The sequence below is a fragment of the Nocardia sp. CA-136227 genome (assembly GCF_050955695.1).
GTDB lineage: Bacteria > Actinomycetota > Actinomycetes > Mycobacteriales > Mycobacteriaceae > Nocardia.
Genome location: NZ_CP192081.1, coordinates 7,120,072 through 7,233,280 on the forward strand (window position 1 = coordinate 7,120,072; position 113,209 = coordinate 7,233,280).

The 113,209-nt window shown below is 68.6% G+C and carries 112 protein-coding genes, 3 rRNA genes and 1 riboswitch (2 of these 116 running past the window's edge); of the genes, 49 read left to right on the top strand and 66 right to left on the bottom strand.

From position 1 onward, the window contains the following. The 4 genes in view from ACQP06_RS32940 to ACQP06_RS32955 are tightly spaced (at most 30 nt apart) and all read left to right on the top strand, a layout consistent with a single transcriptional unit that may run on beyond the window. Positions 1–440, top strand: partial view of a 3-oxoacyl-ACP synthase III family protein gene (locus ACQP06_RS32940; RefSeq protein WP_433668819.1) — the final stretch only. 595 nt of this gene lie to the left of the window's left edge; 440 of the gene's 1,035 nt are visible here — the last part of the coding sequence; the start codon falls outside the window, past its left edge; its stop codon occupies positions 438–440. A 6-nt stretch (positions 441–446) separates the two neighbouring features. Next, complete coding sequence (locus ACQP06_RS32945; RefSeq protein WP_433668821.1) at positions 447–1,328, top strand: hypothetical protein; 882 nt, start codon at positions 447–449, stop codon at positions 1,326–1,328. Between the two features lie 30 nt (positions 1,329–1,358). Beyond that, positions 1,359–2,111: a glycosyltransferase gene (locus tag ACQP06_RS32950; RefSeq protein WP_433668823.1), complete on the top strand. Its 753-nt coding sequence runs from the start codon at positions 1,359–1,361 to the stop codon at positions 2,109–2,111. After that, positions 2,108–3,691 (top strand): class I adenylate-forming enzyme family protein, encoded by a 1,584-nt coding sequence (locus tag ACQP06_RS32955; protein ID WP_433668825.1) that lies wholly within the window; start codon positions 2,108–2,110, stop codon positions 3,689–3,691. The genes ACQP06_RS32950 and ACQP06_RS32955 overlap by 4 nt, the downstream gene beginning before the upstream one ends. Here the strand turns inward: ACQP06_RS32955 and ACQP06_RS32960 are convergent. The 3 genes from ACQP06_RS32960 to ACQP06_RS32970 form a co-directional block, all read right to left on the bottom strand. After that, positions 3,665–4,999: a phthiocerol/phthiodiolone dimycocerosyl transferase family protein gene (locus ACQP06_RS32960; protein WP_433668826.1), complete on the bottom strand. Its 1,335-nt coding sequence runs from the start codon at positions 4,997–4,999 to the stop codon at positions 3,665–3,667. The genes ACQP06_RS32955 and ACQP06_RS32960 overlap by 27 nt on opposite strands. A 40-nt stretch (positions 5,000–5,039) precedes the next feature. Further along, positions 5,040–6,245: a L,D-transpeptidase gene (locus ACQP06_RS32965; protein WP_433673502.1), complete on the bottom strand. Its 1,206-nt coding sequence runs from the start codon at positions 6,243–6,245 to the stop codon at positions 5,040–5,042. A 97-nt stretch (positions 6,246–6,342) separates the two neighbouring features. After that, on the bottom strand, positions 6,343–7,434 hold the full coding sequence (locus tag ACQP06_RS32970; protein ID WP_379277017.1) for a UDP-N-acetylmuramate dehydrogenase: 1,092 nt from the start codon (positions 7,432–7,434) through the stop codon (positions 6,343–6,345). Positions 7,435–7,478: 44 nt separating this feature from the next. Between ACQP06_RS32970 and ACQP06_RS32975 the strand changes: the two genes are divergently transcribed. Genes ACQP06_RS32975 through ACQP06_RS32985 form a run of 3 tightly spaced genes read left to right on the top strand, consistent with a single transcriptional unit; the run spans position 7,479 to position 9,281 of the window. Then, positions 7,479–7,964 carry a DUF2505 domain-containing protein gene (locus tag ACQP06_RS32975; protein WP_433668827.1) on the top strand — a complete coding sequence of 162 codons (486 nt, stop codon included), beginning with the start codon at positions 7,479–7,481 and terminating at the stop codon, positions 7,962–7,964. A gap of 31 nt (positions 7,965–7,995) precedes the next feature. After that, positions 7,996–8,511, top strand: coding sequence for a DUF2505 domain-containing protein (locus ACQP06_RS32980; RefSeq protein WP_433668829.1), 516 nt, complete (start codon positions 7,996–7,998; stop codon positions 8,509–8,511). Next, positions 8,508–9,281, top strand: a complete 774-nt coding sequence (locus tag ACQP06_RS32985) for a class I SAM-dependent methyltransferase (protein ID WP_433668831.1) — start codon at positions 8,508–8,510, stop codon at positions 9,279–9,281. The genes ACQP06_RS32980 and ACQP06_RS32985 overlap by 4 nt, the downstream gene beginning before the upstream one ends. A gap of 111 nt (positions 9,282–9,392) precedes the next feature. Here ACQP06_RS32985 and ACQP06_RS32990 read toward each other — a convergent pair whose 3' ends face one another. Further along, positions 9,393–10,880 (bottom strand): hypothetical protein, encoded by a 1,488-nt coding sequence (locus tag ACQP06_RS32990; RefSeq protein WP_433668833.1) that lies wholly within the window; start codon positions 10,878–10,880, stop codon positions 9,393–9,395. Positions 10,881–10,962: 82 nt separating this feature from the next. After that, positions 10,963–11,577 carry a hypothetical protein gene (locus ACQP06_RS32995; protein ID WP_357090904.1) on the bottom strand — a complete coding sequence of 205 codons (615 nt, stop codon included), beginning with the start codon at positions 11,575–11,577 and terminating at the stop codon, positions 10,963–10,965. 112 nt (positions 11,578–11,689) lie between these two features. Here ACQP06_RS32995 and ACQP06_RS33000 point away from each other — a divergent pair, with 112 nt between their 5' ends. Beyond that, positions 11,690–12,883, top strand: coding sequence for an LmeA family phospholipid-binding protein (locus ACQP06_RS33000; RefSeq protein WP_433668835.1), 1,194 nt, complete (start codon positions 11,690–11,692; stop codon positions 12,881–12,883). Positions 12,884–12,893: 10 nt separating this feature from the next. On the opposite strand, the gene deoC is transcribed toward ACQP06_RS33000, so the two are convergent. Continuing rightward, the gene (deoC, locus tag ACQP06_RS33005; protein ID WP_433668837.1) at positions 12,894–13,553 is read right to left on the bottom strand and encodes a deoxyribose-phosphate aldolase; all 660 of its coding nucleotides are present in this window, start codon (positions 13,551–13,553) and stop codon (positions 12,894–12,896) included. Positions 13,554–13,615: 62 nt separating this feature from the next. On the opposite strand from deoC, the gene ACQP06_RS33010 reads away from it, so the two are divergent. Together ACQP06_RS33010 and purU are read left to right on the top strand one after the other, a co-directional pair. After that, entirely contained in the window at positions 13,616–14,176 is a 561-nt protein-coding gene (locus ACQP06_RS33010) for a GNAT family N-acetyltransferase (RefSeq protein WP_433668839.1), read from the top strand. Between the two features lie 58 nt (positions 14,177–14,234). Further along, complete coding sequence (gene purU, locus ACQP06_RS33015) at positions 14,235–15,116, top strand: formyltetrahydrofolate deformylase (RefSeq protein WP_433668841.1); 882 nt, start codon at positions 14,235–14,237, stop codon at positions 15,114–15,116. 65 nt (positions 15,117–15,181) lie between these two features. On the opposite strand, the gene ACQP06_RS33020 is transcribed toward purU, so the two are convergent. From ACQP06_RS33020 to ACQP06_RS33045, 6 genes are all read right to left on the bottom strand, one after another. Then, a complete protein-coding gene (locus ACQP06_RS33020; protein WP_433668842.1) occupies positions 15,182–16,180 on the bottom strand; it encodes an alpha/beta fold hydrolase in 999 nt (332 codons plus the stop codon). Positions 16,181–16,328: 148 nt separating this feature from the next. Next, complete coding sequence (locus ACQP06_RS33025) at positions 16,329–17,351, bottom strand: alpha/beta fold hydrolase (RefSeq protein ID WP_433668843.1); 1,023 nt, start codon at positions 17,349–17,351, stop codon at positions 16,329–16,331. Between the two features lie 152 nt (positions 17,352–17,503). Then, complete coding sequence (locus tag ACQP06_RS33030; protein ID WP_357090891.1) at positions 17,504–17,788, bottom strand: DUF2516 family protein; 285 nt, start codon at positions 17,786–17,788, stop codon at positions 17,504–17,506. A 163-nt stretch (positions 17,789–17,951) separates the two neighbouring features. Continuing rightward, positions 17,952–18,629 carry a hypothetical protein gene (locus ACQP06_RS33035; protein WP_404205288.1) on the bottom strand — a complete coding sequence of 226 codons (678 nt, stop codon included), beginning with the start codon at positions 18,627–18,629 and terminating at the stop codon, positions 17,952–17,954. Further along, complete coding sequence (locus tag ACQP06_RS33040; protein WP_357090887.1) at positions 18,626–19,162, bottom strand: helix-turn-helix domain-containing protein; 537 nt, start codon at positions 19,160–19,162, stop codon at positions 18,626–18,628. The genes ACQP06_RS33035 and ACQP06_RS33040 overlap by 4 nt, the downstream gene beginning before the upstream one ends. Positions 19,163–19,298: 136 nt before the next feature. Beyond that, positions 19,299–20,594: a DUF445 domain-containing protein gene (locus ACQP06_RS33045; RefSeq protein ID WP_357282049.1), complete on the bottom strand. Its 1,296-nt coding sequence runs from the start codon at positions 20,592–20,594 to the stop codon at positions 19,299–19,301. A 186-nt stretch (positions 20,595–20,780) separates the two neighbouring features. Between ACQP06_RS33045 and ACQP06_RS33050 the strand changes: the two genes are divergently transcribed. The 3 genes from ACQP06_RS33050 to ACQP06_RS33060 all read left to right on the top strand — a co-directional run bounded on the left by ACQP06_RS33050 (position 20,781) and on the right by ACQP06_RS33060 (position 24,393). Then, a complete protein-coding gene (locus tag ACQP06_RS33050; protein ID WP_433668845.1) occupies positions 20,781–21,521 on the top strand; it encodes a TetR/AcrR family transcriptional regulator in 741 nt (246 codons plus the stop codon). Positions 21,522–21,650: 129 nt separating this feature from the next. Then, entirely contained in the window at positions 21,651–23,084 is a 1,434-nt protein-coding gene (locus ACQP06_RS33055; RefSeq protein ID WP_433668847.1) for an ABC1 kinase family protein, read from the top strand. A 67-nt stretch (positions 23,085–23,151) separates the two neighbouring features. Beyond that, a complete protein-coding gene (locus tag ACQP06_RS33060) occupies positions 23,152–24,393 on the top strand; it encodes a saccharopine dehydrogenase family protein (protein WP_433668849.1) in 1,242 nt (413 codons plus the stop codon). Positions 24,394–24,406: 13 nt separating this feature from the next. Here ACQP06_RS33060 and ACQP06_RS33065 read toward each other — a convergent pair whose 3' ends face one another. Beyond that, complete coding sequence (locus ACQP06_RS33065) at positions 24,407–25,363, bottom strand: hypothetical protein (RefSeq protein ID WP_433668851.1); 957 nt, start codon at positions 25,361–25,363, stop codon at positions 24,407–24,409. A gap of 81 nt (positions 25,364–25,444) precedes the next feature. Between ACQP06_RS33065 and ACQP06_RS33070 the strand changes: the two genes are divergently transcribed. Further along, on the top strand, positions 25,445–26,068 hold the full coding sequence (locus tag ACQP06_RS33070) for a TetR/AcrR family transcriptional regulator (protein ID WP_433668852.1): 624 nt from the start codon (positions 25,445–25,447) through the stop codon (positions 26,066–26,068). 7 nt (positions 26,069–26,075) lie between these two features. Here ACQP06_RS33070 and ACQP06_RS33075 read toward each other — a convergent pair whose 3' ends face one another. Next, the gene (locus ACQP06_RS33075; protein ID WP_433668854.1) at positions 26,076–26,624 is read right to left on the bottom strand and encodes a TetR/AcrR family transcriptional regulator; all 549 of its coding nucleotides are present in this window, start codon (positions 26,622–26,624) and stop codon (positions 26,076–26,078) included. A 132-nt stretch (positions 26,625–26,756) separates the two neighbouring features. Between ACQP06_RS33075 and ACQP06_RS33080 the strand changes: the two genes are divergently transcribed. From ACQP06_RS33080 to ACQP06_RS33100, 5 genes are all read left to right on the top strand, one after another. Further along, complete coding sequence (locus ACQP06_RS33080) at positions 26,757–27,692, top strand: esterase/lipase family protein (protein ID WP_433668856.1); 936 nt, start codon at positions 26,757–26,759, stop codon at positions 27,690–27,692. A 126-nt stretch (positions 27,693–27,818) separates the two neighbouring features. Beyond that, positions 27,819–28,526 carry an ESX secretion-associated protein EspG gene (locus ACQP06_RS33085; protein ID WP_433668858.1) on the top strand — a complete coding sequence of 236 codons (708 nt, stop codon included), beginning with the start codon at positions 27,819–27,821 and terminating at the stop codon, positions 28,524–28,526. 49 nt (positions 28,527–28,575) lie between these two features. Further along, positions 28,576–29,427: a polyphosphate kinase 2 family protein gene (locus ACQP06_RS33090; protein WP_433668860.1), complete on the top strand. Its 852-nt coding sequence runs from the start codon at positions 28,576–28,578 to the stop codon at positions 29,425–29,427. A gap of 100 nt (positions 29,428–29,527) precedes the next feature. Beyond that, positions 29,528–30,322 (top strand): DsbA family protein, encoded by a 795-nt coding sequence (locus ACQP06_RS33095; protein WP_433668861.1) that lies wholly within the window; start codon positions 29,528–29,530, stop codon positions 30,320–30,322. Further along, complete coding sequence (locus ACQP06_RS33100) at positions 30,322–30,888, top strand: vitamin K epoxide reductase family protein (protein ID WP_433668863.1); 567 nt, start codon at positions 30,322–30,324, stop codon at positions 30,886–30,888. The genes ACQP06_RS33095 and ACQP06_RS33100 overlap by 1 nt, the downstream gene beginning before the upstream one ends. Positions 30,889–30,898: 10 nt before the next feature. Here ACQP06_RS33100 and ACQP06_RS33105 read toward each other — a convergent pair whose 3' ends face one another. Continuing rightward, positions 30,899–32,011 carry a S1C family serine protease gene (locus ACQP06_RS33105; RefSeq protein WP_433668865.1) on the bottom strand — a complete coding sequence of 371 codons (1,113 nt, stop codon included), beginning with the start codon at positions 32,009–32,011 and terminating at the stop codon, positions 30,899–30,901. An 85-nt stretch (positions 32,012–32,096) separates the two neighbouring features. Continuing rightward, the gene (locus ACQP06_RS33110; protein ID WP_433668866.1) at positions 32,097–32,834 is read right to left on the bottom strand and encodes a ZIP family metal transporter; all 738 of its coding nucleotides are present in this window, start codon (positions 32,832–32,834) and stop codon (positions 32,097–32,099) included. A 106-nt stretch (positions 32,835–32,940) separates the two neighbouring features. On the opposite strand from ACQP06_RS33110, the gene ACQP06_RS33115 reads away from it, so the two are divergent. Then, complete coding sequence (locus ACQP06_RS33115) at positions 32,941–33,993, top strand: NAD(P)-dependent alcohol dehydrogenase (RefSeq protein WP_433668867.1); 1,053 nt, start codon at positions 32,941–32,943, stop codon at positions 33,991–33,993. A 64-nt stretch (positions 33,994–34,057) separates the two neighbouring features. Here the strand turns inward: ACQP06_RS33115 and ACQP06_RS33120 are convergent, their stop codons facing one another. The 6 genes from ACQP06_RS33120 to aceA form a co-directional block, all read right to left on the bottom strand. Then, the gene (locus ACQP06_RS33120) at positions 34,058–34,249 is read right to left on the bottom strand and encodes an antitoxin (protein WP_357281948.1); all 192 of its coding nucleotides are present in this window, start codon (positions 34,247–34,249) and stop codon (positions 34,058–34,060) included. A gap of 77 nt (positions 34,250–34,326) precedes the next feature. Further along, entirely contained in the window at positions 34,327–34,707 is a 381-nt protein-coding gene (locus ACQP06_RS33125) for a VOC family protein (protein ID WP_357281949.1), read from the bottom strand. Between the two features lie 110 nt (positions 34,708–34,817). Further along, on the bottom strand, positions 34,818–35,522 hold the full coding sequence (locus ACQP06_RS33130; protein WP_433668869.1) for a helix-turn-helix transcriptional regulator: 705 nt from the start codon (positions 35,520–35,522) through the stop codon (positions 34,818–34,820). Between the two features lie 176 nt (positions 35,523–35,698). Next, positions 35,699–38,014, bottom strand: a complete 2,316-nt coding sequence (metE, locus tag ACQP06_RS33135; RefSeq protein WP_433668871.1) for a 5-methyltetrahydropteroyltriglutamate--homocysteine S-methyltransferase — start codon at positions 38,012–38,014, stop codon at positions 35,699–35,701. A 147-nt stretch (positions 38,015–38,161) separates the two neighbouring features. Beyond that, positions 38,162–39,034, bottom strand: coding sequence for a 3-hydroxybutyryl-CoA dehydrogenase (locus ACQP06_RS33140; protein ID WP_433668873.1), 873 nt, complete (start codon positions 39,032–39,034; stop codon positions 38,162–38,164). Between the two features lie 268 nt (positions 39,035–39,302). Further along, positions 39,303–40,592 carry an isocitrate lyase gene (aceA, locus tag ACQP06_RS33145; RefSeq protein ID WP_433668875.1) on the bottom strand — a complete coding sequence of 430 codons (1,290 nt, stop codon included), beginning with the start codon at positions 40,590–40,592 and terminating at the stop codon, positions 39,303–39,305. Between the two features lie 515 nt (positions 40,593–41,107). On the opposite strand from aceA, the gene ACQP06_RS33150 reads away from it, so the two are divergent. Next, on the top strand, positions 41,108–41,587 hold the full coding sequence (locus tag ACQP06_RS33150; RefSeq protein ID WP_433668877.1) for a DUF1772 domain-containing protein: 480 nt from the start codon (positions 41,108–41,110) through the stop codon (positions 41,585–41,587). A gap of 75 nt (positions 41,588–41,662) precedes the next feature. Here ACQP06_RS33150 and ACQP06_RS33155 read toward each other — a convergent pair whose 3' ends face one another. Both ACQP06_RS33155 and ACQP06_RS33160 read right to left on the bottom strand, forming a co-directional pair. Next, positions 41,663–41,875, bottom strand: a complete 213-nt coding sequence (locus ACQP06_RS33155) for a hypothetical protein (protein ID WP_433668879.1) — start codon at positions 41,873–41,875, stop codon at positions 41,663–41,665. After that, positions 41,872–42,306: a hypothetical protein gene (locus ACQP06_RS33160; protein ID WP_433668881.1), complete on the bottom strand. Its 435-nt coding sequence runs from the start codon at positions 42,304–42,306 to the stop codon at positions 41,872–41,874. The genes ACQP06_RS33155 and ACQP06_RS33160 overlap by 4 nt, the downstream gene beginning before the upstream one ends. A 279-nt stretch (positions 42,307–42,585) precedes the next feature. Here ACQP06_RS33160 and ACQP06_RS33165 point away from each other — a divergent pair, with 279 nt between their 5' ends. The 3 genes from ACQP06_RS33165 (at position 42,586) to ACQP06_RS33175 (ending at position 47,003) form a co-directional block, all read left to right on the top strand. After that, positions 42,586–45,198 (top strand): tetratricopeptide repeat protein, encoded by a 2,613-nt coding sequence (locus ACQP06_RS33165; protein WP_433668883.1) that lies wholly within the window; start codon positions 42,586–42,588, stop codon positions 45,196–45,198. Positions 45,199–45,319: 121 nt separating this feature from the next. After that, a complete protein-coding gene (locus ACQP06_RS33170; protein WP_433668884.1) occupies positions 45,320–45,964 on the top strand; it encodes a nucleotidyltransferase family protein in 645 nt (214 codons plus the stop codon). 13 nt (positions 45,965–45,977) lie between these two features. Continuing rightward, positions 45,978–47,003 (top strand): XdhC family protein, encoded by a 1,026-nt coding sequence (locus ACQP06_RS33175; protein WP_433668886.1) that lies wholly within the window; start codon positions 45,978–45,980, stop codon positions 47,001–47,003. A 14-nt stretch (positions 47,004–47,017) separates the two neighbouring features. Here ACQP06_RS33175 and ACQP06_RS33180 read toward each other — a convergent pair whose 3' ends face one another. The 6 genes from ACQP06_RS33180 to ACQP06_RS33205 all read right to left on the bottom strand — a co-directional run bounded on the left by ACQP06_RS33180 (position 47,018) and on the right by ACQP06_RS33205 (position 52,096). After that, the gene (locus ACQP06_RS33180; protein WP_433668888.1) at positions 47,018–48,118 is read right to left on the bottom strand and encodes an ABC transporter substrate-binding protein; all 1,101 of its coding nucleotides are present in this window, start codon (positions 48,116–48,118) and stop codon (positions 47,018–47,020) included. A 79-nt stretch (positions 48,119–48,197) separates the two neighbouring features. Next, positions 48,198–49,001 (bottom strand): ABC transporter permease, encoded by an 804-nt coding sequence (locus ACQP06_RS33185; protein WP_433668890.1) that lies wholly within the window; start codon positions 48,999–49,001, stop codon positions 48,198–48,200. Next, positions 49,001–49,753 (bottom strand): ABC transporter permease, encoded by a 753-nt coding sequence (locus ACQP06_RS33190; RefSeq protein ID WP_433668892.1) that lies wholly within the window; start codon positions 49,751–49,753, stop codon positions 49,001–49,003. The genes ACQP06_RS33185 and ACQP06_RS33190 overlap by 1 nt, the downstream gene beginning before the upstream one ends. Further along, positions 49,750–50,553, bottom strand: coding sequence for an ABC transporter ATP-binding protein (locus tag ACQP06_RS33195; protein WP_433668894.1), 804 nt, complete (start codon positions 50,551–50,553; stop codon positions 49,750–49,752). The genes ACQP06_RS33190 and ACQP06_RS33195 overlap by 4 nt, the downstream gene beginning before the upstream one ends. 85 nt (positions 50,554–50,638) lie before the next feature. Next, positions 50,639–50,992 carry a hypothetical protein gene (locus ACQP06_RS33200; protein WP_433668896.1) on the bottom strand — a complete coding sequence of 118 codons (354 nt, stop codon included), beginning with the start codon at positions 50,990–50,992 and terminating at the stop codon, positions 50,639–50,641. A gap of 138 nt (positions 50,993–51,130) precedes the next feature. Continuing rightward, a complete protein-coding gene (locus ACQP06_RS33205) occupies positions 51,131–52,096 on the bottom strand; it encodes a hexose kinase (protein WP_433668898.1) in 966 nt (321 codons plus the stop codon). 83 nt (positions 52,097–52,179) lie between these two features. Between ACQP06_RS33205 and ACQP06_RS33210 the strand changes: the two genes are divergently transcribed. Beyond that, a complete protein-coding gene (locus ACQP06_RS33210) occupies positions 52,180–52,620 on the top strand; it encodes a DUF4254 domain-containing protein (protein ID WP_379274079.1) in 441 nt (146 codons plus the stop codon). A gap of 288 nt (positions 52,621–52,908) precedes the next feature. Here the strand turns inward: ACQP06_RS33210 and ACQP06_RS33215 are convergent, their stop codons facing one another. Beyond that, complete coding sequence (locus ACQP06_RS33215) at positions 52,909–54,426, bottom strand: ATP-dependent DNA ligase (protein ID WP_433668900.1); 1,518 nt, start codon at positions 54,424–54,426, stop codon at positions 52,909–52,911. 105 nt (positions 54,427–54,531) lie between these two features. Here ACQP06_RS33215 and ramB point away from each other — a divergent pair, with 105 nt between their 5' ends. From ramB to ACQP06_RS33255, 8 genes are all read left to right on the top strand, one after another. Beyond that, positions 54,532–55,941 (top strand): acetate metabolism transcriptional regulator RamB, encoded by a 1,410-nt coding sequence (gene ramB / locus ACQP06_RS33220; RefSeq protein WP_433668901.1) that lies wholly within the window; start codon positions 54,532–54,534, stop codon positions 55,939–55,941. Positions 55,942–56,285: 344 nt separating this feature from the next. After that, positions 56,286–57,521, top strand: coding sequence for an urea ABC transporter substrate-binding protein (gene urtA, locus ACQP06_RS33225; protein WP_433673503.1), 1,236 nt, complete (start codon positions 56,286–56,288; stop codon positions 57,519–57,521). Between the two features lie 104 nt (positions 57,522–57,625). Next, entirely contained in the window at positions 57,626–58,510 is an 885-nt protein-coding gene (gene urtB / locus ACQP06_RS33230; protein ID WP_433668903.1) for an urea ABC transporter permease subunit UrtB, read from the top strand. Next, positions 58,507–59,616 carry an urea ABC transporter permease subunit UrtC gene (gene urtC, locus ACQP06_RS33235; RefSeq protein ID WP_433668905.1) on the top strand — a complete coding sequence of 370 codons (1,110 nt, stop codon included), beginning with the start codon at positions 58,507–58,509 and terminating at the stop codon, positions 59,614–59,616. The genes urtB and urtC overlap by 4 nt, the downstream gene beginning before the upstream one ends. Continuing rightward, positions 59,616–60,434: an urea ABC transporter ATP-binding protein UrtD gene (gene urtD / locus ACQP06_RS33240; RefSeq protein WP_433668907.1), complete on the top strand. Its 819-nt coding sequence runs from the start codon at positions 59,616–59,618 to the stop codon at positions 60,432–60,434. Before urtC ends, urtD begins: the two co-directional genes overlap by 1 nt. Continuing rightward, positions 60,418–61,110: an urea ABC transporter ATP-binding subunit UrtE gene (gene urtE, locus ACQP06_RS33245; RefSeq protein WP_357090809.1), complete on the top strand. Its 693-nt coding sequence runs from the start codon at positions 60,418–60,420 to the stop codon at positions 61,108–61,110. Before urtD ends, urtE begins: the two co-directional genes overlap by 17 nt. Positions 61,111–61,122: 12 nt before the next feature. Next, on the top strand, positions 61,123–61,881 hold the full coding sequence (locus tag ACQP06_RS33250; protein ID WP_433668910.1) for a GntR family transcriptional regulator: 759 nt from the start codon (positions 61,123–61,125) through the stop codon (positions 61,879–61,881). A gap of 113 nt (positions 61,882–61,994) precedes the next feature. Beyond that, positions 61,995–62,534, top strand: a complete 540-nt coding sequence (locus tag ACQP06_RS33255) for a carboxymuconolactone decarboxylase family protein (RefSeq protein ID WP_433668912.1) — start codon at positions 61,995–61,997, stop codon at positions 62,532–62,534. Positions 62,535–62,543: 9 nt separating this feature from the next. Here the strand turns inward: ACQP06_RS33255 and ACQP06_RS33260 are convergent, their stop codons facing one another. Both ACQP06_RS33260 and ACQP06_RS33265 read right to left on the bottom strand, forming a co-directional pair. Continuing rightward, positions 62,544–63,200, bottom strand: coding sequence for a GNAT family N-acetyltransferase (locus ACQP06_RS33260; protein ID WP_433668914.1), 657 nt, complete (start codon positions 63,198–63,200; stop codon positions 62,544–62,546). 110 nt (positions 63,201–63,310) lie between these two features. Next, positions 63,311–64,090, bottom strand: a complete 780-nt coding sequence (locus ACQP06_RS33265; protein ID WP_433668916.1) for a TetR/AcrR family transcriptional regulator — start codon at positions 64,088–64,090, stop codon at positions 63,311–63,313. A gap of 123 nt (positions 64,091–64,213) precedes the next feature. Here ACQP06_RS33265 and ACQP06_RS33270 point away from each other — a divergent pair, with 123 nt between their 5' ends. From ACQP06_RS33270 to ACQP06_RS33285, 4 genes are all read left to right on the top strand, one after another. Continuing rightward, positions 64,214–64,591 carry a VOC family protein gene (locus tag ACQP06_RS33270; RefSeq protein ID WP_433668918.1) on the top strand — a complete coding sequence of 126 codons (378 nt, stop codon included), beginning with the start codon at positions 64,214–64,216 and terminating at the stop codon, positions 64,589–64,591. Between the two features lie 82 nt (positions 64,592–64,673). Continuing rightward, entirely contained in the window at positions 64,674–65,027 is a 354-nt protein-coding gene (locus tag ACQP06_RS33275) for a YciI family protein (RefSeq protein WP_379274101.1), read from the top strand. 29 nt (positions 65,028–65,056) lie between these two features. Beyond that, entirely contained in the window at positions 65,057–66,271 is a 1,215-nt protein-coding gene (locus ACQP06_RS33280; RefSeq protein ID WP_433668921.1) for an RNA polymerase sigma factor, read from the top strand. A 137-nt stretch (positions 66,272–66,408) separates the two neighbouring features. Then, on the top strand, positions 66,409–66,915 hold the full coding sequence (locus tag ACQP06_RS33285; RefSeq protein ID WP_387302133.1) for a transglycosylase SLT domain-containing protein: 507 nt from the start codon (positions 66,409–66,411) through the stop codon (positions 66,913–66,915). A 19-nt stretch (positions 66,916–66,934) separates the two neighbouring features. Here ACQP06_RS33285 and ACQP06_RS33290 read toward each other — a convergent pair whose 3' ends face one another. Beyond that, complete coding sequence (locus tag ACQP06_RS33290; RefSeq protein ID WP_433668923.1) at positions 66,935–67,786, bottom strand: SDR family oxidoreductase; 852 nt, start codon at positions 67,784–67,786, stop codon at positions 66,935–66,937. A 109-nt stretch (positions 67,787–67,895) separates the two neighbouring features. Here ACQP06_RS33290 and ACQP06_RS33295 point away from each other — a divergent pair, with 109 nt between their 5' ends. Together ACQP06_RS33295 and ACQP06_RS33300 are read left to right on the top strand one after the other, a co-directional pair. After that, positions 67,896–68,294, top strand: coding sequence for a winged helix-turn-helix transcriptional regulator (locus tag ACQP06_RS33295; protein ID WP_433668925.1), 399 nt, complete (start codon positions 67,896–67,898; stop codon positions 68,292–68,294). An 8-nt stretch (positions 68,295–68,302) separates the two neighbouring features. Beyond that, positions 68,303–68,782, top strand: coding sequence for a nucleoside deaminase (locus ACQP06_RS33300; protein ID WP_404204272.1), 480 nt, complete (start codon positions 68,303–68,305; stop codon positions 68,780–68,782). A 150-nt stretch (positions 68,783–68,932) separates the two neighbouring features. Here ACQP06_RS33300 and lpdA read toward each other — a convergent pair whose 3' ends face one another. Together lpdA and ACQP06_RS33310 are read right to left on the bottom strand one after the other, a co-directional pair. Next, entirely contained in the window at positions 68,933–70,336 is a 1,404-nt protein-coding gene (lpdA, locus tag ACQP06_RS33305) for a dihydrolipoyl dehydrogenase (RefSeq protein WP_379274114.1), read from the bottom strand. Between the two features lie 128 nt (positions 70,337–70,464). Continuing rightward, the gene (locus ACQP06_RS33310; RefSeq protein WP_433668928.1) at positions 70,465–71,466 is read right to left on the bottom strand and encodes a dipeptidase; all 1,002 of its coding nucleotides are present in this window, start codon (positions 71,464–71,466) and stop codon (positions 70,465–70,467) included. 118 nt (positions 71,467–71,584) lie between these two features. Between ACQP06_RS33310 and ACQP06_RS33315 the strand changes: the two genes are divergently transcribed. Together ACQP06_RS33315 and aspA are read left to right on the top strand one after the other, a co-directional pair. Beyond that, positions 71,585–73,654: a prolyl oligopeptidase family serine peptidase gene (locus ACQP06_RS33315; protein WP_433668930.1), complete on the top strand. Its 2,070-nt coding sequence runs from the start codon at positions 71,585–71,587 to the stop codon at positions 73,652–73,654. 72 nt (positions 73,655–73,726) lie between these two features. Beyond that, entirely contained in the window at positions 73,727–75,592 is a 1,866-nt protein-coding gene (gene aspA / locus ACQP06_RS33320) for an aspartate ammonia-lyase (protein WP_433668932.1), read from the top strand. Positions 75,593–75,612: 20 nt separating this feature from the next. On the opposite strand, the gene ACQP06_RS33325 is transcribed toward aspA, so the two are convergent. The 10 genes from ACQP06_RS33325 to ACQP06_RS33370 all read right to left on the bottom strand — a co-directional run bounded on the left by ACQP06_RS33325 (position 75,613) and on the right by ACQP06_RS33370 (position 85,579). Next, positions 75,613–76,455 (bottom strand): alpha/beta fold hydrolase, encoded by an 843-nt coding sequence (locus ACQP06_RS33325; RefSeq protein WP_433673504.1) that lies wholly within the window; start codon positions 76,453–76,455, stop codon positions 75,613–75,615. 99 nt (positions 76,456–76,554) lie between these two features. Beyond that, complete coding sequence (locus tag ACQP06_RS33330) at positions 76,555–77,187, bottom strand: TetR/AcrR family transcriptional regulator (protein ID WP_357090781.1); 633 nt, start codon at positions 77,185–77,187, stop codon at positions 76,555–76,557. Positions 77,188–77,877: 690 nt separating this feature from the next. Then, a complete protein-coding gene (locus ACQP06_RS33335) occupies positions 77,878–78,486 on the bottom strand; it encodes a peroxidase-related enzyme (protein WP_433668934.1) in 609 nt (202 codons plus the stop codon). Next, the gene (locus ACQP06_RS33340) at positions 78,479–78,991 is read right to left on the bottom strand and encodes a hypothetical protein (RefSeq protein ID WP_433668936.1); all 513 of its coding nucleotides are present in this window, start codon (positions 78,989–78,991) and stop codon (positions 78,479–78,481) included. Before ACQP06_RS33340 ends, ACQP06_RS33335 begins: the two co-directional genes overlap by 8 nt. Next, positions 78,991–80,004 carry a putative FMN-dependent luciferase-like monooxygenase gene (locus tag ACQP06_RS33345; RefSeq protein ID WP_433668938.1) on the bottom strand — a complete coding sequence of 338 codons (1,014 nt, stop codon included), beginning with the start codon at positions 80,002–80,004 and terminating at the stop codon, positions 78,991–78,993. Before ACQP06_RS33345 ends, ACQP06_RS33340 begins: the two co-directional genes overlap by 1 nt. Beyond that, positions 80,001–80,750: an ABC transporter ATP-binding protein gene (locus tag ACQP06_RS33350; protein WP_433668940.1), complete on the bottom strand. Its 750-nt coding sequence runs from the start codon at positions 80,748–80,750 to the stop codon at positions 80,001–80,003. The genes ACQP06_RS33345 and ACQP06_RS33350 overlap by 4 nt, the downstream gene beginning before the upstream one ends. Continuing rightward, positions 80,743–81,645: an ABC transporter ATP-binding protein gene (locus tag ACQP06_RS33355; RefSeq protein WP_433668941.1), complete on the bottom strand. Its 903-nt coding sequence runs from the start codon at positions 81,643–81,645 to the stop codon at positions 80,743–80,745. Before ACQP06_RS33355 ends, ACQP06_RS33350 begins: the two co-directional genes overlap by 8 nt. Next, the gene (locus tag ACQP06_RS33360) at positions 81,608–83,461 is read right to left on the bottom strand and encodes an ABC transporter permease (protein ID WP_433668942.1); all 1,854 of its coding nucleotides are present in this window, start codon (positions 83,459–83,461) and stop codon (positions 81,608–81,610) included. Before ACQP06_RS33360 ends, ACQP06_RS33355 begins: the two co-directional genes overlap by 38 nt. Further along, positions 83,462–84,622, bottom strand: coding sequence for an ABC transporter substrate-binding protein (locus tag ACQP06_RS33365; RefSeq protein ID WP_433668944.1), 1,161 nt, complete (start codon positions 84,620–84,622; stop codon positions 83,462–83,464). It lies immediately after the preceding gene. 71 nt (positions 84,623–84,693) lie between these two features. Further along, a riboswitch (SAM riboswitch) is annotated at positions 84,694–84,812 on the bottom strand. Positions 84,813–84,967: 155 nt separating this feature from the next. After that, the gene (locus ACQP06_RS33370; protein WP_433668945.1) at positions 84,968–85,579 is read right to left on the bottom strand and encodes an HAD family hydrolase; all 612 of its coding nucleotides are present in this window, start codon (positions 85,577–85,579) and stop codon (positions 84,968–84,970) included. Between the two features lie 88 nt (positions 85,580–85,667). On the opposite strand from ACQP06_RS33370, the gene ACQP06_RS33375 reads away from it, so the two are divergent. Beyond that, entirely contained in the window at positions 85,668–86,495 is an 828-nt protein-coding gene (locus tag ACQP06_RS33375; protein ID WP_433673505.1) for a GNAT family N-acetyltransferase, read from the top strand. A gap of 27 nt (positions 86,496–86,522) precedes the next feature. On the opposite strand, the gene ACQP06_RS33380 is transcribed toward ACQP06_RS33375, so the two are convergent. The 7 genes from ACQP06_RS33380 to ACQP06_RS33410 all read right to left on the bottom strand — a co-directional run bounded on the left by ACQP06_RS33380 (position 86,523) and on the right by ACQP06_RS33410 (position 95,408). Then, positions 86,523–86,960, bottom strand: a complete 438-nt coding sequence (locus ACQP06_RS33380; protein WP_433668946.1) for a MarR family winged helix-turn-helix transcriptional regulator — start codon at positions 86,958–86,960, stop codon at positions 86,523–86,525. Next, positions 86,953–87,378, bottom strand: a complete 426-nt coding sequence (locus ACQP06_RS33385) for an SRPBCC family protein (RefSeq protein ID WP_433668948.1) — start codon at positions 87,376–87,378, stop codon at positions 86,953–86,955. The genes ACQP06_RS33380 and ACQP06_RS33385 overlap by 8 nt, the downstream gene beginning before the upstream one ends. Before the next feature lie 146 nt (positions 87,379–87,524). After that, positions 87,525–89,546: an elongation factor G gene (gene fusA, locus ACQP06_RS33390; RefSeq protein WP_433668949.1), complete on the bottom strand. Its 2,022-nt coding sequence runs from the start codon at positions 89,544–89,546 to the stop codon at positions 87,525–87,527. 175 nt (positions 89,547–89,721) lie between these two features. Further along, positions 89,722–90,069 (bottom strand): YrdB family protein, encoded by a 348-nt coding sequence (locus ACQP06_RS33395; RefSeq protein WP_433668951.1) that lies wholly within the window; start codon positions 90,067–90,069, stop codon positions 89,722–89,724. Between the two features lie 148 nt (positions 90,070–90,217). Beyond that, positions 90,218–90,334: ribosomal RNA gene (gene rrf / locus ACQP06_RS33400) — 5S ribosomal RNA — on the bottom strand. Positions 90,335–90,453: 119 nt separating this feature from the next. Then, positions 90,454–93,559: ribosomal RNA gene (locus ACQP06_RS33405) — 23S ribosomal RNA — on the bottom strand. Positions 93,560–93,891: 332 nt separating this feature from the next. Next, positions 93,892–95,408 (bottom strand): 16S ribosomal RNA (locus ACQP06_RS33410). Together the 16S, 23S and 5S rRNA genes form the textbook arrangement of a ribosomal RNA operon. A 444-nt stretch (positions 95,409–95,852) precedes the next feature. Between ACQP06_RS33410 and ACQP06_RS33415 the strand changes: the two genes are divergently transcribed. Together ACQP06_RS33415 and ACQP06_RS33420 are read left to right on the top strand one after the other, a co-directional pair. Next, positions 95,853–96,134 (top strand): hypothetical protein, encoded by a 282-nt coding sequence (locus ACQP06_RS33415; protein ID WP_433668952.1) that lies wholly within the window; start codon positions 95,853–95,855, stop codon positions 96,132–96,134. A 58-nt stretch (positions 96,135–96,192) separates the two neighbouring features. Next, complete coding sequence (locus tag ACQP06_RS33420; RefSeq protein WP_433668953.1) at positions 96,193–97,065, top strand: SDR family NAD(P)-dependent oxidoreductase; 873 nt, start codon at positions 96,193–96,195, stop codon at positions 97,063–97,065. Positions 97,066–97,078: 13 nt separating this feature from the next. On the opposite strand, the gene ACQP06_RS33425 is transcribed toward ACQP06_RS33420, so the two are convergent. Together ACQP06_RS33425 and ACQP06_RS33430 are read right to left on the bottom strand one after the other, a co-directional pair. Beyond that, positions 97,079–97,720: a DUF4386 family protein gene (locus ACQP06_RS33425; protein ID WP_433668954.1), complete on the bottom strand. Its 642-nt coding sequence runs from the start codon at positions 97,718–97,720 to the stop codon at positions 97,079–97,081. A gap of 293 nt (positions 97,721–98,013) precedes the next feature. After that, positions 98,014–98,964 (bottom strand): NAD-dependent epimerase/dehydratase family protein, encoded by a 951-nt coding sequence (locus ACQP06_RS33430; RefSeq protein ID WP_433668956.1) that lies wholly within the window; start codon positions 98,962–98,964, stop codon positions 98,014–98,016. A 148-nt stretch (positions 98,965–99,112) separates the two neighbouring features. Between ACQP06_RS33430 and ACQP06_RS33435 the strand changes: the two genes are divergently transcribed. After that, the gene (locus ACQP06_RS33435; protein ID WP_433668958.1) at positions 99,113–99,814 is read left to right on the top strand and encodes a TetR/AcrR family transcriptional regulator; all 702 of its coding nucleotides are present in this window, start codon (positions 99,113–99,115) and stop codon (positions 99,812–99,814) included. Between the two features lie 176 nt (positions 99,815–99,990). On the opposite strand, the gene groL is transcribed toward ACQP06_RS33435, so the two are convergent. The 10 genes from groL to ACQP06_RS33485 form a co-directional block, all read right to left on the bottom strand. Next, on the bottom strand, positions 99,991–101,613 hold the full coding sequence (gene groL, locus ACQP06_RS33440; protein WP_357094620.1) for a chaperonin GroEL: 1,623 nt from the start codon (positions 101,611–101,613) through the stop codon (positions 99,991–99,993). Between the two features lie 242 nt (positions 101,614–101,855). After that, positions 101,856–102,158 (bottom strand): hypothetical protein, encoded by a 303-nt coding sequence (locus ACQP06_RS33445; RefSeq protein WP_357094617.1) that lies wholly within the window; start codon positions 102,156–102,158, stop codon positions 101,856–101,858. A 107-nt stretch (positions 102,159–102,265) separates the two neighbouring features. Further along, positions 102,266–103,021, bottom strand: coding sequence for a Clp protease N-terminal domain-containing protein (locus ACQP06_RS33450; protein ID WP_433668960.1), 756 nt, complete (start codon positions 103,019–103,021; stop codon positions 102,266–102,268). Between the two features lie 66 nt (positions 103,022–103,087). Next, positions 103,088–104,170: an NAD(P)/FAD-dependent oxidoreductase gene (locus ACQP06_RS33455; RefSeq protein WP_433668962.1), complete on the bottom strand. Its 1,083-nt coding sequence runs from the start codon at positions 104,168–104,170 to the stop codon at positions 103,088–103,090. A 108-nt stretch (positions 104,171–104,278) separates the two neighbouring features. Continuing rightward, the gene (locus tag ACQP06_RS33460) at positions 104,279–105,157 is read right to left on the bottom strand and encodes an RNA polymerase sigma-70 factor (RefSeq protein ID WP_433668964.1); all 879 of its coding nucleotides are present in this window, start codon (positions 105,155–105,157) and stop codon (positions 104,279–104,281) included. Positions 105,158–105,189: 32 nt separating this feature from the next. After that, positions 105,190–105,645 carry a hypothetical protein gene (locus ACQP06_RS33465; protein ID WP_433668965.1) on the bottom strand — a complete coding sequence of 152 codons (456 nt, stop codon included), beginning with the start codon at positions 105,643–105,645 and terminating at the stop codon, positions 105,190–105,192. Between the two features lie 132 nt (positions 105,646–105,777). Further along, positions 105,778–106,131 (bottom strand): UBP-type zinc finger domain-containing protein, encoded by a 354-nt coding sequence (locus ACQP06_RS33470; protein WP_433668967.1) that lies wholly within the window; start codon positions 106,129–106,131, stop codon positions 105,778–105,780. Further along, on the bottom strand, positions 106,131–107,612 hold the full coding sequence (locus tag ACQP06_RS33475) for an ATP-binding protein (protein WP_433668968.1): 1,482 nt from the start codon (positions 107,610–107,612) through the stop codon (positions 106,131–106,133). The genes ACQP06_RS33470 and ACQP06_RS33475 overlap by 1 nt, the downstream gene beginning before the upstream one ends. 12 nt (positions 107,613–107,624) lie before the next feature. Continuing rightward, positions 107,625–109,298, bottom strand: a complete 1,674-nt coding sequence (locus ACQP06_RS33480; protein ID WP_433668970.1) for an FAD-dependent oxidoreductase — start codon at positions 109,296–109,298, stop codon at positions 107,625–107,627. Between the two features lie 18 nt (positions 109,299–109,316). Continuing rightward, positions 109,317–109,517 (bottom strand): hypothetical protein, encoded by a 201-nt coding sequence (locus ACQP06_RS33485; protein WP_433668972.1) that lies wholly within the window; start codon positions 109,515–109,517, stop codon positions 109,317–109,319. Between the two features lie 261 nt (positions 109,518–109,778). On the opposite strand from ACQP06_RS33485, the gene ACQP06_RS33490 reads away from it, so the two are divergent. Then, positions 109,779–110,237: an SRPBCC family protein gene (locus ACQP06_RS33490; RefSeq protein WP_433668973.1), complete on the top strand. Its 459-nt coding sequence runs from the start codon at positions 109,779–109,781 to the stop codon at positions 110,235–110,237. Between the two features lie 15 nt (positions 110,238–110,252). Beyond that, positions 110,253–110,951, top strand: a complete 699-nt coding sequence (locus tag ACQP06_RS33495) for an SIMPL domain-containing protein (protein WP_433668975.1) — start codon at positions 110,253–110,255, stop codon at positions 110,949–110,951. A gap of 3 nt (positions 110,952–110,954) precedes the next feature. On the opposite strand, the gene ACQP06_RS33500 is transcribed toward ACQP06_RS33495, so the two are convergent. Beyond that, the gene (locus tag ACQP06_RS33500; RefSeq protein WP_433668976.1) at positions 110,955–111,983 is read right to left on the bottom strand and encodes a beta-ketoacyl-ACP synthase III; all 1,029 of its coding nucleotides are present in this window, start codon (positions 111,981–111,983) and stop codon (positions 110,955–110,957) included. A gap of 289 nt (positions 111,984–112,272) precedes the next feature. On the opposite strand from ACQP06_RS33500, the gene ACQP06_RS33505 reads away from it, so the two are divergent. Continuing rightward, the gene (locus ACQP06_RS33505) at positions 112,273–112,989 is read left to right on the top strand and encodes a phosphatidylserine decarboxylase (protein ID WP_433673506.1); all 717 of its coding nucleotides are present in this window, start codon (positions 112,273–112,275) and stop codon (positions 112,987–112,989) included. Next, positions 112,986–113,209 carry the 5' portion of a CDP-diacylglycerol--serine O-phosphatidyltransferase gene (gene pssA, locus ACQP06_RS33510; protein WP_357284631.1) on the top strand. It continues 667 nt past the right edge of the window, so only the first 224 of its 891 coding nucleotides appear in the window; it begins with the start codon at positions 112,986–112,988; its stop codon lies off the right edge, out of view. The genes ACQP06_RS33505 and pssA overlap by 4 nt, the downstream gene beginning before the upstream one ends.

Here is a 113,209-nt window from a genome sequence, read left to right on the forward strand (position 1 = left end):
CCAGCGCCGGATTCGCACAGCTGTGCCTGGGCATGCCGAGCGACCGCAGTTCCGGAATCGCGCTCTACACCGACAATCGGGCCATGCACAACGAGGCCCGCTATCTGCTGTGGACCACCCGGCAGCGGGATTTCCTGGCCGCGCGGGGCAGCGATTTCGCGGCGGAGGGCTACGACCACGTGATCCACCATCAATTCAGCGCGCCCGCGGTGGAATTGGTGTCCAAGATCGCCGAACGCGAATTCGACGCCCCGATACCGCCCGCGCTCATGGTGCTGGATCGGTACGGCAACACCGCGTCCACCTCGCATTTCGTGGTTTTACACGACGCGCTCAAACAACAGCGGATAGCGTCCGGGGCGAAAGTACTGATGGTCCCCGCGGCTTCCGGCGTCGTGGCCGGGTTTCTGTCGGTGACGCTCGGCGATCTGCGGGTGTGATGCGGTATGGGAATCGTGATTTCTTCCATCGTCACCGAAATCGGTGGCGGCAGTTCGATCGAGCAGGCGGCCGCGGCCGCACGCCGCGCCATCGCGGAGGCGGGCAGCACGCCCGAGCGGATCGACGCGCTGATCAATACCGGCGTCTACCGCGACGCCAACATGGTGGAACCGGCCATGTCCGCGCTGATCCAGCAGCAGGTGGGCATCGGGCTGGAGTATCGCAGCGGCGATGTGCCGTGCCTGTCCTTCGACCTGATGAACGGGGCCTGCGGCATTCTCAATGCCATCCAGGTCAGTCAGGCGCTGCTGGAGGCGCCGACCGTGCACCAGGTGCTGCTGGTGTCCGGTGACGCGCACCCGTCGAAATCGCCGCGGCCGCAGCCGGGTTTCCCGATCAAGCCGGTGGGTGCGGCCATGCTGCTGGAGAAGGCGGCGGGCCCGGCCGGATTCGGTGCGCTGCACATCAGCGCCACCGACGGACGGCCCGCGGCGGAGGGTTTCGTGCGACTGCCGGAGATGGGGACGACCGGTCGGTCCTCCATCACTGTCCACCGCCCCGTCGACGTCGAAGCGCTCCTGCGCCACGCGGTCTCGGCCGCGACCGAAGCCCTCGAAGTGGCGGACGCGCCGCTGGACCGCACGACGCTGATCTGCGGGCGACCCACCCCCGACTTCCCGGCCCGGCTCGCCGAGCGCCTGGGCATCGCCCCCGAGGCGGTCAGCGCCGACGACACCGACGGCGACGCCCACACCTCGGCCCTGCCCGTCGCGTTCCTGGCGGCCCGCGACAGCGGCGGGCTCGACCGTGCCGACGTAGCCTTGTTCGTGGCCGCGGGGGCGGGTCCCTCGGCCGCCGCCATCGCGTACCGCCTGCCGAAACCGTAAGTCGCGGTACGTAATTCCGCCAGGAGGGCCATGAACGACCTGTGGGTGATCGTGCCCGCCTACAACGAGGAACACGGCATCACCGCCACCCTGGCGGCGCTCGCCCGGCAGCGGGACCGGGACTTCACCGTCCTGGTGGTGGACAACAACTCCACCGACGCCACCGTGAAGGTGGTGCGCGACTTCGCCCTCGCGCATCCCGAGCCGCGGATCGAGATCGTCACCGAGGAACGCAAGGGCACGGGCGCGGCCGCCGACACCGGCATGCGCCACGCCATCGCGGCCGGGGCCATCCGCCTGGCCCGCACCGACGCCGACTGCCTGCCCGCCCCCGACTGGACCGCGCGGATCCGGGCCGCCTTCGACTCCGGGCTGCGCCTGGTCAGCGGTCAGCTCATCCCCCGCACCGACGAGGGCGTGAGCCTGCTGGACCGCACCGTCATCCGGGTCGCCCTCGAGCTGGCCACGCAGTTCGGGAAACTCCGGCCCGGCAACCAGGACCCGCGCTACCTGGGCCCCTACGTCATGACGCCCGGCTGCAATATGGCCATCACCGCCGAACTGTACGAGGCCGCGGGCGGCTTCCCGCGCACCGCCATCGAGGAGCTGCACGAGGACCGGGCGCTGGTGAACGCCGTCCGCACGCTCACCACCGACTACGGGCTGCGGCGCGACGTGCGGGTGTACGGGTCGAATCGGCGCGTGAAAGCCTGGGGTGTGCGCAAGACCCTCGCCTGGTACGCCGACCACCGCTACAAACCGGAGCTGGTGGACATCCGGTGACATCTGGATACCCGTCCGCGGGCGAGGATTTCGTCGCGCTGCTGCGTGAGCAGGTGCTGCGCACTCCGGACGCCCCCGCCCTCGGCATGATCGGCGAACAGCCGCTGAGTTTCGCCGAACTCGACGCCCGCATCCGCCTGGTGGTGAAACGCCTGCACAGCAAGGGCTTCGAGCCCGGCGACCGGATGCTGTTCTCCATCCGGCCCTGCGTGGACGCGGTGGTGCTGGTGTTCGGGACGATCGCGGCGGGCGGCAGCATCGTGTTCGTGGACCCCGGCGTCGGACCCGAATTGTTCGCGCGCCGACTGGAACTGGTGAAACCCGGCTGGGCCGCCACCGAATCACTGCTCTACCTGCTGAGCGGGCCGCTCCAGAAATACGGCCGCCGGCTCGGCCTCTCGCTACCGGAATTCGGACGGCTACCGGTGCGCCACATCCACAGCGGCCCGCGCCTACCCGGAACGCCGCGCGGCTCCATCCCGCTCGGCCACCTGATCGGCTCCGAACCCGGCTGGTCCGGCCCCGCCACCGGCGCCACCGTGGACGCGCCCGTCGAGGATCCCGACGCCGAGGCGCTCATCGTCTTCACCTCCGGCACCACCGCCGACCCGAAAGCCGTGGTGCACACCCGCGGTTCGCTGGGCGCGGGCCTGGCCGCCGTGGCGGGCGCCACCACCCTGATGCCCGGCTCGCACCTGCACACCGAGCAGCTGATGATGGGCTTACCCGCGGTGCTGGAGGGGGCGCGCTGGTCCATGCCGCGCTATCCCCGCTTCAGCACCCACGTCGATCCGCTCGGCTTCGCCCGCACCCTCGGCCCGGCGGGCAGCCCGGACAGCGCCACCCACGCCTTCCTCACCCCCGCCGACCTGGCGACCATCCTCGACGCCGTCGAGGCCGGGCGGCTGCCCGCGCCGGCCCACCTCGAGGAGATCTCCCTCGGCGGCGCGCCCGTCACCACCGCGCTGCTGCGCCGCGCCCGCGCGGTCCTGCCCGGCACCGAATTGCTGGCGGTCTACGGCATGACCGAGATCCTGCCGGTGGCAATCACTTCCGGCGCCGACAAACTCGCCTTCGAGGGCGCGGGCGACCCGCTCGGCTTCCCGTGCGAGGGCGTGGACGCGCGCATCGCCGACGACGGCGAACTCATCCTCTCCGGCCCCAACCTGTGCCGCGGTTACCTCGGCGAACCCCCGCTGAAGGAGATCGCCACCGGCGACCTGGCCCGCTTCGACGGCGGCACCCTGGTCCTGATGGGCCGCAAGAAGGACATGATGATCCGCGGCAAGACCAATATCTATCCGGGCCTGTACGAACCGGCCATCGTGGGTGTCGAGGGCGTCCGCGAGGCCGTCATGATCGGCATCCCCGACGAGATCGGCGACGAGCGCATCGTGCTGGCCGTCGTCACCGAGCCGCACGCCACCGACGTCGAGACCCGCCTACGCCGCGAATTACCCGCCCTCATCGACGTTTCCGCGCTGCCCGACGACATCGTCGTGGTCGACGAGATCCCCGTGGCCGGCCGCACCAGCAAGCCCGACCGCGCCGAACTACGCGCCCGCCTGCAACGCCACTGACGGATCCGGCCGCCGCGCCAACACGGTCAGTACCGCGTCCGCGAAAGCCTCCGCCCGCACCCGCGACAACACCGGATCCGCGTAACAGAACCCCAGGTGCGTTTCCTCGTGCGCGGTGGTGATCGCGACCGTCAGCACGCTCACGCACGAATTCGTGGCGGCCAGCCGCAACCCCGAAAGCCGCCACGCCCCCGCCCTTTCCGGAAACTCCACCCGCCCCAGATTCGTGACCGACACATTCCAGGGCGCGCGCCGATCCACCATTTCCGCCAGCCGCCCACCGGATTCCAGCCCCCGCGGCGTTCCGAACCGCATCCCCGCCACCGTCGCCAGATGCCGCCCCTGCCGCACCCCGCGCTCGAGCTGCCGCTTCGCCGACCGCGCCGCCTCCCACAGCGAAACCCCCGGCCCGAACGGCACGAACCCGACCAGCACCGGGGCGTACACACCCACCTCGTCCGCGTCGGGAGCCGGCCGCAGCGCGGCCCGGAAGTCGACCGGCGACCCCACCGCCGCGACCCCGGTCGCCGCGCGGCGGGCGCCGATCTGCTCGAGCGCCGCGCCGCCGACGGCCGCCGCGACGGCCGCCGCCAGCACGCCGTGGACGGTGACGCCGATTCGGCGGCAATCGGTCACCAAGGCCGCGGAGGTCTCCCGGTCGAGGACGCGGTGCACCACCCTGGTTCGCCGGTCGGTGATCGGCGCCGCGACTACCGGAAGTCGGTGCGGGCGCTGGACCAACGCGGTGACCTGGTCGGCGGCCGTGGTGTGCAGCCACCGCCAGAGACCGCGGGCCGCCGGGGGGATCAGGTCGTCCGCGGCCGGGGCCGGCGGGCGCTCCGGCCCGCCGGCGCCGCCCGACTCCGCGTAGCCGATCAGCTTGCGCAGCAACGCCATCAAGGAGCGCCCGTCCGCGACGATGTGGGAGATCGTGAGCACGATGTCGTGGAATTCGCCGTCGGTGCCCACGCCGACGGCGATATCGGTGATGCGCGCCAGTCCCGCCGCGGTGTCGAAGGGCTCCGCCAATTCGGCGTCGAGCTCGCGCACCCACGCCTCGGCATCGCGGGATTCGATCCGTCGCACCGGAATTCGCGGCCGGGTCAGCGGCCGCCATCGCGGGTGGCTACCCGCGTCGTCCGCGATTCCCATGCGCAGCAAGGGATATTCCGCGACCAGCGCGGCGGCGGCCGATTCCAGCCGGGCGGCCGGAATCGGCCCGTGCACGCGAATGCGCGCGCCGCAATTCGCCGGGGACAACCGGTCGATGATCCAGAACCATCGCTCGGAGGGGCTGAGCGCGCGCACCCGCCGACCCTATCCGGGTCGGCAACCACGGCAAGGGTTTTCAGCGACCGCCGACCGGCTGGGGCGGGAGCGGGGTGGCCGAGATCTGGTTGTGCGGTTCGCCCTGCAGGGCGGACAGGCCCTTCCAGGTCTCCCAGTCGATGGTCCAGTCGTAGATGTCGCCGTCGGCCGCGGACAGCTGGATGCGGGTGCCGGTGACCTCGACCGGGTCGCCGTAGAGCGCGGTCGGGAAGTAGGCCTGGGCGTCGGCGGTGCTGAGGTTGATGCAGCCGTTGGTGACGTTCGAATTGCCCTGGGCGGACGCCGATTGCGGATTGGCGTGGATGAATTCGCCATTGTTGGAGATGCGCACGGCCCAGCGTTCCCGCACGTTCGTGTAGAACGGCGGATTCGACATCATGAAGTCCTCGTACTTCTCCGTCACCACGTGGATGCCGGAGCGGGTGACATTGCGGTCCTCGTTGCCCTCGCCGTAGCTGCACGCGAAGTCGAAGATGGTCGCGCCGTCCCGCACCACCTGGACGCGGTGGCTGGGCGCGGAGGCCTTCACGATCTGGGCGCGGCCGATCCGGAAGTCGGAGGTGAGATCGGAGTCGCCGTACAGGCCACCGCCCATGTCGAGGCCGTACAGCTTGGCGCCGAGGTGCACGGTGGTGCCGGGCTGCCAGTACTCGCGGGGCCGCCAGTGCGCGCGCGAGCCGCCGTTGTCGTCCTGCAGCCAGGCCCAGGAGCCCTCGGTGGCCGGGGTGGCGGTGACGGTGAGCGCCTTCTCGACGGCCGCCTTGTTCTCGACGTGCCCCTTGAACTGGAGCATGATCGACGCGGCGATGCCGACCTCCTGCCCGTCGCCGATATTGACGGTGGCGGGGGCGGTCTTCTTGGGGTTGACGGTGCTGAACTTGCCGTCGATGGCGACCGGCTTGTTGTCGGTGCCGATGGCGGTGCCCGACCAGGTGTAGGTGGCGCCGTAGCCGAGCGGCTCGTTCACCGTGAATTTGCTGCGAGTGGCATCGAATGTGCCGGTTACCTGTTTGCCGTTGGCGTTGGTCAGCGCCAGCTGGTCGATCCGCCCGTTGGTGACGGTGACGGTGGCCGACGTGGTCGGGTTGACCTGCTCGGCGCCGGCGGCCGGTTCCAATTTCACGGTGGCGACTGGTTCGGCAGGTTTGGCCGTGCCGCCGTTCTTGCCCGACGACGAGCAGGCCGCCGCGATGACCGCTGTCGACGCCACCAGTGCGGCACGCATGGCCGACCGGCGGGACAGTCCTCGATTACTCACTTGTTCGACCCTACCCCCGCAAACCGTGTATCCCGGACGCTGTTCTAGTGGTGGACACCACCCGCTACAGGCTCACTCCCACGGTCACGGGTTCGGGTTCCAGCTCGATGCCGAAGCGCTCGGCAACCCCTTCGCGAACCGTGCGGGCGAGGGTCACCAGATCGGTCGCGGTAGCCGCGCCCCGATTGGTCAGCGCCAGCGTGTGTTTGGTCGACAACCGCGCCGGAGACCCGTCGCCCGGAAAGCCCTTGGCGAAGCCGGCGCGCTCGATGAGCCAGCCCGCCGAGAATTTTACCCCGCCCTCGGCCGGGTAGGTGGGCACGGTTACATCCGCACCGAGATGTGAGGCGATCGCCGCGCGCACGGCCCCCACCCGCTCGTCCGGAATAACGGGGTTGGTGAAAAACGAACCGGCACTCCAGGTGTCGTGATCGGCCGGGTCCAGCACCATGCCCTTGCCCGCCCGCAACCGCAGCACCACCTCGCGCACATCGGCGGCGGGCCGGGACTCGCCCTCGGCCGCGCCCAGCGCGTTCGCCAGTTCCCGGTATCCCAGCGGCGCGCTGGAACCGTCCGCGCGCAGCCCGAATTCGACGGCCAGCACCACCGCGGCGGAACTGTGCTTGAGAATCGAAGTGCGGTACCCGAATCCGAGCTCCGCGGGCGCGACCCAGCGGATCTCCCCGGTGGCCCGGTCCAGCAAACGCACCCGGCGCAGCAAACTCGCCACCTCGACGCCGTACGCGCCGACATTCTGCACCGGCGTGGCGCCCGCGGAACCCGGAATGCCGGACAGGCATTCGAGGCCGCCGAGTCCGGCCGCCACCGTGGCCGCCACCACCGTGTCCCAGTTCGCGCCCGCCTCGGCGAGCACCGAGTCCGCGCCGATCTCCACGCCCTCGGTGGCGATCCGCACCACGACCCCGTCGAAGCCGTCGTCGCCGATGAGCAGGTTGGAGCCGCCCGCGACGAGCAGCACCGGAATCCCGGCCGCGTCCAGTTCCCGGACCGTCGCCACCAGCGCCTCGGTGGTCTCGCAGTCGGCCACCGTGGCCGGGCCGCCGACCCGCAGGGTCGTCAGCTCCGCCAGCGGGACCCCGGCACGCAGCCGCGCCCCGGTCGCCGCGAGCCGGTCCCGCAGGTCGTCGAACGACACCACCCGAGAAGTACGCACAGGCACAGACGGTAGCGTGTCCGACCATGGCGACACCTCTGGCCTTCACTGCGCACTCGACACATCCCCTGGCCGCGGTGCGCGCGGCGTTCGCCGACGAGCAGTACTGGAAGGACCGCATCGAGGCGGTCGGCGGGCCCAACGCCCGCATCGAGAGCATCGCGATCACCGGTGACCAGGTGCGCGTCGACATGGTCCAGACCATCCCGGCCGAGGAACTGCCCGCCCAGATCACCGCGATCAAGCCGGACGGTCTGACCATCCCGCGCACCGAGACCTGGCACGGCAACGGCGGCACCGTCGAGGCGTACGTGGACGGCGCGCCCGCGACCATCACCGGCAGCCTCACCGTCACCGAGGACGGCACCGGCTCCACCTTCGTGGTCGACGCGACCATCGAGGTGAAGATCCCGTTGTTCGGCAAGAAGATCGAGGCGGCCATCCAGCAGCACCTCACCGAACTGCTGGAGCGCGAGGCCGAGTTCACCGACAATTGGCTGAGTTCTCACTGACCGAGGTCGCCCGGCAGTAACCTGAGCGATCGTGGCCCGCCGACTCGACTATTCCGCGCGGTATTCGTTGCACACCACCCATCAGGTGTACGCGGCGATGACGAACCGTGAGCACTGGGACGCCCGCATCGAGGAACTGCGCAAGCACTCCCCGAACGACATCGTCAGCCTGGAGTCCGGCGACGACGGCATCAGGGTCGAACTACGTCACGTGCTGCCCCGCGACACCCTGCCCGAGATGGCGCAGATGGTGGTGCACAAGGACATGGTGATCACCCGCCGGGAGACCTACGGGCCGTACGGTCCCGAGGTGACCGGCGCCTATACCGCCGAAATCCCCGGCAGCCCGGGCACTCTCGGCGGCAGCATGCGGCTGTTCGCCACCGAGACCGGCTGCACCCTGCGCACGTCCTCGCGGGCCCAGGTCAATGTTCCGTTCTTCGGGCGCAGGCTCGAACAGCTCATGCTGGTGAATTTGGTGGACCTGTTCCGCGCCGAAGCCGAGGTGACGAAGGTTTGGCTGGATCAGCAGCACCCCGCCGGGTGACCAAACCCATCGGCACGATCACCCGCGGCACCACCGGGATCAACCGGTTGCGCCGCGGGGACCGGTGGATGACGCACGACCCGCTGGTCACCGGGAGATTGCTGGACGCCGCGGATCCGCTCGTCGTGGATCTCGGCTACGGAGCGAGCCCGGTCACCACCCTGGAGATGGCGGCCCGGCTGCGGACCGTGCGACCCGATCTGCGCGTGGTCGGCCTGGAGATCGATCCCGAACGGGTGGTCCCCGGCCGGGACGGCGTGGTGTTCGCCCGCGGCGGTTTCGAACTCGCGGGTCTGCGGCCGACCCTGGTGCGCGCCTTCAATGTGCTGCGCCAGTATCCGGAATCCGCTGTGCCCGAAGCCTGGTCGACCATCCAGTCCGGCCTGGCCCCCGACGGCCTGCTCCTGGACGGCACCTGCGACGAACTCGGCCGCCGCTGCGCCTGGGTCCTGCTGGATCGCACCCGGCCCCTGTCCCTCACCCTGGCCTGGGATCCCTTCACCGTCGACACGCCGTCCGACATCGCCGAACGCCTCCCCAAGGCCCTCATCCACCGCAATGTCCCCGGCGAACCCATCCACACCCTGCTGACCGCCGCCGACCGCGCCTGGTCCGTCGCCGCGCCGCTGGCCCCCTACGGCCCCCGCGTCCGCTGGCGCCACGCCGCGAACCTGCTGCGCGAGCAGGGTTTTCCGCTCCGCGCCTACCGCCGCCGCCTGCGCGACAACATCCTGACGGTGCCCTGGTCCGCCGTCGCTCCCCTGCCCTGAGCGGGTCCCGCGAGTTACCCTGTCCCCCTACGGTCCCCACACTCCGGCCCCCTGACGGGGCACCAGTGGCCGACCGCAGGCTGCACTGATCCGCGGGTACCCACGCGCGGATCAGTGGAGCTTGTGGAGCAGGTCCCGCACCGTGCCGGAGATCGCGGCCGGCGCGAGCAGCGACCGCGGCGCGAAGGGCTGCCGCCACAGACCGCCGTGGGCGGCGCCCGCCGCGAACAGCGCTTCCGGGTTGGATATTCGCGGCTCCTCGGGCGCGAACAGGTCGGCGACCAGCTTCGCGGCGAGCAGGGTCCGCGCGGTGGCGGGGTCGAAGATCTCGATGCCGAAACGGGAGGACGCCCGGTACGCGGCCGCGCGCCAGCCGTTCTCGCGGGCCAGACCACGGGTCCACGCGGGCGGGGCCACGGTGAACGACACCGGGCAGCCCGCCGACGCGGCGAGCACCGCCCGCCAGCGCGGCAATCGTTGCGCCAGCGCGTAATCCGGCCCGGCCAGCGCGGGCAGATTGTCGAACAGCCCCCACGCCCCGCCCTCGGTGTCGAAGATCGGGCGGGTGTAGTTGAGCCGGTACAGCGAGTGCGGCGCCACCCGGTGCAGCAGATCCTGCGCATTGCCGCGGAAACCGCGCTGCGCCAGGTGATCCCGGGCGGCCGCCACCACCGACGCCGGGACCGCGTAGGTGTCGGTCGGCGAACCCAGCATGGCCAGCGCCGCGTCGGGGTGATGCCGCAGCACCGCGTCGGCGAGCACGTCGGAGGCCACCGCCAGGCGCACCCCGGCGGCTCCGGGCAGCCCGGCGTAGAGCCCGAGCACCGGCCGCGCGTCACTGTGCGCCGTGATCCATTGCGCCAGGGCCGGAAAGCCCCGGGAGATGTCGACGCCCGGTTCGCCGTCCGCGACGGGGTAGTGCATGACCCCCGCGCCGAACTTGGCGGCGGCCCGCAGCCGCTCCCAGCGCACCCGGCCCGGCCGATCGACCGCGAGCACTTCCGCGCCCCAGCTCAGCAGCGGCCGCAGCGGCCCGAGTTCCGCGCCCGCGCCGGTCACGGTGACCCGGAAACCGGGCAGCGCCAGCCACTCCGGATGGTCGATGACCCGCTCGATCGCGGCCACGAAATCGGCTTCCAGGATGCCGTGGGTCTGCCATTCGGCCAGGCGCAGCCGCAGCGCGTCCTCGGCCAGCAGCAGTCCGCGCCACGGCACCTCGAGCCGCTTCACCACCGCGGCCTCGCCGGCCACGGCGGCGGTCTCCAGCCCGGCGCCGTCGGCCGCGGCGTCCACGTCGACGGTGTCCAGGGCCGCGACCGTGCGGCCGACGGTGAACCGCAGCATGTGCCGCACCGAGCGCAGCCCGGCCTCGGCCATGCCGATCGAGATCTCGGGCGCGCTGATCGCCAGCGCTGTCATTCCCCGGAAGACGCGGTGGTAGCCGTGCCGCCAGTCGCGGCAGGTCTCCACCGACTGCGCCAGGTCGGCGTCGTAGGGCCGGATCGCGTCGGCGACGACGGCGGCCGAGAACATGTCCGCGATCCGTTCGGGCGGGCCCGGCGGAAACACCAGATCCCACACGCCAGCACCGGTCCCCATACCAGTCACCCTGCCACGAATCGCGCGCCCGCAAAACTCGAAACCCGCACCCCGCGATCCCCGGAATGCCGTCCGGCGAACGCTAGCGGTGATCTTCCTGCGCGCGAGCCAGCGCGCGATGCAGCCGGGCCGCGGTGGCCGGGTCCAGAGCCGCACTGGCGGAACGGATCTCGGCCCGGGCGCAGCGGTGGATGGCGACCGCGTCGGACACCACCTCGTCCAGGGCGGCCTGCCCGATCCCGGCCTCGGCCAGATCCATGACGGTGCGCAGCGGCGTGGTCACCAGGAACGCGCCCGCCGATTCCACATCCTTGCGCGCGAAACTGCGCCGCAGCACGACCAGCCGCGGCGACAGCGGGAACCGCCCGACCCGCGCCGACAGGTGCACGAACCGCGGCCGCAACCGGCCCAGCCCGTGCAGTTCGGCGGCGCTGTGATGGGAGACGGCGGCCGCCCCGTCGAACCAGGCCGACCACATGGCGTACTCGTCGAGCGGCCCGTCCGGCCAGTCGGCCAGCCGGAGCAGCCCCACCCCCGACCGCAGCACGCTGCCGTCGCGTAATCCGTCGCGGATCCGGACCTCACATCCGGTGCGCAGTACCTGTCGGGTGGTGAAGTATCCCGCGTGCCGCCCGGCCTGCTCCCGCAACGCGTCCCAGTCGTGTTCCGGATCCCCCGGTGCCGCGTTCCCAGCCATGGCACTCAGGATAAGCCGGACCCATGTGTGTTATGTCACAATCCGCGCCTGTGTGCCGACACCTCACACGATGCACAGAGCTCACACAGAAAGCTCGGGAAGAATCGCCCCCATGAGTTCGGAACCCACCTCGGACGACGCAACCAAGCGCGACGCCTCCGCCGCGCAGCCGGTCGACCCCTCCGTGCGGCCCGGCGACTCCACGGCGCAGCCGGTTGACCTCGGTAAACCGGACGGCACCCCCACCGAGGTCCTAGGTGCGAGACAGGACGCGACCACCGACTGGTGGAACGACCCCGCTCACACCGGCGACCCGGCCACCCCCGACCCCGACGCCCAGCCCACCCAGGTCCTGCACCCCGGCGAGGCCGCCTACGCGGCGGGCGCGACCGGCCGTCCCGGCCCCGGCTCGACACCGACCGCCGACACCGCGAAACTCGCGAACGGCACCGGTCCGACCGCGGCGCTGCCGGGCGGACCCGGTTATCCGGCAGGGCCTTCGGGTCCGATCACCCAGTCCGGCGGTATGCAGGTGCCACCGGGCGCCCCGCCTCCCCCGGCGAAAGTCGGTGGTGGACAGACCGGTTCGTCCGGTCCGAAGCGCAGCCGCAAGAAGACCCTGCTGATCGTCGCCCTGGTGGCCGCACTGCTGATCGCGGGCGGGCTCGCCGGCGGCGAGGCCTGGGCCCGCCACAAGGTCGAGAAGTGCATCAGCTCGCAGTTCGAGGCCCAGATGGGCTCCAAGATCGACGTCTCGTTCGGCTGGAAACCGCTGCTGCTCACCATGATCGACCACAAGGTCGGCGAGGTCACCGTGAAGAGCGACGATTCCAAGTTCGGCCCGGCCCAGGGCATGGTCGTGAACGCCACCTTCCACGACGTGGAGACCAAGGACGGCGGCAAGCAGGCCAGCGTCGGCAGCTCCAGCGCCGACGTCACCTGGAGCAATGACGGCATCACCCAGACGATGGCCGGTCTGGTCTCGGCCACCGCCTCCGATCCCGCCACCGGCACACTGAGCTTCGCGGTACTGGGCGGCCTGGCCCAACTGCAGGTCAAGCCGAAGATCGTGGACGGCAAGATCGAGGTCGAGACGCTGCAGGCGTCGCTGCTCGGCTTCGGACTGCCCACCGATCTGGTCTCGGGCATCGTCAAGCTCATGACCGAGAGCCTGCAGACCTACCCGATGGGATTGACCCCCAACAAGGTCGAGGTCACCAAGGACGGCCTGCACATCACCCTGCAGGGCGGAAACACCGTGCTGCAGGCGGATCCGAACGCCCAGCAGCAGCCCATCCTCTGCTGACGGATCGCCGCTAGACCGGAAACCCTTCCAGCACTGCGCGAGACCGGGACAGCCCCAGCCGGGTGGCGCCGGCGGCGATCAACTCCGCCGCCTGCGCCGCGTCCCGGATCCCGCCGCTGGCCTTCACCCCGAGCCGCCCGCCGACCGTTTCGGCCATGAGCCGCACCGCGTGCGCGCTCGCGCCGCCCGCGGGGTGAAAACCGGTGGAGGTCTTCACGAAATCCGCGCCCGCGCGTTCCGCGGCCCGGCACACCTCCACGATCGCCTCATCGCTCAGCGCCGCCGCTTCGATGATCACCTTGAGCAGGGCGCGATCTCCCACCGCCTCCCGCACGGTGACGATGTCGGAGAGCACCGCGCCGTACTCGCCCGCGCGCGCCGCGCCGACGTCGATGACCATGTCCACCTCGGCCGCGCCCTGCTCCACGGCGAGCCGCGCCTCGGCCCCCTTCACCAGCGAATGATGTTTGCCGGAAGGGAAACCCGCGACCGTGGCCACCACCAGACCGGGCGCGCGCACCGGCAACATGGACGGCGACACGCAGATCGCGAACACCCCCAATTCGCGCGCCTCGGCCACCAGCGCGGTCACATCCGCGGGGGTGGCATCGGGTGACAGCAGGGTGTGATCGATCATCTCCGCCACGTCAGAGCGGGAAATCTTCGGCATGAGCACCGAGTTTGGCACATCTTTGTTGCGGGGCGCCGCCGCTGTCACGCAGACTTGTAGGCGTGCTGATCCGTCGTGAACGTACCGGCGATGCCGCCGCGATCGACGCGGTACACCGCGGCGCTTTCGGCGCGAGCCCCGATCGCCCCGCGGCTGCCGACGGCGATTCCTCCTCCTCCCACGCCTCCGGCGACCCCGTCGAAGTCGGCCTGGTGCACACGCTGCGCGACGACGCGGCCGTCTGGGTCCCGACCCTGTCGCTGGTAGCGGAGGTCCACGATCGGGTGGTCGGCCACGTCTGCCTCACCCGCGCGACCGTGGGCCCGTTCCCGGTGCTGGCGCTGGGGCCGCTCGGGGTGCTCCCGAACCATCAGGCCGCGGGCATCGGCTCGGCCCTCATGCACGCCGCCCTCGGGGCCGCGGATGCCCTCGACGAGCCCCTCGTCGGCCTGCTGGGCAGCCTCGAGTACTACCCGCGCTTCGGCTTCGTCCCCGGCGCCCGGGTGGGCATCATCCCGGATCAGCCGGACTGGGCCACCCACTTCCAGGTCCGCACCCTCACCGCCTACGAACTCGAGATCAAGGGCGACTTCCACTACGCCGAGGCGTTCTACAAGCTCTGACCGGGGCGTGCTTCACCCCTGTGCCGCGAGCCGGGCGGTTGCTGGGAGTATGTCCCTCATGAGTTCCACCCTGGACGACCGTCGCTACGTGCTCACCCTGGGCTGCCCGGACCGTCCCGGCATCATCGCCCGCATCACCTCGTTCATCGCCGATTTCGGCGGGTCGATCGTGGAGGCGGGTTACCACTCCGACCTGGAGACCGGGTGGTTCTTCACCCGGCAGGCCATCAAGGCCGCCACCGTGCCCTTCGACCTGGACGAGCTGCGCGACCGGTTCACCGCCGTCGCCACCGACCTGGGCCCGGAGACCGACTGGCAGCTGCACGACTCCGGGGAACGCCGTCGCGCGGTGCTGCTGGTCTCCAAGGACGGCCACTGCCTGCACGACCTGCTGGGCCGCGCCGCCTCCGGCGAGCTGCCCGCCACCATCGAGGCCGTCATCGGCAACCACCCCGACCTGGCCGGGATGACCGAGGCGCACGGCATCAAATTCCACTACATCCCGTTCCCGAAGGATCCGGCCGAGCGCGGTCCCGCCTTCGAGCAGATGCGGGACCTGGTCGACGCCCACGACCCGCACGCGGTGGTGCTGGCCCGCTTCATGCAGGTGCTGCCCGCCGAACTGTGCGAGCACTGGGCGGGCAAGGCCATCAATATCCACCACAGCTTCCTGCCGTCCTTCGTCGGCGCCCGCCCCTACCACCAGGCGTTCGCGCGCGGCGTGAAGCTGATCGGCGCGACCTGCCACTACGTGACCGCCGAACTGGACGCGGGCCCGATCATCGAGCAGGACGTCACCCGCATCGACCACTCCGACACCGTGCGCGACATGGTCCGGCAGGGCCGCGACATCGAGCGCGTGGTACTGGCCCGCGGGCTGCGCTGGCATCTGGAGGGCCGGGTGCTGGTGCACGGCCGCCGCACGGTCGTCTTCGAATAGGACCCCGAAAGCCGAACGCCCGCCCCCGGTTTCCCGGGAGCGGGCGTTCTCGTTCGTGCGGCGGGTCAGCCCGCGACGGCGGCCGGGCCCCGGCGCGCGGTCCGGATGACCCGGTGCAGTTCGCTGTTGAAGGCGTGCTCGGCCTCGATGTTCACCAGGTGACCGGTCGGCAGGATGGTGTACCGCTCCAGATTGCCCGCGGCCGCGAGGTTGTCGGCGATCTCGCGCGAGTGCACCTCGGGCAGCAGCTTGTCGAAGGAGCCCGCCACGACCGTGGTCGGCACCGTCAGCGCCGCCGCGGCGTCGACCACGTCCAGCTCGACCAGTCCGCGGGCCACGGCCGCGCGCACCGACGGACGGCAGGAGCGCACGATCGAGACGCCGAAGTCGACCTGGTCGCGGGTGGCCGCGGGATTGGCGAGCCGGGACTTGGCGATCCTGTTGACCGCCGCGCCGCCGGGCAGCGGCAGCGGGGTGCCGAACAGCACCCGGGCCACCGACTGCGGATTCGGGACGATCTCGTTGAGCAGCGGAATCACGGTGGCGCGGTGCGAGATCTGCCGCGCGGCCGTGGTGGCCAACAGGGCCGCGGAGGCCCGGTGCCGCACCTGGTGCGGATACTTGCGGGCCCAGGCCTGAATCGTCATGCCGCCCATGCTGTGTCCCACCAGCACCGCCTGCTGACCGGGCCGCAGCACCGCGTCGAGCAGATCGGAGAAGTCGTCGGCCAGCTGGTCGGCGCCGAAAGCCCGGGTGCCGCTGTCGCTTTCGCCGTGGCCGCGCTGATCGAAGGCGATCACGCGGTACTCGCCGGCGAAGGCGTTGATCTGCGGGTTCCAGTATTCGAGGGCACAGGACCAGCCGTGGGCCAGCACGATGACCTCGCCGTCGGCGGGACCGTACGCGTGCACGCGCAGCTCGGCGCCGTCACGGGTGGTTACGGGGATGACCTCGGCGGGACGCGGCGTGTTGAGGGAAGCCGTCTTGTAGCGGCGGGACCGCAGTCCGGGGCGAAAGGGAGCGGTCAACGCATCCGCGCCCGCCTCCTGGAGTTTCACCAGCATGAGCACTCCTTTGTGTTCCCGACCACAGTATCGCGCTAACCGGGGTGCTTGCAACAGCAAGCGGGTATATATCTTCTTGCTATACAACAATGTTCGCGGTGCGCGACCTCGCGGATAAGGTCCCCCAGGGGTGGGCGAGCCCCACCCCTCAGGCGCCCACCACCTTCGCCGGAACCCCGAAAGCGGCCCCGGCGACCCGCGCGAGTTCGGCGTTGAACTCCCGGTAGGCCTCCACATTGCCCAGGTGCCCGGTCGGCAGCACCCGGTAGGCGTCCAGGCTGCCGGTCTCGGTGAGCATCGCCACGATCCGCTCCGCGTGCACCGGCGGGGTCATGTCGTCGGCCGAACCCGCGATGACCGTGGTCGGCACCGTCAGGTTGGCCGCGCCGCGCCCGACGTCCAAGTAGGACAACAGGGTTCCGAACCGCCCGCGCACCCGCGCCGGGCAGGACCGCACGATATTTTGGCCGAAGTCCGCGATGTCGCCGACCGACCGCAGGCTCATGACCTGGCGGCGGAACACCCATTGCACGGGCTTGACCGGCGGGAACAGGATCGGCGCGCTCAGCCCGAGCAGACCCATCCGGAACGGCAGCGCGGCCGCGCCGCGATTGAAGAACGGGACCACGGTGGTCTCGGCGATCAGGTCACCGGCCGCGGTATTGGTGAGCAGCACCGCGTGCAGCTGCTTCCGCACGCGCTGCGGGTAGCGGCCCGCCCATGCCTGAATCGTCATGCCGCCCAGGCTGTGTCCCACCAGCACGGCCCGCTGACCCGGCCGCAGCGCCGCGTCGAGGACCTCGGCCAGATCGTCGGCGAGCTGATCGGTGGTGAGCGGGGCGGTGCCCTCGTCGCTCTCCCCGTGCCCGCGCACGTCGTAGGCGATCACGCGGTATTCACCGGCGAAGGCGTTGATCTGCGGGTTCCAGTACTCGAGGCAGCAGGTCCAGCCGTGCACCAGCACGATCACATCGCCGTCGGCGGGACCGTAGGCGTGCACCCGCAGCCGGGCGCCGTCGGAGGCGGTGACCGGCAGGACCTCGTAGGGTCCGGCGGGCGGATTCAGATCCGCGGTGCCGTAGGTCCGGGTGCGCAGGTCGGCCCGGTGCGCGAGCACCAGGTCACGGACCTTCCGGCCGAGGTCCGCAGGGTGAGGCAGCGTTGCCCGCATAGGACACTCCTTTGTGTTACTGACAGATACAGTAACCCGGAGTACCAGGTGCTAGCTAGTGCAAGCACCCGAAAAGTCCCCAATCGGAATCGAGCGCACAAAAAAGGCCGCCACCCGGTGAGCCGGGTGACGGCCGAAACTCGGAGGAACAGCTACCAGCGCGGCCCGCGCTGGATCTCGTCGACCTTGGGTCGCACATCGGCCAGGTAGACGCCGGTCGCGACCACCGCCGCGATACCGAGGAACCCGACCGCGGTCTGCCCCAGCAGCAACCCGCCCAGCGACGCCAGCAGAATGGCGATCCACACCGGCTTGGTCAGCTTGTCCACGGCCGTGAAGGCATCCGGACGCTGGCGAATCGCGTGCACGAGGGCGAACACGGTCATGCCCATCGCGGCCAGCCACAAGACCCACAGAATCAGTCCGGGTATTCCCATCACGCCACCATCATACGGAGCGACGACCCGGCCACCGCGACTTCCGGGCACGACACGAATCCGCACGACCTCCGGAACCCAGCGGCACTGCCCCGTAAACGAGCGTCGCCCCCGCGCACCGGAGTGCGCGAGGGCGACAAGCTCTTTCGCGGAACGCGAAGACCTACTTCTTGGCCGGGGCGGCCTTCTTGGCCGGGGCAGCCTTCTTGGCGGGCGCGGCCTTCTTGGCCGGAGCGGCCTTCTTGGCGGCGGGGGCCTCGTCCTCGACCGGAGCGGTCTCGGTGGTCACGTCCACGACCTCGGCGTCGACGGTCTCGTCGGCCGGGGCCTCCTCCTTGGCGGTGAAGCCGAGGTACGGGCCGACCTGGTCGCTGACCTTGCCCAGCACGTCCTGGGTCTGGGCCAGCAGGTCGTTGTAGCGGGTCTCGACCAGCTCGATGCGGTCCTCGAAGGCCGGGTTGGCGCGCAGCTTCTCGACGGTCTCCTCGCCGCGGGCGGCCAGGTCGGCGTAGAAGTCCAGCAGCTGGTGGTAGTACTGGTCGACCAGCTTGCGCAGCTCTTCGGGGGTGGCCTTCTCGCGCAGCTCGGCCAGATCCTCGGGCAGCTCGGACGGCAGCGCCTGCACGCGCTGGCGCAGGGTCTCGGCCTGCTCCTGCAGGTCGGCGGGAAGATTGGCGAAGCGCTCGCGGGCCTCTTCGATGCGACCCTGCACGTCTGCGGAGTTGGCGCGCTCACGGATCTGCGAGACGGCGTCGGTCACGACGGCGTAGAGGGCGTCGCCGGCACCGACGGTGGCGTAGATCGGCTTGGTGACGGTGGCGGTCAGATTCGATTCGGTCATGATGGTTCGCTCTCCTGGCGTGGCGGAACTTCGGTTGTGCGGTGCGGAACCTCGTTGTCCCTGTTTCCCCCGGGAACGCCCCCCATTAGCTCCGTTGCGTCCCCTCTGTCCTCGTTAGCCTGGTTCTCCCGGCAAAACGATTCATAGATGTCCAGGAGGACCTGCTTCTGACGTTCGGTCAGACCGTTGTCGGCCAGCAGGGCATCCCGGACCGGGCCGTGCGGCCTCTGCTCGAGGTACCCGGCCCGCATGTACAAGACCTCCGAGGAGACCCGCAGACCCTTGGCGATCTGCGCGAGTACCTCGGCGGACGGGTTCCGCAGTCCGCGCTCGATCTGACTCAAGTACGGATTGCTCACCCCCGCCAGCGCTGCGAGCTGCCGCAGCGAGACCTGGGCGGCCTCGCGTTGCGACCGAATGAAGCCCCCGATGTCGTGAGCCGCGTTGGCTACGCGGCCCGACCGGTCTCCGGCGGCGGACGTCTCCGCCGCGTCGCCGTCGATCGGTTCGGGAACCTCGGGATCGTGCTTCATCACTCACCTTCCGGCGGTTGTGGGGCCAATTCTAGGACGGGGTGCTAACTCTTGCAAGCGCTCTGTTAGCACGCCTTATCGATGCCAGGTCGGCAAACACTCAGCGCTTCAACCGAAGCGCCAATTGGTCAATTGTTCAGCCATTGAACAGCAAATGCGAAACGGTGTAGATCACAAGGCCCGCAAGCGAACCCACGACGGTGCCGTTGATACGGATGAATTGCAGGTCCTTGCCGGCCGCCAATTCGATCTTGCGCGAAGCCTCCTCGGCATCCCAGCGCGCCACCGTGTCGCTGACCAGACCGGCGAACTCGGCGCCGTAGTTGGCGACCAGGTAACGGACGCCCCGCTCCAGCCAGCCGTCCACCTGATCGCGCATCGCCGGGTCCGAGGACAACCGCTCGCCCAACTGCAGGACGTTCTCCGACACCTTGCGCCGCAAGGTCGAATTCGGATCGTCGGCCGATTCCAGGATCACCCGCTTGGCCGCGCGCCAGGTGGCCTGCGCCATCCCGGTGACCTCGCGCCGGCCCATCAGCTCGGTCTTGATCTTTTCCGCCTTCTCGATCATCGCCTCGTCGAATTGCAGATCGTGGGCGAATTCCTCGAGGAAGCGATTCGCGGCCAGCCGCACCTCGTGATCGGGCTGGGTCCGCACCTTCCAGGTGAATTCCACCAGCTCGCGATAAATGCGTTCGGCCAGGAGCGAATTCACGAATTTCGGGGCCCACGAGGGCGCGTCCCGGTTCACGATGCGGTCGAGGGTCTCCTGCGAGTCCAGCGCCCACTGGTGCGCGCGCTCGGCCAGCAGGTCCAGCAGCGGGGCCTGCCGGTTGTCGGCGATCAGCTCGTTGAGGACCTTGCCGATGGGCGGGCCCCACAGCGGTTCCGCGATCCGCTTCACGATGGTCTGGTCGATGATCTGCTCGACGTCCTCGTCGCGCAACACGCCGATCACCGCGCGCAGAATCGTCGCGCTCTCGTCGGAGATCCGTTCCGCGTTCGCCGGTTCGGCCATCCATCGGCCCAGCCGCAACGGAATCTGCGCGGAATTCACCTTGACGGCGACGGCGTCGGGCGAGAGGAAATTGGTGCGCACGAAGTCACCGAGGCCCTCACCCACCTGATCCTTCTTCTTGCGGATGATCGCGGTGTGCGGGATCGGCAGACCCAGCGGATGCCGGAACAGGGCGGTGACGGCGAACCAGTCGGCCAGCGCGCCCACCATGCCCGCCTCGGAGGCGGCCTTGACGTAGCCCACCCACTCCCCGCCCCCGCCGCGGGAACTGATCCACGCGCAGACGATGTAGATGACGGTGGCCACGGCCAGGAAGCCCGTCGCGATGGCCTTCATCCGCCACAGCTCGCGCTTCTTACCCTCTTCGTCCAGGAGATCGGCGAACGCTCCGCCGCCGGTGGGCACGGTCTTCATCGGCTTCGGCTCGGTCTGCTCGAGTACCCCGGCACTGCCGGTAGGTTGCTCCATGACTTCCATTCTGGCGCGTGATGTGACGGACTCCCCGCCACCGGGCCCTTCCCGAACGGCGGCGATCCACAGCATGGGAGGCTTAAGCTGAATAGGCCCAGGCCCAGGACGCGAACAAGGAGCCAACGCAGCGTGACCACCAAAGGCAGCGTGAGTGCAGCCGTCGAGGCTGCCACCGGTCCACGCGGGGGTCGTGTGGACGGTCGCAAACGTCGCTGGCAGCAGCACAAGATCGACCGACGCGAAGAACTGGTGGACGGCACCCTCGCCGCCATCCGCAAGCGCGGCGGCGATGCCGGAATGGACGAGATCGCCGCCGAGATCGGCGTCTCCAAAACCGTGCTCTACCGGTATTTCTCGGACAAGCAGGATTTGACCCGCGCCACCATGGAACGGTTCATCGAGACCACCCTGATGCCGCGCATCTACGGCGCCATCAGCGACGACCTCGACGAATACCAATTGGTCCGCAACACGCTGGCGGCGTACGTCCACACCGTGGATTCGGACACCGATGTGTACCGGTTCATCATGGGCAACGGCGCGGCGACCGACACCTCCACCCTCGCCGACTTCGAGAAGTTGTTCGCGCAGGTGGTCTCGGCGGTCATCATCGACAAGTCCTTCGACCGCGGCCTGCAGACCGAAGGCGCCATGCTGTGGTCCTACGTGCTGGTCGGCGGCGTGCAGCTGGCGACGGACTGGTGGATCTCCAACCGCACCATGTCCAGCGAGGAAATGCTCGACTACCTCACCATGATGGCCTGGAGCGCCATCGAGGGCATGGTCCGCGCGGGCGGCGACCGCCATTACTTCAACTCGCGCCCCCACGTGCTACCCGATGCGGAGAACAACCAAAACAGTGCTAGCTGACGGCTAGCACTGGAGTTCCCAGTGTGGTTAGTCTGAGGTCGGCGGAGCGCACCCTCTGAGACGCTCACATCACAGGGGTTCCGCCATGTCGGCACCAACGGGGGTGTTGGCTCCCATGGAGGGTCACTGATGGCGAAAGAGCTGCCCACATCCAGGCTCGCGCGGGGGACGAAGCTGGGAATCGCTGTAGCCGGTAATGCCTTGCGCGCCCAGAAGACCCGACGCTCCATGCGCGGCAGATCCGAGGCGGTGCGCGCCCGGATGGCCGAGGAATCCATGATCCGGGCCACCGAGCAGATGGTCATGGTGCTGGGCACCATGAAGGGCGTCGCCATGAAGCTCGGGCAGATGCTGTCGGTGCTGGACCTGGACCTGGTGCCGCCCGAGCATCGGGAGCGGTTCCAGCGGCGGCTCGCGGTGCTGCGCGACAGCGCGCCCTCGGTGTCGTTCGACGTGATGCGGGCGGTCATCGAGGAGGACTTCGGGCAGCCGCTGGAGCAGGTGTTCGCCGAATTCGATCCCGAACCCGTCGCCGCCGCCTCGATCGGGCAGGTCTACAAGGCGACCCTGCACGACGGCCGCGAGGTCGCGGTGAAGGTGCAGTACCCGGGCATCGACACCGCCGTGCGCGCGGACCTCAAGAACCTGGCCATGTTCCGCCGTATCCTGCAGTCCGCCATGCCCTGGGTGACCCCGGCCGTGCTCGACGAGCTGCGGCTGAACCTGGAGAGCGAACTCGACTACGTCGCCGAGGCCACTACCCAGAAGCAGATCTCGGACCTGTTCGCCGGGCACCCGTTCATCGTGGTGCCCACCACCTACCCGGAACTGTCCACCACCCGCGTGCTGGTCAGCGAGTACTTCCCCGGCCGCGGCTTCGAGGAGATCCGGGAAATGCCCGCCGCCGAACGGAATCGGATCGGCGAGATCATCTACCGGTTCTACGTGGGCTCGCTGTTCACCTTCAACGAGTTCTGCGGCGACCCGCACCCCGGCAACCTGCTGCTCGGCCCCGACGGCCGGGTCGCGTTCCTGGATTTCGGGCTCTACAACCGGATGGATCCCGAACACGTGCGCTTCGAGGCCGTCTGCATTCGCGCGGCCGCCGAGGAGCGGGCCGAGGACCTGCGCGACCTCATGGTGCAGCGCGGCGTCATCGAGTCGCCCGAGGAGATCACGCCCGAGGAATGCCTGGAATACGTGCTCGCCGCGTGTGAATGGGCGCTGGTGGACGAGGAACTCACCATCACCCCCGAATTGGCCTCCGGCGCCTTCGTCCTCGCGGTGGACCCGCGGGCCACCGACTTCGAGGGCATGAAACAGCAGAATCTGCCGCCCGAGCACCTGTTCTCCCGCCGCGCCGACTTCCTGACCTTCGGCATGCTCGGGCAGCTGGAAGCGACCGGCAACTGGCACCGCATCGCACGGGAGTGGCTGTACGGGGACGACCCGGTCACCGAACTCGGCCGCGCCCATCACGAATGGCTGGCGAGCCGACCGGCTCCCACGCCCACCACCGGGGCACCCACCAAGAAGCCCCGCAAGCGCGCCGCCAAGGCGTGACAACCCCAACTCGCGGGGCTCTCTGGGGCTTCGCCCCCGAACCCCCAGGAACAGATTGGTGAGACCTGTGGCCGCAAGGGAATTCGACATAGCGTTATTCGGGGCGACCGGCTTCGTGGGGAAGCTGACCGCGCAGTATCTGGTGGAGGCGGCGCCCGCGGGCGCGCGTATCGCGCTGGCCGGCCGCTCGCTGGAGAAGCTGGCCGCCGTCCGCGCGGAACTCGGCCCGCTCGCCGCGGAATGGCCGCTGGTGCAGGCGGATTCGACGGATCAGGAGAGCTTGAACGCGCTGGCGGCGCGGACCAAGGTGGTCGTCACGACCGTGGGTCCGTACCTGCGCTACGGGTTCCCGTTGGTCCAGGCGTGCGCGGAGAACGGCACGCACTACGCCGATCTGACCGGCGAGCCGCTGTTCATCCGCGAATGCATCGACCGGTTCGGCGACAAGGCCGCCGAGACCGGCGCGAAGATCGTGAATTCCTGCGGCTACGACTCGATCCCGTCGGATCTGAGCGTGTACCAGCTGTACAAGCGCAGCGTCGACGACAATGCCGGTGAGCTCACCGACGTCACCCTGGTGGCGTGGCTCAAGGGCGGAATGAGCGGCGGCACCATCGATTCCGGGCGCGCCATGATGGAGGCCATCGCCGCGGATCCGGCCAAGGCGTCGGTCATGTCGCACCCGTATTCGCTGAGTCCCGACAAGTCCATGGAACCCGATGTCGGCCGCCAGTCCGACCAGGCGTGGTCCCGGGCCTCGGACATCGACCCGAGCCTGAACGGCTGGGTGGCGACATTCATCATGGGCGCGCACAACAGCAAGGTGGTGCGCCGCTCGAACGGCCTGCTGGGCTGGCCGTACGGCAAGAACTTCCGCTACCGCGAGGTGATGAGCGCGGGCTCGTCGGCCACCTCGCCGCTGGTCGCCGCCGGTATCGCGGGCGGCATCGTGGCCACCATGGCGACCGGCGCGGTGTTGTCGCGGGTGGCGCTGGGCCGCAAGCTGCTCGACCGGATCGTGCCTGCGCCGGGCACCGGTCCGAGCGAGCAGGCCCGCCGCAGTGGCTGGTTCACCATGCGCACCTTCGCCCACACCACCTCGGGCGCCAAGTACGAGTGCACCTTCGCGGGCAAGGGCGACCCCGGCTACCAGGCCACCTCGGTCATGCTCGGCCAGGCCGGTCTCTGCCTGGCCTTCGACGACCTGCCGGAGCTGGCGGGCATCCTCACCCCCGCCTCGGCCATGGGTGACGCGCTGACCGAGCGGCTGCGCGCCGCCGACATCACCATCGAGGTCACCCCGGTCTGACCGGGCTCGGCGGTCACGCCGGGGCGCTGTACTTCGCGATCAGCTCGCGATACTTCTCGAAGGCGGGCTTCGGCGTGTAATCCGAACGCAGAAGCCCGAATTCGAGGTTCATATCGCCCTGGTCGCTGTACGAATCTCGGAGGCCGAAGTGCTCGTAGGTGGTGATGCCGAGTTCGTCGGTCAGGCCGTCGACGAGCTCGACCACGGTCTCGAGCACCTCGGCCTGCCGCGCGTAGGACCGTCCCGGCCCGGTGGCCCAACCGTTTTCGCTGATGTGGATGGGTGTCGTGGCGGGTATGCCCGCGGCGGCGAGGCTGTCGCGCCGGAAGCCCGTCAGCACCGCCGTGGCGGCGGCTTCCAATTCCGAGGCCGGTAGCGGCCGGAAGACGTCGGGGAAGAAGTCCAGCCCGACATAGTCCAGCGCGTCGGTGAATTCGCGGCCGCCCAGGCGGCCGAGGTCCGTCCAGTACTCCTGCCCCGGATCGAAGGCCGGCGCCGCGTTGCAGCCGATGCGCACCGCGAGGCCGAGCCGATCCACCTCCGCGCGAGCGGCCAGCACTCCCTCGACCACGGCCCGCCGGACCTGCGGAAAGTCGCCGTTGCCGCCGGGGCCGGCGTGGTTGGGCTCCTGCGCGATCTGCAGCGAGGACAGCACCGGCCCGTGCTCGCGAATCTGCTCGAGCAGGAACGCGAGCCAGCCGGTGAGGTCGTCGCCGGGCTCGTGGAAACACACCGCCAGATCGAGGGTCCGACGCGCCCCGGCGTACTGCCACGGCCGCGGCGGGGACTCCTGGAATCCGCCGCGCGCATCGCTGTACAGGACGTATCCGCGCACCACGAACGGGTGTTCGCCGTGCAGTTCGTCGAGGGCGGCCGCGATGCGATCGGCCCGTTCCGGCGGTCCGGGGGTGACATTGCCGTACTGGTCGCCGCCGAGCCCGCCCGCGTAGATGCCGAATCCGAGAGTCATGCCCCGACCGTACCCAGAATTTTGGTGTCACACCATTTTTAGTGTCACACCTATACTGGCCGCGACCGGAAGGAGCGATCGTTGGCACTGCGCGAGGAGAAGAAGGCCGCCACCCGGACCGCACTGGCCGACGCGGCCATGGCGCTGTTCGCGGAGAAGGGGTTCGACAAGGTCACCGTGGCGGAGGTCGCGCGGGCGGCGAACGTGTCGGTCAATACCGCGTTCAACTACTTCCCGACCAAGGAGGACCTGTTCTTCGACCGCCAGGACGAGGTGGTGGACCGGCTCGCGGCGGCGGTGCGGGATCGCGAACCGGGCGAGTCGGCCGCGGCGGCGGTGCGGCGTTCCTTCCTCGACCGGGTGCGCCGGGACGATCCGACGCTCGGCCTCGCGCCCGCCGCCGCCACCTTCTGGCAGCTGATCGACGACAGCCCGGCACTGCGAGCACGCTTGCTGCGACTCGGCGAGCAGACCGAGAACGCCCTCGCCGAGGCACTGGCCGAGGCCACCGGCGCGGGCGCGGACGACCCCGTGCCGCGGCTCGTCGCGGCAGCTCTCGCGGGCCTCGATCGCGCACTGCACGCCGAGATCCGCCGCGCCATCCTGGCGGGCGCGGCCCCGGAGACGGTGCGGGCCATGGCGATTCGAGCGGCCACCGACGGATTCGACGCGGTTGTGACGGGGCTCGCCGACAGCGAGCGGTGAGCCCCGGTCAGCCCGGGGTGCGGTCGATCAGTGCGGTGAGCGCGGCGCGGAGGTCGGGGCGGGCCGCGCCGGAATACAGTTCGGCCAGCGCGATCTCGGCGACCATGGCGATCACCAGGTGTGCCACGGCGGGAGGATTCCCCCAGCCCAGCGTTTCGATATCGGGGGCGATCATGGCGGCCACGAGCTGATTGCGGGCCGTCACCTCGTCGAGCAGGTCCGCGTCGGTGCGGGATTGGGCCAGGAAGGCCTTCGTGCCGCGAGTCGCGAGGCAGGCGTCGAGGTACGCGGCGAGGCCGGTGTGGAGGCGGGCCGGGCCCGGCTCGAGCTCGCCGATGGCGGCGAGGACCAGGGTGGTCAGCTCGTCGTGATAGCGCCGGTGCAGGGCCACCACGTAGCTGCGGCGATCCGGGAAGTGGTGGTAGAAGGTGCCTTTCGCCATCCCCGCCGCCTGCACGACGGCGTTCACGGACAGTCCGGCCAGGCCCGTGCGGGCGGCCACGTCGGCCCCCGCGTCGAGCAGGGCGTTGCGGCCGGGTTCCGCCGGTCGTGGCATGGCCGAAATCCTTTCCTGGGCCGAGGCTTTCCCCGAGGGTACATCGCGAGCTAGCCTATGACCGACCGGTCGGTCATGCCCGGCGCGCTGGGGGCGCCGGGCGTACGACCGCCACGAACACCGGGAGCATCCATGTCGCGATCGGCCACCGGCCGTCTCACCCTCGCCGCCTTGTTCACCGCGAGCCTGTGCGCCGGCGCCCTCACCGGCCCGGCCACCGCCGACCAGCCCGATCCGTCGTACAGCTATTTCGGCGGGCTGGCCGCCGAGCTCACCGCGCCGGGGCAGCCGCCGCCGGGCGCGAACGACTGGTCCTGCACACCGACCGCGGCGCACCCGAATCCGGTCGTCCTGCTGCACGGGCTGGGCAATGAGACCGTCGGCTGGAACACCCTGTCGCCGGTGCTCGTCAACGCCGGATACTGCGTCTTCAGCACGACCTACGGCACGGGCGCGCTCGGACCGATCATGGGCGCGGTGACGCCGGTCGAGACCAGCGCCCGGCAGATCTCCGACTTCATCGACCGGGTGCGCGCCGAAACCGGTTCGGACAAGGTCGATCTCGTCGGCCATTCGATGGGCGGCGCGGTCCCCTTCTACGCCCTGAACCACCTCGGCGCGGCTCCGAAGATCGACCACTACGTGGCGCTGGCCGCGCCGCTGCACGGCTCGACGGTGAGCGGTCTGGCGAGCCTGCGACCGCTGCTCGAATCCACCGCACCCGGAATGGAATTGGCGGCGCAGTGCGGTCCCTGCCAGCTGTCGCCCGGTTCGCGGGTCGCGGTGGACCTGAACCCGGACCCGGCCATCGCCCCCGCGATCCAGTTCACCACGGTGGTGTCCCGCTACGACGAGATCGCCACCCCCTGGACCACCGGCCTGCTCGACGGTCCGAACGTCGACAATGTGGTGCTGCAGGACCTGTGCGCGACCGACTACACCGAGCACTTCGAACTGCCCGCCGATCCGGTGGCGGTGCGGGTGGTGCTCAATGCCCTCGATCCCGGACACGCTCGGCCGGTGTCCTGCACGGTCGTGCTGCCGTTCGCGGGACCGCCGGTCCGATAGAAATCCTCCGCCCGAATGCGACAGGTCACGAACTGCGTTCGAGCGCGACGGCCAGCACCCGCAGAATCTCTCCGGTAGGGTCGCGGGCGGGACGGAGGTGGTTACCGAGAAAGGGGGGTCGGCCACGTGAAATGGATCCTGACCCCGGACGAGTTCGCGATCATCTGGACCCGCGAAACCGATCTGGAACGCCGTCCCTACCCGCTCGACACGAGCCCCGCGGCCACCGAGAACCCCGGCGGCGCATCGCGATTCGGCCCGCTGGCACTGGGCGCGCCGATGCCGCGCCACCTGCGCCGCACCGATCCGGACCTGGCCGCCGCCCTGGCGCTGTGCGCCCGCACCGACACCACGACCGTCACCCTCTACGGCGAACGCACGGCCCGGCCCGGCGCCCGGCGCATTCTCGCCTTCGCGGCGGTGGGCCAGCAGCGGGCCGGGATCCTGGTCTCGATGCCGGACGCGGTGACCGTATCCCTGTGTCCCGCCGAGCATCTGGGACGGGAGCTGGTGGAGATCATCGGATCCGCGCCGCCCGGACGGCTGGACACGCTGCGCGAACCCCAGCAGGCCGTGCTGTATCCCGACGCCGCCGGAGCCGGGGAGGAAGCGGATCGCTTCCGCCGCAAACTGCGCGAGCCCGTGGACGGGCGCGGCTTCATCACCGTCTCGGTGGAACCGGCGAATCCGCTCTCGCCGCCGACCCGGCATCGCACCTGGCTCGACTTCTCCGGCGACGGCCGCTACCTGCTCACCACGGCCGCCGATCTCACGCTGACCCCGGTCACCGACGAGGAACTGGCCGCCCAGCTGGTGCACCTGGCCCGGGTGTGATTCGGCGCGGTTGCCTGCGGGAAACCACGCCGCGTGCTACGCATGACGAATGGCGAAGGCGACATCCTGGTCCAAACCGGTCACCAAGGCGCTACGCGCCGACGGCATCTCGGTCGCGGACCTGAATCCGTCCACGACTCCGGGCTTCAAGGGCGACAAGCGTGCCGGTGAGGCCCTGCTCGAGGAGCGCCGCTCGGTGCTGTCGGATCTGCAGGAGAAGCTCTACGCCAACGGCCGCTCCGGCGACACCCGCAGTGTGCTGCTGGTGCTGCAGGGCATGGACACCGCGGGCAAGGGCGGCATCGTCCGGCACGTGATCGGCTCGGTCGACCCGCAGGGCGTGGATCACGCGGCCTTCGGGGTGCCGACCGCCGAGGAGCGCAAACACCACTACCTGTGGCGGATCCGCAAGCAGCTGCCGCGCGGCGGGCAGCTCGGCGTGTTCGACCGCTCGCACTACGAGGACGTGCTGGTGGTGCGGGTGCACGAGCTGGTCCCGCCGGACGTGTGGGGCAAGCGCTACGACGAGATCAACAAGTTCGAGCGCAAACTCGTCGACGACGGCACCACCGTGGTGAAGGTCGCCATGTTCGTCTCCCTCGACGAGCAGAAGAAGCGGCTCATGCAGCGGCTGGAACGCCCCGACAAGTACTGGAAGTTCAATCCCGCCGACATCGACGAGCGCGGCTACTGGCCGCAGTACCAAGAGGCGTACCAGGCGGTCCTGGATCGCACCAACACCGACTACGCCCCCTGGTACGTGCTGCCCTGCGACTCCAAGTGGTACGCCCGGCTGGCCGTCACGGAACTGCTGATCGACGCCCTGCAGGGCCTGAAACTGGACTGGCCGCCCGCCGGGTTCGATATCGACGAGCAGAAGAAGCGCCTCGCGCGGGCGTGATCCCTGTCCCCCACACGCCCGCTTGCTGGTTTCTCTCAGGTTCGCGGGTGAAGATGGGCCCGCACATGTCGTGACTACGGAAGGTGTGGTGAGCGCAGAGGTGAGCAACAAACCGGGTCGGAACCCGCTGGCGCAGGCGGCCAAGGCCGACCGCAACCGCAGGATCCTCATTCAAGTGGCGGTGGCCGTCGTCCTGCTCGGCCTGATCGCCGGCATCGGCATCACCTTGGCGACGCGCAAGCACAACGACGACAAGGCCGCCGAGAGCTCGAACACGTTCCACTGGAATGCCGAGCAGGCCGCGCTGGTGCCGCCGAACCTCACCCCCGAGGGCGCGATCCGGATCGACAACGCCGCCGCCCCCGCGCCCGCGGGCAAGCAGAAGGTGTCCGTGCGCGTGGTCGCCGACGTGCAGTGCCCCGCCTGCAACATGTTCGAGAAGGCCAATGCCGACGCGCTGGTCAAGGCCGTTCAGGGCGGCCAGGCGGTGGTGGACTACAACATCATCACCTTCCTCGACCGCGCCTCCAACGGCAATCAGTTCTCCACCCGCGGGGCCGCGGCCGCGTACGTGATGTACGAGGCCGACCCGTCGAAGTTCCAGGCCTGGCTGTCCGCCATGTACGAGCACCAGCCCAAGGAGGGCGGCAACGGCATGAGCGACGACCAGCTCATCAAGATCGCCAAGGACTCCGGGTACACCGATCCGGCTGTGGCCCAGGCCATCAAGGACGGCAAGTACACCACCTGGGTGAAGCAGCAGACCGACAAGGTCTTCGCCACCGGTGTGAAGTCCACCCCGACGGTGTACGTGAACGGCACCCAGGTGTCCGACTCCCAGGCCCTCATGTCCTCCGGCGGCATGACCTCGGTGATCGAGAACGCGAGCAAGTGATGATCTCCGCGGGACCCCGATCGGCGTGGCCGCTGCTGCTGGCCGCGCTGATCGGCTGGGGGGCCTCGGTCACGTTGCTGGTCGAGAAGTTCAAGTCGCTCACCGAACCTGGCTACCGGCCGTCGTGCACGATCGACTCGACGCTGTCGTGCACCACGGTGATGGCGGACAAGACGGCGTCGCTGTTCGGATTCCCGAATCCGATCATCGGCGTGGTGGGCTTCTCGGTGTTCGTCACCATCGGGGTGCTGCTGGTCTGCGGAATCTCGTTGCCCCGCTGGTTCGTCGGCGGCATGTGGGCCGGTCTGCTGGCGGGCGTGGCGGCCATCGGCTGGCTGGTCTGGGACGCCACCTTCCAGATCCACGCGCTGTGCCCGTGGTGCATGGTGGTGTGGGCGGTGACCCCGGCCATGTTCGCCGTCGTGACCGGAATGCTGTTCGGCCGGTCCCGCGGCTTCGCGCAGGTCCTCGCGGAATGGCGGTGGACGCTGGTCGCCGTGTTCTACGCGGTGGTCATCCTGATCGTGTACGTCCAGTTCCAGTCGTACTGGAACAGCAAGTTCTGATCGGCCGGGGCTAGTTCGGCGGGCCGACGGTGAGGGTCACATTCACCGTCCGGCGCGCCCCGCCCGGTTCGCTGATCTCGAGCCGCACCACATCGTCCGGTTTATGGGCGTTGAGTGCGGCTTTCAGCATTTGTGAGCCCGTGATGAGGCGATCGTCGAGGGCGGTGATGACCTCGCCGTCGGCGAGCCCGGCCTCGTAGGCGGGCTGTCCGTAGATGGCGACGTCGATGCGCGCGCCCGCCGGCGCCCCCGACTGCGGGGACGGCTGCGCGTCGGAGGTGAGGATGCCGAGGGTGGCGGTGGGGCCGATGTGCACGGTGTCGGTCGCTGTGCCGGAACGGATCTGGCGGACCACGCCCATGGCGGTGTCGATGGGCACCGCGTACCCGTTGGGCCCCTTGCCCACCGCCTTCGCCGCCTCGCCGGAGGCGGCGGTGACGACCCCGATCACCGAGCCGTAGCGGTCCACCAGCGCGCCGCCGGACTGCCCGGCGGCGACCGCTGCCGCGACCTCGATCATGCCGCGCAACGACTTCCGCGTCAGATCGGCCGAATTGCGCGCCACGATGGACGAATCCAGATTGGTGATGGGCCCGCCCACCGCGGTCGGCGATCCGGTGCCGCCCGCATTGCCGATGGCCAGCACGTCGTCGCCCACGTGCAACGGGGCGGAACTGCCGATCCGGGCGACCGGGAGCCCGCCCGCGCCCTGCAGATCCAGCAGGGCGATATCGGCCATGGCGTCGTATCCGGCCACGACGGCGGTGTAGACCGCGCCGGTGCCGACATCCGAAACCGTCACGGTGTCAGCGCCTTTGATGACGTGATGACTGGTGAGCACCTCCCCCTCGGCGCTGAGCACGATGCCGGATCCGGCCGCGCCCATGCCGTAGGGGCGGATGCCCGCGGTGATATTGACCAGCGCTGGTTCCGCGACGCGCGAGACCAGGGTGACGTCCAGCGGAGGCAGCGGCGGGCCGGTCAGTCCGGCGGTGGCGATCTGGTCGCCGAAGGGCCAGCGGGGCAGTTCGCCGCGGTAGCCGAGGAATCCGGTGATGCCGAGTACGACCACCACGATCAGCGCGAGCACCCGGCCGCCGCCACCGCGTCTGTCGCTGTCCACGGACCCTCCCGATTGCGGTTCGCCCGCCGGCTCGAGCAAGTGTCTCTCTACCGGTGTACCAGCATTTCCCCGGCCCGTTGCGCATTCAGTGGCTGAGTGCCGCGACGCCCAGCATGAACAGCACCCCGGCCAGGGTGCACACCAGCGGTCCCCGGGCCGGTTTGCCCGCGTGTGCCTCGGGCAGGATATCGGCCGTGGCGAGGTAGAGCAGGAAGCCCGCGAAATAACCCAAGAACAGTCCGACCAGTCCGGATGGGACGCGGACCACCGTGCCGATCACGGCGCCGATCACCGGCGCGACCGCGTCCAGCCCGAGCATGATCAGGCCGCGCTTGCGGGCATTGCCGTACAGCGTGGTCAGCGTGAAAGTGTTGAATCCGTCCGCGAAGTCGTGGCAGATGACCGCGATCGCCACCGCCACACCGGTCGCCGCGCCCGCCTGGAAACCGAAACCGATGCTCAGACCGTCGAGCGTGCTGTGGAAGACCAGCCCGCCCGCGGCCATCAGCCCCAGCGAACTGAAGTCGTGATTGTGCTGGTGAGCGACGAATTCGTCCTCGTAGCCGGTGTGGATCGCCATGGACCGCTCGATCACGTGCACGGTGAAGAAGCCGACCACCGCGGCCAGCAGCGGCACCGGCACCCCCAGCACCTCGCTGTCGTCGAGCTCCAGCGCCTCGGGCATCAGGTCGAATGCCACCACACCGAGCATGACGCCCGCGGCCAGCCCCAGCACCAGGCGCTTGCGCTCGCCGATGCGCACCGCCAGCAGCCCGCCCACCAGGGTCGAGCACATCGACAACAGGGCCAGCAGAATCGCCATTCCGCCAGCATGCCGACCGATTGCGGGGCCGTCGGCGCGGCGCGCCGGGGTGGGAAAACGGACGGATGGTTTGAGCTCCAGGGCATGCCGGAGTAGGCATGACTGCATGAGCACCGCTACCGCCTATGCCGTGAACGCCCCGGACGGGTCCTTCGAGAAGGTCGCCATCGAGCGCCGCGAACTCGGCCCCCACGACGTGCTGATCGACGTGAAGTACGCGGGCATCTGCCACTCCGACATCCACACCGCCCGCGACGAATGGCACGGGACCGCCTACCCGTGCGTGCCCGGCCACGAGATCGCCGGAATCGTGGCCGCCGTCGGCTCCGAGGTGACCCGGCACCGGGTCGGCGACCGCGTCGGCGTGGGCTGTCTGGTCGGCTCGTGCGGCGAGTGCGAGCCCTGCGTGGCCGGGGAGCAGCAGTACTGCACCCGGGGCGCGGTGTGGACCTACAACTCCCCCGTGTCCGCCGAACAGCAGGCCGGCGGGCGCACCCTCGGCGGCTACTCCACGCAGATCGTGGTCACCGAGGACTTCGTGCTGTCCATCCCCGAGGGCATCGGGCTGGATGTGGCCGCACCGCTGCTGTGCGCGGGCATCACCCTGTTCTCGCCGCTGCGGCACTGGAACGCCGGGCCCGGCAAGCGGGTCGCCATCATCGGCATGGGCGGGCTCGGGCACATCGGCGTGAAGATCGCCGCCGCCATGGGCGCGGAGGTGACCGTGCTCAGCCACTCGCTGTCCAAGCAGGAGGACGGCCGCCGGTTCGGCGCGCACCACTATTACGCCACCGGCGACCGCGCCACCTTCAAGCAGCTGCGCGGCGCCTTCGACCTGATCATCAACACCGTGTCCGCCGACCTGCCGATCGAGGACTACCTCAAGCTGCTGCGCCTGGACGGCAGCCTGGTGGCGCTGGGCCTGCCGAACCAGCCCTACAGCATCCGGGCCTCCGTGCTGTCGGGCTTCCGCCGCTCCCTGTCCGGCTCCATGATCGGCGGCATCGCGCAGACCCAGGAGATGCTGGACTTCTGCGCCGAGCACGGCATCGGCGCGGAGATCGAGGTCATCCCCGCGGACCGCATCGACGACGCCTACGAGCGCGTGATCGCCTCCGACGTGCGGTACCGCTTCGTCATCGACGCCGCCACCATGTGACACCGCGGGGCATTTCGCACCGGCCGCTGCGAAATACCCCGCGCCGCACGTGATTCACCGACGGCTACTGGCCCGACTGCTCGCGCAGGGCCTGTTTGGCGGCGTCCTGCACCTTGTCCACCGCGCCGGCGAACTTGCCGTCGGTCTGCTGGTCCAGCGCGTCGCCGGCCTTGTCGATCAATGGCTCCAGCTTGTCGGCGTGCTGGCCCGCCAGCTCCGCCGCCTTGCCCGCCGCGTCCTTCAACTGATCGAACATGCCCACGGTCCACACTCCTGTCTCGAAACAACGTCCAGGACAGGCTATCTCCGTACGACGGGCGGGACCGGCGCCGCTCAGTTCGCGGGCGGCGGGCTGAAGACGCCGAAGCGGTTGCCGGAGGTGTCGAGCAGTTCGGCGAAGACCAGGCCGTTCTTGGCGGTCATGGGCTGCAGGAACACCTTGCCGCCCTGCTTCTCGGCCGCGGCCAGGGTCGCGGCGACGTCCTGGACCAGCACGTAGAAGATGGCGTGGTTGGCCGAGGCGTCGTCGACGTGCGCGAGGCCGCCGGCGGGCATCTCGTTGCCCGGGTAGGTGATGAGGTCGTAGCCGCTGTCCTGGTCCGGGTCCTGGGCGAAGTTCCAGCCGAACAGGCCGTTGTAGAAGGTCTTCACCGAGTCGGGCTGGTCGCTGCCGACCTGGAACCAGGCGACGGTGTTGAAGGGCGGGGTGGTCATGGCTGTCTCCCGTGCGGTCGTCGTGGATTTCTCGTTCCCCACCACGATCTCGCCGCCCGGCGACAACCCCCTGTCGGTGTTTCCCGATCTTCTGTCGGTGTTTTCCGGACCTAGCCGAGCGAGATCATCCGGATCTCGTGCACCGGCTCGGCGGGGCTGCACGTCTCGATGGACCGCTCCGGCCCGATCCGCTCGGTCAGCTCGATCGCCTTCATCCGGTCGAGCCGGAAATTGCGCGGTTCGTCGCGCAGCAGGCACCAGCCCAGCAGGTACCAGCCCCGGCCGCCGTGCAACAGGGCCACCGGTTCCACCTCGCGCTCACTGAGCACGCCCGCCCGATCCAGGTATTCGATGCGCAGCACCCGCCGCGCCACCACGGCCTGCTCCACCTCGGGCGGCACCGGCATGGGCGCGATCGCCTCGGGCGATTCCAGCAGCCGCACCCGCAACGCCAATTGCCTTGCGGCGGCGGCGTTCTGGGCGGACATGGCGGCCAGGATCTTGCGCAGCGCGCTGCGCCCCGCGTCGGCGAACGGACCGCCGTCGGCGCGCGCCACCGCGACGGCCAGCGCCACCGCCTCGGCCGCGGTGAAGTTCAGCGGCGGCAGCGACATGCTCTTCTCCAGCGCGTACCCGCCCCGCCGCCCCACATCGGCGTAGATGGGCACCCCCGACTGCTGGAGCGCGCTGATGTCCCGCTCGACCGTGCGCACGCTCACCCCGTGCCGCGCGGCGAGTTCCCGTGCGGTGCGCAGGCGCGGCGACACCGCCCGCAACTCCTCGACGATCGCGTAGAGCCGGTCCGTGCGGTTCACGCCCACACCGTAGCGAGGCCCACCGACAATTCCGGAGGCCCCGGACCTACTTTCCCTGCTGGTCCGGCGGTATCTGATCGCCCTTCTGGTCGTGACCGATTCGCGACAGCGAACGCGCGGAACCCCGGTCCGATCGGCGGATCGAACCAGGGTTCCGGGGTGAGAACGCTACGGCCTCAAGCGGTTTCGCCCGCGGCCGCTTCCGCGCGGCGGCGGACCCGGCGGGCGGCGGCCACCAGATTGCGCAGCGACGGATCCAGCTGCCAGTGGTGGCGGGTCTTGAGACCGCCGTCCGGGTTGGCCCACAGCCGTTCCGGGCTGACGGCCTCGGCGGCCGCGGTGAGCAGCTCGTCCAGTTCGTCGATGTCCGGGATCCGCGCGGACCGCGATTCGTAGACGCCGGGGCCGACGCCGTGGGTGAGGCCGCGGCCCTCGGCGCAGTCCTCCTTCAACGCCTCCAGCACCCATTCGATCGAGCGGGTGGCGACGATGGCGGTGACGTCGGCGTCGAGTTCCTCGATGGCCGCCACCACGTCGCCGCGGCTGGAATAGCCGATATGCGTGTGGATCTGGGTCTCCGGCTTGATGCCGGAGGTGGCCAGCTTGAACGCGCCGACCGCCCAGCGCAGGTACTCGGCCTGCCCCTTCTTGCGCAGCGGCAGCAGCTCGCGGATGGACGGCTCGTCCACCTGGATGATGGCGATGCCAGCCTTCTCCAGGTCCACGACCTCGTCGCGGATGGCCAGCGCCACCTGGTCGGCGGTCTCGTAGAGCGGCTGGTCCTGACGCACGAAGGAGCGGGCCAGCATGGTGACCGGACCGGTGACCATGCCCTTGACCGGCTTGTCGGTGAGCGACTGCGCGTACGCCGTCCACGACACCGACATCGGCTCGGGGCGGGCCACGTCGCCGTACACGATCGGCGGCCGCACACAGCGGGAGCCGTACACCTGCACCCAGCCGAAGTGGGTGGTGGCAATGCCGTCCAGCTGTTCGGCGAAGAACTGGATCATGTCGTTGCGCTCGTGCTCGCCGTGCACCAGCACGTCCAGGCCGATGTCCTCCTGCAACCGGATGGTGGACTCGATCTCGGCTTCGATGCGCTTGCGGTACTCGTCGAACGACAGCCGGCCCTGACCGAGGTCGTGGCGCGCCTGCCGGGCGGTCGGGGTCTGCGGGAACGAGCCCAGCGTGGTGGCGGGCACCAGCGGCAGCCGAAGTTTGGCCTGCTGCGCCAGCTTTCGGGTCTCGTACGGTTCGCGCACCCGCATCTGCGGGGTCACGGCGTAGACGCGCTGGCGCACCGCGTGCTTCTGCTTGAAGTGCACCGAGGTCGGCTTCTTGCGCCACTTCTCCGAGGGGCCCTCGGTGAGCGCCTTGGCCAGCGAGACCACTTCCAGCACCTTCTGCTTGGCGAAGGCGAGGCGGTCGGCGACATTGCCCTCCAGCTCGTATTCGCGCAGCACGTCGTAGGGCACGTGCAGCAGCGAGGCGCCGGTGGACACCACCATGTCGGGGCAGACCTGGGCGAGCGCGTTGAGGTATTCCAGCGTCACGTACCGGTCGGCGCGCCACACATTGGTGCCGCTGATGACGCCGGCGTAGAGCCGCTTGCGCTTGATGCCGGGGATGGCGGCCAGGTCCTCGGGCCGGACCCGGTAGCTGGCCAGGTCCAGGCCGATGGCCTCGACCGCGGTGCGGCACAGGATTTCGGTGGCCTCACCGAAATCGCCGTACGAGCCGGTGACCAGCATGCGCGGACGCAGCGGGGCCTTGGACAGCCGCTGGTAGGTCTTCTCGAACAGCTCCATGGTGGACGGCGAGCGGTCGCTGGTGAAACAGGGCTCGTCGAGCTGCACACAGGTGGCGCCGCGCTTGGCGAGCACCTCGAACAGTTCCTCGTACACCGGTAGCAGCTTGTCGAGCAGCACCAGCTTGTCGAATTCGGTTTCGCCGGGCACGTGTCCGGTCTTGGACAGCAGCAGCAGCGACAGCGGGCCGAGCACCACCGGGCGCAGCTCGATGCCCGCGGCCTTCGCGCGGTCGAACTCGTCGAGCAGCGCTTCGGGGTGCAGCGAGAACTCGGTGTCGGTCTCGAGTTCCGGCTGCCGGTAGTGGTACGGCGTGTTCAGCAGCTTGACCAGCTCGAGCGGCGGCAGATCGGGCCGGCCGCGAGCCATCAGGAAGTAGAAGTCCAACGGGTCCAGGTCGTCCCGGAAGGGCTCGAACCGCTGCGGGACCGCGCCGAACAGCAGCGCGTTGTCGAGAACGTGGTCGTAGAAGGAGAAGGTGTTGCCGGGGACCTGGGTCAACCCGGTGGCAGCCAGCTCCAGATACTGACTCTCCTGAATCTCGCGCCCGACCGCGAGCAGTTCGTCACGGGAAAGCGTGCCGTGCCAATACGACTCGAGTGCACGCTTGAGTTCGCGGTGTTGCCCGATCCGCGGGTAACCCAGAATGCTGGACCCGAATCCGTCGGCGACGTTGACCATGAGAAGGACACTCCTTCCGAGCTGCGGGCCGGAATCGACCTGTTTGCAGCTTATGCCCGGTGAAGGTGGACGCCGCCACATGCCCGGCGACGCGCACCTGGGTAGAGAACGCGCGGCGCTCTCACGAGCGCCGCGCGGATCAGGAACTCAAGCGCGGTTGTACTGGTAGAAGCCCGCTCCGGCCTTCTTACCGAGGAGACCCGCTTCGACCATGCGCATCAGCAGCGGCGGCGCGCTGTAGAGCGGCTCCTTGAACTCCGAGTACATGGAGTCGGCGATGGACTTCACGGTGTCGAGGCCGACCAGGTCGGTCAGCGCCAGCGGGCCCATCGGGTGGGCACAGCCCAGCACCATGGCCTTGTCGACGTCTTCCTTGGTGGCGAAACCGGATTCGACCATCCGGATGGCCGAGAGCAGGTAGGGCACCAGCAGCGCGTTGACCACGAAACCGGAGCGGTCGGCGGAACGCACGACCTGCTTGCCCAACACGTCGGCGGCGAACTGCTCGGCGCGCTTGGTGACGGTCTCGGTGGTCTTGAGGGTGGTGACCAGCTCGACGAGCGGCAGCACCGGCACCGGGTTGAAGAAGTGCATGCCGACCACCCGCTCCGGGTTGTTGGTCGCCACGGCGATCTTCATGATCGGAATGGAGGAGGTGTTGGAGGCCAGCACCGCGTTGGGGTCGGTGACGACCTTGTCGAGTTCGCTGAAGATCGCGGTCTTCACGTCCTCGTTCTCCACGACAGCCTCGACCACCAGCTGGCGGTCGGCGAAGTCGCCGAGGTCGCTGGTGAAGCGCAGCCGCCAGGCGGTCTGCTCGCGCTCACGCTCGGTGATCTTGCCGCTGGACACCCCGCGGTCCAGCGACCGCAGGATGCGGGCGCGGCCGGCGGCGGCGAGTTCGCGGGTCTGCTCGAAGACGAGGACGTCGACGTGTGCCCGGGCGCAAACCTCTGCGATGCCCGCACCCATCTGTCCCGCGCCGATGATGCCGACGCGCTGAATCTTCTCTGTGCTCACGGTCCCGCTCCTGCTCTTTGGCCGTCGTGGCTGTGGATGAAGGCGTCGTACCGAACCGACCCTGCGCCTTCTTAAGGTCTTCGAAAAACGGTGGTGCAAAAAACGCTATAGGAAAATGCCCTCCCCGCCGGGGCTGTCGACGGGAAGGGCGGGTGAACACCGCCGGGAGGACAATTGCCGATCCTCCCGGCGGGTTCGGGTTCCCGGGACGGCGGAGGTTGTGATGCGACTACCGCCCCGGGCACAGGTTCTCGGAACCTGTGATGGCTCAGTGGAACTGGCCCTCTTCGGTCGAGCCCTTCAGCGCAGCGGTGCTGGTGTTGGGGTCGACGGTGGTGGCGATGGTGTCGAAGTAGCCGGCGCCGACCTCACGCTGGTGCTTGACGGCGGTGAAGCCACGCTCGGCGGCGGCCTTGAACTCGCGCTCCTGCAGGTCGACGAACGCGGTCATGCCCTCGCGAGCGTAGCCGTGCGCCAGGTCGAACATGCCATAGTTCAGCGAGTGGAAGCCGGCCAGGGTGATGAACTGGAACTTGAAGCCCATGGCGCCCAGCTCACGCTGGAACTTCGCGATGGTGGCGTCGTCCAGGTGCGCCTTCCAGTTGAAGGACGGCGAGCAGTTGTAGGCCAGCAGCTGGTCCGGGAACTCGCTGCGAACCGACTCGGCGAACTTGCGCGCGACCTCGAGGTCCGGCACGCCGGTCTCCATCCAGATGAGGTCGGCGTAGGGGGCGTAGGCCTTGGCACGCGCGATGCAGGGCTCGATGCCGTTCTTGGTGCCGAAGAAGCCCTCGGCGGTGCGGGTGCCGTCCAGGAACTCGCGGTCGCGCTCGTCCACATCGGAGGTGATGAGGGTGGCGGCCTCGGCGTCGGTGCGGGCGATGATCACCGACGGCACGTCAGCGACATCGGCGGCCAGACGCGCGGAGGTCAGGGTGCGGATGTGCTGCTGGGTGGGGATCAGCACCTTGCCGCCCAGGTGGCCACACTTCTTCTCGGAGGCCAGCTGGTCCTCCCAGTGCACGCCGGCCGCGCCGGAGGCGATCATGGCCTTCTGCAGCTCGTAGGCGTTCAGCGCGCCACCGAAGCCGGCCTCGGCGTCGGCGACGATCGGGGCCAGCCAGTTGGCGACCGAGGTGTCACCCTCGACCTTGGCGATCTCGTCGGCGCGCAGCAGCGCGTTGTTGATGCGACGCACCACGGCCGGGACCGAGTTGGCCGGGTACAGCGACTGGTCCGGGTAGGTGTGGCCGGAGAGGTTGGCGTCACCGGCGACCTGCCAACCGGACAGGTAGATGGCCTTCAGGCCGGCGCGAACCTGCTGCACGGCCTGGTTGCCGGTGAGGGCGCCCAGCGAGTTGATGTAGTCCTCGTTGTTGACGAGATCCCAGAGGATCTCGGCACCACGGCGAGCGAGGGTGTGCTCCTCGACGACGGTGCCCTGCAGCTTCACGACCTGCTCGGCGGTGTAGTTGCGGGTGACGCCCTTCCAGCGGGGGTTGGTGTCCCAATCCTGCTGGAGTTCCGCAGCGGTCTTCGGGGTGCCGACCTTCGACATCTCTGACTCCACTTCTTCGTTCGGTCTCGGTAAGCCCCGCGAGTCGAACTTCTGAGGAAAGTCCGACCACTGCTGGAGCGGCAATTTGCAGACTTGCTAGGCCCGCGAGGTGTACTTCCACACGATGGCACAGGAAAAAATGTCCGTCTACCTGTTGCAAGTGTGAATCCCCGCTAGCTTTCACCGGCATCTTGCTAAGCCTGCAAAATTTGCCTGTTAATAGCAGCGGTGGAATCTACTCGCCGGTAGCGCTGACGTGCAGTTTTGCATAACGCCCGTACTGTTTGGGTGATGCGGGCCACCGGTGCATGACGCGCCGACGGCCGTCCAGATGTGAGCACCTTCACAGCACAGTGTGATCTTGGTTGTTGTGAGGCATGCCACCGGGGTCCGATTTCCAGACCGTTCGGTCGACTGGGAACAAGTTTCTAGCGACGCTAGACAATCTAGCCGGAGTCTTGTTATCGTTGCTTCAGTTCCTAGCACCGCTAGATTTCAGCCGAAAGAGGCCCCCGATGTTCATCCTGACCGGCCAGATCCTCGTCGCCCTCGCGATCCTCGCCAATGCCGTCGTCTACGGAACCGACTGGTCCGTCGCCCTCATTACCCGGTCCGTCTACCGCGACCACCTGGACGACGCGACCGTCACGATCAGCGCCGGCTGGGGCCACTACTACGGCGACAAGCGCATGCCGATCTTCGGCGCCGGCGGCGTCGTCACCGCTGTCCTCGCCCTCGGCTGCGCGATCGCCGCCGGACAGGCCGCCGCCGCGGTCGCCGCCGGACTCGCGCTCGCCGCCCTGCTCACCTGGCTGGCCTGCTACGTCCTCATCGCCAAGCCGATCAACACCGCGCAGACCGCGGCCGCACAGACCGGCGTCATCCCCGCCGATGCCCGTGCGCTGCAGGACAAGTGGGACAGCATCCTCAACGCTCGGGTCGCCCTGCAGACCATCGCCCTGTCCGGCCTGATCGCCGCCCTGGCCCTGTTCTGACCGCCATCCCACCCGGCACGCGCGAGGCCCCGCACCGAATCCGATGCGGGGCCTCGCGTTTCCGGCGGACACCCCTCAGCCCGTCGACGGCTCGACGAGCGCCACGGGCGGTGGGGTGGGCGGCGGGCCGGGCTCGGTGGAGACCCGGGTCCCGCAGCTGGTCGCCACCACGAGCATGACCGTGACGGCGAACGCCAGCACCGCGGCGCAGCCGATGGCGAACCACCCGGCATGGATCCGGCGCGGGAACGGCACGTACATGCCGAGCCCGCCGACGTGGATGATCATCGGATCGCCTCCCGCCCCGCGCGATTCCGGACACCGGTGGCCAGCTCGCGGGATCCTGGGGAACAGGGATGGCATCGCTCGATCGGCCGTCGCGCCCGTGCTTCGTCCTCCTCGCGCGGCTCCGGCTCCCCTCCGTCGCCGGTGTCGCGCAGGGCGAGCAGGCACATGGCCTCGGTGAGGCCGAGCCCGATCAGCGCGGCGTGCAGGCTCGCGGCGTCCGCGTCGAATTCCCCTGTGGGCCCGGAAAACCCGAGCAGGATCAGCTCTGCGAGCCGGACACCCGCCAGGGCTTGTGCCCTGGTCAGTCGCCGCGTCGTGGGCAGGTACGAGAGCACCCACCGTCCCCGTCCCGGCTCGGGCACATCCACCCGGAACGCCACCTCGTGAGCGACGTCCGAGGTGATCAGCCACTCGTTTTCCCATACGGCCATACCGATCCTCCGTTCCACTCGGACCCGCCCCGTCCCGGCATTGCCCGACGCTTCCATTGGACCGTCCGCGAGCCGCCGTCCCCGTACCGCGATGTCCCGCCGTTTCTTCCCGGCCCGAACCGGCTCCGACCTGCGCCGAGAGCGGGCCCGGACCCGGAAGTTTCCCGCCCGGCCCCGGATTTCTTCGCTACCGTCGATAGCGAATACAGCTGTCCGCCAAGCGAATACGCCCGGATCTCCGATTGCCGGGCGATGGCGGGCGGTCGAGGAGGTGCCCCGATGGAGTCGACCGCCGCTTCCTCGCAGGAGATCGCCCGGCTCGGCCGTTCGCTGCGGGCGCTCGGATTGAGCGAGCAGACCTTGGTGGAGCCGCTGGCCGTCGAGCTGATGCGGCGGGGGCTGCGGCCGCGGACGGCGTGGCGCAAGGCCAACGGCCTCAATCAGCGGCAGGCGGCGGAACGCTTCAATCAGCTTGCGCCCCTGGTGGATCCGGACGGACATCGGGAGCCGCGGATGAAGAACAGCCGGCTGTGCGAGATCGAGAAGTGGCCCGCCCGCACCCCGGAGGGGTACGGCTATCGGGCGCCCGCGCTGCACACGCTGGAGTTGCTCGCGCTGGTGTACAACACCACCTGGGACCGGCTGGTCGACGTCGAGGATCTGGCGCACCTGTCGACGGGCGATCGCCGCGCCTACCAGTCCGCGCGGGAACGCCTGGGGCTCAATCGGACCGGCGCCGGGCAGCTGTACGTTCCCACGGCGGATTCGACGACCTTCATCGGCCGCCGCCACCCCATGGAGGAGATGCGCCGCCGGGTGGACCTGCACTTCCTGGGCGACTCCCGCGCGCAGTTGATCACGGGTGTAGCCGGGGTCGGGAAGACCGCCTTCACCCGGCAGCTGGTCGCCAAGTTCGCCGACCGCTTCCCGGACGGCGCGGTGTGGCTGGGGATGCGCAGTCACGATCGGGAGGCGGGCGCGACCAGCGCGTCCCGGCTGCTGGCGGCGGGCCTGAGTCAGCTGGGGGTGCGGCCGCCGCTGCGGGCCGATCAGGGCCGGTTGGCGCAGCTGTGGCGGCGGGAGACCGCGGGGCGGCGGCTTCTCGTGGTGTTCGACGATGTGCTGGAGAGCAAGCAGATCCGGCCGCTGCTGCCGCAGTCGCCGAGCTGCTTCGTGGTGATCACGAGCCGGCGTCCGCTGACCGGCATGGTGCGGGTCAATCAGCTGGAGCTGGAGCCGCTGGGCCCGGACGAGGCCGAGGAGATGCTGGCCACGCTGGGCAATCTGGGCGCGGGCTACGACTCCGTGGCGGCTCGCCGGATCGTGGAGGTGGCGGGCGGGCTGCTGCTGCCGATCCGCTTGGTCGCGGGCCGGATCAGCCGCCGGCCGGGACTGTTGGCGGACCTGCGTGACGACCTCGACGCCCTGAGCACCCTGGTGACCCTGCCCGCGACCGGGCCGAGCGTGGGTATGTGCCCCGCGGAGCTGATCCTCGACAAGTTCTCCGCCGAGGACGAGTCCATGCGTGATGCCTTCGCCCTCTCGTACGCCCGGCTCCGCGACGAGGAGGCGCGGCGCGCGGTGCGGCTGCTCGGCTGGTTCCCGAGTTCGACGGTGTCCTCGGATGATTTCGCGGCCATGGCGCAGGCCGAGGACTCGGCCGCGAAACGCCTGCTGCAGCGGGTCTTCGAGGACGGGATGATCGATCAGCTCGCCAGCCGTCCGGGTCATCAGCGGTATCGGATGCACAATCTGCTCCACCTCTACGCCCGCTGCCGCGCCGACGCGGAGAGCCTGCCCGGCGAGCACGGGGCCGCGCTGGGCCGCCTGCTCGGGCACTATCTGGAGACGGCGAGCGGTATCGGCAAACCGCGCCCCTTCGACACCGTGCATCCACACGCGGGCCGCGACTTCCGCAATCCGAACATGGCCGTCATGCAGGCCCGGCTGTGGTTCGAGGAGCGGCTGGGCACCATGCTGGCGTGCGCCCGCACCGCCGAACGCACCTCGGACACCGCGCGGTTCGCCGATTTACTGGCCGGGCAGCTCGCCACCCTGGGCTATCTGGCCGAGAGCCGCAGCATGTTCGAGCTCGCCACCTCGATCAATCACGCCATCGGCGACCGGACCGCCGAATGCGACGCCTGGTACGGCCTCGGTCACCTGCTCAATACGGTGCGCGAATACTCCAGGGCCGCGCTCTGTTTCGAGCATGCCCGCCGGCTGGCCGAGGACATCGGCGATCATGCCCGCACCGCCCGCGCCCTGCTCTGGCATGCCGCCGCGCTGCGGCACCAGGATCGCCGCGATGCCGCCCGCGACGCGGTCCGGCAGGTCCTGCGCATCGCGCATTCGCTCGATGACCTGCATCTGGAGTGCGACGCCCTGCGCGAGCTCGGCCATATCGAGCGGCTCAGCGAGCGCTACGCCGCGGGCGACGAGTACTACCACCGGGCGCACGCCATCGCCCGGCGGATCGGGGACGGCTACTGCGAGGGCTGGTCGGTGTGGGGGCTGGGCGGGATCGCGGGTCTGCGCGGCGACCTGGACGAAGCCTGGACGCTGTTCGAGGAGGCGTACCGGATCAGCAAGGAGATCCCGGACACCCTGCTCCAGATCGACACCCTGCGCGGCTTCGGCCACATCCACCGCAATCGCGGCGAATTCGATTCCGCCCGTATCAAATACGAGGAATCGCGCGCCCTCACCCGCGGTATGTCCGACGCGGGCGGTGAGGCGGCCGCGTGGTGGGCGCTCGGCGAACTCGAACGCCGCGCCGACAACCCGGCCCTGGCGCAGGTCTATCTCGAGAAGGCCCGCACCCTCTGCGAGGGCATCGATCCCGCCCGCCTGCTGAAGGTCCAGCAGACGCTGACCGCGCTCGGCGCGTGACGGTGTGGCCCGTCGGTCCGGCCCGCACCGTCCCATCTGGTCCGATGTGCGGCGGGCCGGTCGGGCTACCCTTCTGGTCACTTGGCCAGCGAACCCGCGCGGGCGGGATTACCCTGCTCGCGTGAGTCCCGAACGCTGCGATGGAATTCTGCTCGCGGCCGGTGCCGGTCGGCGATATGGCATGCCGAAAGTGCTGGCCGAGGGTGGCGCGTGGCTGCGCGGGGCGGTGCGGGCGCTGCGGGACGGCGGCTGCGAACGGACCGTCGTGGTGCTGGGCGCGACCGGACCCGCGTATCGGGCGGCGGACGGGGGTTGGCTGGTGTCGCAAACCTCGGGCATAGCGATTCCCGAAGGCGTGCAACCCATTTGGGCCGAGGACTGGGACCTCGGACTGAGCGCGTCGACCCGTGCGGGCCTGGCCGCGGCGGCCGCGCCCGGGATCGCCACACGCTCCTCGGCGACCGCTCCCGCCGAGTTCGTGGCCATCATGCCGGTGGATACACCGGACGTCGGCCCCGAGGTGGTGGCGCGGGTGATCGCGGCGGCGCGGGCGAGCGAGAGCCGGGTGGCGCGCGCGTTCTTCGGGTCGGTTCCGGGTCATCCGGTGGTGCTGGGGCGCGCGCACTGGGCGGGGGTCCGCGCGAGCGCGGAGGGAAATTCGGGGGCGGGCACTTATTTACGAGAACGAGCGGATATGGTGTGCGTCACGTGCGATGACCTCGCTACGGGGATCGATCGGGATTATCCGGCGGGCAGCGCACTGTGAGCGGGAGCATGTGATGCGGGAAATCATCGACGACCTTCTTCGGGTGTGGCACAGCGGGCGGACCGGAGGATTGGCCACTCTCGTTCGGGCACAGGGCGCGACGCCGGTGCCGATCGGTTCGGCCATGGTGGTGGACGCCGACGGCCGGGCCTTCGGATCCATCTCGGCGGGCTGCGCCGAGGCCGCCGCGTACGAGGCGGCCGCGGAGTCGGCGCGCACCGGCCGGCGCGGGCTGCAGCGGTTCGGTCCGGGCAGCGGCCTGGACGCCCAGATGGACTGCGTCGGCACCCTCGACGTCTTCACGGAACCGTTCTCGCGCAGGCACTTTCCGGAATTCCCGGATATCGCGGCGGATATCGACGCGCAGCGTCAGGTCACCCTGTTCACCGTGGTCTGGCATTCCGATCCGGACGTGATCGGGCAGCACCTCATCACCGACCGCAAGCACGGCACCGAGCTGGTCTCGCTCCCCGACTCCGACGTGTTCGTGTCCTCGTTCGCCCGCCCGCCGCATCTGATCCTGGTGGGGGCCAATGCTTTCGCGAGCGCGCTGGCCACTCAGGCCCGGATGCTCGGCTACCGGATCACCATCGTCGACGCCCGCCCGACCTTCGCCAACTCGACCGCCTATCCCGGCTGCGAGGTGGTGGTGGACTGGCCGCACCGCTATCTCAACACCCTGGCCTCGGCCGGTGAGATCGATCGCGAGACCGCCATGGTGGTGCTCTCGCACGACCCGAAGTTCGAAATCCCTTTGCTCACCGTCGCTTTGCGACTGCCCGAGCTGGGGTATCTGGCCGCCCTGGGTACCCCGGCGTCACACGGGCATCGGCTGGAGGCCCTGCAGGCGGGTGGTTTCAGCGACGAGACCCTCGCCCGCCTGCACTCCCCGGCGGGCCTGGACGTGGGGGCGCGCACCCCGGCCGAGACCGCCGTCTCGATCACCGCCGAACTGCTGGCGGTCCGCAACGGCCGGTCGGCCGAGCCGCTGTCCACCTCGCCGGGTGGGGGCCGGCGGCACGTGCAACTGGCGCGCTGACCCCCGGTCCCGATCTACTGCTTCAATTCCGGGTGCTCGGCGAACATCTCCTTCAGCACCGACAGGTCGAACAGCTGCTCGGCCTTGATGTCGATCTTGGACTTGCCGAGCGCCGCGATGTTCTGCGCGATGAGCTCGTCGGTCATGGTGAACAGGCCGTTGGCCTTGGTGTTCGCGGACACCACCAGATCGTTCTGCGCCATCGCCTCGAGCGACTGTTCCTTCAGTTCCAGCCGCTGGTCCTTGCCGTACACCTCGACGGCCAGCCGCGCCGCCTCGCCGGGATTGGCGACGGCGTCCTTCCAGCCCTTCACCTCCGCCATCAGGAACGCCTTCAGCTTGTCGCGCTCGGTGTCGATGGTCTTCTGATGCACGGTCAGCGTCTCCGCGACCAGCGGCAGCCCGAAGTCGGCGAACAGGAAGTTGATGTTCTGGAATCCCTTGGAAGCCAAGGTGATCGGCTCGTTGGTGGCGTAGCTGACCCAGCCGTCCACCTCGCCGTTGGCCAGCGGCGTCGGATCGTATTGCGCGGGCACCACGGTGACGTCGCCCGGCGACATGTTGTTGGCGGCGAGCAGCGCGTTGAAGATGAGCTGATTGGTGTCCTGCACCCCGATCTTGCGGCCCTTCATGTCCTGCGGGCTGCGGATCGGCTTGTTCGCGGCACTCACGATGCAGAAGGGGTTCTTCTGATACGTGGTGCCGACGATCTTGGCGGGCAGACCCTCCAGAACGGCGGGCGCGGTGGTCTGCGGCGCGGACATGCCGATCCAGATCTTGCCGGTGCCGAGCCCGGCCTCCACCGAGGTGCTGGCCGCGCCGCCCGCGATCAGATTCACCGACCCGAATCCGGCGTCCTTGAAATAGCCCTTGGAATCGGCGAAATACTCCCCCGCGAATTCGATATTCTTCAGCCAGGACAACTGCACCGCCACGGTCCCGAACTTGGAACCGTCGGCGACACTGCCGTTCCCGCCGCCCGACGAGTCCTTTCCGCAGGCGGCGAGCACCCCGGCCGCGCTCACCGCCGCACCGGCCAACCCGGCGTAGCGGAAGAAGGAGCGACGGCCCATGGACAACTGCGCGGCCGGAACCGGCCGGAACAAACCACTCATGCGGCGAATGTAGGCCGTTTCGATTTCCGATTTTTTGCTTTGGCCAACGTATTTGTATGCGCCGCGTTAACTCGTGTGCTCAATCCCGTCCGGCGCGCGGCGAGAAGCGAGCCAGCACCAGGTTCTCCAAGACGCCGACCACCGCGTAGGCCACCACCGACACCACCGTGACCAGCGCGATCGAGGCCCACAACCGGTTGTACTGGAACGTGGGTATCGCGCGAATCAGACCCGCGCCCAAACCTGTTCCGCTGCCCAGCCATTCGCCGAGCAGTGCCCCGATGAGCGCGCCCGGCACCGAGATTCGCGCCGCCGCGAACACCGACGGCAGCGCGGCGGGCAGGGCCACCATGCGCAGCGCCGTCCAATGCGAACCCCCGTAGGCCACCACGAGTTCGGTGGCCTGCCGGGGCGCGGACCGCAAGCCGGTCATGATCATCACCAGCGCTGGGAAGAACACCACGATCGCCGCCATGACGGTCACACCCAGCAGCCCGCGGCCGAACACCAGCACGATGATCGGGGTGATCGCGACCAGCGGCACCGACCGCAGCAGCATGGCCACCGGCATGAACGCCTGCGCCACCGCCGGGACTCCCACGAACACCGCGGCCACCAGCAGCGCCGCGCCCATCCCGGAACCGAACCCGATCGTCGCGTCCCGCAGCGTGATCCGCAGTTCGCCGAAGATGATCCTGCGGGCGGACTCGGAGGTGGGCCCGGTGACCAGGTACCGCCACACCTCGCCCGGACTCTTGCCGACCAGCCCGACCTGCGGATACAGCTTCAGGAAGCCGTACCACAGCGCCACCAGCAGGATCAGCGAAACCAGCAGCGGCAGCAGGAATCTGCCTATCGGCCGAAGCATGTTCAGGGTTCTCATCACGCCTCCGCTCGCGTCCACGGCACCGCGATCCGGGCCACCAGCGCCACGAGGGCATAGCCGAGTCCGGCCAGCGCGGCCGCGGCCAGCGCCATGCCCCAGGTGCGCGGCACGTTGTAGGCGGTCTGCGCGGCGGTCAGCGCCACCCCGATGCCGCTGTCCACGCCGCCCAGGTACTCGCCGATGATCGCGCCCAGCACCGCGGACGGCGCGGCAATCTTCAAGGCCGCCAAGGTGTTCGGCAGCGCCGCGATCAGCTGCACCCGCCACAGTCGCTGCCGGCGCCCGCCGCCGTAGGCGCGCACCAGGTCCAGTCCGGTCGGATCGGCCGACCGCAGGCCCGACACCGTCCCGACCATGGTGGTGAAGAAGCAGTACATGGCCGCCAGGAACACCGTGGGCGTGCGGCCGCCGAACACCACCAGGATGATCGGCCCCAGCGCCAGCAGCGGCGTGCAGTAGCTGAGGATGGCCAGCTGGGTGACCAGCATTTCGATCGGCGGGATCAGCACCACCAGTACCGCGAGCGCGATGGCCAGCCCGTTCCCCCACGCGAAGCCCTGCAGCGCGCCCCACGCGGTGATCCGGAAGTTCGGCCCGTAGAGCGCCCAGCCGTCGGTGTACATGGTGCGCAGCACGGTCCACGGGCTGGGCACCGTGCCGCCCGCGACGCGGAGCTCGGCCAGCAGGGTCCACAGCAGGAGCAGCGCGAGAATGCCCGCCGCGCCGCCGATTCGGGACAGGCGGTTCATTCCGTCGCCACCCCTCCGTGCCCGCTGCGCCCGAACAGCAGCTCCGACAGGTAGTCGTGCAGCTTGTGGAATTCGGGGGTGCGCATCATCTCCGGGGTACGGGGCCGCGGCAGATCGATCTCGACGATCTCCACCACCCGGCCCGGCCGCGGGCTCATCACCGCCACCACGTCGGAGAGGAAGACGGCCTCGGCGATGCCGTGCGTGACCATCAGGGTGGTGGCGGGTTTCTCGGTCCAGATGCGCAGCAGTTCCAGGTTCAGCCGCTGCCGGGTCATGTCGTCGAGCGCGCCGAACGGTTCGTCGAGCAGCAGGATGGTCGGCTTCACCACCAGCGCGCGGGCGATCGAAACCCGTTGCCGCATACCGCCGGACAGCTGCGCGGGCTTGCTCTTCTCGAAGCCCTCCAGCCCGACCAGCGCGATCAGGTCCGCGATCAGCTCCTTGTCCACCGGCAGGCCCGCCACCTGCAACGGCAGCTTGATATTGGATTCCACACTGCGCCACGGCAACAGCGCCGAATCCTGGAAGGCGATCCCGAACTGATGCCGCCGCCGCAGCTCGGCCGGGGTCTCGCCATTGATCCGCGCCGTCCCCGCCGACGGCGACTCCAGATCCGCGAGAATCCGCAGGATCGTGGACTTGCCGCAGCCCGAGGGCCCCAGCAGCGACAGGAACGCGCCCTGTTCGGTGTGCAGATCCACCGCGTCCAGCGCGGCCACCGTCCGCCGCCCCGACCGGAAGGTCTTGCTCAGCCCGCTGATGTGAATGCCCGTCCCCGCGGCCACTTCCGAACTCATAGGGCCACGGTAGGTGCCCGCAATTGCGGGCGGATTGCGAATGAACAGACGAGATGACCGACTTGTTACGGTGCGGCCGGATCGCTCACCAGAAGCTCGACGGCTCGAACCAGTCGCGCGCCTCGCGGCGGAACAGCAGCACGATCACCGCCAGCGACACCAGCGGACCCAGCGGACCCGGCGGCCGCCCGTCCAGAATCGACGGCACCGTCCAGAACATGTTCAGCACCGCCACCAGGATCGCGCCGACCCGGATCGCCTGGCCCTCGGAATGGAAGGTCAACCCCATCAGCCCGAGCAGCAGCGCCGGGACGAACGGCACCCCCGTCGCGATGGCCGCCGTCGAACCCATCAACCAGCCCGAGGCCGCCACGCACAGCACACCCAGCCCACCCATGCCCACGGCGAGCACCTGCGCCGCGCGCACCACCCGCGGCATCCGATATCCATTCCCGACACCCGACCCTTGATCGGGTTGAGTCTCCAGGTCCGACACTCCCCCAACGTAACCCCGAGCCATCTCCCGATCGGGCCACCACGCCGCCGGGTCTGTTTTCCCCCGCGGGCTCGCTGCGGCCTACGGGCGGACCGCGACCGTCTCCAGTTCCCGCACCCGCACGGTGGGCAGCAGCCGGTCCCGCAGCACCCGATCGATCTCGCCCGCGACCGGGATCACCACCGCCGCGGCCGAGGTGGCGACCGCGTCGGCGAGCAGCGCCGGCCAATCGGGAGCGGGCTCGGCGGCCAGCGCCGCGATGATGGCCGCCACCGCCGCGTCCCCCGCCCCGGTGGGGTTGCCCGCCAGCGGCTTCGGCAGTGCGGCCGTCCAGGCCCGGGTCGGGGTCACCGCCACCATGCCGTCGCCGCCGCGGGTCACCACCACCGCGCCCACACCGTCCGCGATCAGGGGTTCCACGGTCGCCAGGATCTCCGGGACGGTGCCCGCCGGGCGGCCGGTCAGCCGTTCCAGCTCCTCGACATTCGGCGTGAGCACGATGCCCGGCACCCGCGCCGCCAATTCCAGTGTCTGACCGTCACAATCGCAGACCGTGGGCACGCCCCGGGCGATGGCGGTGCGGGCCAGCTCCGCGGGCAGCCCCGCACTCACCCCGCCCGGCAGCGACCCGGAGATGACCAGTCCGCTCATGTCCGACAGCAGCCCCGCCACCCGCACCCGCAACTGATCCACCGCGCGCGGCTCGGTGACCCGCGGCCCCGGCTCCCACAGCGCGGTCGCGGTGCCGTCGTCGGACTCGCTGATCACCACGGTGCGCCGCACCCACGGCAGCGCGTGCACGAAGTCCACCGGCATCTCGAGTTCCGCCGCGGCCGCGAAGGAGTGATCCGAGAACCCGGTGGCGCGGGCGTACTTGCCGAGCTGGTTGAGCACCCGCGTGACATTGATGCCACGCCCGCCCAGCCGCTGGTCCACCGAGTGCACCCGATGCGCGCGACCACGCTCGAAATGCTCCACCCGGTAGGTCATGTCGTAGGCGGGGTTCATGGTCACGGTGACGATCACCCCACCATCACGGCACGTCACGGCACCGGATGCAACCCCTGGAAGGCAATGTGGCACCGAATGTCGTTGCCGTTCGGAGACATTCGAGGGGCAGGATGTCGGCCGTGCATTCGCTCCCGCCGAAACACCTCCTGCTGCAAGCCTGCCGCGGCCTGCCCCCCGACGACCATCCGGTACTGCGCTGCGCCGGATTACTCGCGGACCTGCACGAGCGGCGACTCACCTCCGCCGACGGCACCCACCGCATCGACCACGACCGGGCCCGGCTGGTGCACGATATCGACTGCTGGGTGGCGGCCGAGATGCCCAAGGCCGCCCGCGACGCGCACCTGCACACCGAGACCGTCGGCACCGTGGTGGACCGGCTGGCCCAGTTCTCCGCGCTGGCCTACCTGTCCCTCGCCATGTCGCCCGACGCCGCCACGCTCGACGCCGCCCAGCGGCTCACCGAATTGGCCATCGCCTACGAGGATCTCGCGGGCGAACTCGCGGCGGGCCGCCGCCGGCTACCGAACCTCACCGGCACCCACGACTACGAATCCTGACCACCGCGAGACATGACCGCGGCCGGCGGTGCCCGGCGAGGGGGCGGGGCACCACCGGCCACACAGGTGGACCATGCGCAATCCACCGTCGAGCCGGCGGATGGCACGGGGCGTGCAGGGAATTCCGCGTGGGAGATGCGGTGGCAGTTCCTGCGACGACCCGTCACCTGACAACCGTCCGCCGAAGCTCGACCACCGAATCGTGCGATACGAATCTCGGAGCGACCCCGGTTTCAGCTGTGAATCCCCTGTGAGAGGACCGAAGCGCGGAAGGTTTAGGGAAAGCCCCTATTTCGCCCCGGGTAGCAGGGCCCGAATGGTGTCGATGGTGTCGGCCTGGTGGGGTTCCTTGTCGGGGCGATAACGAACGACCCGGGCGAAGCGGAGGGCGACTCCACCGGAATAGCGGGGGCTGGTCTGCACTCCGTCCAACGCGATCTCGACCACCAGTTCCGGATGGAGATAGACGGTATTCGCGTCGCGATCGCGTTCGTGGCGCGGGAATTCACCGGTCTGCCAGTGCAGCAGGGCATCGGTGAGGCCCTTGAACGTCTTGCCGACCATGATCGGCGGCCCGCCCTGCGGATCCCGCGCGCCCAGATGGAGATTCGACAGATAACCGGTGCGGCGACCGTATCCCCATTCCGCGCCCAGCACGATCAGGTCGAGGGTGTGGGTGGGCTTGATCTTCTGCCAGGCCCGCCCGCGACGGCCCGCCGCATAGGGGGCGTCGAGAGATTTGATCATGATGCCTTCGTGCCCCGCGGCGAGCGCACCGTCGAAATACTCGGCGGCACGCTCGGGATCGGGGGCGATGAGCGCCGGGATGCCGAGACCCCCGGCCACCTCGGTGAGCGCCCGACGGCGATCCCGCAACGGCGCGTCGAGCAGATCCTCCCCGTTCAGATGCAGGCAGTCGAAGAAATACGGGTGCAGCAGCAGTTCCTGCGCGACGGTCGCGCCGAAGCGGCTCATGGTCTCCTGGAACGGCCGCGGCCGCCCGGAATCATTGAGCGCCAGGGTTTCTCCGTCGAGCACCACACTGGTGCAATCCAATTTCCGCACCAGTTCCACCAATTCGGGAACGCTCGCTGTGATCTCACGCAGGGTCCTGGTGAACACCCACACCCGGTCGCCGTCGCGGTGCACCTGGATGCGCGCGCCGTCCATCTTGTGCTCGACGCTGACCTGCCCGTCGAATTCGGCCACCGCCTCCTCGAGGCTGGCGCCGGGCGAGGCCAGCATGGGCTGGATGGCCCGCCCGACCCGGAGCCGGAACGCCTCCAGGGCCGCCGCGCCGCCGGTGCGGGCGGCGACCGCGGTGACCGGCAGCTGCCCGGACAGCATGTGCGCCCGCCGGACGGCGGCGATCGGCACGTCGAAGGCGACGGCCACGGCTTCGGCGACGATGGCGGTCAGCGCCCCCTGCCGCATCTCCCCGGTGAGCAGGCGGATCAGGAAGTCGTGCTCGTCGCGGGTGGCGGCCCCGAACAGGGTGGTCAGCAGCTCCTGGCGCCGGGCGGCCGACCCGGAGCCGCTCACCCCGGAAAGCTGCTCGAAGAAGTTGTCCACAGTTTCCACGGCCAGGGTGGGGACGGTCGCGGACTCCACCTCGAGCCCGGTCAGCGTCCGCCATCCGGTGCCGATCCGACCCTGGGTCAGCTCGCCGGACAGCCACGCCACGACCTGCGCCAACTCCCCCGCCTCGGCTCGTTTCAGCAGCTCGGCGAAGATATTGATCTTGTTCTTGCGGGAGGATGTCGCCCGCACGGCAGCTGATGCTTCGACCACTTCGGACAAGAGCATTTCCCGACGGTATCCCGGGCTACCGACATCGGTGTGATGCACAGCTCAGCGGGTCTGCTAATCCTGCGATTGGCAGGGATGTGAATTCGCCAATAAACTGGGCGCATGGCCAAGACTTACGTCGGAGCGCGGCTGCGGCAGCTGCGCACCGAGCGCGGTTTGAGTCAGGTCTCGCTGGCCAAGAAGCTCGAGATCTCGGCTAGCTATCTCAATCAGATCGAACACGACGTGCGCCCGCTCACCGTACCGGTATTGCTGCGCATCAGCGAAGTCTTCGGCGTCGACGCCGGCTTCTTCTCCTCCCAGGACGACACCCGGCTCATCGCCGAACTCCAGGAGGTCGTGATGGATCAGGAACTCGGGGTGGAGGCCGACGCGCAGGAGATCGCCGAAATGGTGTCCGCGCATCCGGGTCTGGCGCGCGCCATGGTGAACATGCACCGCCGCTATCGGAACACCACCGCCCAGCTGGCCGCGGCCACCGAGGACCGGTTCGCCGACGGCAGCGGTTCGGCCGCCATCTCGAAACCGCACGAGGAAGTCCGCGACTACTTCTATCAGCGCCAGAACTACATTCACGAATTGGACACCGCCGCGGAGGAACTCACGCATCGCATGCGTTTCCACGGCGGCGATCTGAAACGTGAGATCCCGCGCCGCCTCGCCGACGCCCACGGCGTCCAGATCGTCGAACGCATCGACCTCGGCGACGGCGTCCTGCACCGCTTCGATCCGATCGCCCGCCGCCTCGAAATCGCCCCCCATCTCTCCGGCGGCCAGCGCGTCTTCAAACTCGCCGCCGAACTCGGCTATCTGGAATGCGGCGACCTCATCGAAAAGCTGGTGGCCGAGGGCAATTTCTCCAGCCAGGAGTCGATCGTGCTGGCGAAATTGGGCCTGGCCAACTATTTCGCGGCCGCGACCGTCCTGCCGTACACCCATTTCCACGAGGTGGCCGAGGACTTCCGCTACGACATCGAACGCCTGTCGGCCTTCTTCACGCAGAGCTACGAGACCATCTGCCACCGCCTGTCCACCCTGCAGCGCCCCAAACTCCGCGGCGTCCCGTTCTCCTTCGTCCGCGTGGACCGCGCCGGCAACATGTCGAAACGCCAGTCCGCGACCGGCTTCCACTTCTCCTCCAGCGGCGGTACCTGCCCCCTGTGGAACGTCTACGAGACCTTCGCCTACCCCGCGAAGATCATGACCCAGATCGCCCAGATGCCCGACGGCCGCAAATACCTCTGGGTGGCCCGCACCGTGGAACGCCGCGCCACCCGCTACGGCGAACCCGGCAAAACCTTCGCTATCGGCCTCGGCTGCGAACTCCGCCACGCCGGCCGCACCGTCTACGCCGACGGCCTGGACCTCAACGAGCCCAAGGCAACTCCGATCGGCGCGGGCTGCCGAGTCTGCGAACGCTCCAACTGCCCCCAGCGCGCTTTCCCGCCCCTCGGCAAATCCCTGGACATCAGCGAGCACCGAAGCTCCATCTCGCCGTACATCATTCAGTAGAGCCGCCGCGGCGAAGCTGCCTCACCGCTCACATCGCGCCGGTGCCAGCTGTCAAAACACTCGGACAGACGCCCAAAATATGGCCTGATCTGCACCGATGCTTCACCCGCACGATCCGAATCATGCTGCGGTGAGCAGAATTTCACGCCCGGGCAACATCGGAAATCGGACATTAATCGAGAGTCATTCCGGCGCAACACTTCACGTTTACCTTTCGTTCCACGAATACAGCCGCTGTATACGCGGCGGTATTCGGAAGCGGCGCAGCCGACGTCGCCGAACACGTGAACCGAAGGATCCGCCCCATGCACGACTCTTCCCGCCGGGACAGGGCTTCCCGCCTGATGAAGGCGATCACCATTCCGACCGCGTTGGCGCTGTCCGCCGTCATGGTCGCCGGTTGTGGATCGCGCGACAGCGACACCGCGTCCGGATCCAATGCCAAGTCCTGCGTGGACACCTCGAAGGACACCATCAAGATCGGTTCGCTGCACTCGCTGACCGGCACCATGGCGATCAGTGAGGTCACCGTCGCCAATGCCACCAAGCTGGCGGTGGATCAGATCAACGCGGCGGGCGGCGTACTCGGCAAGAAGATCGAGGTGGTGCTCGAGGACGGCGCGTCGGACCCGAAGACCTTCGCCGAGAAGGCCGAGAAGCTGGTCAGCTCCGACTGTGTCGCCGCGGTGTTCGGCGGCTGGACCTCCGCGTCCCGCAAAGCCATGAAGCCCAAGTTCGAATCGCTGAACTCGCTGCTCTACTACCCGGTTCAGTACGAGGGCCTCGAGGACTCGAAGAACATCTTCTACACCGGCGCCACCACCAACCAGCAGATCATCCCCGCGCTGGACTACCTGAAGCAGAAGGGCGTCACCTCCCTCTACCTGGTGGGTTCGGACTACGTGTTCCCGCAGACCGCCAACCGCGAGATCAAGGCCTACGCCAAGGCCAACGGCATCGAGATCAAGGGCGAGGACTACGCGCCGCTGGGCTCCACCGATTTCTCCACAATCGTCAACAAGGTGCGCAGCGCCAAGGCGGGCGCGGTGTTCAACACCCTCAACGGCGACTCCAACGTGGCCTTCTTCCGCGAGTACGCGAACGCGGGCCTGAAAGCCGCCGAGATGCCGGTGGTCTCGGTGTCCATCGCCGAGGAGGAGGTCGGCGGCGTCGGCGTGCAGAACGTCGCGGGCCAGCTGACCGCCTGGAACTACTACCAGACCGTCGACACCCCGCAGAACAAGGCGTTCGTGTCGGCGTACAAGGCCGCCTACGGCGCCGCCAAGCCCACCTCCGACCCGATGGAGGCCGCCTACACCTCGGTCTTCCTGTGGAAGGCGACCGTCGAGAAGGCGAAGTCGTTCGCTGTGGCCGACATTCAGAAGGCCGCCGACGGCGTCAGCTTCGACGCCCCGGAGGGCACCGTCACCATCGACGGCTCCAACCACCACATCACCAAGACCGCCCGCATCGGCGAGATCCACCCCGACGGGCTCATCTACACCGTGTGGGACTCGGGCAAGGCCATCCAGCCGGACCCGTACCTGAAGAACTACGACTGGGCCAAGGGCCTCAAGTAACTTCCGGCGGCCGCCGATGAGGGGCGGCTGGTGCGGCGCGCCGTCCCGCGCGCCGCACCAGCCGTACGGCGTTCTCCACCAATAGAACTCACGAGGTATCTCACATGGACGTCGTTGTCGGACAGCTGTTCACGGGTCTGAGCCTGGGCTCGATCCTGCTGCTCGCCGCGCTGGGCCTGTCACTGACCTTCGGTCAGATGGGCGTCATCAATATGGCGCACGGCGAATTCATCATGGCCGGGTGTTACACCACTTACGTTGTGGAGCAACTCATCTCGGCGACCGGCGTGGCGCTGATCGTGTCACTGTTCGTCGGTTTCCTGGTCGGCGGTCTGCTGGGCGCCGCCCTGGAAATGGGGCTCATCCGCTGGATGTACGACCGCCCGCTGGACACCCTGCTGGTCACCTTCGGTGTCGGGCTGGTGTTGCAGCAGGCGGTGCGCGACATCTTCGGCGCCCCCGCCAAGAACGTGGTCGCGCCCGAATGGCTGACCGGCGGCATCGGGATCGCGGGCACCGTGGTGCCCAAGACCCGCATCTTCATCATGGTGCTGGCCGTGGTGGCGGTGATCGCGCTGGCCACCGCGCTCAAGACGACCCCGTTGGGCCGGCGCATCCGGGCGGTGGTGCAGAACCGCAGCCTGGCCGAAACCTCCGGCGTCTCTTCCCGCCTCACCGACGTCAGCACGTTCTTCATCGGGTCGGGACTGGCTGCCGTGGCCGGTGTCGCCCTGACCCTGATCGGCTCCACCAGCCCCACCATCGGGCAGTCGTATCTGGTGGACGCGTTCCTGGTGGTCGTGATCGGCGGCCTGGGACAGATCAAGGGCACCGTGATCGCGGCCTTCGGCATGGGGCTGCTGAATTCGTTCATCGAGTACTCGACCACAGCGACGGTCGCCAAGGTGATCGTCTTCATCGTGGTCGTGATCTTCCTGCAGGTCCGCCCGCAGGGTCTGTTCACCGTCCGGACGAGGAGTCTGGCATGACAACCATCCAGCGCCTGAGCGCCAACTCTTCGCTGAAAGCCCTGGGCGGCTTCGCCATCGCCGCCATCGTCCTGTTCGGACTCGCGCCCGCGCTGCTCAGCGATTTCCGGCTGAGCCTGCTCGCCAAGTTCCTGTGCTTCGCCATCGTCGCGGTCGGCATCGGCCTGGCGTGGGGCCGGGGCGGCATGCTCACCCTCGGCCAGGGCGTGTTCTTCGGGCTGGGCGCGTACATCATGGCCATGCACCTGCAGATGGCCGACGCCGCCAAGGCGCACGAGGACGTGCCGGAGTTCATGGTCATCGCCGGCGTGCCCGAACTGCCGTCGTACTGGCGGCCTTTCGAGTCCGCGCCGGTGGCGATCCTGGCCATCCTGGTGCTCCCGGCCGCCATGGCCGCGGTGCTCGGTTTCGGCGTGTTCAAGCGCCGGGTCAAGGGCGCGTACTTCGCCATCCTGAGTCAGGCGCTGGCCGCGGCGCTGGCGATCCTGCTCACCGGGCAGCAGACCATCGGCGGTTTCACCGGGCTCAGCGACTTCCGGTCGTTCTTCGGTTTCCGCCTGGACGATCCGGTGAACCGGCGCATGCTGTTCTTCATCGCGGCGGGCACCCTGCTCGTGGTGGTGGCGGTGGCGCGCCAGCTCATGCGCAGCCGGTACGGCGAACTCCTCGTCGCGGTGCGGGATCAGGAGGAGCGGGTCCGCTTCCTGGGCTACGACCCGGCCAATATCAAGATCGTCGCCTATGTGGTGGCCGCGTTCTTCGCGGGCATCGCGGGCGCGCTGTTCACCCCGATCGTCGGGATCATCTCCCCCGCCGACATCGGCGTGGTCCCGTCCATCGCGTTCCTGATCGGCGTCGCCATCGGCGGCCGCACCACCCTGCTCGGGCCGGTGCTGGGCGCGATCGGCGTGGCCTGGGCGCAGACCACGTTCTCGGAGAACTTCCCCTCGGCGTGGACCTACTTCCAGGGTGCGCTGTTCATCGTGGTGGTCGGTTTCATTCCGGCCGGGCTGGCCGGATTCGGGCCCATGGCAAAGCAATTGCTCCAGCGTGTGCGGCCCGCCGCCAAGTTGGCGGCACCGATCGAGGCGGCGGTGGAAGCCTGATGGGCGAGTATCTCGAAGTCAGCAAGCTGTCGGTCAGCTTCGACGGGTTCAAGGCCGTCTCCGAGGTCGACCTCACCGTCGTCTCGGGCGACCTGCGCTTCCTCATCGGACCCAATGGCGCGGGCAAGACCACCCTGATCGACGCCATGACCGGCCTCACCCCCGCCACCGGATCGGCCCGTAAGAGCGGCACCGAACTGATCGGCCGCAAGGTGCACCAGATCGCCCGCCTAGGCGTGGGCCGCACCTTCCAGACCGCGAGCGTGTTCGAGCAGCTCACCGTGCTGCAGAACCTCGACATCGCCGCGGGCGCGGGCCGTTCCGCGCTCACCCTGCTGCGCCGCCGCAAGGGCGTGCTGCCCGCGATCGAGGAGGCGCTCGAGACCATCGGCCTCACCGACCTGCGCGACCAACCCGCCGGGGTGCTCGCGCACGGGCAGAAGCAGTGGCTCGAGATCGGCATGCTGCTGGTGCAGAACGCGTCGGTGCTGCTGCTCGACGAACCCGTCGCGGGCATGAGCGCCGAGGAGCGCGAGGAGACCGGAAACCTGTTGCGCCGCATCGGCAAGGAGCGCGTGGTCATCGTGGTCGAACACGATATGGACTTCATGCGCGCCTTCGCCGACTCGGTGACGGTGCTGGCCGGCGGGCGCGTGCTCAGCGAGGGCAGCGTCGAAGCCGTGCAGGCCGACCCGAAGGTGCAGGAGGTCTACCTCGGCACCGCCGCGGCCGGCGAGCTACCGCCCACCGCCGACCCGGAATCCGACCCCGAACCCGCCACCGACGCGAAGGAGGCCGCCGATGCTGGAACTCGTTGACCTACACACCGGCTACGGCCGCACCGAGGTGATCCACGGTGTGTCCCTGACGGTTCCGGCGAACGGCGTCGCCGCCATCATGGGCCACAACGGCGCCGGGAAGACCTCGCTGCTGCGCGCGGCGGTCGGGCTGCTGCCCGCCAAGTCCGGGCGCATCCGCTTCGACGGCGAGGACATCACCGGCCTGTCGCCGTCGCGCCGGGTGAAACGCGGTCTCGCCTACGTCCCGCAGGGACAGCAGAGTTTTCCACAACTGTCCACAATGGAGAACCTGCAGGTGGTGGCCGACGGCCGGGCCAAGGGCAAGGAACTCATCGCCGAAGCCCTGGACCTGTTCCCGGCGTTGCGGGAACTGCTGACCCGCAAGGCCGGACTGCTCTCCGGCGGTCAGCGCCAGCAACTGGCCATCGCCCGCGCCCTCATCACCGAACCGAAGCTGCTGATCCTGGACGAGCCGACCGAGGGCATCCAGCCGTCGGTGGTCGCCGAGATCGAGCGCACCATCATCGATCTCACCGCCCGCGGCGGCCTGAGCGTGCTGCTGGTGGAACAGCACATCGGTTTCGCCCTGCAGGCCGCGCAGCAGTTCTACGTGCTGCGCTCGGGCCGCGTCACGTCCTCCGGGGAGGGCGGCGCGGGCGCGGAATCCGCGGTGCGCCTGGCCATGGCGATCTGATCGGACAGCGGCGTGAACGCGCGCAGGGGGCGCATTCCGTTGTCGGAGCGGGTCTACCGCGCGCTCCAGCAGGATCTCGCGGCCGGGGTGCTGGTGCCGACCGAGCGGCTCGGCGAGGAACGTCTCGCCGAGGCGTACGGCGTCTCCCGCACCCCGGTCCGGGAGGCGCTGGCCCGGCTGCTGTCCGACGGTCTGCTGGAACGCCACACCGACGGCCTGTACCCGTACCGGCCGCGGGTGGACGATCTGGGCGATCTGTACGAACTCCGGATCGTGCTGGAGGCCAGAGGAATCCAGCGGCTACAGACCACCGCGGCCGGACTCCCGGACTCGCTGGCCGCCGCCCCGCTCCGGACCCGGGTCCCCGACACCACCCGCACGCCCCTGGTCCTGGCCGAGGTGCGCCGCGAACTCGACTTCTGGCGCGACCTGCGCGACCACCCGCCCGCACCCGACGCGGAGCTCATCGCCGCCGACGAACGCTTCCACACCACGCTGCTGCTGGCCGCGGGCAATTCCGCGCTCGCCGACGCGCTCTCGGCCGTGCAGGCCCGCGTCCGCCCGGTCCGCGCCCTCGACATCCCGACCCCCGGCCGCATCGCCGCCATGGCCGAGGACCACATCGCCATCGCCGAACACCTGCTCGCCGATGACCTCGACGCCGCCCTGCGCGCCCTGCTGGCGCATCTGGCCAGCTCCCGCGCCCATGTGCTGACCCGCGCCCGCCGCGCCCTGGAGCTCACCCGGCTCGCCCGCGCGGTCCGCGAGTGACGCGCTCCCGCACCGGCTTCGCGGCCCGGTCGGAGCGCGGGGGCGGCCGCCGGGACGACGACTCCGGCCGCCACGGTCTGGCGAGTGGCCCAGACAGGGTGTTGACTGGACCCATGGTGTCGACGAAGCCACGCATCGCTCCCGGTCGTCTGCGGGAGCTCGGACCGGTCAACTGGGTTGTCTGGCAGGCGCTTTCCCGCGCGGCCGGGACGGACGACGCCCACCTGTTCAGCACCCTCGGCCGCACCGGCGGCCTGTTCCGCGGCTGGCTGCACTTCTCGGGGCGGCTCATGCCCGGCGGCAAACTGCGGCGCTACGAATCCGAACTGGTCATCCTCCGCGTCGCGCACCTGCGCGAATGCGAATACGAGACCGACCATCACATCCGGCTGGGACGGCGCGCGGGCGTCACCCCCGACATCCTGGACCGGCTGCGCGAGGGACCCGCCGCCGCGGGCTGGACCGACAAGGAACGCGCCCTGCTCACCGCCGTCGACCAGCTGGTCACCACCCGCGACCTCGACGACGCCACCTGGCAGGCGCTGGCCGCGCACTACGACGAGCAGCGGCTCATCGAGATCGTGCTGCTCACCAATCAGTACGAGGGCCTGGCCAGCACCATCACCGCGCTGCGCATCGAGACCGACCACTGACCGGAAGCGCTAGCGGCGCAGGCGGAAGACCGGCTGGGTGGCGGCCTCGTACGGGATGTCGCGCGGGAAGGCCGGTTCGGCGGGGCGGGCGGGCTGGACGCGGGCGTGCAGGTGCATATCGTGCCAGCCGTCGGTGTGCAGGCCCGCGCTGCGATTGATGCCCTCGAGGATGAAGCCGGATTTGCAGGCCACCCGGCAGGATTGGGCGTTGTGCACGGAATGGCGTAATTCGAGGCGGTGGAATCCGGCCACCTCGAAGGCCCAGCCGACCAGCGCCTCCACCGCCCGCGGCGCGATGCCGCGACCGCGGGCCGCCGGGATCACCCAGTACGCGACCTCCGCCTCGCCGTGCCACAGCTCCATGTGATGCAGTGAGGCGCGGCCCATCAGCCGACCGCTGCGGCTGTCCGCCACCGCCCAATTCGCCGCCGCGCCACTGCTCCACGACCGCCCCCACGAGTCCACCCAGTCCCCTGCCTCCTCCACGGTGTCGGCGGTGCGCACGTGCCAGCGGGCGATAGCTGGATCCTGGAATGCCGCGTACACCTCGGGGCCGTCGCGCCGCAACCACGGCCTCAGCACCAGTCCCTCCCCCACGGGAAGCACCGGCTGCACTGCCCTGGTGAAGGTTTCGGCGGCAACGACTGCCGGGGCCGATCGGGGCATAGCTGAAATTCTGCCGCCACCCGCCGCTCCGTGCGGCGAAATTTAGACCATCGTCCCGGTCGGTCTGTGCCAGGTTCGCGTAAGAGACAGGCGCGCCCAGGGGTTCCCGATCAGCGTTCGGGGTGCTCGATCAGGCCCGCCAGCCCGTCGAGGACCCGAGCGAGACCGAACTCGTAGGCGTGGTCCGCGCTGTAGGCGCTGTCGTGCGCTTGTCCGGCCGCCTCGCCGACCCGCGCCGCCAAGGGGTAGCGCTCGGCGTCGAACACCCGGGCCAGCAGCGGGGCCGCGCGCTCCCACCAATCATGGTCGGATTGCCCGCTTTCCGCGGCCGCCCCCGCGGTATCGATCGCGAGCTGCGCGGTGGAGGTCACGAACCCCAGCACGTACGTGAGCGCCGCGTCCATCTCGAGGTCGCCGAGGCCGAGGCCGTCGAAGGCCCGCAGTTCGTGGTCGTACTTCGCCGCCACGCCCGGCCCCAGCGGCGGGCGCGTGGTGGGCAGGTACGCCACCCACGGGTGCGCCGCGAGCATGGCGCGATTCTCGGCCGCGATCGTGGAAACCCGCTCCCGCCAGCCCATTCCGCCCAGGTCGTGGCGAACCATTCGCTGGTAGACCGTGTCGAGCATGAGATCCAGCAGTTCCGCCTTGCCGGGCACATAGGTGTAGGTCGCCATGGGCGTGATGCCGAGCGCGGCCGCGACCGAGCGCATGGTCAGCGCGGCCAGACCCTGGGTGTCGGCGATCCCGATCGCGGCCGCGACGACGGCGTCCACGGTGGTGCGCTGTTTGGGCCCGCGCGCCGACCCGCCCGAGCCGGGCTCGCGCCAGAGCAGTTCCAGGGTTCGCACCGGGTCTCCCGCGCTGCTGCGTTCCCCGCCTTTCGCGGCCATTCGCGTCACCTCCGCCGCCGATCGTATCCATGTGACGGTCGTCACTTTGCATCCCGTCGGGAATTTGCGTACAAAGTACAGCGTACTTAGTACAGAGTTGATCGGCACCACCTAGGAGGACCCTTGAACGTCACCGCATCCGCGATCTCGCTGAACGTGCCCGACGAGACCGCCTCCGCCAGGTTCCTCATCGAGCATTTCGGCTTCACCGAGAAGATGTCTGCCGACGGCTTCGTCAACCTGACCCGGCCCGACGCCGGCTTCGACGTCATCTACCTGCGCACCGGCCTGGGCAGCTTCAAGCCGGACCGCATCGCGGGCAGCGCCGGCCAGGGCCTGCTGGTGGTCTTCGTGGTGGATGACATCGATGCCGAATACGCTCGCGTGCGGGGCGAGGGCGTGCCGATCGTGACGCCCATCGAGACCGAGCCGTGGGGCGAGCGCTACTTCCAGGCGCTGGACCCCAACGGCATCGTCATCCAGTTGGTGCAGTGGGTCTGAGCCGGATGTCGATTCCGACCCGCCCCGTTCGAGGAGTAGGCGAGGGTCGAACCACGATCCCAACACGAAGGAGGATTCGACTATGCGACACCTGGTGCTGATTCGCCTGGACCCCGCCCAGGCCCCCGACGGTCCCGGCGAGGACCTGATCGCGCGGGTCAACGAGATCATCGAGGAGATGACCAAGGCGGGGGTGCTGCTCGACACCGCGGGCCTGCGCCCGCCCGAGGAGGGCGCCCGGATCCGGCAGTCCGGCGGCACGCAGACCGTCATGGACGGTCCCTTCACCGAATCCAAGGAGATCATCGGCGGCTATCTGCTGCTGCAGACCCGCTCCAACGAGGAGGCCGCCGAATGGGCCTCCCGGTTCCTGCGCGTGCACGGACCCGAATGGGAGATCGAGGTCGAGGTGCGGCAGCTGGAAGGCCAGCACTGACTCCGCCGGAGGAGCGGGCGCGCCGGGCCGTGGAAGCGGCCTGGCGCATCGAATGGCCACGGCTGGTGGCGGGATTGACCCGCCTGGTCGGGGATATCGCCACCGCCGAGGAACTCGCGCAGGACGCCCACGTGGCGGCACTGGAACAGTGGCCGTCCGCGGGCGTCCCGCCGAATCCCGGCGGCTGGCTCATGCTCACCGCCAAACACCGCGCGGTGGACCGCATCCGGCGCGACGCGAATTTCGCCCGGAAGCTGGAACTGCTGGGCCGGGAGGCGATCACCGCGGAAGCGCCGGTGGGCGAACCGGACCCGGTGATCGCCGACGACCTGCTGCGCATGATCTTCACCGCCTGCCACCCGGTGCTCACACCCCCGGCGCGGGCGGCGCTCACCCTGCGCATGGTGGGCGGCCTGACCACCACCGAGATCGCGCGCGCCTACCTGGTCCCGGAATCGACCGTGGCGCAACGGATCGTGCGCGCCAAACGCACCATCGCCTCCAAGGGGATCCCCTTCGAGGTGCCCGAGGGCGCGGAGCTGACCGCGCGGCTGGACTCGGTGCTCGAAGTGATCTACCTGATCTTCAACGAGGGCTACGCGGCCACCTCCGGCGAACGCTGGGTGCGCGCCGAACTCTGCGAGGACGCGCTGCGCCTGGCCCGCATCCTCACCGGACTGCTGCCCGAGGAGCCGGAGGTACACGGCCTGACGGCCCTGCTGGAATTGCAGGCCTCGCGTACCACGGCCCGCAGCGATTCCGGCGGCGGCCCGATCCTGCTCCCCGATCAGGACCGTTCCCGCTGGAACCGCCTGTACATCGAACGCGGACTGGCCGCCCTCGCCCGCGCCCACACCCTGAACCGGACGCGGGAGCTCCCGCCCGGCCGCTACGCCCTGCAGGCCGCCATCGCCTCGGTGCACGCGGTGACCCCGGCCGCCGCCGACACCGATTGGCGGCGTATCGCCGGACTGTATGCCGTCCTCGCGCAACGATTTCCGTCACCGGTCGTGGAGTTGAACCGCGCGGTGGCGGTGGCGATGGTGCACGGGCCCACGGCGGGCCTGGAGTTGATCGACGCGGTCGCAGCGGATCTGGACGGCTATCACCTGCTGCACGCGGTGCGCGGGGATCTGCTGGAACGGCTGGGCCGGACCGCCGAGGCGCGGGCGGCCTTCGAGCGCGCGGCCGAACTCACCGCCAATGACAGCGAGCGCGAACTGCTGCGCGAGCGGGCGCGCTGACCAGCGGGTCAGCGCTGATCAGGTAGTTCCCCGCGTGTCGCTCACCCGGACACCGAACTTCAGGGGCGTACGGTCGGTTTCTGATTGGAAGACAGATGGGGTCTGTTTTTTCGTGAACGACACGGAAGGACCAGGCGTTGCCCGCTTCCCACGAGAACACCGCCCGCCGGCGCCCGATCCGAGTCGCGGTACTCGGACTGCTGACGGCGGCCATCGCGCCCTTGACGGTCGGCGTCACACACGCCGACGCCCGCACCGAGATCGCCAACCCCGTCTCCGCCACCGGCGTCCCGGTCGCGCTTCCCATCGATCCGGCCTCGCTGCTGCAACTGGTCGGCTCGGCCCAGCGCTTTTCGAAGCCCGCCCTGCAGACCATGTCCCGCTTCATGGTCCCGTTCGACCAGTGGGATTCGTTCAACCACATCATCACCCGCGAGAGCGACTGGCAGGTGTTCGCGATCAACCCGACCTCGGGCGCGTACGGGCTGCCCCAGGCCCTCCCCGCGCACAAGATGTTCAGCGAGGGCCCGGACTGGATGTTCAACCCGCTCACCCAATTGCGCTGGGCCTACCGCTACATGGTCGAACGCTACGGCAGCCCGAACAACGCGTGGGCGTTCTGGCAGGCCCACAACTGGTACTGAGCCTGCCCCGTCCGCTCGATCAGTTCAGCGCCGCCCGGAACACCTCGGCCACCGGGGTGGTCGGGCGGCCCAGCAGCCGTTGCAGGTCGCCGGAGTCGACGGACAGGATGCCGCCCGCGATCCCGGCGTCGGCATCGGCCAGCACCGCCGCGTATCCGGCGTCCAGGCCCGCACCCTGCAGCGCGGCCGCGTAATCCTGCTGCGGCAGATCCTCGTAACGCACCGGCTTGCCGGAGACCTCCGAGATCACCTGCGCCAGTTCGGCGTACGAGAGGGTCTCGTCGCCGCCGAGCTCGTAGACCTTGCCCTCGTGCCCGTCGGTGGTGAGCACCCGGGCGGCCGCCTCGGCGTAGTCGGCCCGCGCCGCGCCGGATACCTTCCCGTCCCCGGCCGCGCCGTGCAGCACACCGCTCGCGACGGCGTGGCCCAGACCGCCCGCGTAGTTCTCCCAGTACCAGCCGTTGCGCAGCAGGGTGGTCGGGATGCTCGCCCCGGCCAGCGCCGCCTCGGTGCCGATGTGCTCCTGGGCGAGGATCAGCGGATTGCGGTCGGCCTGCGGAATGCTGGTGTAGGCCAGCAGTTTCACGCCCGCGGCCTCGGCGGCGCGCAGCACATTGGTGTGCTGGGCCACGCGCTTGCCGAACTCGTTGCCGGAGACCAGCAGTACGCGGTCGACGCCCTGGAAGGCGCGTTCCAGCGCCGCCGGATCGTCGAAGCTCGCGACCCGCACCTCGACGCCGCGCTCGGCCAGGTCGGCCACCTTGGCGGGATCGCGGACCACGGCGACGACGGGCTGCGACCCGTCCTTCAGCAACGCCTCGACGACCAGGCGACCCAGCTGACCACTGGCTCCGGTGACTGCGACGGTCATGACTACCTCCAGGTTCGATGGAATGAACTGCACGCTCGACATGTACTAACTAATAGTAAGCACATGCTATTCCTGAACCGCTACCCGAATGGCAGGTAACCTGAATCTCATGACCGCCCGGCCTTCCGACCAGTCCTTCGCGGACGACCCGACCCTGGAAGCCGACGTCTTCGCCCGCAACTGCGCCTCCCGCCCGGTCCTGCAGGACGTCGCCAGCCGCTGGGGCGTGCTGGCCCTGGCCGCCCTGCGCGAGGGCCCCTACCGCTTCTCGGCGCTGCGCCGCCGGGTCGACGGCATCTCCGAGCGAATGCTCTCCCAGACCCTGCAGACCCTGGAACGCGACGGCATGGTCCATCGCGAAGTCCAGCAGTCCATCCCGCCGGTCGTCGAATACACCCTCACCGACCTGGGCGAACGGGTCGCCGACCAGCTGGTCGGGCTGATCGACATCCTCGAATCCAATATCGCGACCATCGAAGCGGCCCAGTCCGCCTACCACCGCCCGTAAGGAGCCGCATGTCCGCCGACACCGATCTGCACTACCTCGAACGCTGCGTGGAACTGGCCGCCGAGGCCCTCGACGCCGGCGACGAGCCGTTCGGATCCCTGCTGGTCGACGCGGACGGCAAGGTCCTGGCCGAGGACCGCAACCGGGTCTCCGGCGGCGACGCCACCCGCCACCCCGAATTCGAGCTGGCCCGCTGGGCCGCCGACCACCTCACCCCCGAGCAGCGCGCCACCGCCACCGTCTACACCTCCGGCGAACACTGCGCCATGTGCTCGGCCGCCCACGCCTGGGTCGGCCTGGGCCCGATCGTCTACGCCGCCTCCACCGCCCAGCTCACCGAGTGGCTCACCGAGTTCGGCGTCCCCGCGGGCCCGATCCGCCCCCTCGCCATCCAGGAGGTGGCCCCCTCGATCCCGGTCTCGGGCCCCTTCCCGGAACTCACCGACCGCGTCTACGCCCTGCACCGCCGCCTGCACCTGGCGGACTAGCCACACCAACGAAAACGGCCTGATGCCAGCGATTTACGCCGGCATCAGGCCGTCTTGCGGGGCAGGCCCCCCCGGACCTCGGGGGTCCGGGGGCCTGCCCCCGAAAATCTCGAGGGGGTTCGGGGGCGAAGCCCCTGAGCCCCTTCGGAGTCAGAAGTTGATCATGTGGCCGGCGAGGCCGTGGATCGCTTCCTGGATCGCTTCCGACAGGGTCGGGTGGGTGTGGACGTTGCGGGCGACCTCGTTGACCGTGAGGTCCCACTTCTGGGCCAGGGTCAGTTCCGGCAGCAGCTCGGAGACGTCCGGGCCGATCAGGTGGCCGCCGAGCAGTTCCCCGTACTTGGCGTCGGAGATCAGCTTGACGAAGCCCTGCGCGTCGCCGAGGCCGTGCGCCTTGCCGTTCGCGGTGAACGGGAAGGTGGCGACCTTGACGTCGTAGCCCTCGTCCTTGGCCTGCTGCTCGGTGAGGCCGAAGGAGGCGACCTGCGGCTGGCAGAAGGTGGCGCGCGGCATCATGCGGTAGTCGCCCAGCGCCTGGGTCTCCGCGCCCGCGATGGTCTCGGCGGCGACCACGCCCTGCGCCTCGGCGACGTGCGCGAGCTGCAGCTTGGCGGTGACGTCACCGATGGCGTAGATGCCGGGGACGTTGGTGCGCATGTAGTCGTCGATGGCGATGGCGCCGCGATCGGTGAGCGCGACGCCGGTGTTCTCCAGGCCGTAGCCCTGCACGCGCGGCGCGAAGCCGACGGCCTGCAGCACCTTGTCGACGGTGACGGTCTCGATGGCGCCGGTCTTGTTGTCCTTGATGGCGACGGTGACCTTGGAGCCGTCGTCTTCCATGGACTGCACGGCCGCACCGGTGGTGATGGTGATGCCGAGCTTCTTGTACGCCTTGGTGATCTCCTTGGAGACGTCGGCGTCCTCGTTCGGCAGTGCGCGGTCCAGGAATTCGACGATGCGCACGTCCACGCCGTAGTTCTTGAGGACGTAACCGAACTCCATGCCGATGGCGCCCGCACCCACGATGAGGATGGAGCCCGGCAGGTCGCGGGTGAGGATCTGCTCCTCGTAGGTGACCACGTTGGCCGACAGCGAGGTGCCCGGCAGCAGCTTGGTCTCGGTGCCCGCGGCGATGATCACGTTGTCGAACGTGATGTCCTCGGCGCCGCCCTTGGTGAGCGCGACCGAGAGCGACTTCGGGCCGGTGAAGGTGCCCTTGCCGTCGAACTCGTCGATCTTGTTCTTCTTCATCAGGAAGTGGACGCCCTTGACCCGGCCGTCCGCGACCTTGCGGCTGCGGTCGAACGCCGCGCCGAAGTCGAAGGTCGCGTTACCCGAGATACCGAAGGTCTTCGCTTCCTTGGTGAAGATATGAGCCAGCTCCGCGTTGCGCAGCAGTGCCTTGGACGGAATGCAGCCCACGTTCAGGCACACGCCACCCCAGTATTTCTGCTCGACGATCGCTGTTCGCAGGCCGAGTTGAGCGGCACGAATCGCGGCGACGTAACCGCCGGGACCAGCGCCGAGAACGACGACATCGTAGTGGGAAGTCACGGCTTCGAGACTAGACCTGTTGCCGGGTGCTCACTCAGCCATCCCCCGCCCGGGTGAGACCGGGACCACGTGAGAGCGGTCACTCCCACACCATGGAAACGACCGATCAGTTCGCTATGCAGGCGGAATCAGCCGTGCCACACCTGCCGGGCGACGCGCGCGAAGTTGCCGCCGAAGACGGCCGCCCGGTCCGCCGCGGAGAAGCCGCGGTCGGCGAGCGCCGCGTCCAGTCCGCGCACCCCCGACGTGCCGAGCAGATCCTCCGGTGGCGTCCACTGCAATTGGCCGTAGCGGAGGTACTCCTCGGAATAGCTCTCCGGATTCTCGATCAGCTCCCGATTGAAATCGTCGGCGTCGAAGGAGTAGTCCGAGCCCACCCCGACGTGCTCGATACCGACCAGTTCCGCCCCGTAGGCGATGTGGTCGGCCATGGCTTCCACCCGCCCGGCCCGGTCGGCGGGCTCGTTGCGGCCCAGGAAGATGCCGACCCCGTTGACGCCGATCACCCCGCCGGTGGCCGCGCACGCCTTGGCCTGCTCGTCGGCGATATTGCGCGGATGCTCCCACAGCGCCGCGAAATTCGAGTGGCTGTAGATCATCGGGACGCTGGTGATCTCCGCGATGTCGAGGCCGGTGCGGCGCGAGCAGTGCGACCCGTCGGCGAACACGCCCACCTCGTTGAGGGTGCGGATCAGGTTACGTCCGTAGGCGGTGAGCCCGGTGTCCTCGGTGTCGAGGCAGCCGCAGCCGGCGGCATTGGCGTGGTTGTAGGTGGGCAGCAGCGAGCGCAGACCCAGTTCGTGGAACAGCTCGACATTGTCGAGATCGCCGTCCAGCGGCCCGGCGTCCTCAAGATCGAAGGCCAGCGCGATGGTGGACTCGGTCTCCGCGGTCGGCGTGCTGGGCCAGGCGTCCTCGATGTCGTGCACCAGCCGGAAACGGCCGTCCGTCAAGGCATCCCGCCGCAGCTGGGTGACCAGTTCCAGCGAATCACGGGTGGTCTGCGGCGAATATCCGATGTTCACCGAGAGATACGAGCCCAGCGGGTACCGAATCAGCTCGGTGACGTCCGCGGTCGGCAGTAATGGCAGGCAGCAGTGCTGTTCCCACAGCCGGGGCTCATGCGACACCCGGCAATCCTACTGACCGGACAGTGCGGTCGGCCTCACCCGCGCCCGAGGGTCCTCGCCACAGTGGTCGGCAACACGTTCGCGACCGGCGAACGCGCCCCTGGGCAACAATGTGGGCATGACCGGTGTTGGAGAGGGTGTGACGGACCCCTACCTGTGGCTCGAAGAAGTCGAGAGCGACCGCGCGCTGGCGTGGGCCGAAGAACGGAACGCGGTGTCGAAGGAGCGTTTCGCCTCGACCGAGCGTTTCGGCGAACTCGAGGCGCGTGTGCTCGCCATGCTCGACACCGACACTCGCATCGCCTATCCGAGCCGGCGCGGCCCGTGGCTCTACAACTACTGGCGCGACCGCGAGCACCCCAAGGGCCTGTGGCGGCGCACCACCTTCGCCGAATACGCCAAGGCCGAGCCGGACTGGGAGATCCTCATCGACCTGGACGCGCTGGCCGCGGCCGAGGGCGAGAACTGGGTGTGGGGCGGCGCGGCGGTGAAGCGCCCGGAGCAGCGGCGCGCGCTGATCAGCCTGTCGCGCGGCGGCGCGGACGCCAAGGTGATCCGCGAATTCGACATCGAGGCAAAGACTTTCATCGACCCGGCGGACGGCGGCTTCCACCTACCCGAGGCCAAGTCCGACTACGCCTGGATCGACCACGACACCATCTACGTGGGCACGGACTTCGGCCCCGGTTCCCTCACCGACTCCGGCTACCCCCGGGTGGTGAAGCGCTGGCGGCGCGGAACCCCCTTGGCCGAGGCCGAATTCGTGTACGAGGGCCGGTCCACCGACGTGGCCGTCTCGGCGGGCTACGACCGGACGCCCGGCTACGAACGGCACTACCTGAGCCGCGCCACCGACTTCTTCAACGAAGAGGTCTACCTGCTCGAGTCCGACGACTCCCTGCGGCTGATCGAAGCCCCCACCGACGCCGACGTCTCCTGGAACAAGGAGTGGCTGCTGGTGCGGCCGAAGACCCTGTGGGAGGTGAACGGCTCGACCTATCCGGCGGGCGCGCTGCTGGCCGCGAACTTCGAGGAATTCCTGTCCGGCGCACGCGATTTCGAGGTGCTCTTCACCCCCGATCCGCACACCGCCCTGCACGGCTACAGCTGGACCGAGAACCACCTGCTGCTGGCCACCCTGCACGACGTGCAGACCGAACTGCACGTGCTCACCCCCGGCCCGGACGGCTGGACCCGCGCGCCGCTGGCCGACGCCCCGGCCATGTCCACCACCAGCGTGATGAACCTCGACCGGCTCGAGGGCGGCGACGAATTCATGCTCTCCACCAGCAGTTTCACCAGCCCGGCCACGCTCATGTCGAGTTCGGTGGGCGGTTCGGTGGAGGTGCTGAAGCAGGAGCCCGCGTTCTTCGACGCCGACGGCATGGAGACCGAGCAGTTCTTCGCCCGTTCCGACGACGGCACCGAGATCCCGTATTTCGTGATCCGCCACCGTGATCTGCGGGGCACCCCCGGACCGACCGTCATGTCCGGCTACGGCGGCTTCGAGGTCTCGCGCCGCCCGGCCTACAGCGGCGCGGTCGGTATGGGCTGGCTGGAACGCGGCGGCACCTACGTCATGACCAATATCCGCGGCGGCGGCGAATACGGCCCCGAATGGCACACCTCGGTGCTGAAGGCCAACCGGCACAAGGCCTACGAGGATTTCGCGGCCATCGCGCGCGACCTGGTGGCGCGCGGCATCACCACCCACGACCAGCTGGGCGCGGTCGGCGGCAGCAACGGCGGCCTGCTCATGGGCGTCATGCTGACCCGCTACCCGGAGCTGTTCGGCGCCATCGTGTGCCAGGTGCCGCTGCTGGACATGCGGCGCTATCACCTGCTGCTGGCGGGCGCGTCCTGGATGGCCGAGTACGGCGACCCGGACAAGCCCGAGGAGTGGGAGTACATCTCCAAGTACTCCCCGTACCAGAACACCAGCGCCGAGCGGGCCTATCCGCCGATCCTGCTCGCCACCTCCACCCGCGACGACCGGGTGCACCCCGGTCACGCCCGGAAGATGGCCGCGCGCTTGGCATCCGAGGGCCACGAGGTCTGGTACTACGAGAACATCGAGGGCGGCCACGGCGGGGCCGCGGACAACAAGCAGTCCGCGTTCCAGGCCGCGCTGGTCTACGAGTTCTTCCTGCAGCAACTGATGGACGGTGAACGGCCGCGTCGCGCTTGAAAGATCCGCCCGTTTCGGAAAGATCGGACTCGGTTGCCGATGTGGGGCGTCCCCACCGAGCGAGGAGTCGACGTGGCCGAACTGGACGAGCTGATCAGTAGCACCGCCGCAGCCACCGGACTCGATCCGGAGGACGTCCGCGCCTTCGCCGCCACCGCCGAGCGGCGCGAATACCCGGCCGGGGCGGTGCTGTTCCACGAATCCACGCCGCGCGAGTGGGCGGGCATCGTGGTGGCGGGCGAGATCCGGATCACCTCCGGCCTCACGGGCCACGTGATCGAGCTCGCCCGGCTCGGCCCCGGCAGCCTGATCTCGGAGATCGCGCTGGTCGACGACACGCCCCACACCGCCACCGGGCGCAGCGTCACCGGCGCGGTCGTGCTCACCGTGCCCCGGGCGACCCTGCGGGAACTGGCGGTCCTGCACCCGGATCGCTACTACCGCATGGTCTCCCGGGTCGCCCAGCTGGTCGCGCACCGCATGCGCGCGGTCTCCGCCCAGCTGTCGGCCGCCATCGCGGCCCAGCAGCCGCTGGGCGGCATTCGCATCGAACACGATTCGCTCGGCACCCGGGAACTGCCCGCCGAGGCGTACTACGGGGTGCAGACCCTGCGCGCGGTGGAGAACTTCCAGATCTCGGGCATCAAACTGCGCAAGTTCGGGCACCTGGTCAATGCCCTGGCCCACGTGAAAAAGGCTGCGGCCCTGGCCAACGCGGAACTCGGTTCGCTCGCCCAGCCCAAGGCCGACGCCATCGTCGCGGCCTGCGACGAACTGCTCACCGGCCGGCTGCGCGAGAACTTCATCGTCGACATGGTGCAGGGCGGCGCGGGCACCTCCACCAACATGAACGCCAACGAGGTGATCGCCAACCGCGGCCTGGAGCTCATGGGCCACCACAAGGGCGAATACCAGTACCTGCACCCCAACGACGACGTGAACCGCTCGCAGTCCACCAATGACGTCTACCCCACCTCGGTGAAGCTGGGCGTCTACCTGTCCCTGCAGGACGCCTCCGCGGCGCTGGGCGAACTGCAGAACGCACTGCGCGCCAAGGCCGTCGAATTCGCCGACGTGATCAAGATGGGCCGCACCCAGTTGCAGGACGCGGTCCCGATGACCCTGGGCCAGGAATTCGGCGCGTACGCGGTCATGATCGGCGAGGCCATCAACCATCTGCAGCGCATCGGCGGGGACCTGCTCGCGGTGAACATGGGCGCGACCGCCATCGGCACCGGCATCACCAGCCCGCCCGGCTACGCGGACCTGGTCACCGTCAAGCTCGCGGAGATAACCGGATTGCCCATCGTGCAGGCCGAGAACCTGGTCGAGGCCACCCAGGACTCCGGCGATTTCGTGGCGGTGTCGGCCACCCTCAAACGCGCCGCGGTGCAGCTGTCCAAGATCTGCAACGATCTGCGGCTGCTGTCCAGCGGTCCGCGCGCGGGCCTGGGCGAGATCAATCTGCCCGCCATGCAACCGGGTTCGTCGATCATGCCGGGCAAGGTCAACCCGGTCATCCCGGAGGTGGTCAGCCAGGTCTGTTTCCAGCTCATCGGCTACGACATGACGGTCACCATGGCCGCCGAGGCCAGCCAGCTGGAACTCAATATGGCCGAGCCGATCATGGCCCACGACCTGATGATGGGCACCATGATGCTGCGCAATGCCGCGGTCACCCTGACCAGCCGCTGCATCACCGGTATCACCGCCAACCGGGAGCACTGCCGGGATCTGGTGGCGCACAGCATCGGACTGGTGACCGCGCTGGTGCCGACACTGGGCTACGAGCAGTCGGCGGCCATCGCCAAGGAGGCGCTCGAGTCCGGCGGCAGTGTCTACGACCTGGTGCTCGAGCGCGGAGCCATGACCAAGGCCGAGCTCGACGACCTGCTCAGCCCCGAGAAGATGACCGCGCCGCGCTCACGGCGGCTCTAGCGCCCCGATCCGCTGTCGAATCAGCGGTCGCGCAGCCACTTTTCGACGTAGTCGATGGTGGAGCCCGGATCGTTGATCCAGCCGTTGTGCCCGAGCGGGGCCGGGTTGTGCCAAGTGGTGATGTCGGCCTGCGGCATTTTCGCGAGCAGTTGCCGGGCCGATCCGCGCGGGGTCAGCTCGTCGCCGGTCATGGTGATCGACAGGACCGGCAGTTTCAGCCGCCCGATCCGCTCCTCGTAGTCGATATCGGCTCCGGCGGGTTCGAACCTGCCGGTGCGGGCCAGCCGCGCCCAATCGGCGATGAGCGCCTTGGACTGCCGCCCGAAGCCACCCGCCGTGACCGTGTCGCCCGGCCAGAACCCGGCCAGATTGGCGGTCAGCGACAGCGCCGCGCTGCCGACCGCGGCCAGCCCGGAGTACCCGCGGAAATGCGGTGTGCCGGACGCGATGAGGATGAGCCCGCCCAGCCGCCCCCGGATCCGGGACGCGTACATGGCGCCCAGCTGGCCGCCCATGCTGTGGCCGAGCAGGTACGGGGTGCTGTCGGGGAAGCGCAGCCGCACGGCCTCGAACATGGCCGGGAAGTCCACCGCCACCAGGTCCTGATAGCCGTAGCGGGACGGTCCGGTCGCGGGTTCGCCGCCGTTGCCGCGGATCTCCAGCAGCGCCACATCGAAACCCCGGGCCGCCAACGGTATTCCGAACAGCGAGTAGTACTCCCCCGGCACACCGAGGCCGGGGGCGATCACCACCACCGGCCGCGGCGTGTCGGCGGTGATCGGATGCCGGTGCGAGCCTTTCGCCGGAATCAGCCGCACTGGGATCGTGGTCCCGTCGGGCAGCTGGATCGGCACCGTCTCCATGTTCGGCGCAGCCTCCATGATCGGCACGCTACCCGTAAAGTTCGCGCCCGTCCGCGAGGCGGACGGGCGCGAAAGAGCGTCGGAAGGTGGGTTTTCGGGTCAGGCGCTGACCGCGCCCATGATGATGCGGCGCAGCACCTGGATGACGTCGTCGAGCGGCTGGCGCGGATCCGAGCCGCTCCAGGCGTCGACCACGTAGTTCACCGCGCCGATGATGGCGAGCACGCGCATTTCGTAGTCACCGGGCGGGATCTCGCCGTGCAGGGCCGCGTCCTCGGCGGCGCTGGCCAGCAGGGCGCCCCAGGCGCGGCGCAGCTCCAGGCGGAACTTCTCCACCTTGGGGCCGGCGCCGACGACCTCGACGAGCGCGACTCTGGCCTTGCGCGGATCTCGTCCGATGGACTCGATGTAGGCGCGGACCGCCGCGTCGATGATGTCGATGGCGCTGGCGTCGGAGTGCTCGGCGATGGTGGCCGCCACGGCTTCCCGCGACTCGCGATCGATGTGCTCGTAGAGCTCGAGCAACAGCGATTCGCGACCGGTGAACTCCTCGTAGAACTGTCTGGAGGAGAGTCCGGCGTCCTTGCAGATGGCTCCGACGGAACTATTGGCGTATCCATCGCGCGCGAACACCGTGAGCCCGGACTCCAGAAAACGCGCACGACGCTGCCGCTGCCGGTCTTCTACGGGCTGCCCGGCGTACATTCTTCCCGCGTTCGTTTCCTGTGACATTGCGCCAGACAATACCGAAGGGCCCGATCCCCTCGTCATGGATCGGGCCCTTCGTTTGAACCTTCGACTTACCGCGCGTTAGCCGAAAGTTGGCTCAGCAACGCCAGGTCACCCGACGCACCCGGGACGGTGGGTATAGGCAGGGGAACCGTCCCGAGTTCGGTACGCGGGTCCGGGGGGAGAGACTCGCGGGCCGATGTCGCATTGACCCGAAAGTCACTGATCGTTTGCCGTTCATCACGATACAGAGCGGGCGAACTGGACGGAATACTTTTCGAGGAACTTTTTAGGTTTTATTTGACCGCCCCTCGCGACGCGCCGCCGGACCAGCGCCGGAGCCGATGCAGGGGCGGAGTACCCACGCCGCATCCGGATAATCCGGACACGAAAAAAGGGCCCGATCCCCGAAACCGCGGGAGGGCCCTTCCGCCTCGCTCCGGCACCTGTTCAGTTGCCGAAAGATGGCGCTCGCGTGGCTACTTGGCAGAAAGGCTCGCGGAGCCGGTAGCCAGCAGCTTGAACAGGGTCTGAGAAAGAACATCCGAAAGGAAGTTCGCCATGGTGGTGCTCCGATCCGAACGATTGCCAGTGCCGTCACTGACTGTTTGCCATCGCGACGATACCGAGCCGATACCCCCGGAGGGAAGATTACGGATGAACTTTCTAGAACCAACCCGATAGAGCACTAGATTATGCGGGCACCTCGGGCTCTCCCAAGGTGAGCATCAGACGGTTGGCCCACGAGAACGAGGCGGCCGACAACACCAGATCATGCAGCTCCGAGGCGTCGAAACCCAACTGCCGCAAGCGGTTCAGATGGCCGGCGGTGGCGCGGGGCGGATTGGCGGCCAGGGCGTCCACGAAATCGATGACCGCGTCCCACCTTTCGTCGACGCGCACGTCGTTGCCTTCGTCCAGCAACCGCTGAACATCCCCGTGCCGCTTGGACAACGCAGATGTGAAACGTGAATGAACGGAGGCGCAGTACTCGCACCCGTTGTGCCGGGAGGTAACGGTCGCCGCGAGTTCGCGCTCCGCGCGGGTCAGCCCCCCTCGACCGTAGAAGATCTCTTTGTCGTTGCCACTGCGATGGGCCAGCACCTCCGGGTTGCGCGCGAGTAGCCGGAAGTACGGCCCGATCCCGCGATCACCCTCCAGCAGGGGTTTCTGCAACTCATCGGCATCGGCCAGCCGGATGGGTTCCACCCACGGCACCCAGTCCAGATGTTCCTGGGTGAATCCTGTTGGGCGGCGACCACTTTCGACGCTGCGGACCTCGCTGACGCCCTGCTCACCCATTGTCCGCTCCGATCAGTGTGAGACCGGCCAGCAGCCGGACCTGGAAGTGCACGAATCCGACGAGCTGCGCCACCGTGACGATGTCGCGCTCGGACAGCCCGGCCGCGGCCAGGGCGTCGATATCCGCGCGGGTGATGGCGGCGGGCGCGGTCGTGACCCGCGCGGCGTGCCGAAGGATCGCGGCCAGCACCGGATCCCCCTCGGCCGGAGCCGTTCCCAGTCCGGCGTAATGCGCCGCCAGCTCGGGCGCGCCCGCCAGCTCCGCCACCGCCACGGCCGCCGCGATCAGCCGGTCCCGCCCGACCGTCGCGGCCGCCGGACCGTCCAGCAACGCCTCGTACACCCCCTGCGTATGCGCGATCACCGCCGGGCGTGTCGCGCGCAGTGCCCGCACGGCGTCCGCGCGCGGGCCGAGAACGGCATCGATGACATCGGCGGACCGGTCCGCCTCGGGTCCGGCCGGGGCGAGTGGCGCCACCTCGACGGCGGCGGTCGCTTCGGTCACTAGGAAGTCCTTTCGTCGGGTCGCCAACCCAGTTGCGGGGCAACCTTGGTGGCGATGAGTTCGATGGAGCGCAGGGTGGCGGCGTGGCCCGGATCGACCGGGTGGACCTGCACGATGAAGTCGGTGGCGTGCCGCAGCGCCACGTCGGCGGCGAGCTGCTCCACCACCTCGTCGGGCGTGCCGAAGTAGATGTCGCGCAGCACCTCGGCGACCGAATCGGCCACCTCGGGCCCGCCGTTGCGACCCAGCTGATCCAGGAACCTGGCCGCGCCGCGCTCGGCCAGGGCCCGCGCCTCGGCGTGGTCGTCGGCCACGAAAACGCCTCGGGACGCGCCGATTCGCGGTTCCGCTCCCGGTGGCAGCGCGTCGAGATACGCGTCGACCAGCGGCTGCTGGATCTCCCACAGGGTGGCCGCGGGCGCGGCCCGATCCCGCGGCTGCGCCTTCGACAGCAGCAGTCCGTCACCCGCGCGCCCGGCGCGCGCCGCGCCCCCGGCCGAGAAGGTGGCCTGCCACAGCCGGTCCCGCAGTCCGGGCGCGGGCGGATTCAGCCCCCGATCCCCGATCAACGGCGTCCCCGCCAAGGCCGCGGTGACCTTGGCGAGCTTGTCCGCGTACAGCCCCTGCCGGTCGAGATCGGCCGCCTCGAACAGTTCGAAGGCGTGCCGGGATCCGCCCGCGCCGAAGCCGAGTTCCAGCCGCCCGCCCGACAGCTCGTCCAGGACGGCCGCGTCCTCGGCGACCCGGATCGGGTCCTCCAGCGCCAGCGTCACGATGGCGGTCCCGACCCGGATCCGCGGGAACTGGGCGGCCGCGTGCGCCAGGAACACGAACGGCGACGGCAGCCCGCCCTCCGCCGGATCCAGGTGGTGTTGCGCCACCCAGGCGGTGTCGTAGCCGAGCCGTTCGGCCAGTTCGATCTGGTCCAGGGCCTGCCGGTACACGCCGGCCGCGTCCTCGGCCGGGTCGGTGCGAACCAGGCGGGTGAAGAAGCCCAGGCGTCGCGTGGTCATGTCGTCACCTTTCCTAGGTAGGCATCGCGGACGGCCGGATCGCCGACCAGGTCCGCGGCCGGGCCGTGCAGCACGATCCGCCCCGTGCGCAGCACATTGGCGGTGTGCGCGATGCTCAGGGCCAGCTCCGCCTGCTGTTCCACGATCAGGATGGCCAGGCCCAGTTCCCGATTGAGCCGGGCGATCTCCGACAACGCCCGATCCACGAACAACGGCGACAGTCCCATTGTCGGCTCGTCCATGCAGATCAGCCGGGGTTTGCTCATGAGGGCGCGGGCGAAGGCCAGCATCTGCTGCTCCCCGCCGGACAGGGTCCCCGCCCGCTGCAGGCGGCGCTCGGCCAGCCGCGGGAAATGCTCGAACAGCTCGGCGGCGCGCGCGGCCAGCACCGCGCGCCGCTCCTTGCGGATGTAGCCGCCGACGAAGAGGTTCTCCTCGACGGTCATGGCCGGGAACACGCGCCGCGCCTCCGGCACCGAGGCCAGCCCCGCCCGGATCCGGGCCGCCGCAGGGGTGGCGCTCACGTCGACGCCGTCGATGCGGACCGCGCCGGAACTCGGATGCAACAGTCCCAGAGCGGTTTTCATGGTGGTCGACTTGCCGGACGCATTGCCGCCGAGCAGGGACACGATCTCGCCGGGGCGGACCGTCAGCGACACCTCGTCGAGGGCCCGGGACGCTCCGTAATGCACCACCACGCGATCGAATTCGAGGATCGGCGTGGCGTTCTCGTCGAACTCAGACATCGACGGCCACCTTTCCCCCGGCCCGGCTGCGGCCCAGGTACGCCTCGATGACGCGGGGATCGGAGAGCACCTCGTCGGGCGTGCCCGACGCGATGATCCGGCCCTCGTCCAGCACCAGCACCCGGTCGGAGAGCTCGTGGACCAGGTCCATCTTGTGTTCGACCAGCAGCACCGTCTGACCCTGGGCCTTCAATTCGGCCAGTTGCGCGCCGATCTCGGCGGTCTCGGTCTGGTTCATGCCGGCGGCGGGTTCGTCCAGCAGCAGCAGATCCGGTGCGGAGGCCAGCGCCCGCGCGATCTCGGTGCGGCGACGGTTGGCGTAGGACAGCGTGTAGGTGGGGTGATCGGCGCGCGGGACCAGTCGCTCGGAGAAGCGGTCCAGCTGGGCGTCGATGCGGGCCGCCGATTCCCGGCGCTCGGCCCGCGCCGCCGGGGTCGGCGCCAGCGCCACACCCAGTTCGGCCAGCAGCGACACCCACTTCAGCACCGGAATGTTCGCGAGCCGCCGCAGCGGGCGGGTGGCGCGCAGGGTGGTCTGCAACCCGACGTCCACGTTCTCGCGCACGGTCATGGTGCCGAAGACCCGCCCGTTCTGGAAGGTGCGGGCGATCCCGGCCGCCGCGGCCGCCTCCGGGCGACCTGGGCGAATCCGCTTGCCGCGCACCAGCACTTCCCCGGCATCCGGCTTCAGCACCCCGGAGATGAGATTCACCGTGGTCGATTTCCCGGAGCCGTTGGGCCCGATGATGGACACGAATTCGCCGGGGGCGATGGTGAATTCGACACCGTCCACCGCCCGCACCCCGCCGAACGAGCGCCGCAGACCGGTCACGGTGAGTACCGCTTCCGTTCCGGTCTCAGGCTTCGACCGGGCTTGGTTCGCTTGTGCGGACACGATCCCTCCTCACCAGAATTCCCTGCGGCCGGAACCGCACCACCAGCAACAACACCAAGCCGTACAACACGATTCGCCACGACGGCGCCAGCCGCAGCAGCTCCGGCGCGCCGATCAGCACCACCGCGCCCAGCACCGCGCCGTACGGCGAAGCGGTGCCGCCGAGCACCAGGATGGTCACCACCAGCAGCGACATCGGCAGGTTGAACACGGTCGGATCGATATAGGAGTACTGGTGCGCCAGCAGCGCGCCGCCGATCCCGGAGCAGAACGCCGCCACCGCGAACGCCAGCGCCTTGTAGTCGCGCACCGGCACGCCGGCCGAGCGTGCCGCCACCTCGTCGGCCCCGATGGCCCGGATCGCGATCCCCAGCCGAGACCGCTGCACGCCGACGATCAACGCCACCACCGCGGCCAGCACCACCAGCTCCAGCCGGAAAATGTCGGTGTGCGTGGTGAATTCGAAGCCGAAGACGCTGGGCGCGGGAATCCCGAAGATGCCGTAACTGCCGCGCGTCACCGATTCCCAATTGCGGATGATCGCCACCGTGACAATGCCGATGCCCAGCGTCGCGATCGCCACGTAGTGCCCGCCCAGCCGCCACAGCGGCGCGGCCAGCACCGAGGACACCACGGCCGCCACCACACCCGCCGCCACGATGGCGGGCAGGAACGCCCACCCGTGCGACACGGTCAGCACCGCCGAGGTGTACGCGCCGATCGCGATCGGCCCGGCCTGCCCGATCGCCAGCTGCCCGGCCGATCCGGCCACCAGGGTCATCGACACCGCGATGATCGCGTACGCCAGGATCTGGGTGCCCACCGAAATGCCGTAGTCGTCGGCGATCAACGGAATCGCCACGCCCGCAACACCGAAAGCCAGCAGCGCGTGCCACCAGCGCACCCGCAACTCCCGGCCCGCGCCGAGGAACGTCCCGGTCATGGGCTCGGATTCGATGGCGGGCGGCCGGGCCAGCAGCCCGCCGGGCCGCAGCACCAGGAAGATCACCAGCAGTCCGAACGTGATCAGATCCCGGTAGCCGTCGCCGAACCAGTAGATGCCGAACGCCTCCACCAGGCCGAGCACGAAGCCGCCGAGCACCGCGCCCGGAATCGACCCGAGCCCGCCGATGGTGGCCGCCACGAAGCCGGTCATGCCGACCACGCCGCCGCTGGTGGGCGAGATGTTCGAGTTGTAGAGGCCGACGAAGATGCCGGCCAGCCCGCCCAGCCCGGAGGCGATGGCGAAGGCCAGCGACTGCACCCGCCCGACCCCGATGCCCATCTGCGCGGCGGCATCCGGATCCTGCGCGGTCGCGCGGATCGCCAGCCCGTGCCGGCTGAACCGCAGGAACGCCCACAGCCCGCCCATCACCAGCAGGGTGATGGCGAACATGGCCACGTCCGAGGTGCCGAACCGTACCCCGCCCACCTGGAAGTTGTTGGTGGACAACACCTGCGGGAACGGCCGGGTGTCCGGCCCGAACACCAGGGCCACCACGTTCTCGATGATGAGCCCCACCGCCACCGTCGCCAGCAGCGCCGCGATGGCCGGGGCCCGGCGCAGCGGCCGCACCGCCAGCACGTCGATGGCCACACCGACCAGCGCCGTCACCGCCACCACCACGACCAGCGCGGCCCACCACGGCACCCCGTGCTGGGCGATCAGCCACCAGCCCAGCACCGAACCGAACGCGAAGATCGCGCCGTGCGCGAAATTGATGACATTGCTGACCCCGAAGATCAGGGTGATGCCCACGGCGATCAGCGCGTACGCATTGCCGTGGACCAGACCCGCGATGAGCGTGTCGAACATCTACTTCTTGCTTCCGACCGGTACGAACTTGCCGTTCTGCAGAATCAGCTCGATCGGCTTCACCCCGCTGGGACGGCGCGTCTGCTGATCGAAGGCGAAGGTGCCCAAGCCGATTCCGTCGAAGTCCTTGACCTCGCGCAGCCCCTTCAGCACGCCCTCCCGGGTCGCGCCGCCCGCCTTGGCGGCCTTCACCACCGCGTTCAGCGCGTCATAGGCGTACACATTGAAATCGCCCGGGTCGGTATTGAACTTGGCCCGGAACTTGGTGACGAAGTTCTGCACCTTCGGGCTCGGATCCGACGGCGTGAACACACCGTTCACGATGTCGCCCTCGGCCGCGGCGCCCGCCAGCTCGATGAACTGCGGCGTGTTCTGCCCGCCGAAGAACTGCCCGGTGAATCCGACATCCCGCAGCTGCTTGACCACCAGCGCACCGTCCGGTCCGTACCCCAGGTGCACGAAGGCCTCCGGGTTGGCGTCCCGGCCCTTGATCAAGACCGGCCGGAAGTCCTGCGAATCCGGCAGGATCGCCGAGGAATAGGCGATCTCGATGCCCTTCTCCTTGGCGAACTGCTCGAAGTACTTGAAAGCCTGCTTACCCCAGTCGGTTTCGAGGTAGACGACCGAGACCTTCTTCGCCTTGGAGCGCACCCACTCGGCATTGCGCTCCTGGTACACGTCCAACGTGATGGACGGACTCCACGAATAGTCCCCCGCCTTGGTGAAATCCACCGCGGAGTTGGTGAACCCGTACTGCACCAGCTTGCCCCGGTTGTACACCGGCGACGCCGCGATCGACGCGGGCGACGAGAAGTCGCCCAGCTCCGCGATGATCGACTGATCACCCACGAACTTGGTCGCGATCGGCACCGTCTGCTTCGGATCCGACTGCGAATCCTCCCACTTCAGCGCCACCTTCTTGCCATTGATCCCGCCCGCGGCATTGATCTCGTCGAGCGCCAGGTCGAACCCCTGCTGCCAGAGCCGCCCGTACTCGGCGGAATTGCCCGTCTTCGGCCCCGACACCCCGAAATACACGGTGTCCGAACTGCTTCCGGACGATTCGCTACCGCAGGCCGCCGCCAGACTCGCGACCAACGCCGCCGCCCCGACACCCACCGCCACCCGGAAACCACGCGACCGGGACAAGATCCTGCTCATTGCTACCTCTACATTCGCGCACCGGCACACGGCCGGGCAGGGGGACACGACCGCGACAGAGGAATGCGCGGTCCTGGCGCTTGCGCCACCCGGTCGGGCAACGCCTGGTCGTCACCCGGGGCACCCCACCGCCCACGCGAGGGTTGCCGATCAGCGAGCCGGGGCTCGAAAAACGCTGATACTCGTGACCGTGTCCAGAAAGGTAGCCGTGACAACCGGCGGTCGACACCGTTCGAATCACCCTGATGCCAAACGCCGCCCGGCCCCGCCGCCGGGAAATCCCCTGTCACCCCCGCGAATTGCCCCCGCGGCCGCATCGCCCCCCGCCGATGCCGCCGCTCACCCCTATGTCAGATGCGCGGTCAGCCAGGCCGGGAACTCGGTCAGGTCCCGCAGCACCACGTCCGCGCCGGCCGCCGACAACTCCTCGGCCGCGTACGGTCCGGTCGTCACCGCCACCGAGGTCGCGTCCGCCACCTTGGCCGCGCGCACGTCACCGAGATGATCACCCACATAGATCGAGGCGCCGCGCTCGAGCAGCACCTCCCCCTTCTCCTCCGCCCAGGCCCCGCCGACCAGTTCGTCGACCGCCAGCCCCAGATGATCCAGATGCAGCTGCGCGTGCGGCCCGTTCTTCGCGGTGATCACCAGCACCCGGCCCCCGGCCTCGTGCACCGCGGCCAGCGCGTCCACCACACCGGGCAGATGATCCGACGCGTGCACCGCCAACTCCGGGTACATCTCCCGGTACATGGCCACCACACCCGGCACCTCGTGCTCCGGGAACCACTGCGCCGCCTCGTGCGCCAGCGGCGGACCCAGCCGCGACACCACCAGCTCCGAATCGATCGCCACCCCGGTCCTGGCGGCCACCGCGTCCCACACCGCGGCGATCCCCGGCCGCGAATCGATCAGCGTCATATCCAGGTCGAATCCGACCACCAGGTCACCAGCCACATCCCGAACCCTACGGGCCGCGGAAAATCGGAGGCCCCGCGGCAGGGCCGCCACCTAAGCTCGGACCATGCCGAGCGATCAGGGAACGCTGTTCTGTGGAACCGACCTCGCCGCCCGCATCGAGGGCGTCGAAACCGAACTGATCGCCAAGGGCAGCGCGGCCGGCGCGGCCCGGCTCGGACCGGACACCGGCTTCGTGATCCCCCTCGCGGGCGGGGTCGCGTCCTTCGCCGAGGACGGGTCGCCGCTGAACAAGATCGCCGGGCTCGGCTTCGCGGGGATACCCGACGAGGCCGAACTCGACGAGATCGAGCGGCTGTTCGCGGCCCGCAAGACGCCCGTGCAGGCCGAGGTCTCCCAACTCGGCGACCCCGGCGTCGGGGAACTGCTCACCGGACGCGGGTACCGGCTGGTGTCGTTCGAGAACGTGCTCGGCCGCGAACTCGGCGCCGCGCTGACCGCGGACGTCGCGTCCGGCGTCGAGGTGACGCCCAGCGGCTCCGACGAATTCGACACCTGGCTCGACGTCGTCGCGGACGGCTTCGCCCACCCCGACCCCCAGGGCGTCGCCTCGCACGAGGAATTCCCCGCCGAGATCATCGCCAACGCCATGCGCGACCTCACCGGCGCGGCCGGGGTGCGGCGGTTCCTGGCCCGGCGTGACGGCCGGGTGGCCGGAGGCGCGAGCCTGCGGCTGGCCCGCGGCGTCGCCCAGCTCACCGGCGCGGCCACCGATCCCGCCCACCGGCGGCACGGCGTCCAATCCTCACTGTTGTCGGTACGCCTGGCCGAGGCGAGCGCGGCGGGCTGCGATATCGCGGTGGTGACCACCCAGCCCGGATCGAAATCGCAGCAGAACGTGCAACGGCAGGGGTTCAGCCTGCTCTACACCCGGGCCATCCTGGTCAAAGCCTGATCGACACCCGACCGGGCGTCCCTCCGGTCAGCCGGGCAGCCGGTGCGCGGCAATGGGTTTCAGCTGCTCGCGCAGCACATCGCCGTCGCCGCCGAAGAGCTGCTCGTCGGTGTCGACGGCGATCCGCACCGCCCGGCTCGCCAATTCCCTGCCCTCGGCCGTGATCTCGACCCGCAGCGCGCGGGCGTCGGCGGGGTCGGCCCGTCGCGCCAGCAGCCCCCGCTCCTCCAGACCGCGAATCACCTTGGACGCCATCATCCGATCCGCGCCCGACATGTCCGCCACCTGCTGCTGGGTCGGCAGCTCACCCGACCGGCCCAGCCAGCCCGCCGAGGCCAGCAGATTGAACTGGGTCGGCGTGAGCCCGAGCGGACGCAGATTGCGTTCCAGCGTCGCACGCCACTCCAGGGCGGCGTGATGCAGCCAGAAGCCCGGACTCATGAGCGGTCCCCGTGGTTCAGCCACGCCGTCGTGCCTCCTGTTCCAATGCGGCGAAGGTCAGCGGCATGTCTGCGCGCATGCCCTTCTCCCAGACGAGCTTGAACAGCGGGCCCATCGGCCCGTGCACCTCGACGTGCTCGGCCACCCGCACCCGGCCGTCGCCGAGCGGGACGTAGGTGCGATGACCGCGCAGCTTCCCGAACGGGATGCCCGCCTCACTGGTCCACGACTGTCCCGGCTCCACGGCCACGATAGTGAACGGCCCGGCCGGCGCGCCCTTCGGCTTCACCCAGCCCTTGGTCCCGGCCGCGAACTCACCGTCGATACGGGACTTCTCCTCGTGCGGGTCCCATTCCGACCAGCGGTCGACATCGGTGGCGACCGCCCAGATGCGGTCCAGGTCGCCGGTGATCACGGCCTCTTCGGTGAACGAGTACATCATCGTCGTCTCCAATATCGGGGAAATATGTTGTTGCAACAACCGTAACTGTAGTCGCGACAACAATCAACCCCGGTCGGCGACCCGCGACCGATGGATGGGCCCGATGACGGCGACACCATGTGCCGCCGCCACCGGGCGTCCGACCGCTATGGGACCGGCGCGTAACCCAGCGGGCGCGTCGTGAACGTGCCCCGGCCCTGCGTCCGGCTCCGCAAACGCGTTGCGTAGCTGAACAATTCGGCCAGCGGGACCGTGGCCGTCACGACCACCGTGCCGGTCCGGGTCACCGACCCCGTCACCCGGCCCCGCCGGGCGGCGAGATCACCGAGCACCGCGCCGACATGGTCCTCCGGCACCGTGGCGGTGAGCTCCACCAGCGGTTCCAGTACCGCCATGGCACTGGCGCGCAAGGCTTCCCGCAGCCCCAGGCGGCCCGCGGTGCGGAACGCCAGGTCCGACGAATCCTTGGAGTGCGTCGCGCCGTCGGTGAGCGTGACCCGCAGACCCGTCACCGGATGACCCGCCAGCGGGCCCTCCGCCAGGGCGTCCCGGCACCCGGCCTCGACCGCGCGCACGAACTCCGCCGGCACCCGGCCGCCCACCACCGTGAACTCGAACTCGAAACCCGTGGCGCCGGGCTCGGATTCGCGCAGCGGCCGCACGTCGAACACGATGTGCGCCCACTGCCCCGAACCGCCGTCCTGCTTGGCGTGCCGGTAGGTGAAGCCCCGCACGCCGCGCACCACGGTCTCCCGGTACGCCACCTGCGGCCGGCCGACCGTCACGCTCAGCCCGCGGTCGCGGCGCAGCTTCTCCACCACGACCTCCAGGTGCAGCTCGCCCAGCCCCGCCAGCAGCGTCTGCCCCGACTCCGGATCGGTCCGCACCGTCAGCGACGGATCCTCCTCGGCCAGCCGGGCCAGCGCCACCGCCAGCTTCTCGGCCTCGGCGCCGGTCCGCGCCTCCACTGCCACCGACACCACCGGCTCGGTCGGAGCCGGCGGCTCCAGCAGCACCGGGGCCTCCGGAGCACACAGGGTCGCGCCGACCCGCACGGCCTTCGGGCCGACCAGCGCGACGATGTCGCCCGCGGGCGCGGACTCCACCTCCGCGTGCCGGTCCGCCTGCACCCGCAGGATGCGCGAAACCCGCTCGCGCCGACCGCTGCCCGCGTCCAGCACGGTGTCACCCTTGCGGAGGACACCCGAGTAGACGCGGACGAACGTCAGCCTGCCCGTCGACGTGGCATGCACCTTGAACGCCAACGCCGCCAGTGGTTCCGCCGGATCCGCGGCCCGCGCACCGTCGCCCACCGCCGGCCGATCCAGCGGCGACGGCAGGTAGGCGGCCACGGCGTCGAGCAGCGGCTCGATACCGATATCGCGGTACGCCGCACCGCACAGCACCGGCACCACCTCACCGGAGAGCGTCAGCTCCCGCAGCGCGGCGGCCAAGGCGCCCGCGGACAGCGCGGAGCGCTCGACGAACTCCTCGAGCGCCGCCGAACTCCGCTCGGCCACGGCCTCTTCCAACGCCTTGCGGGCCTGCGCCACCGCATCCGCCAGGTGGTCCGGGATCGCCGTCTCCGCGAACCCGTGCTCCCACGTGAGCGCACGCAGCCCGACCAGGTCCACCACGCCGGTGAACACCTCACCGGAGTACACCGGCAGCTGCACGAGCAACGGAACCGGATGCAGCCGTTCCCGAATCGAGGCCACCGCGGCCGTCGGGTCCGCCCCGGCCCGATCCATCTTGTTGACGAACGCGATCCGAGGGACCCCGTACCGGTCCGCCCGCCGCCACACCGACTCGCTCTGCGGCTCGACTCCGGCCACGGCGTCGAACACCGCGACCGCGCCGTCCAGCACCCGCAGGGACCGCTCGACCTCATCAGAGAAGTCCACGTGCCCCGGCGTATCGATGACAGTGAACCGGTGCCCGGCCCACTCACAGCTCACGGCCGCCGCGAAGATGGTGATCCCCCGATCCCGCTCCTGCGGATCGAAATCGGTGACGGTCGTCCCGTCGTGCACCTCGCCGCGCTTGTGGATGCTCCCGGTGAGGAACAGCATCCGCTCGGTCACCGTGGTCTTCCCCGCATCCACATGCGCGAGAATCCCCAGATTGCGAACAACGGCCAGGTCGGGTCGAGAAACATTGGTACGCACGGTCTTCAGTCCTTCGTGCTGATCAGGAAAAGAACAGCGCGATTCCCCCGGACGGAGACACCGCTCCCGGGCTACTCGATACGGCCGCGCAGCCGACACCGAGTCGGCAAAGAAATCATGCTGCGACCGTATCCACCCGACACCCCTTGTGTCGCCACATTTTTCACGTCGGGCTTCACATCGACAGATGCCCGAAGTGGATCGCCGCCAGATTCGCGATCACCAGCAGCGGGAAGGCCACCGCGACCTTCCGATGCCCCAGCTGCCAGAGCCCAGCGGCCGCGCCACCGAAGACCAGCACCTTGGTGGCCACCGCGGCCGCCGGCACCGAGAAGCTCGCCTCCGGCGCCGCGAAGAGTCCCCACAGCACCATGGCGGCGACAGCCATCCCCACACCCCGGAGGATCTTCGCGGTGCGACTCCGGCCCGTACGGACGCCCCAATAGGCCAGTGCGCCAACAGCGACCAGCTCGGCCACGAAGGCGAGGGTGAAGTTCAGGATGGACCAAACGGTGGCGATCATAGCTACTCCGAGATCAGTGCTCTCTGTTTCGATCAATGATCACCGATTCAGTGACCTGAGTCAAGAGCACTGCTCTCATAAGTGGCCGAGCGGGCCATAGATACGCCAAAGGCCCCCAGCAGATTGCTGGGGGCCTTCGCGAATGATGTTCCGGCGGTGTCCTACTCTCCCACACCCTGTCGAGTGCAGTACCATCGGCGCAGGTGGCCTTAGCTTCCGGGTTCGGAATGGGACCGGGCGTTTCCCCACCGCTATAGCCGCCGTAACTCTATGAAACTGTCACACAGAGAGCCAGTCCCTGCACCCGCGAACGGGATTCGGTTCTGTCTGCTCAGTGATCTGTGTGTTGTTTCAGATACTGCACAGTGGACGCGTAGCTTCTTTGTTGGTAAGTCCTCGGCCTATTAGTACCAGTCACCTACATCTGTTACCAGACTTCCAGTTCTGGCCTATCAACCCAATGGTCTGTTGGGGGCCTTACCCCCTCGAGGGGGTGAGAAACCTCATCTTGGAACAGGCTTCCCGCTTAGATGCTTTCAGCGGTTATCCCTTCCGAACGTGGCCAACCAGCCGTGCTCCTGGCGGAACAACTGGCACACCAGAGGTTCGTCCGTCCCGGTCCTCTCGTACTAGGGACAGCCTTCCTCAAGTTTCTAACGCGCGCGGCGGATAGAGACCGAACTGTCTCACGACGTTCTAAACCCAGCTCGCGTGCCGCTTTAATGGGCGAACAGCCCAACCCTTGGGACCTACTCCAGCCCCAGGATGCGACGAGCCGACATCGAGGTGCCAAACCATCCCGTCGATATGGACTCTTGGGGAAGATCAGCCTGTTATCCCCGGGGTACCTTTTATCCGTTGAGCGACACCGCTTCCACTTGCCGGTGCCGGATCACTAGTCCCGACTTTCGTCCCTGCTCGACCTGTCGGTCTCACAGTCAAGCTCCCTTGTGCACTTGCACTCAACACCTGATTGCCAACCAGGCTGAGGGAACCTTTGGGCGCCTCCGTTACATTTTGGGAGGCAACCGCCCCAGTTAAACTACCCACCAGGCACTGTCCCTGAACCCGATCAGGGTCCGAGGTTAGAGGTCCAATACGATCAGAGTGGTATTTCAACGATGACTCCACGAACACTGGCGTGCCCGCTTCACAGTCTCCCACCTATCCTACACAAACCGTACCGAACACCAATACCAAGCTATAGTGAAGGTCCCGGGGTCTTTTCGTCCTGCCGCGCGTAACGAGCATCTTTACTCGTACTGCAATTTCGCCGAGTCTGTGGTTGAGACAGCTGAGAAGTCGTTACGCCATTCGTGCAGGTCGGAACTTACCCGACAAGGAATTTCGCTACCTTAGGATGGTTATAGTTACCACCGCCGTTTACCGGGGCTTAAATTCTCAGCTTCGCTCCGAAGAGCTAACCGGTCCTCTTAACCTTCCGGCACCGGGCAGGCGTCAGTCCGTATACATCGTCTTACGACTTCGCACGGACCTGTGTTTTTAGTAAACAGTCGCTTCTCACTGGTCTCTGCGACCCCACCCAGCTCCAGGAGTAAATCCTTTCACCAGGCGTGGTCCCCCTTCTCCCGAAGTTACGGGGGCATTTTGCCGAGTTCCTTAACCACAGTTATCTCGATCGCCTTAGTATTCTCTACCTGACCACCTGTGTCGGTTTGGGGTACGGGCCGTGTACCAACTCACTAGAGGCTTTTCTCGGCAGCATAGGATCACTGAATTCGCCTCAATCGGCTACGCATCACGTCTCAGCCTCATGGGATACGGATTTGCCTATACCCCGGCCTACACGCTTACACCAGGTATTCCATCACCTGGCCCAGCTACCTTCCTGCGTCACCCCATCGCTTACCTACTACAGCCAGGGTCATGCGCAGCCGCGTTCCCTCTCGCCCGAAGGCTCGATAAGACCGCATTTGGGCACTTAGCACAACTGATTCGATATTTGGCGCGGATACACGGGTACGGGAATATCAACCCGTTGTCCATCGACTACGCCTGTCGGCCTCGCCTTAGGTCCCGACTCACCCTGGGCGGATTAACCTGGCCCAGGAACCCTTGGTCATTCGGCGGACGAGTTTCTCACTCGTCTTTCGCTACTCATGCCTGCATTCTCACTCGCATGGCCTCCACGGCTGGATCACTCCGCCGCTTCCCTGGCCATACGACGCTCCCCTACCCATCCAGACTCCTGGCCCGAAGGCGGGATAATGTCTGAATGCCGCGGCTTCGGCGGTGTACTTGAGCCCCGCTACATTGTCGGCGCAGAATCACTTGACCAGTGAGCTATTACGCACTCTTTCAAGGGTGGCTGCTTCTAAGCCAACCTCCTGGTTGTCTTCGCGACTCCACATCCTTTTCCACTTAGTACACGCTTAGGGGCCTTAGCCGGCGATCTGGGCTGTTTCCCTCTCGACTATGAAGCTTATCCCCCACAGTCTCACTGCCGCGCTCTCACTCACCGGCATTCGGAGTTTGGCTGACTTCGGTAAGCTTGTGGGCCCCCTAGGCCATCCAGTAGCTCTACCTCCGGTGAGAAACACGCGACGCTGCACCTAAATGCATTTCGGGGAGAACCAGCTATCACGGAGTTTGATTGGCCTTTCACCCCTACCCACAGCTCATCCCCTCAGTTTTCAACCTAAGTGGGTTCGGGCCTCCACGACGTCTTACCGTCGCTTCACCCTGGCCATGGGTAGATCACTCCGCTTCGGGTCCATAGTGTGCGACTCGGGGCGCCCTATTCGGACTCGCTTTCGCTACGGCTCCCCCACACGGGTTAACCTTGCCACACACCGATGACTCGCAGGCTCATTCTTCAAAAGGCACGCCATCACCTATTACAGCTCTGACGGATTGTAAGCGCACGGTTTCAGGTACTATTTCACTCCCCTCCCGGGGTACTTTTCACCTTTCCCTCACGGTACTAGTCCGCTATCGGTCACCAGGTAGTATTCAGGCTTATCGGGTGGTCCCGACAGATTCACAGCAGATTTCACGGGCCCGCTGCTACTCGGGTGCCCACCACATGAGCCAAGATGTTTTCGTCTACCGGACTCTCACCGTCTACGGTTGGCCATCCCAGACCAATTCGACTAACAACTTGGTTTCTTACTCATGCCCAATTCGGCAGAATTGGGAAGATGGGTCCCACAACCCCGGCTATGCAACGACTGCCGTCTATCACACACAACCGGTTTAGCCTCTTCCGCTTTCGCTCGCCACTACTCACGGAATCACTGTTGTTTTCTCTTCCTGTGGGTACTGAGATGTTTCACTTCCCCACGTTCCCTCCACACGCCCTATATATTCAGGCGCGGGTAACACGACATCACTCGTGCTGGGTTTCCCCATTCGGAAATCCTCGGATCTCAGCTCGTTTGACAGCTCCCCGAGGCTTATCGCAGCCTACTACGTCCTTCATCGGCTCCTGGTGCCAAGGCATCCACCGTACGCTCTTACACACTTACTAACAAAGATGCTCGCGTCCACTGTGCAGTTCTCAAACAACACACAAGTCCGAATCCGTGTTTCAGCACCAGCCCGAGCAAGCTCGGCGGTATGACTGAGGATTCAGTCTCGTCGTTTTTGATTCCTAGAAAGAATCGCTTTCGCGTGTTCTTTCAGGACCCAATAGTGTGTCGGTATATTCACCGCGCTCGAAGACATGGCTTCGAGCTAGGTGCGATGAAGGTTGTCAGTGTTCCACCCATGAGCGTCCGCGGTCCTTCAGATGAGGACTCAAACGGTCTCTGCCACAACCACTTTCACCTGTGTGAAGCGTCGTGGAGAAGTGCTCCTTAGAAAGGAGGTGATCCAGCCGCACCTTCCGGTACGGCTACCTTGTTACGACTTCGTCCCAATCGCCAATCCCACCTTCGACAGCTCCCTCCACAAGGGTTAGGCCACTGGCTTCGGGTGTTACCGACTTTCATGACGTGACGGGCGGTGTGTACAAGGCCCGGGAACGTATTCACCGCAGCGTTGCTGATCTGCGATTACTAGCGACTCCAACTTCACGGGGTCGAGTTGCAGACCCCGATCCGAACTGAGACCGGCTTTAAGGGATTCGCTCCACCTCGCGGTATCGCAGCCCTCTGTACCGGCCATTGTAGCATGTGTGAAGCCCTGGACATAAGGGGCATGATGACTTGACGTCGTCCCCACCTTCCTCCGAGTTGACCCCGGCAGTCTCTCACGAGTCCCCGCCATTACGCGCTGGCAACATAAGATAAGGGTTGCGCTCGTTGCGGGACTTAACCCAACATCTCACGACACGAGCTGACGACAGCCATGCACCACCTGTACACCGACCACAAGGGGGGCCATATCTCTATGGCTTTCCGGTGTATGTCAAACCCAGGTAAGGTTCTTCGCGTTGCATCGAATTAATCCACATGCTCCGCCGCTTGTGCGGGCCCCCGTCAATTCCTTTGAGTTTTAGCCTTGCGGCCGTACTCCCCAGGCGGGGTACTTAATGCGTTAGCTACGGCACGGATCCCGTGGAAGGAAACCCACACCTAGTACCCACCGTTTACGGCGTGGACTACCAGGGTATCTAATCCTGTTCGCTACCCACGCTTTCGCTTCTCAGCGTCAGTTACTTCCCAGAGACCCGCCTTCGCCACCGGTGTTCCTCCTGATATCTGCGCATTTCACCGCTACACCAGGAATTCCAGTCTCCCCTGAAGTACTCTAGTCTGCCCGTATCGACTGCAAGCTTGCAGTTGAGCTGCAAGTTTTCACAATCGACGTGACAGACCGCCTACAAGCTCTTTACGCCCAGTAATTCCGGACAACGCTCGCACCCTACGTATTACCGCGGCTGCTGGCACGTAGTTGGCCGGTGCTTCTTCTACAGGTACCGTCACTTGCGCTTCGTCCCTGTCAAAAGAGGTTTACAACCCGAAGGCCGTCATCCCTCACGCGGCGTCGCTGCATCAGGCTTTCGCCCATTGTGCAATATTCCCCACTGCTGCCTCCCGTAGGAGTCTGGGCCGTGTCTCAGTCCCAGTGTGGCCGGTCACCCTCTCAGGTCGGCTACCCGTCGTCGCCTTGGTGGGCCGTTACCCCACCAACAAGCTGATAGGCCGCGGGCCCATCTCGCACCAGTAAACCTTTCCAACAGCCCCCATGCAGAGGCTGCTCATATCCGGTATTAGACCCAGTTTCCCAGGCTTATCCCAGAGTGCGAGGCAGATCACCCACGTGTTACTCACCCGTTCGCCGCTCGTGTACCCCGAAGGGCCTTACCGCTCGACTTGCATGTGTTAAGCACGCCGCTAGCGTTCGTCCTGAGCCAGGATCAAACTCTCCGTTGAAGACTCTAGAATGCACCCGAAGGCGAATCAGAAGTATCTCGAACCAGAGTCCGAAAACCTAGCAAATCGTCGGCTGGAAAATTAGCCGACTTAAATGTCCAACCACCCTCACGGGGGTGAGAATGATTGGAACCAAATATAATATTTGGCACTGACATTCATCGACACACTATTGAGTTCTCAAAGAACACACGCACACGGAACTTCGCGGGCTCTTTGTCCCGGTCGGTCTCCGTGGCTGCTTCTATACTTTAGCCCCTACTTCGCAGCAGAACCAAATCCGCTGGTCAGTGAAGCTAATGTGATCATCAGGCGCTCCTCGTCCAACCTCGTTTCCCAGGCCCTTGGGGCTCCGGGTCGGTGTCCGTGTCGCTCTGACCTGGACTAAGTTACGTGTTGCTACGAACAGAAGTCAAATCGGCTGGTCAGAGGCATAATTCGCGGGTGTACGTGTGTGCTTGGTCGATTACCAGTGGCGTCGCCGACGAGTTCGCGGAAAGAATCCCCGGCATTAAGGAAACCGACTGGCGCGTTAGTTGGCTGCCCGGCCGCCTCGTCACCCGTGAACAAGCGATCGCCGCCATGGAATTGGTGGAACTCCTCCTCGACCCCGCGCATCCGAACGATCCCGCCACCCAGGCGACCATCGCGGCCGCCGCCACACTCCTCGGAATCCGTCCTATCGATGCCGCCGCCGTGCTCTCCGAGCGCCATCCCCGGCGCTGACCGGGGCGCGAATCCGAACCCCCACCGAATCCCGGTGCGGCACTTAGCATCACTGGGCATGCACGACATCAGTGACCTGCTGCACAAGATCCGCCACGGCCTCGACACCCAGGTCAGCCTGTCCCGGCTGCGGCGCGACCGCACCCTCACCGACGCCGTCGCGGGCCGGACCGTGCTCATCACCGGGGCTTCCTCCGGCATCGGACGGGTCGCCGCCGTGCAGCTCGGCGCGGCCGGGGCCACCGTTCTCCTGGTCGCGCGCCGCGCGGACGAACTCGCGGACGCCGTCACCGAGATCGAGGCCGCGGGCGGGCGGGCCGCCGCCTACCCCTGCGACCTCAATGACTTCGAGGCGCTCGACGCCATGACCGCGAAGGTGCTCGCCGACCACGGCCGGGTGGACATCCTCGTCAACAATGCCGGGCGATCCATTCGCCGCCGGCTGGACGAGTCCTACGACCGGTTCCACGACTACGAGCGCACCATGCGGCTCAACTACTTCGCCGCGGTCCGCCTCATCCTCGCCTTCGCCCCCGCCATGCGGGACCGCCGCGACGGACAGATCATCAACATCCTGTCGCTCGCCAACCTCTACGGCGGCCCCGGCTACGCCGCCTATGTCGCGTCCAAGGCCGCCCTCGACTCGCTCAGCACCAACCTGCAAGCCGAGACCCAGACCGAGAACCTCCGATTCACCTCGATCTACCTCCCCCTCGTCCGCACCGACATGATCACCGCCAACCCCGTCTACCAGCAGGCCACGGCCAATGCGCTCACCGCGGACGAAGGCGGCCGGATCATCTGCGACGCCATCATCGACCGCCCCCGCCGGCTGGCCCCGGTCATGGGCCGGGTCGCCGCGCTCATCGACAGCGTTCTCCCCGAACGCGCCGACACCATCCGCAACACCCGCTTCCGCCGAGGCATGTGAACCCCGGCCGCCGTCACGCGCGACGGCGGCCCCACAACGCGGCCAACGCCAGCATCCACACGCTCCACAACACGTATCCGGCGAAGTTCGCCTGCTGCGCACCCACTACCTGCCAAGGGGCGGCCACACCGAGCAGGATCAGTGCCGCCGACACCGTGCCGAGCACCGCGAACCAGCGCGGGAAGCCCTCGCGCCCAAGGACCGAGACCACCAGCACCGTCCACGCGGCGGTCAACGAGTAGCCGAGCGTCTCGCCGACGAACGAGCCCAACAGCCTGTTCCAGAACTCGAATTCCGTTACCGCCGTGGAACTTCCGCCCTCGGAGGCCGCGCGATCGGCGAGCCCCGGTACCAGCAGCGGCCAGCGCGACAGGCCGACCGCCTGCACCACTCCCGCCGCCACCCCGGCACGCGCCGCCCAGCGCATGCGCGGCGAATCCGCGTGACGGCCCACCCTCAGCGCGATCGGAACGAACAGCAGCGCGCCGACCACGAGCACCGAGAACCAGGCGACCACCGCGGACTCGTGCATACGGAACGACGCCAGCACCTCCGCGCCCGGGCGGGACAACACCCGCGGGTACTCGAAGACCGCGCCCAGCCCGGTGAACCCAGCGTTCATGGCCACCACCGCCGCGACAATCAACGCGGGCACGATCAGGACCCTCGCAGGGCTGGACGCTCGCCGGTCGGAACCAGTTGGCGCCACCGCGTTCACGGCCGTGCCGCCGGTCCCGGCGGCAGGCACACCGTCCGCGCCGGAGACCTCGGCTACGACGGGCGCACCCTGCGCGAACTCGGTAGCGGGGACACTGTCTGCGCCGTGGACCTCGGCTGCGGCAGGCGCGCCCGCCGCGCTGGGGACGTGGACGGTGGCGGATACAACGACGCTCGGCGGGGTCGGAGCGGAGGGAGATGCGGAATCGCGCATCGGGGACACGGCGTGGCCTACCTTCCCGGGGTGGTCGGAGCGGGAACGCCGACGGGGAGTTGGTCGAGCGTGGCGCGGAGGGTGTCCTCGAGCGAGGTAGGCGTGAGCCCGAAGTAGCTGGTTGCGGCGGAGGAGTCCAGGACGAAGGGGCGGTCGAACTGGTAGCGCAGCTCGCGCATTTCTCGGGCGTCGCGGTTGAACAAGCCCGCTGCCCAGAGCAGTGCGCCGGGGAGGCGGCCGATCCGGGCGGGCGGTGCTCCGGCCACCGACGCGGTCAGGTCCGCCAGGGCGCGGATGGACAGCGGCGGCGCGGTGGGCACGTGCCAGGCTCGGCCCCAGGCGGTTTCGTCATCGGCGACCGCGACCAGCAGGCGGGCCACGTCCTCGGTGGCGGTCCAGCTGTGCGGGGCGTCCGGGTCCGCGGGGACCAGGGCTCGCTTGCCCACGAGCACGGCGGGCAACACCATCACGGTGAACGCGGAGGTCGCGGCGGGGCCGAGGTAGTCCGAACCGCGCACCTCGGCGGTGCGGACGCGATCGGATCGGTGGGCCGCCAGCTGCTCCGACCACAGGTCCGCGCGCACCCGGCCCTTCGCCGAATTCGGGCGCAGCGGGTGGGACTCGGACACCGGGCCGTCGAACTCGCCGTAGGCGTACAGGTTTCCGACGGTGATCAAGGGTGCGCCGGAGCGTTCGGCCACGGTCAGGACGGCGTGGTGCAGGGGTGGGAAATCCTGTGGCCAGCGGTGATAGGCGGGCTGCGCGCACTGGTAGAGGGCCGCCGCGCCCTCGCAATGGGCGAGCAGCGCCCGCGGGTCGGTGGCGTCGGCGGTAATGCGATCGATGTTCGGATGCTCGGGGCCGGAACCGCTGCGGGTGACGATGCGGACGTAGTCGCCCCGGGCGGCGAGCAGTCGCGCGGTGGCCGTGCCCACCGGACCCGCTCCTATGACGACGTGCAGGGACATGAGGTCCTCGATCCTGTCGGATGGGTGTTCCGAGAACACTGTTCTCGCACTCTCGACGGTAGGAGTGCACACCGTTTCCTGTCAAGAACACTGTTCTCTCAGTCGCCTACCGTTCTCTCAACGGTTTCCTGTTCTCTACACTGCGACCATGTCCGCCGGATCCTTGCGCGCCCGCGTCCGCACCGAGATGATCGAGGAGATCAAGGCCACCGCCCGCGCGCGGCTGGCCACCGACGGCGCCAATCTGTCGCTGCGCGGCGTCGCCCGCGACCTCGGCATCGTCGCCTCCGCGCTGTACCGCTACTTCCCCAGCCGCGACGACCTGCTCACCGCGCTCATCCTGGACGGCTACCGCTCCCTCGGCGCGGCCGCCACCACCGCCCACGACGCCGCACCCGCCAACAACCCACGCGCGCAATGGCTTTCGGTCTGCACGGCGGTCCGCGACTGGGCCCTCGCCAACCCCACCGAATACGGCCTGCTCTACGGCAGCCCGATCCCCGGCTACGACGCGCCGAAGGACACCGTCGGCCCCGCCGCCACCGTCGTCCTGCTGCTCGCGAGCGTCGCCACCCGCGCCGCGGCGGCCGACCGGCTCACCCCCGCCGCCCTGCCCACTCCCCTGCCCGCCCCCGTTCGCGCGGACCTCCGCGTCCTCATCGAACAACAGTCCGCCGACCTCCCCGAAGAGGTCCTCGACCGCGTATTCGTCGGCTGGACACAGCTTTTCGGCCTGGTCACCTTCGAGATCTTCGGCCGCCTCGACGGCACCATCGACGCCGTCGCCGACTACTTCCATCACCACATGAACCTGATGGCCGACCTCGTCGGCCTCCCCGCCACCGACTGAACTCGGCCCGCCACACACCGATTCCGGTCCCACCACCCGATGCTGCCCGCCGGGGCTCGGGGTCAGGCCACCACCGAGTGTTTTCGGCGCAGATCCGCACCATACACAGCACTGGGCCCGGTCACCGTGCGGTGACCGGGCCCAGGTTGTTCGATTCCGTTGCCGGAAGGCAGGACTTAGAAGTCCATGCCGCCCATGCCGCCGGTCGGGTCGCCCGCGGGGGCGGCCTTCTCCGGCTTGTCGGCGACGACGGCCTCGGTGGTCAGGAACAGGGCCGCGATGGAGGCCGCGTTCTGCAGGGCCGAGCGGGTGACCTTGACCGGGTCGGCAACGCCGGCGGCCAGCAGGTCGACGTACTCGCCGGAGTCGGCGTTCAGGCCGTGGCCGTCGGGGAGGTTCGAGACCTTCTCGGCGACGACGCCGGGCTCCAGGCCCGCGTTGAAGGCGATCTGCTTCAGCGGCGCGGACAGCGCGACGCGAACGATGTTCGCACCGGTGGCCTCGTCACCCGACAGGGTCAGCGCGTCCAGGGCCGGCGACGACTGCAGCAGGGCCACGCCACCACCGGCGACGATGCCCTCTTCGACGGCAGCCTTCGCGTTGCGGACGGCGTCCTCGATGCGGTGCTTGCGCTCCTTGAGCTCGACCTCGGTGGCCGCGCCCGCCTTGATGACCGCGACACCGCCGGCCAGCTTGGCCAGACGCTCCTGCAGCTTCTCACGGTCGTAGTCCGAGTCCGAGTTCTCGATCTCGGTGCGGATCTGCTGCACGCGGCCCTTGATGGCCTCCGCGTCGCCCGCGCCCTCGACGATGGTGGTCTCGTCCTTGGTGATGACGACCTTGCGGGCCTGGCCCAGCAGCTCGATGCCGGCCGTCTCCAGCGAGAGGCCGACCTCTTCGCTGATGACCTCGCCACCGGTCAGGATGGCGATGTCGGCCAGCATGGCCTTGCGACGGTCACCGAAGCCCGGGGCCTTGACGGCGATGGACTTGAAGGTGCCGCGGATCTTGTTCACGACCAGGGTCGACAGGGCCTCGCCCTCGACGTCCTCGGCGATGATCAGCAGCGGCTTGCCGGCCTGGATGACCTTCTCCAGCAGCGGCAGCAGGTCCTTGACGGTCGAGATCTTCGAACCGACGAGCAGGATGTACGGGTCCTCGAGGACCGCTTCCTGACGCTCGGGGTCGGTCACGAAGTAACCGGAGATGTAGCCCTTGTCGAAGCGCATGCCCTCGGTGAGCTCCAGCTGGAGACCGAAGGTGTTGCTCTCCTCGACGGTGATGACGCCTTCCTTGCCGACCTTGTCCATGGCCTCGGCGATCAGCTCACCGATGGACGAGTCGCCGGCCGAGATACCGGCGGTGGCGGCGATCTGCTCCTTGGTCTCGACCTCCTTGGCGGTGTCGAGCAGCTTGGCGGTGACGGCCTCGACGGCCTTCTCGATGCCGCGCTTCAGGCCGAGCGGGTTGGCGCCGGCGGCCACGTTGCGCAGGCCCTCACGGACCAGCGCCTGGGCCAGCACGGTGGCGGTGGTGGTGCCGTCACCCGCGACGTCGTCGGTCTTCTTGGCGACTTCCTTGACGAGCTCCGCGCCGATCTTCTCGTACGGGTCCTCGAGCTCGATTTCCTTCGCGATGGAGACACCGTCGTTGGTGATGGTGGGGGCGCCCCACTTCTTCTCCAGCACGACGTTGCGGCCCTTCGGGCCCAGGGTCACCTTGACGGCGTCAGCGAGGGCGTTCAGACCACGCTCGAGACCGCGGCGAGCCTCTTCGTCGTACGCAATTGTCTTGGCCATTGCGTTGAGATCCTCCAGATCTGGGGATTGACAGTGTTCTGGCCAGGCATGGTGCCCGCGACGGACGACCGAGGAGCTTGTTAACCAGCCCGGCCTCACCGCCCCGACCTAGCACTCACAGGTATGGAGTGCCAAACCCATTTCTAGCACTCACCCCCACCGACTGCAAGGTTGGGGCCGGGCCCCGAAACGCGCGGAAGACCGCACGAGTCACCTCGTGCGGTCCGGTCGCCCGCCCGGCACTACGAGAAGTGCGAGCGGTCGTCGACCCGCAGCAGCAGGGCGATCAGCGCATCGGTGCGGCGCTCCTCCGGAGTGCGGGGCTCACCGTGCTCGATGGTGACGAGTTCGGCGTCCTGCAGCAGGAGTTCGGCTTCGATACGCATGATCGCCCGGATGAACGGAGGCGCGACCTCGGGTGGGAGGTCTCCGTTCACGATGTAGCCACCGTCGGGCGTGTCCTCTGTGGAGACATAGCTGAGCGCGCGCAGCAGGTCAGCGCGCTGCTCCCCCGCAACTAGGTCGGAACTCTCGTCGTCCGCCATTCCACAATCGTATCTGCCGCAACATGCTCCCCAGGGGATCCGGCGCGAGGACACCGGTCCCGGGGCATACATCACCAGGTCGGCAGCGTGGCGGAACGACACGCGGACTACTGCGTGTCCTCGGTGCCCGCCGGCGCGGCGGGCGCGGTCAGCGACGCCAGCAGGCCCACGACGTCGGCCTGCACCGCGTCCTTGTCCAGGCCCAGGCCGGACAGGATGCCCGCGCCGTGTTCCAGGTCGAGCAGAGCGAGCAGCAGGTGCTCGGTGCCGACGTAGTTGTGGCCGAGCCGCAGCGCCTCGCGGAAGGTCAGCTCGAGGGCTTTGCGGGCCTGCGCGTCGAAGGGGATGAGCGGCGGGACCGGGTCGCCGGTGGCGGCGGGCAGCGCGGCGGTGGCCACCCGGCGGACGGCGTCGGCGGAGATGCCCTTGGCCTCGATCACCGTGACCGCGAGGGATTCCGGCTCCGAGAGCAGGCCGAGAATCAGGTGTTCGGGGCGGGTTTCCAGATTGCCGACGGCCCGGGCCTCCTCCTGGGCGGCCATCACCACCTGGCGGGCACGCGGGGTGAAGCGGGCGAAACCGGCATTGGGGTCGAGCGCCGCCGCCTGCCCGGCGTCAGCGGGGGCCTTGGGGACGAAGCGCTTCTGGGCGGCCTGCTTGGTGACGCCCATGCTCTGGCCGATATCGGTCCAGGACGCGCCGGAACGGCGGGCCTGGTCGACGAAGTGGCCGATCAGATGGTCGGCCACTTCGCCGATGTGGTTGCCCAGCACCACGGCGTCGGACAGCTGCTCGAGCACGTCGTCGGGGCGGGCCTTCTTGATGCCGTCGATCAGGTCGTCGAGGCGGATCGAGTTCGTCATACGTCAACTGTAGGTTGACCAAGTAGGCTTGGTCAACCATAGGTTGACGATGCTTCGGCGAGTCGGTCAGAGCTTCGCCGCCCGGCCCACCGCACCCACGATCTGCTCCTTGATCCACGCCGCCGGACGGCCGGTCAGCGCGATGCTGCCGTTCGAGTCGTCGGCCTTCATGACCTGGACCAGACCGTCCCGGCGACCCAGGCTCATGCAGGTCAGGACGAAGCGCGGGGTGAAGGGCCCCGGCTGCTTGCCGCGCAGACGGGCCGCGACGGCCGCACCCAGGTACTTGCCCGCGGGCTGCGCCGCCTGGCACGACATCCGGGCCTCGCGGCCGTTGTGCCCGATCATCACCGCCGCGTCACCGACCGCGTACACATCGTCGACACCGCGCACCCGCAGCCGATCGTCGACCAGCACCCGGTCCCGCCCGTCCACCGGCAGACCCGAGCGGGCAGCCACCTCGGGCACCGTGAAACCCGTTGTCCAGAGCACGATGTCGGCGTCGACGTGGTCGCCGTCCACCAGGTCGAGGCCGGTGGCGGTCACCGCCGCCACCTTGGCGACCCGCACCTCGACGCCGAGCCGATCCAGGACGGTGCGAATGTGCGCGACGGCCTTGGGGATCAGCCAGCCGCCCGGCTCGTCCGAGCTGACCAGCACCACCTCGAGGCCGGGGTTGCTCTCGGCCAGTTCGGTCGCGGTCTCGAGCCCGGTCGCGCCGCCGCCGACCACGGCGACCCGGCCGGCGAGGGCGGGAATCCGGCGCACGTCCTCCGACGTGGCCACGGTGTGCGCGAATTCGGCCGCGCCGGGCACCATCGAGAGATCGGCGCGGCTGCCGAGGGCGTAGATCAGCGAGTCGTACGCGACGGCCTCGCCCGTGGCCAGTTCGACGCGGCGAGCCTCGGTGTCGACGCGCTCGGCGCGGCCGTTGACGAACTCGATCCCCTTGGCCGCCAAAGTCTTCCGCAGCTCCCAGCGGGCCACGTCCTGCCCGGCGGCGACCTGGTGCAGCCGCACCCGATCCACGAATTCGGTGTGCAGGTCGATGACGGTGACGTGCGCGCCCTTGGCCTTGATCGCTTCCCGCGCCGCGGCCAGTCCCGCGTAGCCCGCGCCCAGAACGACGATTCGATGCTGCCCGGTCATGAGAGTGCTCCTTTTCACTTCAGGTACACAGTCGGCCCCGCTCGGTAGCCGACACCCTCTAGACCGGACAGCCCCGCGATCCCTGACAGAATCCAGGTGTGTCCTGCGTCACACGCGATCGTGAGACGCGAAATAGGTCAGCTTGTCCGGGTTCACCACGAGCTGGACCGAGGCGATCGAGTCGCCGTCGAAGCCGACGGAGATGGTGCCGAGCACGGCCCCGTCCGCACGCACCACGAAGGCGGGCGCGGCATTGACCTCTTCGATCACGACGCTGATGTCGGCGCCGAAACTCGGGATCTTGCCGAACAGACCGAGCAGGTAGCGGGCCACCTTCTCCGCGCCGACGATCGGGCGCTTCGCGGCATTGACCTTCGAACCGCCGTCGGCCAGGGCCACGATATCGGCGGTGAACATGGACTCGAGCGCCGCGAGATCACCGGATTGCGCTGCGCTGAGGAACCTTTCGACCAGTTCCCGCGCGTGCGCCGGGGCCGATTCGAAGCGCGGCTTCTCCTCGTGCACCCGGTGCGCGGCGCGGCGATACACCTGCTGCGCATTGGATTCGGTGAGACCGAGCATGTCGGCGATCTCGCGGTGCGCGTAGCCGAAGGCCTCGCGCAGCACGAACACCGCGCGTTCGGTGGGGCTGAGCCGTTCGGCCAGCGCCAGGAACGCCATCGACACCAGTTCCCGCTGTTCCGCCGATTCCAGCGGGCCGAGTTCGCCGTGGCCGGTGGGGACCGGTTCGGGCAGCCAGGGCCCGACGTAGGTCTCGCGGCGGGCACGGGCCGAATCCAGCCAGGTGCGACAGAGATTCACCAGGATGGTGGTCAGCCAGGCTTCGACGGAACGGATGTCGGCGCGGTCGGTGCCGTGCCAGCGCAGGTAGGTCTCCTGGACGGCGTCCTCGGCCTCGGCGGCGGATCCGAGCATGCGGTACGCGAGCGCGAAGAGACGCGGCCGGTGCCGTTCGAATTCCACCACGTGTGCCGCCTCCCGGAAATTCTCCCGTGAGACTACTTGGGCGCCACCCGGATCGCGACGGCGACCGGGGTGTTGGCGTAATTTCCGGACATGCAGGCGAGCTTCGCCGTACTCAGCGCGGCAGCGGGGCTGCCATCCAGGAAGGACCCCGGGTGCGCGGCCAGCACCTGCTGGATGACCTGCCGTTCGGCGTCCTCGGTGAGGTCGCGGAAGTCGGCGCAGGTGGTCTGCGCGCCATTGGGGGCGCTGGTCTTCTTGGCCACCGTCGCGGCGGTGGGGACCGCGGCGGGGGCGTCGACGGGCGACTCGGCCGGGATCGCGGCCGTGGTCGGGGCGGCGGCGGTGGTTCTGGCCGCCGCGGAGGTGGTCTCGGCCTGTTTCAGGCCATTACTGCCACCGGCTTCGTCCGAACCACAGCCGGTGAGAGCCGCGCCCAAGGTGAGGGCCATCGCACCTGCGGTGAGGGCGACCATCGAAAGACGCTTCATACCCTGCTTTCCGAACTTTCCCGAGAGTGCCGAATCGCCGGACCGGCCCGGCGCTCGCAGCAGCGTACCCGGCTCCGCCGGAGCCGGAAAGGAAAAGTCTGGTCGGCCGGTCTTTACCGGCCGCAGAGCGGGTCAGTTCAAGCGCTGCCGCCAGTCCGCGGGCACCCGATCGCGCGGACCCGGCACCCCCTGATCGGCCGGATGCGAGGTCGGGGCGGCCAGGTCGGGACCGCCGCTGTACATGTCCTCGGTCTCGAAGTTGTAGAACCAGTCCTCGCCGGGCTCGTAGCTCTGGATGAAGGGATGCCCGGTCTCCCGGAAGTGCTTGGTGCCGTGCTGACTCGGCGAATTGTCACAGCAACCGACATGGCCGCACTCCGCGCAGCGCCGCAGATGGAACCACCAGCCGCCCGCGGCGTCGCATTCCAGACAGCCCGCCCCGCTGGGCGGAACGCTCGGATCGATGCCCTTGATCTGCTCGGTCATCAGTTGCCTCCTGTCGTCGCCGGTTCCGCGTCGGCCTCGGCCGGGGCCGGGTTCGCCACCTCCAGCGGCAGCCGCACGATGAAACGCGTGTTCCCGGGCTCGGATTCGACCCGGATATCGCCGTGATGCTTGTTCACCACGATCCGGAAGGAGATGTCCAGGCCCAGCCCCGTGCCCTCGCCGACCGGTTTGGTGGTGAAGAACGGTTCGAAGATCCGGGTGCGGATCTCGTCCGGCACGCCCGGCCCGGTATCGCCGATTTCCACTGCCGCGCACTCGTTCTCGCGATAGGTACGGACGCTGAGCGTACCGCGCCCGCCCATCGCGGACACGGCGTTGTCGATCAGATTCGTCCACACCTGGTTGAGCTCGGCCGCGTAGCACGGCACCGGCGGCAGCGCCGGGTCGTACTCCTTGACCACGGTGATGTCGTCACCGATCTTGCGGGCCAGCATGACCAGCGTGCTGTCCAGCAGTTCGTGCAGATCCACCACCTGGAACGGGGCCCGGTCCATCTGCGAATACTGCTTGGCCGCGTTCACCAGCGAGGAGATCCGGTTGGTCGAGTCGGTGATCTCGTTCATCAGCAACTCGGTCTCGACGGTGTAGTTGAGCCAGCGCATGGCCGCCTCGAAAACGTCTCCGCCACAACCGGACAGGGTGCCGTGCACCTTCTCCATCCAGTCCAGGTCGAACCCGGCCTGCACGAAGTTGGGCGCGATGTCCCAGCCGTTGCCGACCCCGTGGTCCTCGAGCCAGTCGCCCAGCTCGTCCTCGCGGTCGGCGGCCTCCAGCGGCGTCAGCACCGGCGCCTTGGCGACCTGCGCGGCCGCCTCCTCCTGCAACTGGGCCAGCGCCTCGAGCGTCTCCGAATTGAACTTGCCGTGCGCCATCATGCGCAGCTTGTGCCGCATCCCGGCCACCCGCTCGCGCAGCGACGAGGTGGCGCGCACCGCGGCCGCGGCCGGGTTGTTCAGCTCGTGGGTCAGGCCCGCCGACAGCGAACCCAGCGCCAGCAGCCGTTCCCGCTGGCCGATGCGCTCGTTGGCATTGCGGTTGCCGAAGAAGACGCCCTCCAGCAGGTGCAGCGCCATCGGGAACCAGTCCTGCATCATCTTCGCGAAGGTGCCCGCGTCGAGGACGAAGAACTTCGAGGGCCGGGTCACGTAGAAGGACGCGGTGTAGGTCTGCTCGACCTTGTCGCCCATGTAGGCGGTCCACGCGCCCGAGTACGAGCCGACGTGCTCGGTGCGGACGAGTTCGATCTCCTCGCCGCCCGAGTTCTTGGTCATCCGGACCTCGCCGTCCATCAGGACGTAGAAGCAGGTGGCCGGGTCGCCCTCGCGGAAAACCAGTCCGGGCTCGAACATTTCGACCCGGCCGTCGCGGCACAGCCAGGCCAGCTGCTCGTCGTCGAGCTTCTCGAACAGGAACAGGTGCCGCAGTTCGTTCGGGTCGCAGATCAATCGGGTGTTGCCCATATGCGCCTACTCCTACTGTTTCGCAAGCCAGCGGTGCACCAGCATGACGGCCATCGCGCCCTCGCCGACCGCCGAGGCCACCCGCTTCGCCGATTCCGAACGCACGTCACCGGCGACGAAGACGCCGGGCACGCTGGTCTCCAGATGCTGTGGGGGACGCGGGAGTTCCCAGCCCGCGGGCCGTTCGCCGTCCACCATGAGGTCGGGTCCGGCCAGCACGTAGCCGGCGTCGTCGCGTTTGACGATGCCCTCGAGCCAGTCGGTTTCCGGTGCGGCGCCGATGAACAGGAACAACCGTTCGGCGTCCACCTTCTCTTCCGTCCCGGAGACGTTGTCGCGCAGCACGATCCGTTCCAGGTGGTCGTCGCCGTCGGCGGACACCACCTCGGTGCGGGTGTGCACCTTGATGTTCGGGATCTGCGCGATCTGCTGGATCAGGTAGTGCGACATGGACGCCTCGAGCGATTCACCGCGCACCAGGATGTGCACCGTGCGGGCGCGCCGGGACAGGAACACCGCGGCCTGACCCGCCGAGTTCGCGCCGCCCACGATGTAGACGTCCTTGCCGGCGCAATCGCTGGCCTCGGTCATGGCGGAGCCGTAATAGACGCCGCGGCCGGTGTATTCGTCGACGCCGGGGGCCGGGTGGTGGCGGTAGTTGACGCCGGTGGCGATCAGCACCGAATGCGCGGCGACACTGCCGCCGTCGGCGAACTTCACCACGCGCGCCGAACCACAGGCCTCCAGGCCCACCACCTCGCGGGCGGTGATCAGTTCGGCCCCGAACTTCACGGCCTGGCGGCGGGCCCGGTCGGCGAGCTGGGCGCCGGACAGGCCGTCGGGGAAGCCGAGGTAGTTCTCGATGCGGGAGCTCTGCCCGGCCTGGCCGCCGGTGGCGGTGCGTTCCACGAGCACGGTGCGCAGGCCCTCGGAGGCGCCGTAGACGGCCGCGCCCAGCCCGGCGGGTCCGCCGCCGACCACGATCAGGTCGTAGAAGTCGCTGGAGGCGTCGGTATTGAGGCCGACGCCCTCGGCCAGCTGCGCGTCGGTCGGCATGATCAGCACGTCGCCGCCGGGGTTGATGATGACCGGGCACTGGTCCTCGGTGGCGTTCGCCGCGGTCAGCAGGCGCGCGCCCTCCGGCTCGTCGACCTGGTACCAGCGATACGGCAACTGGTTGCGCGCCAGGAACTCCCGCACCTCCGAGCAGCGGGCCGACCAGCGGTGGCCCACCACCTTGGTCTCGGTCACCGGCTTGTGCTCGTCGCCGCGCCAGGCCTCCAGCAGGGCGTCGACGACCGGGTAGAGCTTCTCCTCCGGCGGGTCCCACGGCTTGAGCAGGTAGTGGTCGAGGTCCACCACATTGATGGCCTCGATGGCGGCATTGGTGTCCGCGTAGGCGGTGAGCAGCACCCGGCGGGCGTAGGGGTGCAGGTCCATCGCCTGTTCGAGGAATTCGACGCCGTTCATCCCGGGCATCCGGTAGTCGGCGATCAGCACCGCGGCCGGCTGGCCGCGCAGTTTCATCTCACGCAGGGCATCGAGGGCGTCCGCGCCGGACTCCGCCCGCAGAATCCGGTAATCCGCCCCGTACCGGCGGCGCAGATCGCGCACGACGGCCCGCGACACGCCAGGGTCGTCGTCGACGCTGAGAATGGCCGGCTTGACGGCAGAGGGTGAAGTCACCTGACCAGTATCGCGGACTCAAATTCGGTGATGCTGAATGAGATCCATCTCGGTCGGAGTCAATAATCGCTCGAGGCGTTCCTCGAGCGCCCGATTCGCCTTGCGGCCGGACGTCCCTGGCGGTTTGGATTCGGCGGAATCCGCATCGGTACCGGGCCCGTCAGCGGGGAGGAGCGGGACGGTCTTGCTCTCCAGATGCAGAAGCGAACGCAGGTTCACGGCCGATCACCTCACGTTTCCCAATCGGAAGCAGGTGGCTGTGTCTGTAACTTCGTTTATCTCATATTGTGCGCCAGCCATTACATTTCGGACATCAACACCCCAACAATGTGACCCAAGCGATCTCGTCGCCCGGAATGACCCCGGGTCACATTTCATACGCCCAGGTCGGGGCGGGTGATCCACGCCACGGCCGCCTGGTGACCCAGGCCACGCGAACTAGGATGCCCGTAACCGACCGTCACGTCCCCGGAGGCAGCGTTGCCGAACACCCTCGAAGCCAGCATCGATATCGCGGCCGCGCCGGACAAGGTCTGGAGCGTCGTCTCCGACCTGCAGCGGATCCGCGAGTTCAGCCCCAACACCCTGCGCATGCAGCCGCTGGGCCGCACGGTCCGCACCGGCACCTGGACGGTGAACCTGAACAAGGCCGAGGGCTACGTGTACCCGAGCACCTCGCGGATCGTGCGCTTCGAGCCCAACCACGCGCTGGCGTTCCGAATGAACGAGAACGGCACCGTCTGGAGCTACACCCTCGAGCCCACCGCCGACGGCGGCACGAAGGTGACCCAGCGCCGCGACGTGCCCAAGGGCAAACTGCCGGGCTGGCTGCAGTTCACCATCGACAAGGTCTTCGGCGGCGAGGCGGCCTTCGAGGGCGGGCTGGTCGACGGCATGAACGAAACCCTCGGCCGGATCAAGGAACTTCTGGAGCGCTGAGCGTAGGTTCGGCCTATGCGACGACTCACAGCGATCTGCGCCGCGGCCGCCGGTGTCGCGATGCTGGCGACCGGATGCGGTAGCTCCGATTCGGGCGACCGCACCGTGACGGTCACCGGCACCGGCAAGGTCCAGGGCACCCCGGATGTGCTCAATGCCGACCTCGGCACCGAGGTCAGCGCGACCGACGTGTCCGCGGCGGTCGATCAGGCCAATGCCAAGGCGAAGGCCATCACCGACGCCATGGTCACCGCGGGCGCCAAGCGCGAGGACATCAAGACCAGCGACCTGTCCGTCCAGCCCGCTTACGGGCCGGAGGGACGCACCATCACCGGCTATCGCGCCACCAACACCATGCACGTGGCCGTGCGGGACCTGCCCAAGGCGTCCGGCATCCTGTCGGCCGCGGTGCAGGCGGGCGGCAACGACACCCGCATCAGCTCGGTCGCCTTCGGGCTCGAGGACAACACCAAGCTGCTGGCCGACGCCCGCGCCCGCGCCTTCGAGGACGCCAAGAGCCGCGCCCAGCAGTACGCGGACCTGTCCGGGCTGAAGCTGAAGAAGGTCAAGACCATCAGCGAGAACGGCAGCGGAACCACCCCGACGCCGATGTACAAGGACGCCCTGCCCTCCGGGGCCGCGCCCACCATCAACCTCGAGCCAGGCCAGCAGACGGTCACGTTCACCGTGACCGCCGCCTGGGATATGGACTGACCGCTACTTCCAGTTCGGCAACTGGACCACCTGGGCCGCGTAGGACAGGCCCGCACCGAAGGCGATGAGCAGGGCGGTGCCGCCGGGTTTGGCGTCGCCCTTGCGCATCATGGCCTCCATGGCCAGCGGTATCGAGGCGGCGGAGGTGTTGCCGGCCTCCTCGATGTCATTGGCCAGGGCGCAGTCCTCGGGAAGTTTCAGCACCCGGGCCATGATCTCGATGATCCGGCCGTTGGCCTGGTGCGGAACCATGGCGTCCAGATCGGCGGGGGTCAGCCCGGCCACCTCGATGGCATCGCGGCAGACCTTCTCCAAAGAGTGTGCGGCCCAGCGGAACACGGCCGTACCCTCCATGGCGAGATAGGGCCGGACGGCGTCGAGACCGCGTTCATCGATCTCGGCGAAGAACTCCATCCAGTCCTTGTCCTGGCGGATCGCGCGGTGCTGGGTGCCGTCCGAGCCCCATACGGTGGGCCCGATCCCGGCTTCGTCGGACGGGCCGATCACCACCGCGCCCGCGCCGTCGGCGAACAGGAAAGCCGTGCCACGGTCCTTCGGGTTGACCGTGGTGGTGAGCTTCTCCACGCCGATGACCAGCGCGTTGCGGGCGGTACCGCCCTTGACCAGATCCGAGGCCAACGCGACCGCGTGGCAGAAGCCCGCGCACCCGGCCGAGACGTCGAAGGCGGCCACATTCTGCAGGCCGAGTTCGGTGGCGATCTGCGGAGCCGCGGCAGGTGTCAGCAACAGCCAGGTAGAGGTCGCGACGATGACACAGTCGATCGTGGCGGGATCGACTTCCGCGGCGTCGATGGCGTCGCGGGCGGCCGCGGCGCTCATGCTGATGATCGTCTCCTCGGCGGAGGCGAAGCGCCGGGTACGGATGCCGGACCGGGTCCGGATCCATTCGTCGCTGGAATCTATCGGCCCCGCCACCTCGTCATTGGTGACGATTCGCTCCGGCCGGTACACGCCGAGCCCGAGCATTGCCGTGTGCTCTGCCCCGCTGATCGAGGCAATTCGAGCAGACATTGGTTCTCCCTTATGTACTGCGTACTGCGCGTCGAACGTGACCTTCATCGAGTTCCCCACCCCGGCGGCCGAAACGCCGCATACATGAGGCTCCCTCAGCTTAATCCGGACAGCTTCTCATGTATGTGCTTCCGCTCACAATTAGGCATACGTTGACCAGTGCTTCACATACCGCCGGAAGATCGTTCTCCGAGGCCTTCGGCAACCGAGAACGCGAGCGTCCGACGCGCTTCCCGTAGTGTGTGACGCGGTCTATGACCGCAACCATCCGCGCATGAAAGAGGAGCTCGTGGCCCGTCGCCCCACCCCGCCCGGCACCCCGGAAACGACCGGACTCGGTCACGTGGCCGACCTGGTCCGATCCTCCATTCCACCGCTGCACCCGGCCGGCCTGCCGTTCGTGGCGGCGCCGCTGGCGGTGGCCGCGCTGGGCTTCCGCCGGAAGTGGGTGCGGCGCACCGGATTGGCCGCCGCCGCGGCCTGTGCGACGTTCTTCCGGCACCCGCACCGGGTGCCGCCGAACCGCCCCGGCGTGGTGGTCGCGCCCGCCGACGGCGAGGTGGCCCTGGTCGACACCGCGGTGCCGCCGGCCGAGCTCGGCCTGGGTGACGCCCCGCTGCCGCGGGTGAGCATCTTCCTGTCGGTGCTGGACGTGCACGTGCAGCGGGTGCCGGTGAGCGGCCTGGTGGAGCAGGTCGCCTACCAGAAGGGCCACTTCCTCTCGGCCGACCTGCCCGAGGCCAGCGACCGCAACGAGCGCAACAGCATGGTCATCGAGACCGAGTCGGGGCAGCGGATCGTGGTCGTGCAGATCGCCGGTCTGCTGGCGCGGCGCATCGTGTGCGAGGCCGAGGCCGGCGACAAGCTGAGCATCGGCGACACCTACGGCCTGATCCGTTTCGGATCGCGCGTCGACACCTACTTCCCGGCCGGGACCAAACTGTTGGTCACCCCCGGGCAGCGCACCATCGGTGCGGAAACGGTACTGGCCGAACTGGATTCATGATGGAGCAACTCGCGCCCGCGCCGTCTGCGCGCCGCCGCAACCGCACCATCCGGCTGCTGCCCAGCATGGTCACCGTGCTCGGCCTGTGCTCGGGCCTGTCGGCGGTGAAGTTCGCCATCCAGGGGCAGCTGGGGTTCGCGCTGGCGCTGGTCGGCGCGGCCGCGGTGTTCGACATGCTGGACGGCCGGATCGCCCGCATGCTGGACGCCACCTCCAAGAT

Coding starts and splice junctions, on each gene's coding strand:
- ACQP06_RS32990 (WP_433668833.1), bottom strand. CDS start 10,880: ATGGGGACCGGTGCTGGCGTGTGGGATCTGGTGTTTCCGCCGGGCCCG.
- ACQP06_RS33385 (WP_433668948.1), bottom strand. CDS start 87,378: ATGATGTACTCGTTCACCGAAGAGGCCGTGATCACCGGCGACCTGGAC.
- urtC (WP_433668905.1), top strand. CDS start 58,507: ATGACAACCATCCAGCGCCTGAGCGCCAACTCTTCGCTGAAAGCCCTG.
- ACQP06_RS33020 (WP_433668842.1), bottom strand. CDS start 16,180: ATGCTGGTGAAACTCCAGGAGGCGGGCGCGGATGCGTTGACCGCTCCC.
- ACQP06_RS33150 (WP_433668877.1), top strand. CDS start 41,108: ATGTTCATCCTGACCGGCCAGATCCTCGTCGCCCTCGCGATCCTCGCC.
- urtD (WP_433668907.1), top strand. CDS start 59,616: ATGGGCGAGTATCTCGAAGTCAGCAAGCTGTCGGTCAGCTTCGACGGG.
- ACQP06_RS33185 (WP_433668890.1), bottom strand. CDS start 49,001: ATGAGAACCCTGAACATGCTTCGGCCGATAGGCAGATTCCTGCTGCCG.
- ACQP06_RS33035 (WP_404205288.1), bottom strand. CDS start 18,629: ATGACCGAATCGAATCTGACCGCCACCGTCACCAAGCCGATCTACGCC.
- ACQP06_RS33325 (WP_433673504.1), bottom strand. CDS start 76,455: ATGGAGACGGTGCCGATCCAGCTGCCCGACGGGACCACGATCCCAGTG.
- ACQP06_RS33275 (WP_379274101.1), top strand. CDS start 64,674: ATGCGACACCTGGTGCTGATTCGCCTGGACCCCGCCCAGGCCCCCGAC.
- ACQP06_RS32950 (WP_433668823.1), top strand. CDS start 1,359: ATGAACGACCTGTGGGTGATCGTGCCCGCCTACAACGAGGAACACGGC.
- urtE (WP_357090809.1), top strand. CDS start 60,418: ATGCTGGAACTCGTTGACCTACACACCGGCTACGGCCGCACCGAGGTG.
- deoC (WP_433668837.1), bottom strand. CDS start 13,553: ATGCCGAAGATTTCCCGCTCTGACGTGGCGGAGATGATCGATCACACC.
- ACQP06_RS33435 (WP_433668958.1), top strand. CDS start 99,113: ATGTCCGCCGGATCCTTGCGCGCCCGCGTCCGCACCGAGATGATCGAG.
- ACQP06_RS33100 (WP_433668863.1), top strand. CDS start 30,322: ATGATCTCCGCGGGACCCCGATCGGCGTGGCCGCTGCTGCTGGCCGCG.
- ACQP06_RS33045 (WP_357282049.1), bottom strand. CDS start 20,594: ATGAAGACCGTGCCCACCGGCGGCGGAGCGTTCGCCGATCTCCTGGAC.
- ACQP06_RS33025 (WP_433668843.1), bottom strand. CDS start 17,351: ATGCGGGCAACGCTGCCTCACCCTGCGGACCTCGGCCGGAAGGTCCGT.
- ACQP06_RS33290 (WP_433668923.1), bottom strand. CDS start 67,786: ATGACCGTCGCAGTCACCGGAGCCAGTGGTCAGCTGGGTCGCCTGGTC.
- ACQP06_RS33110 (WP_433668866.1), bottom strand. CDS start 32,834: ATGGCGATTCTGCTGGCCCTGTTGTCGATGTGCTCGACCCTGGTGGGC.
- ramB (WP_433668901.1), top strand. CDS start 54,532: ATGGCCAAGACTTACGTCGGAGCGCGGCTGCGGCAGCTGCGCACCGAG.
- ACQP06_RS33120 (WP_357281948.1), bottom strand. CDS start 34,249: ATGTTCGATCAGTTGAAGGACGCGGCGGGCAAGGCGGCGGAGCTGGCG.
- ACQP06_RS32945 (WP_433668821.1), top strand. CDS start 447: ATGGGAATCGTGATTTCTTCCATCGTCACCGAAATCGGTGGCGGCAGT.
- ACQP06_RS33335 (WP_433668934.1), bottom strand. CDS start 78,486: ATGGGTGAGCAGGGCGTCAGCGAGGTCCGCAGCGTCGAAAGTGGTCGC.
- metE (WP_433668871.1), bottom strand. CDS start 38,014: ATGGTCAACGTCGCCGACGGATTCGGGTCCAGCATTCTGGGTTACCCG.
- ACQP06_RS33495 (WP_433668975.1), top strand. CDS start 110,253: ATGCGACGACTCACAGCGATCTGCGCCGCGGCCGCCGGTGTCGCGATG.
- ACQP06_RS33125 (WP_357281949.1), bottom strand. CDS start 34,707: ATGACCACCCCGCCCTTCAACACCGTCGCCTGGTTCCAGGTCGGCAGC.
- ACQP06_RS33430 (WP_433668956.1), bottom strand. CDS start 98,964: ATGTCCCTGCACGTCGTCATAGGAGCGGGTCCGGTGGGCACGGCCACC.
- ACQP06_RS33360 (WP_433668942.1), bottom strand. CDS start 83,461: ATGTTCGACACGCTCATCGCGGGTCTGGTCCACGGCAATGCGTACGCG.
- ACQP06_RS33195 (WP_433668894.1), bottom strand. CDS start 50,553: ATGAGTTCGGAAGTGGCCGCGGGGACGGGCATTCACATCAGCGGGCTG.
- ACQP06_RS33315 (WP_433668930.1), top strand. CDS start 71,585: ATGACCGGTGTTGGAGAGGGTGTGACGGACCCCTACCTGTGGCTCGAA.
- ACQP06_RS33115 (WP_433668867.1), top strand. CDS start 32,941: ATGAGCACCGCTACCGCCTATGCCGTGAACGCCCCGGACGGGTCCTTC.
- ACQP06_RS33255 (WP_433668912.1), top strand. CDS start 61,995: ATGGTGTCGACGAAGCCACGCATCGCTCCCGGTCGTCTGCGGGAGCTC.
- ACQP06_RS33055 (WP_433668847.1), top strand. CDS start 21,651: ATGGCGAAAGAGCTGCCCACATCCAGGCTCGCGCGGGGGACGAAGCTG.
- ACQP06_RS33450 (WP_433668960.1), bottom strand. CDS start 103,021: ATGACGAACTCGATCCGCCTCGACGACCTGATCGACGGCATCAAGAAG.
- ACQP06_RS33200 (WP_433668896.1), bottom strand. CDS start 50,992: ATGCCGCGGGTGGTGCGCGCGGCGCAGGTGCTCGCCGTGGGCATGGGT.
- ACQP06_RS33475 (WP_433668968.1), bottom strand. CDS start 107,612: ATGGGCAACACCCGATTGATCTGCGACCCGAACGAACTGCGGCACCTG.
- ACQP06_RS33395 (WP_433668951.1), bottom strand. CDS start 90,069: ATGATCGCCACCGTTTGGTCCATCCTGAACTTCACCCTCGCCTTCGTG.
- aceA (WP_433668875.1), bottom strand. CDS start 40,592: ATGTCGAAGGTCGGCACCCCGAAGACCGCTGCGGAACTCCAGCAGGAT.
- urtB (WP_433668903.1), top strand. CDS start 57,626: ATGGACGTCGTTGTCGGACAGCTGTTCACGGGTCTGAGCCTGGGCTCG.
- ACQP06_RS33175 (WP_433668886.1), top strand. CDS start 45,978: ATGCGGGAAATCATCGACGACCTTCTTCGGGTGTGGCACAGCGGGCGG.
- ACQP06_RS33260 (WP_433668914.1), bottom strand. CDS start 63,200: ATGCCCCGATCGGCCCCGGCAGTCGTTGCCGCCGAAACCTTCACCAGG.
- ACQP06_RS33030 (WP_357090891.1), bottom strand. CDS start 17,788: ATGGGAATACCCGGACTGATTCTGTGGGTCTTGTGGCTGGCCGCGATG.
- urtA (WP_433673503.1), top strand. CDS start 56,286: ATGAAGGCGATCACCATTCCGACCGCGTTGGCGCTGTCCGCCGTCATG.
- ACQP06_RS33075 (WP_433668854.1), bottom strand. CDS start 26,624: ATGCCACGACCGGCGGAACCCGGCCGCAACGCCCTGCTCGACGCGGGG.
- ACQP06_RS33345 (WP_433668938.1), bottom strand. CDS start 80,004: ATGACCACGCGACGCCTGGGCTTCTTCACCCGCCTGGTTCGCACCGAC.
- ACQP06_RS33455 (WP_433668962.1), bottom strand. CDS start 104,170: ATGACCGGGCAGCATCGAATCGTCGTTCTGGGCGCGGGCTACGCGGGA.
- purU (WP_433668841.1), top strand. CDS start 14,235: ATGAGTTCCACCCTGGACGACCGTCGCTACGTGCTCACCCTGGGCTGC.
- ACQP06_RS33180 (WP_433668888.1), bottom strand. CDS start 48,118: ATGAGTGGTTTGTTCCGGCCGGTTCCGGCCGCGCAGTTGTCCATGGGC.
- ACQP06_RS33500 (WP_433668976.1), bottom strand. CDS start 111,983: ATGTCTGCTCGAATTGCCTCGATCAGCGGGGCAGAGCACACGGCAATG.
- ACQP06_RS33470 (WP_433668967.1), bottom strand. CDS start 106,131: ATGACCGAGCAGATCAAGGGCATCGATCCGAGCGTTCCGCCCAGCGGG.
- ACQP06_RS33365 (WP_433668944.1), bottom strand. CDS start 84,622: ATGAGCAGGATCTTGTCCCGGTCGCGTGGTTTCCGGGTGGCGGTGGGT.
- ACQP06_RS33155 (WP_433668879.1), bottom strand. CDS start 41,875: ATGATCATCCACGTCGGCGGGCTCGGCATGTACGTGCCGTTCCCGCGC.
- ACQP06_RS33265 (WP_433668916.1), bottom strand. CDS start 64,090: ATGGCCGCGAAAGGCGGGGAACGCAGCAGCGCGGGAGACCCGGTGCGA.
- ACQP06_RS33350 (WP_433668940.1), bottom strand. CDS start 80,750: ATGTCTGAGTTCGACGAGAACGCCACGCCGATCCTCGAATTCGATCGC.
- groL (WP_357094620.1), bottom strand. CDS start 101,613: ATGGCCAAGACAATTGCGTACGACGAAGAGGCTCGCCGCGGTCTCGAG.
- ACQP06_RS32995 (WP_357090904.1), bottom strand. CDS start 11,577: ATGGCTGGGAACGCGGCACCGGGGGATCCGGAACACGACTGGGACGCG.
- ACQP06_RS33165 (WP_433668883.1), top strand. CDS start 42,586: ATGGAGTCGACCGCCGCTTCCTCGCAGGAGATCGCCCGGCTCGGCCGT.
- ACQP06_RS33040 (WP_357090887.1), bottom strand. CDS start 19,162: ATGAAGCACGATCCCGAGGTTCCCGAACCGATCGACGGCGACGCGGCG.
- ACQP06_RS33000 (WP_433668835.1), top strand. CDS start 11,690: ATGAGTTCGGAACCCACCTCGGACGACGCAACCAAGCGCGACGCCTCC.
- ACQP06_RS33330 (WP_357090781.1), bottom strand. CDS start 77,187: ATGTCACAGGAAACGAACGCGGGAAGAATGTACGCCGGGCAGCCCGTA.
- ACQP06_RS33090 (WP_433668860.1), top strand. CDS start 28,576: ATGGCGAAGGCGACATCCTGGTCCAAACCGGTCACCAAGGCGCTACGC.
- ACQP06_RS33445 (WP_357094617.1), bottom strand. CDS start 102,158: ATGGCGGACGACGAGAGTTCCGACCTAGTTGCGGGGGAGCAGCGCGCT.
- ACQP06_RS33300 (WP_404204272.1), top strand. CDS start 68,303: ATGTCCGCCGACACCGATCTGCACTACCTCGAACGCTGCGTGGAACTG.
- ACQP06_RS33465 (WP_433668965.1), bottom strand. CDS start 105,645: ATGAAGCGTCTTTCGATGGTCGCCCTCACCGCAGGTGCGATGGCCCTC.
- ACQP06_RS32965 (WP_433673502.1), bottom strand. CDS start 6,245: ATGCGTGCCGCACTGGTGGCGTCGACAGCGGTCATCGCGGCGGCCTGC.
- ACQP06_RS32975 (WP_433668827.1), top strand. CDS start 7,479: ATGGCGACACCTCTGGCCTTCACTGCGCACTCGACACATCCCCTGGCC.
- ACQP06_RS33295 (WP_433668925.1), top strand. CDS start 67,896: ATGACCGCCCGGCCTTCCGACCAGTCCTTCGCGGACGACCCGACCCTG.
- ACQP06_RS33420 (WP_433668953.1), top strand. CDS start 96,193: ATGCACGACATCAGTGACCTGCTGCACAAGATCCGCCACGGCCTCGAC.
- ACQP06_RS33190 (WP_433668892.1), bottom strand. CDS start 49,753: ATGAACCGCCTGTCCCGAATCGGCGGCGCGGCGGGCATTCTCGCGCTG.
- ACQP06_RS33080 (WP_433668856.1), top strand. CDS start 26,757: ATGTCGCGATCGGCCACCGGCCGTCTCACCCTCGCCGCCTTGTTCACC.
- ACQP06_RS33065 (WP_433668851.1), bottom strand. CDS start 25,363: ATGACTCTCGGATTCGGCATCTACGCGGGCGGGCTCGGCGGCGACCAG.
- ACQP06_RS33160 (WP_433668881.1), bottom strand. CDS start 42,306: ATGGCCGTATGGGAAAACGAGTGGCTGATCACCTCGGACGTCGCTCAC.
- ACQP06_RS33215 (WP_433668900.1), bottom strand. CDS start 54,426: ATGCTCTTGTCCGAAGTGGTCGAAGCATCAGCTGCCGTGCGGGCGACA.